The sequence below is a fragment of the Pseudomonas imperatae genome, from assembly GCF_057128625.1.
Genome location: NZ_JBSKHP010000018.1, coordinates 1 through 109,855, shown reverse-complemented (window position 1 = coordinate 109,855; position 109,855 = coordinate 1). Strand labels below are relative to the sequence as shown.

The following is a 109,855-nucleotide window of genomic DNA, read 5'->3' as shown; positions in this document are numbered from 1 at the left end:
GATCGGCTCGGGCAGGCCCACCTGCACCAGGACGGCCTTGTAGTCGGCCTCCGGCAAGTTGTTGTAGGGCACGTTTTTACCGGCCTGGCGCGACACCTCGGCAGCCAGCTCGGCCAGGGTGTAGCTGCTGTCGCCAGCCAGTTCGTAGGTCTTGCCCACGTGGCCTTCGCTGGTCAGCACCACGGCGGCGGCCTCGGCGTAGTCGGCGCGGGCAGCAGAGGCGATGCGCCCTTCCCCAGCGGCGCCCAGCAGGGCGTCATGGGCCACCGCGGCCGGCACGCCGGCGCTGTAGTTCTCGTTGTACCAGCCGTTGCGCAGCAGCACATGGGGCACGCCGCTGGCGGCCAGCGCCTGTTCGGTCTGCTGGTGTTCGGCGGCCAGGCCCAGGGCCGAGCCGGTGGCGTGCAGCACGCTGGTGTAGGCCACCAGCTGGACGCCGGCCTGCTTGGCGGCGTTGATGACGGCCTGGTGCTGGGCGGCGCGCTTGCCCAGTTCGCTGGACGAAATCAGCAGCAGTTTGTCCACGCCCTGCAGGCCTACCACCATGGCTTCGGGCTGGTCGTAGTTGAATTCACGCACAGCCACGCCCAGGTCGCCGGCCTTTTCCGGGTGACGGGCCAGGGCGATGATTTGGTCGGCGGGCACGCGCTTGAGCAGCGCAGCGATAACCAGACGACCCAGCTGACCGGTGGCACCAGTGATTGCGATCATGAAGATTTACCTTGGCAAGTGATGAAAGAGCGATCACCCTATAGCCTAAGCTAACGAATAGTAAGTACGCACAAAAAGGTAAGTATGAAATGAGCGATTCATTCTCCGCCCAGGCGCGCCGGGGCGAACTGATGGACGCCAATTGCCCCTCGCGCGACGTGCTCAAGCATGTCACCAGCCGCTGGGGGGTGTTGGTGCTGGTGATTCTGGCGGGCGGCATGCACCGCTTCAGCGACTTGCGGCGCAAGATCGGCGGGGTCAGCGAGAAGATGCTGGCGCAGACGCTGCAAGGCCTGGAAGGCGACGGGCTGGTGCTGCGCACCTCGCTGCCGGTGGTGCCACCCCATGTAGAATACCGCCTGACGCCCTGGGGCGAGGAAGCGGTCGCCCTGGTGGGCGGCCTGGCGGACTGGATCGAGCGCACCTTGCCGCAGATCATGGCGCACCGGGCGGCGGCCGAAATCGAGTAGGGCCCCGTGTAGCCGCTGCCGCCAGGCTGCGCTGGCCCTCACGTACACCACACATCTGCGGCGTGGCTGCCGGCCAGCGCAGCCTGCGGCAGCGGCTACGGGGCGAACCTCAGAACTTGAAGCGCGACACCAGCCCGTCGAGGTTGCCGGCCAGCTGCGCCAGGTCGCGGGTGGCTTCGCGGGACTGCTCGGCGCCCTCGGCGGCGCGGCTGGCGAAGTCGCGGATGTTGAGCAGGTTGCTGTCCACCTCACGGGCCACCTGGGCCTGTTCCTCGGTGGCGCTGGCGATCACCAGGTTGCGCTCCATGATCTGCTCCATGGCCTGGGTGATACCTTGCAACGCTTGGGCGGCACCGTCGGCGATGCCCAGGGTGGCGTCGGCGCGCTGGGCGCTGGTGTGCATGGCCTGCAGTGCCAGGTCGGAGCCGCTGCGCATGCCCTGCACCATGGTTTCGATCTCCAGGGTCGACTGCTGGGTGCGGTGGGCCAGGGCCCGCACTTCGTCGGCGACCACGGCAAAACCACGCCCCGATTCACCGGCGCGCGCCGCCTCGATGGCCGCGTTCAGCGCCAGCAGGTTGGTCTGCCCGGCGATGGCGCCGATCACGTCCAGCACCGTGCCGATAGCCTGGGAGCGCTCGGCCAGGGCGCTGACCTGGGCCGCGGTGGCCTGCAGGTCGCTGCGCAGTTGTTCGATGCTGGCGCGGGTGTCGGCGACCTGCCCCTGACCCTGGCGCGCCACCTGATTGCAGTCGCGGGTCGAGTCGGACGTGGACACCGCATGGCTGGCCACCTCGTCCACCGCCGCGCTCAGCTGGGTAACGGCGGTGGCGGCCATGTTCACTTCTTCGCTTTGCCGGTGCATGCCGTCGCTGCCGGCCTCCGAGGCCTGGCGCAGGGCGTGCAGGGAGGATGCCAGGGCGCTGGCGCTGGTGGAGATTTCACCCAGGGTCTGGCGCAATTGCTGCTGCATGGCCGCCAGCGCGGTCAGCAGGCGCCCGGCCTCGTCGCTGCCGTCGGCCTTGATCGGCTGGCTGAGGTCGCCGCCGGCAATGCGCTCGGCCGCGGCCAGGGCGGCGTTCAGCGGGGTGACGATGCTGCGGGTGAGGATCAGCGCCAGGCTGATGGTGGCCAGCGCCGCCAGGCCGATAAACACCAGGATCACCGTGCGCGACCGCGCGTACTGCTCGGCCGAGCCCTGGGTTTCGTTGCCGATGCCGGCGCTGTAGTAGTCGGCCAGTTCATTGAGCTGGCTGCCGGAGTCATCCACCAGCGGCTTCATGTCCACCAGCAGCAGCTTCAACAGGCCGGCGCGGTCGCCCTGCCCAGCCAGTACGAACGAGCGTTGCAGGGCGCTGTTGTAGCCGTTGAGCGACTGCTCGAAGCGGGCAAAGATCGCCTGCTCCTGGGGCGTGTTCACCCGTGGTCGGTAGCCCTGCAGTTTCGCCTGCAGGTCGTTGAGGCGGGTGTCCATCTGGCTGCGGTAGCTGGTGATGCTGGTGGGGTCGGTGTCCAGCGCCATGCGCAGGGAGATGGTGCGGATGCGCAGCATGATTTCGCGGATGTCACTGACCGCCCGCAGGCTGGGCACCCAGTCGTTTTCAGTGGCCACCTGGCCCTGGCGAATATTGGCCATCTGCCCCAGAGCAAAGAACCCCAGCAGGGCCACCAGGGCGGCGATCAGGGAGAAGCCGGTCAAGGCGCGGGGGGCAACACCGATGTTTCTTATTAGCATGAACGTGTCCCGAGGCAGGTGAGTAATGGCCAGTGGCCAAATCCTGCCTAGTTATCGTACATCACAGTGCGATCTGTAGCCCTGAACGCAAATATTCTCCGATGGAATACCCGTCTTTACTCACGGACCTGCGATTGCACAAGCCTCATCATGGTTGTACGATGTCCGTCAACATCAAGCCGTTAGTGCTTTCTCAGAACAATCTGAAGAACCAGGAGATCACGATGTCCACCCTTCTCGGCCACAACTTCATTGCCGGCAGCCGCAGCGCCCAGGGCAGCAAGCGCCTGCAGAGCCTGGACGCCACCACCGGCGAGGCCCTGCCGTTCGAATTCATCCAGGCCACCGAAGCCGAAGTCGACGCCGCCTGCCTGGCCGCCGGCAGCGCCTTCGCCGAATTCCGCCACCTGAGCCCGGCCCGTCGCGCCGAATTCCTCGAGGCCATCGCCGACGAAATCGACGCCCTGGGCGACGACTTCGTGGCCATCGTTTGCCGCGAAACCGCCCTGCCCGCCGCCCGCATCCAGGGTGAGCGTGGCCGTACCAGCGGGCAGATGCGCCTGTTCGCCAAGGTGCTGCGCCGCGGCGACTTCCTCGGCGCGCGCATCGACCTGGCCCTGCCCGACCGCAAGCCGCTGCCACGCGTGGACCTGCGCCAATACCGCATCGGCGTAGGCCCGGTGGCCGTGTTCGGCGCCAGCAACTTCCCGCTGGCCTTCAGCACCGCCGGTGGCGACACCGCCGCCGCGCTGGCATCCGGTTGCCCGGTGGTGTTCAAGGCCCACAGCGGCCACATGGCCACCGCTGACCAGGTGGGCTGCGCGATCATCCGCGCCGCCGAGAAGACCGGCATGCCCAAGGGCGTGTTCAACATGATCTTCGGCGGCGGCGTGGGCGAGTGGTTGGTCAAGCACCCGGCCATCCAGGCCGTGGGCTTCACCGGTTCGCTGAGCGGCGGCAACGCCCTGTGCAAGATGGCCGCCGAGCGCCCGCAGCCGATTCCGGTGTTCGCCGAGATGTCGAGCATCAACCCGGTGGTGCTGCTGCCCGAAGCCCTGGCCAGCCGCGGCGAGACCGTGGCCAAGGACCTGGCTGCCTCGGTGGTGATGGGCTGCGGCCAGTTCTGCACCAACCCGGGCCTGGTGATCGGCGTCAGCTCGACGGCCTTCACTGCGTTCCTGGGCCAGCTGCAAACGCAGATGGCCGCCCAGGCGCCGCAGACCATGCTCAACGCCGGCGGCCTGCGCAGCTACAGCCAGGGCCTTGCGCACTTGCTGGCCCACCCGGGTGTCACCCACCTGGCTGGTGAGGCCCAGTCGGGCAACCAGGCGCGGCCGCAGCTGTTCAAGGCTGACGTGTCGCTGCTGCTGGAAGGTGATGAACTGCTGCAGGAAGAAGTGTTCGGCCCGGCCACCATCGTCATCGAGGCCAAGGACGATGCCCAGCTGAAAGCGGCCCTGCAGGGCCTGCGCGGCCAGTTGACGGCCACGCTGATCGGTGAGTCCGCCGACCTGGTCGCCTACCAGTGGCTGGTGCCGCTGCTGGAGCAGAAGGTCGGGCGTATCCTGGTCAACGGCTACCCCACTGGCGTGGAAGTGTGCGAGGCCATGGTGCATGGCGGCCCGTACCCTGCCACCTCCGACTCCCGCGGCACCTCGGTGGGCACCCTGGCCATCGACCGCTTCCTGCGCCCGGTGTGCTACCAGAACTACCCGCAGGAGCTGCTGCCTGAAGCACTGCGCAACAGCAACCCGCTGGGCCTCAAGCGCCTGGTGAACGGCGAGTGGAGCGACGCCGCGCTGTAGCGCAAAACCCCGTAGCAGCTGCCGAAGGCTGCGTCCGCGGCCCACCTGAAGGGCCGGTGACGCGGCCTTTGGCCGCTGCTACAGGGGTCGCAATTGTGCTGAGGTTTGATAGGCCAGGGCCAGGCGCGCCTGGCTTTCCAACGCCCCATAGGGCATCTCCACACTTACCTGCACATCCTTCGGCAACGCCGCCAGCAACCCGGCCAGCGGCAATTGCCCCTGCCCGGGTGGCAGGCGCCCTTCCCGTGCTTCAGTGATGATCAGCGCTTCCGGCGGCGCCAACAACGGCGCGTCGCACAACTGCACCGCACGCAGCCAGCGCGGGTCGATACCGGCCAGCATTGCCACGTCACCCCCACTGCGGAACAGGTGCAACGCATCCACCAGGATGCCGCCGTTGGCCTGCCCTGCCCCTTCCACGATCTGCCGCGCCTGGGCCAGGTTGCCCACCGCGCGCCAGCGCATGAACTCCAGGTCCACCCGCAGGCCGAAATCCACCGCCAGCTCGCACAGGTGCGCGTAGTGGTCGGTCAGGCGCGAAAACTGCGGGTCATCGCCGGACACCGTCAAGCTGACCGCGCCCAGGTCGGCACCGGCTTCCAGCAGCGGCAGGCAGGCCGCCACGTCGACGTCGGGGGTCAGTTCGACGAACTCGATGTCGCTGACAGCCATGCCTTCGGCGTCCAGCAGCACCTTCAGGGCCTGCCGCGCCGCGGCGTCCAGCGGGTAGCACAAGCCGCCCGCCGTGGCCGGGTGCAGGCGCAGGCCCACGGCAGAAAAACCAGCCCCCGCGGCCTGGCGAACCAGGTCGGCGGGGGCCAGTTGCAGCGCGGTCAGGTGAGCCACGCCAAGGGCCATCAGTAGGTGGCCCTGCCGCCGCTGAGGTCAAACACGAAGCCGGTGGTGAAGCTGCACTCGGGGCCGGCGATCCAGGTCACCATGTTGGCGATTTCCTCGATCTGCAGGAAGCGCCCCATGGGGATCTTGGCCTTGCTGGCGGCGATGTGCTCGGCGGTCATTTCGGCCATCAGGCCGGTTTCCACCATGGCCGGGGCAATGCAGTTGAGCAGAACGCCGTCCTGGGCCAGTTCCTTGGCCGCCGACTTGGTGAAGGCAATGACGCCGGCCTTGGCCGCCGAATACGCCGAGATGTACTGCACGCCGTCCTTGCCGGCCATGGAGGCGACGTTGACGATGCGCCCGTACTTGCGTTCACGCATGTGCGGGATGGCGGTGCGGCAGCAATAGAACACGCCGGTCAGGTCGATGGCCAGCACCTGGTCCCAGGCCTCCACCGGGTAGTTCCAGCTTTCCACCACCGGGCCGTTGATGCCGGCGTTGTTGACCAGAATGTCGACGCGGCCCAGCTGCGCCACCACCTCGGCGAAGGCGGCTTCCACCGACGCCAGCGACGCCACGTTCACCGACTGGCGCAGGGCCGGAGTGAAGCCGTTGGCGCTGGTGTCCCAGTTGTCGACGTTGAGGTCCCAGATCACGATGTTGGCGCCCGCCTGGCGCAGGCGCTTGGCGATGCCCAGGCCGATGCCGCGCATGCCGCCGGTGATGATGGCCGTCTGGCCTTCCAGGTGTTGACTCATGAAAACGCTCCTTTCAAAGGTTCGGGATATCGGGCAGACGCTTGAGGTCTTGCACCATGAACAGGTAGCAGGCGGCGCCGAACAGCGTCACCAGCGAGATAAAGGCCATGGCCCAGACGAACGAGCCGGTCAGGGTCACGATGATGCCGATCACCAGCGGAATGACGATGCCGGCGGCGTTGGCAAACAGGTTGAACAGGCCGCCGCTCAGGCCGATCAGGCCCTTGGGGGCGATGTCGGAGACAATCATCCAGGCCAGCGACGACATGCCCTGGGCAAAATAGGCCACGCACAGGATGGCGATCACCAGGGCGTCGGAGGCCACGTAGTTGGCCAGCACGATCACCGAGGCCATCAGCAGGCCGGTGATCACCGGCAGCTTGCGCGCCACGTTCAGGGAAATGCCGCGGCGCAGCATGGCGTCCGACAGCCAGCCGCCGAACAGCGTGCCCACCGAGGCGGCAATGAACGGCAGCACCGCCACCCAGCCCACTTTCAGCCACGGCATGTGGCGCTCGGTGACCAGGTAGGTGGGGAACCAGGTGAGGAAGAACACGTTGGTGGAGTTGCAGGCGAACTGGCCCAGGCAGATGCCCAGCATGTTGCGTTGCTTGAGCAGTGCCGGAATCTGCGACCAGGCAAAGCGCGTGGCCTTCTGGCTGCCGTCCACCACGCCACCGCCCTCGGCGATGTAGTCCAGTTCGGCCTGGTTGGCCTGGGTCGACTCGTGGGGCTCATGGAATTTGCGCCACCACACCAGCCCGTACAGCACGCCCACGGCGCCCACCGACATCAGCATGAAGCGCCAGCCGTAGGCGTGCAGCACCCAGAACAGCAACGGCGTGAGGAACGCCAGGCCGCAGTACTCGGCCAGGGTGTAGATGCTGGTGGCCCGCGCCCGCTCGCTCTGCGGGAACCAGATGGCGACCACGCGGCTGTTGGTGGGGAAGCACGGCGCTTCGGTGGCGCCGATCAGCAGGCGGATGCCCAGCAGCGAGGCGAAGCCGGTGGCCAGGCCCTGCAGGCCGGTGAACAGCGACCACAGGGTCAGCGCCAGCCAGTAGGTGAGCTTGGTGCCCAGGCGGTCCAGGAGGATGCCGCCAGGAATCTGCGCGGCGGCGTAGGTCCAGGAGAACGCCGAGAAAATCAGGCCCATCATGGCCGCGTTGAGGCCCAGGTCAGCGCTGATGCTGGGGGCAGCGATGCCCATCACGCTGCGGTCCAGGTAATTGATCAGGGTGCCCCCGGCGATCAACCCCAGGATCATGAAGCGGGTGCGGCTGCGCGCGGCCACGGCGGGGGCGGCGTACGCGGGAAGTTCAAGTTTGCTGTCGACACTCATGGCGGGTACCTCATCTTGTTTTTGTTAGTGCACAGGCATCCTTGCCGCCGGCAAATCAGCAGAACCCGAACAGGCGCCGCGGCGTCTCCCACATCACGGTGCGGCGCACGGCCGCGTCGGGCATGAACTGCTCGGCCAGCTTCAGCAGCGGGCCGTAGTCGACGCGCTGCTGCATGCGCAGGAACGGCCAGTCCGACCCCCACACGCAGTTTTCCGCGCCGAAGGTTTCCAGCAGCGCCTGGACATAGCCCACGGTGTCCTCGAACACCGTGTCCATGGGCGCGAACTTCTGCATGCCGGAGATCTTCACCGTGGCCCGCCCGCGCTCGGCCAGGCGCAGCAGCGCCTGGAAGCCGGGCTGGTACAGGCCGTGCTCGATCTCGGGGCGGCCGCAGTGGTCGATCAGCAGGCGCACGTCGCTCTGGTCGATCAGTTCCAGCAATTGCACCAATTGGTCGCCCACGGTCTGGATCTGCGCGAACATGCCCAGCTCAGCCAGCTTGGGCAGCAGCGCCTCGGCGCCGGCCATCACCGTCAGGCCCTCGGTGGCCGGGTTGAAGGCCACGCCCACCACGCCCTTGGCCTGGTAGCTGGCCAGGGCCTCCAGGCTGATGTCGTGGTCGACCACCACCACGCCCTTGTAGCGCCCCTGCCCTGCGGCCAGCGCCGACAGCAGCAGGCGGTTGTCGCCGCGGTAGCCGCTGGTGGGCTGCACCAGCAGCGCGTGCTGCACGCCGTAGGCGTCCAGCACCCGGTCGAACTGGTTGAGGGTGCCGATCTCCTGCCCGGCGGGACGGTAGATCGTGTTGGCCAGGTAAGGGAAATTGGCCGGGTCGAACAGGTGGTTGTGGCAGTCGATCTTCGGTTCGTCGTAGATGCTCATTGCACGGCCTCCCAGCCGCCGCTGCGCTGCGAGGCAAACAGCGCTTCAAGGGTACGCAGGGTCGCCAGGGCATCTTCGATGGGCCAGCTGGGCACGTCGTCGCCCAGCAGCTTGCGCGAGAAGCGTTCGATCTGCAGTTGGTAATGGTTCACCGGTTCAAAGCTCAACACTTCGCTGGGGAAGGCGCCGACGCTCAGGTGGTCGCCGATCTGCAGGTGGCAGGCGCTGGGCCGCGCGTGGGCGCAGGGGAAATCGAAATTCACCCAGCCGGTGGCGCCCAGCACCGCCAGGCGCTGGTGCGTGCCCCAGCCGTCGGGCCCGGCCTGGGTCGCCACGGTGAGCGCGGCGTGGCAGTCGCCGTAGTCGAGCAAGGCGCTGGACAGCCGGTCGATGCCGAACACCGGGTCGTACTCCAGCGCCGCGATCACGCGTTTTGGCGAGCGCTTGAACACCAGGTTGCAGGCGCTGACCGCGTACACGCCCAGGTCATAGAGCGCGCCGCCACCGGCCGTGGGGTCGTTGCGGATGTCGGCCGGGTCGAGAAACTGCTTGGCCAGGGTGATGTGCGCGGCGCGCACCGCACCCAGGCTTCCTTGCACGCTGGCCTGCTCCAGCGCCGCCCACTGCGGGTGGTTGCGGAAGGCCAGGCCTTCCTCGATGTGCAGGCCGGTGCGGTCGCGCACCTGGCACAGCTGCTGCACTTGGGCAGCGCTCAGGCACAGGGGCTTCTCGCACAACACGTGCTTGCCGGCTTCGAGGGCGCGTACCGCCCAGTCGAAATGCAGCTGGTTGGGCAACGGCACGTACACCGCGTCCACCGCCGGGTTGGCCAGCAGGTCATCGTAGCTTGCGTGCAGATGGGGAATATCGAAGCGTTCGGCCACCTCGCGGCCCTTGCTCGCGTCGCGGCTGGCCAGCGCCACCAGGCGGGCGCTGGGGGCCAGGAGCATGGCGGGCATGGTGCGTTCGGTGGCGATATTGGCGGCGCCGAGCACGCCCCACTGGATAGTCCTGGCCATGGCCGGTCACCCTTGTTGTTATGAATGGCGCCAGACTACAAAAATACCCCCGCGATGGCTCATACTCAGATGGCGCAAACCATAACCAAAGGTTAAGACATGCCCCTGCTCCCTGCCGAAGGCCCTGAACCGGGCAACATGGCCTTCAAGCTGCGCCACATGGAAGTGTTCCGCGCGGTGATGCTCACCGGCTCCATCAGCGGCGCGGCGAAGATGCTCTACGTCTCGCAGCCGGCGGTGAGCAAGCTGATCGCCTACGTCGAGAGCCGCCTGGCGCTGCGCCTGTTCGACCGCGTCAACAACCGCCTGGTGCCCACCAGCGAGGCCCAGGCGCTGTACCGCGAGGTGGAGCGCGTGTACCAGGCGGCGCTGTGGGTGAACGAGTGCGCGCAGTCCCTGGCCACCACGCCCAACCGCCAGCTACGGGTGTGCTGCAGTGCCTCGCTGTCCACGGTAGTGCTGCCCCATGCCCTGGCCGAGCTCAAGCGCCAGGTGCCGGCCATGCACATTGAATGGCGCACCATTCTGATGAGCGAGATGCCGGTGCAGATCCTCGGCAAGAAGGTCGACCTGTCGATCTCGGCGCTGCCGGTGGTGCATGACCACCTGTATTCGCTGCCGTTCATGCGCGGGCGCATGGTCTGCGTGCTGCCGCCGGGGCACGCGCTGGAAAGCCAGCCAGTGATCGACATGGCCCACCTGGCCCGCGAGCCGCTGCTGCTGTTCCGCCCCGACATCCCGTTCGGCAAGCTGATCAGCGACGCCATCGAGCGCAGCGGCGTGGCGCTGAACTCGTTCCTGGATTTCACCAACGCGCCGGAGGCGGTGGCGCTGGTGAAACAAGGGCTGGGGGTGACCATCATCGACGAGTTCGTGGCCCAGGACAGTGGCCTGGTGGTGAAGCCGCTGGCGGAAGAGATCGGCTTTGATATCAGCTTCGTGTTCTCGCGCTTCGACCCGCTGCCCGAGGCGGCGCGACGGATGATGCAGGTGCTGCTGGACCAGGCACAGCGCCTGGGGCGCCAGATCCCCGGCTTCAACTGGCCCGCCTGACGCCCACATTTTCATGTGGGAGCGGGCTCTGCCCGCGAAAGGAACCCTGCGCCGGCCTGCCCCACCGAGGCGTCCTTTTCGCGGGCAGAGCCCGCTCCCACGGGCGGCCGCTGCTACACTGCCCCGGGTCTGCCAAGGAAGCGTACACCCCATGCCCACCCCCCGCGAAAACCACGGCAAGGCTGCGCGCAAGCATTGCCCGCGTTCCAGCCACCGCCACCCCGGCAACGTCGACCGCGACCCGCTGGCGCTGATCGAGGCGTCCAGCAAGGGCCGGGTGAAATCCCTGGTGGCCCTGCGCTACGGGCGCATGCTGGCCTCGCCCTTCACCTTCTACCGCGGCAGCGCGCTGCTGCAGGCCCACGACCTGGCCGGCACCCCGGACATGGGCCTCAACGTGCCGCTGTGCGGCGACGCGCACCTGATGAACTTCGGCGGCTTCGCCACCCCCGAACGCAACCTGGTGTTTGGCCTCAATGACTTCGACGAGGCCCACCCCGGCCCCTGGGAATGGGACCTCAAGCGCCTCACCGCCAGCTTCCTGATTGCCGCGCGCTCGCTGCGCCACAGCGAAAGCGTCGAGGAGAACCTCTGCCGTGAGGTGGTCAACAGCTACCAGGCCACCCTGCTGTTGTGCGCCGAGCAAGGCGTGCTCAACACCTGGTACGGGCGCATCAGCCCCGGCGAGCTGATGGAGCAGCCACAGAACAGCCACACCCTGGAATACCTGCGCCAGACCATCGAGAAAGCCCAGCGCCGCACCCACGCGCGGCTGCTGCCCAAGATCGTCAACGAGAGCCGCCACGGCCACCTGACTCTGCGCGACGACTTGCCGGAGATCTTCCACCTGCACGGCAAGCACTCGCTGCTGGACCACGATGACGACTGGCTGGCTGCGCACCGCTGGCAACCGCTATACAAGGCGCTGATCAGCAAGTACCGCAGCACCCTGCAGGGCGACCGCCGCGAGCTGTTCTCGCGCTTCGAGGTGCACGACCTGGCCTTCAAGGTGGTGGGCGTGGGCAGCGTCGGCACCCGCTGCCTGGTGGCGCTGCTCACCGACGAGCTGCGCAACCCGCTGTTCCTGCAGTTCAAGGAAGCGCGGCGCTCGGTGCTGGCCGACTACGTCAAGGCGCGCTCGCCGTTCAAGCACCACGGCCAGCGCGTGGTCGAAGGCCAGCGCCTGATGCAGCCGGCCAGCGACCTGTTCCTGGGCTGGACCGCCAGCCCCAACGGCCACCATTTCTACCTGCGCCAGCTGCGCGACATGAAGGTCTCGGCCGAGCTGGAAACCTTCGACGACCAGACCCTGGCCGCCTACGCGCGCCTGTGCGGCCGCGCCCTGGCCCGCGCCCACGCCAAGGCCAGCGGCGAGGCGGCCACCATCAGTGGCTACATCGGCCGCGGCCAGGCCATGGCCGATGCGCTGTTCGCCTATGCCCAGGCGTACGCACTGCAGAACGAAAAAGACTATGAGCGTTTCCAGCACGCCTGCCGCAGCGGGCGCCTGCAAGCGCGCAGCGAAGCGGACTTCACGGCCGATCGCCTGCCTTGATCTTCATCCGCTGGCCGGTTTATCTGTGCTTACATCCAAGGGGTTCTTTCATCTCACTGCCAGGAGCAACGCCATGCAACTGCGACACTTGGGCACGACCGGCATCGACATCGCGCCGCTGGTCTTCGGTGGCAACGTACTGGGCTGGACCGCTGACGAAAAGACCAGCCTGGCCATCCTCGACGCCTTCATCGACCAGGGTTTCAACGCCATCGACACCGCCGACGTCTACTCGGCCTGGGTGCCGGGCCACCAGGGCGGCGAGTCGGAAACCCTGCTGGGCAAATGGTTCGCCAACCGCCCCGGCGTACGCGACAAGGTGGCGCTGTTCACCAAGGTCGGCATGCGCATGGGCAGCGACGACAAGCAGGGCCTGAAGGCAAAGTGGATCGTGCAGGCGGTGGAGGACTCCCTGCGCCGGCTGAACACCGAGCGCATCGACCTGTACTTCTCGCACCAGTTCGACGCCAGCACGCCGGCCGAGGAAACCCTGGCGGCCTACGCCAAGTTGCTGGACGCCGGGAAGATCCGCGCCATCGGCGCCTCCAACTTCACCGCCGGCCAACTGGCCGCCAGCCTGGCCACCGCCCGCGCCCACGACCTGCCCAGCTACCAGGTGCTGCAACCGGAGTACAACCTCTACGACCGCGGCAGCTTCGAGGGTGAGCTACGCGCGCTGTGCATCGCCGAGCACATCGGCGTGGTCACCTACTACAGCCTGGCCTCGGGCTTCCTCACCGGTAAATACCGCAGCAAGGCCGACCTGGGCAAAAGCGTGCGCGGCGGGCGCATCGACAAGTACCTGGACGCCCGCGGGCTGGCGTTGCTGAAAACACTGGACGGCATCGCCCAGGCCCATCAGGCGCAACCGGGGGAAGTGGCCCTGGCCTGGCTGATCGCCCGCGAAGGCGTGACCGCGCCCATCGCCAGCGCCACCAGCGTGGCCCAGGTCGAAAGCTTCGGGCGGGCGGCGCGGCTGAGCCTAAGCGCCCAGGAACTGGCGGCGCTGACCGCCGCCTAGCCGCCTAGTGGGCGGCGCGGGCGTGCTGCAGGGCATCTTCCACCCCTTGCAGCATCTGCCCGATGGTCCACGGCTTGCGCAGGAACGCCACCTCGCACTTCACCCCGGAAGACTCCGGGGTTTCGTGGCCCGACATGATCAATATCGGCAGTTGCGGCCAGTGGTCGTGGACAAAGTTCGACAGGTCAGCGCCATTGAGCTGGCCGGGCATGAGGATATCGGTCAGCAGCAGGCCGACCTCGGGCGCACGTTGCTCAAGGAAGGGCACGGCGGCGTCGGCGGTCTCGAACTCGACGGTCTGGTACCCCTCTTCCTTGAGAATCTCGCAAACGAACTCGCGGATGATCACCTCATCCTCTACCACCACGACCAGGGGGTGAGCGAGTTCGTTGCGTTCCATCGTGACTGAATTCATGACTATCATTTCCTGATCTGGGCTACAGCGTGCGCCGCGTGTACAACGTAGGAGCAGCAACCCGGACGGAAATTCAATTTTGATTCAATACAGTTACATTTCTCGCCGATTTCCGTTGCCACGGCGTCACAACGAGATGAAAAACCCGACGATCGCTGCACTCATCAGGTTCGACAACGTGCCGCCAATCATCGCCCGCAGCCCCAGCCGCGCCAGCTCCTGGCGCCGCTCGGGGGCGACGCTGCTCAGGCCCGCCAGCTGGATGGCAATCGACGACAGGTTGGCGAACCCGCACAAGGCGAAGGTCACGATCACCTGGGTGTGCGCCGACAGCAGCGGCACGCCCGCCTCCGCCGCCTTGCCGGGCGTAAGGTGGTTGGCCAGGTCGGCGTAGGCGACGAATTCATTGAGCACCATCTTCTCGCCAATGAAGCCGCCGGCCAGGATCGCCTCGTTCCATGGCACCCCCAGCAGGTACGCCAGCGGCGACAGCACGTAGCCCAGGATCAGCTGCAGGGTCAGCTGCGGGAAACCCAGCCAGCCGCCGGCCCAGCCCAGCAGGCCGTTGACCATGGCGATCAGCGCGACGAACGCCAGCAGCATCGCCCCTACCGCCAGGGCCAGGCGCAAGCCCACCTGGGCGCCTTCCGCGGCGGCATCGACAATGTTGGCGGCGCGGTTTTCCTTGGCGTGCAGGGCCTCCAGCGCCTGGTGGTCGTGGGCCTGCTCGGTCTCCGGCTCCATCAGCTTGGCCATCAGCAGCGCCCCTGGGGCGGCCATGAAACAGGCGGCGATCAGGTACTTGAGCTCCACCCCCAGGCCGGCGTAGCCCAGCAGCACCGAGCCGGCCACTGCCGCGAAGCCGCCGACCATGATCGCGAACAGCTCCGAGCGCGTCAGCCGCGCCAGGAACGGCCGCACCACCAGTGGTACCTCGGACTGGCCGATGAAGATGGCCGAGGTCACTACCATGGATTCCACCCGGCTGGTGCGCAACACCAGGCGCAGCACGCCGCCCACCACGCGAATGATCCAGCCCATCACGCCCAGGTGGTAGAGCACGGCGATGAAGCTGCCGAAGAACACGATCATCGGCAGCACGCGGATGGCGAACACGAAGCCACCGCTGCCGAACACCTCGAACATGTGCGGCGAACTCAGGCCGCCGTACAGAAATTCGATGCCTTTGTTCGCGTACACCTGCAACGCCGACACGCCGCTGGCCAGGTCGGCCAGCGCCGCCTGGCCCCAGGGCACGTACAGCGCGAAGGCGCCGATCACCACTTGAATACCGAACGCGCCCAGCACCGTGCGCCAGTTGATGGCGCTGCGTCGGGACGATAGTGCCAGGGCGATGGCCAGCAAGGCGGCCATTCCAACAAGACTGATCATGCAGTTGACTCCGTGTCGCGCAAAGGGTGGATCAGAAGGATTCGAAGGCGCCTGGCAGCAGTTGCGCCAGGGTCCACACCCGCGTGGCGTCGGGGTCGCTGCCCTGGCAGATGATGCGCGCGTCGGGCGCCATCAATTCCACCAGCACCTGGCGGCAGGCGCCGCAGGGGCTGATCAGCGCCACCTTGGGCGCGTAGATGGCCATGGCCTTGAAGCGCCGGGGCACCAGGCCCTGGCTGATGGCGGCAAACAGTGCGCTGCGCTCGGCGCAGTTGGTCAGGCCGTAGGAGACGTTCTCGACGTTGGTGCCCAGCACCACTTCATCGTTTTCCGCCAACAGCGCCGCCCCCACGGGGAACTGCGAATAGGGCGACCAGCTACGGTCGGCGGCAAGCCTGGCCTGGGCCAGCAGGGCATCATCATTCATGAGTGGTTCGTTCCTCGAAAAGCGCAACAGCATGAAGGGCAATTGTGTAAACACGTCGAGCGGCAAGCGAGAGCATTTTATGTGCCACAGGCGGGAGTACGTTGCAATTCAAGCGCTTGATGAAGAATGGCGGACCACATGCTCCGAACCAGAGCACCTGGTTCGCGCACAACGCACCGCCCTGTAGCAGCGGCCCAGGCCGCGTCCGCGGACGCAGCCTTCGGCAGCTGCTACGCAGATTACCTATAGCAGCGGCCAAAGGCCGCGTCCGGATGCACCACGGATCGGCGGCGGGATAGGGAGGTTAAATCGCGTTGAGCTGCGCGACGATTTCCGGTGCCAGCACCCGCTCCCCGGCCGCCAGGTTCTGCTGCAGATGCGCCACCGAAGAAGTCCCCGGTATCAGCAGGATATTCGCCGAACGCTGCAGCAGCCAGGCCAGCGCGACCTGCATGGGCGTGGTCTGCAGCTGCGCCGCCACCTGGTCCAGGGTGGCCGACTGCAGCGGCGTGAAGCCGCCCAGCGGGAAGAACGGCACGTAGGCGATGCCCTGCCCCGCCAGCTGGTCAATCAGAGCATCATCAACACGGTGCGCCAGGTTGTAGTGGTTCTGCACGCACACCACCGGCGCGATGCCCTGGGCTTCCACCACCTGCGCCGCCGACACGTTGCTCACGCCCAGGTGGCGGATCAGGCCCTGGCGCTGCAACTCGGCCAGGGTGGCGAACTGCTCGGCAATCGACGCCTCGTCCGGCGCGTGCATGCTGCCCCAGGCGCGGAAGTTGACCACTTCCAGCACGTCCAGGCCCAGGTTGCGCAGGTTATCGTGCACCGCGGCGGTCAGCTCCGCGGCGCTGTCGGCGCGCAGCCAGGCGCCGTCGTCACCGCGACGGGCGCCAACCTTGGTGACAATCACCAGGTCCTGCGGGTACGGCGCCAGCGCCTCGCGAATCAGCTGGTTGGTGACGTGCGGGCCGTAGAAGTCGCTGGTGTCGATATGGTTCACACCGCTGGCGATGGCCGCGCGCAGCACCGCCAGCGCCGCGTCGCGGTCCTTGGGCGGGCCGAACACGCCGGGGCCGGCGAGTTGCATGGCGCCGTAGCCCAGGCGGTTGACGGGGCGGTGGCCGAGGGTGAAGTGGGTGCTGGCAGTCATGGGGGGCTCCTGAAGTCGCATGGGGGTACCCAAGCACTATAGGCATTGACCGACTGTTGGAAAATACAGTGAAATCGGCACAGGCCGTACGGATAACCGCACAATGAATCATGACCTGCAAGACCTCTTCGCATTCCATGCCGTGGTGCAGGCCGGCGGCTTTCGCGAGGGCGCGCGTGCCACCGGCAAATCCGCCTCCAGCCTCAGCGACGCAGTACGCCGCGCCGAGGCGCGGCTGGGCGTGCGCCTGCTCAACCGCACCACCCGAAGCGTCGCCCCCACCGAGGCCGGCAGCCGCCTGCTGGAGCGCCTGGTGCCGGCGCTGGCCGAGGTGGAAGCGGCGCTGGACGTGGTCAACGGCTTCCGCGAACGCCCCAGCGGCACCCTCAAGCTCAACGTGCCGCTCAGCGCCGCGCGGCTGGTGTTGCCGGCACTGATCACGCCCTTCCTCAAGGTGTATCCCGAGATCAAGGTGGAGGTCATCGTCGAGGAAAGCTTCGTCGACGTGTTGGCCGCCGGCTGCGACGCCGGCATCCGCTACGACGACCGCCTGGAACAGGACATGATCGCCGTGCCCATCGGCCCGCGCCGCCAACGCTTCGCCACGGCCGCCGCCCCCGCCTACCTCGACGCCCGTGGCCGCCCCGGGCACCCGCGCGAACTGCTGGACCATGCGTGCCTGCGCGGCCAGTTCAGCAGCGGCTGGCTGCCCGCCTGGGAGTTCGAGCGCGAGGGCGAGACCGTGCGCGTGGAACCCTCGGGGCCGCTCAAGGTGCGCATCGGCGGTGCCGTGGACCTGGCAGTCGATGCTGCGGTGCAGGGCCTGGGCGTGGTGCACCTGTTCGAGGACTGGCTGCGCCCGTACTTGGACAGCGGCGCCCTGGAGCCGGTGCTCGAGCCCTGGTGGCAGAGCTTCAGCGGGCCGTTCCTCTACTACCCCGGCCGCCGCCATCTGCCAGCGCCGTTGAAGGCCTTCATTGCGTTCATCCGCGCCCAGGAACCTGCCACGGCCTGAGCGACTCTGCTAAGGTCGAGCCCTATCGTTTTTCCAGGAGTTACGTGCCCATGTCCCAGTCTGCCTACGTCCCCCCCAAGGTCTGGACCAACGACGCCGAGTCCGGTGGCCAGTTCGCCAGCATCAACCGCCCCACCGCCGGCCCTACCCACGACAAGACGCTGCCCGTGGGCAAGCACCCGCTGCAGCTGTATTCGCTGGCGACGCCCAACGGCGTCAAGGTCACCATTCTGTTGGAGGAGCTGCTGGCCCTGGGACACGGCGGCGCCGAGTACGATGCCTGGCTGATTCGTATCGGTGATGGCGACCAGTTCTCCAGCGGTTTCGTCGAGGTGAACCCCAACTCGAAAATCCCGGCCTTGCTCGACCGCAGCACCGACCCGGCCATTCGCGTGTTCGAGTCGGGCTCGATCCTGCTGTACCTGGCGGAGAAGTTCGGCGCGTTCCTGCCGACCGACCCCGCCGGGCGCACTGAAACCCTGAACTGGCTGTTCTGGCAGATGGGCGCCGCGCCCTACTTGGGCGGCGGCTTCGGGCACTTCTACGCCTACGCGCCGGAGAAGCTCGAATACCCGATCAACCGCTTCACCATGGAAGCCAAGCGCCAACTGGACGTGCTCGACCGGCGCCTGGCCGAAAGCCCGTACCTGGCCGGCGACACCTACACCATCGCCGACATCGCCGTATGGCCGTGGTACGGCCAGCTGGTGCGCGGCAACCTCTACTCCGCCGCCGAATTCCTCGACGCCGGCAGCTACACCCACGTCCAGCGCTGGGCCCAGGCCATCGCCGAGCGCCCCGCCGTGCAGCGCGGCCAGCGCGTCAACCGCACCTGGGGCGACGAAGCCACCCAAGTCCCCGAACGCCATGCGGCGGCCGACCTGGATTGATACTCCCTACGACTGCGTAGCCGCTGCCGCAGGCGGCTACAGCCATTTGGCGTCCCAAAGCGGGTAATCGCCCAGACGTCCTGCTATGCCGGCGCGCAGAGGATTGGCGATTACGTAGCGCGCCACAGCCTTGAGATCAGCCTCCTGACGCAGTGCGCGATCATGATAGCCCTTCTGCCAGAGACGACCTTGCTGGTGTCGGGCCGCATTCACACTCAAGCTGCTGCGTGACTTGGCCTGACACATCAATTCGCCCAACGTGCCCCGCTGCAGCTCGACCAACCAGTGCAGATGATCCGGCATCACCACCCACGCCAGCGATTCCACCCGACCTGCCTCATGCGCGTGGCGCATTTCATGGACCAGCAGCCGCCCCAACCGCCAGTCGGCAAATACCGGATGGCGGCCTTGGGTCACGACCGTCAACAGGTACACACGACCGACCTCACTGCAACGGCCTGTCAGCAACCGATGTCCCAAGCTACGAGTCAGCATCCTTGCGTTCCCTTCGTCGATGGAAACGCTACCTTAAGGTGCGACCCTCAAGATCGGTACTGTCAAATCATCAGCAAACGTGACAGCGGCTACGCGGCCCGCAGGTGCACCCCAAATCACGCACCACCGCAAATCCGTAGCCGCTGCCGCAGGCTGCGCTGGCCGGTATGAACACCCAAAATCTCCAGCGAGGCACAGGGCCAGCGCAGCCTGGCGGCAGCGGCTACGCGGCCCGCTGGCGCACCCCAAATCACGCACCACCGCAACTCCGTAGCCGCTGCCGCAGGCTGCGCTGGCCGGTATGAACACCCGAAATCTCCAGCGAGGCACAGGGCCAGCGCAGCCTGGCGGCAGCGGCTACGCGGGCCGCTGGCGCACCCCAACCACGCGACACCGCAATTGCGTAGCCGCTGCCGCAGGCTGCGCGGGCCGGGGTGAACACCCGAAATCTCCTGCGAGGCACAGGGCCAGAGCAGCCTAGCGGCAGCGGCTACGCGGCGGGCGAATGCGCCGCAGGCCGCGTCCTGGCCCTCAAGCCCGCGGGCGAATGCCGTTCAGCACCAGCTGCCGCACGTTCACCAGCACCTCGTCGAAGAACACCGGGTCGGCCAGGGTCTTGCCGGTCACGGCGTGGACCTGGCTGGCGAAGTCGGCGTAGTGCTGGGTGGTGGCCCACAGCGAGAAGATCAGGTGGTGCGGGTCGATGGGCGCCAGGCGGCCGGCGTCGATCCAGGCCTGGATGACCTGCACTTTGCTGTCCACCAGCTCGCGCAGCGGGTCCTGCAGCTCGCCGAGCAGCAGCGGCGCGCCCTGGACGATTTCCAGGCAGAACAGCCGTGACTCGGCCGGGTGGTCGCGGGACAGCTCCAGCTTGATGCGAATGTACTCGCCAATGGCCTGCAGCGGGTCCTGCTCCACGCTGAAGCCGCGCAGCGGCCGCAGCCACACGTCCAGCAACTGGCGCAAAACGCTCAGGTACAGCTCGTCCTTGCTGGCGAAGTAATACAGCAGGTTGGTCTTCGACACGTCGGCCATGTTGGCCACCTGGTCCAGGCTGGTGCCGTGCACGCCGAAGCGCGAGAACAGCTGCAAGGCGGCATCGAGGATGACCGCGCGCTTGCCCTCCATCAGCCGGTGGCGGCGCTGCAAGGTGGACGCGCTGGGGGTGCGGGCGGGCTTGGCGGGGGGCGACTTCTGCTTCACGTAAGGGACCTGTGGCCAACGAAACACCCCCGCACTTTACCCTGCCCGCGCCACCAGGCAATGGCCAATAGCGCCCCAAGGCCGTGCACGGCGCACCAACCAGGCGCTCTGCACCAGACCATTTGGTCCGTCACTAAATCTAACCCTTTGTTACATAACGCTAAAAGATTATTGGCCTGCTTCCTGCTAAATCCCTTGAGTACTCGACCCCAAGAGGCTCACATCATGGACGTAGGCATCTTCATCCCGATCGGCAACAACGGCTGGCTCATCTCCACCACGGCGCCGCAGTACAAGCCCACCTTCGAGCTGAACAAGACCATCGTGCAGAAGGCCGAGCACTACGGCTTCGACTTCGCCCTGTCGATGATCAAGCTGCGCGGCTTCGGCGGCAAGACCGAGTTCTGGGAGCACAACCTCGAATCCTTCACCCTGATGGCCGGCCTGGCCGCGGTCACCAGCCGCATCCAGCTGTTCGCCACCGCCGCCACCCTGACCCTGCCGCCGGCCATCGTCGCGCGCATGGCCAGCACCATCGACTCCATCTCCGGCGGGCGCTTCGGCGTCAACCTGGTCACCGGCTGGCAGAAGCCCGAATACGAGCAGATGGGCCTGTGGCCCGGCGACGAGTTCTTCCACACCCGCTACGACTACCTGGGTGAATACGCCCAAGTGCTGCGCGAGCTGTGGGCCACCGGCAGCAGCGACTTCAAGGGCCAGTACTTCCAGATGGACGACTGCCGCGTCAGTCCCAAGCCCCAGGCCGCCATGAAGGTGATCTGCGCCGGCCAGAGCGACGCCGGCATGGCCTTCTCGTCGCAGTACGCCGACTACAACTTCTGCTTCGGCAAGGGCGTCAACACCCCCACCGCCTTCGCGCCCACGGCCGAACGGCTGATCCAGGCGAACGAAAAAAGCGGCCGCGAGGTGACCTCCTGCGTGCTGTTCATGATCATCGCCGCCGACACCGACGAAGCCGCCCGCGAGCGCTGGGAGCTGTACAAGGCCGGCGCCGACGAGGAAGCCATCGCCTGGCTGGCCGAGAAAGGCGCGGCCGACAAGAGCCCCGGCTCGAACATGCGGCAGATGGCCGACCCGACCTCGGCGGTGAACATCAACATGGGCACCCTGGTGGGCTCGTGGGCCAGCGTGGCGCGCATGCTCGACGAGGTGGCCAGCGTGCCCGGCACCCAGGGCGTGATGCTGACCTTCGATGACTTCGTGCAGGGCGTGGAAGACTTCGGCGAAAAAATCCAGCCGCTGATGACCTGCCGCCAACACATCAACCTGCTTAAGGAAACTGCCTGATGAACGCGCCTGCGCCGCTCAGCGGCTACGCCCTGCCCCTGGACACCCTGCCTGCCCGCCCCCTGCCCGCGCGCCCCGAGGCCCTGAACCTGAAGGCCAGCGAGACCGCCCTGGTGGTGGTGGACATGCAGAACGCCTACGCCAGCCTGGGCGGCTACCTGGACCTGGCCGGCTTCGACGTCAGCAGCACTGGCCCGGTGATCGCCAACATCCAGAAGGCCCTGGCCACCGCCCGCGCCGCCGGCATGCCGGTGGTGTTCTTCCAGAACGGCTGGGACGCCGACTACGTCGAAGCCGGCGGCCCCGGCTCGCCCAACTGGCACAAGTCCAACGCCCTGAAAACCATGCGCCAGCGCCCGGAACTGCAAGGCACGCTGCTGGCCAAGGGCGGCTGGGACTATGAACTGGTGGACGAACTCAAGCCCCAGCCCGGCGATATCCTGGTGCCCAAGACCCGCTACAGCGGCTTCTTCAACACCAACTTCGACAGCCTGATGCGCAGCCGCGGCATCCGCAACCTGGTGTTCACCGGCATTGCCACCAACGTCTGCGTGGAGTCGACCCTGCGCGACGGCTTCTTCCTCGAATACTTCGGCGTGGTGCTGGCCGACGCCACCCACCAGGCCGGCCCGGCGTTCGCCCAGCAGGCGGCGCTGTTCAACATCGAGACGTTCTTTGGCTGGGTGTCCAGCGTCGACGCCTTCTGCAGCACCTTCGCCACCGCTTGAGGAGCCCGAGCATGAGCAAAAAAGCCATTATCCCCGCCGGCACCGGCGTGCCCATCGCCCCCTTCGTGCCCGGCTCGCTGGCCGACGGCATCCTCTACGTGTCCGGCACCCTGCCCTTCGACAAGGACAACAACGTGGTGCACGTGGGCGACGCCGCCGCCCAGACCCGCCATGTGCTGGAGACCATCAAGGGCGTGGTGGAAACCGCCGGCGGCACGCTGGACGACGTCACCTTCAACATGATCATGCTGCGCGACTGGGCCGACTACGCCGCCATCAACGCGGTGTACGCCGAATACTTCGCCGGCGAGAAACCGGCGCGCTACTGCATCCAGTGCGGCCTGGTGAAGCCCGACGCCCTGATTGAAATCGCCAGCATCGCCCACGTCGGCTGAGGAGCGCCCATGTACCACGAACTGCTTGGCCGCACCGACCCGCACGCTCCTACCCTGGTGCTCAGCTCGGGACTGGGCGGCTCCGCGCGCTTCTGGGCGCCGCAACTGCCGGTGCTCATCCAGGCCTACCGGGTGCTGGTGTACGACCACGCTGGCAGCGGCCGTAGCCCGGCCACGCTGCCCGAGGGCTACAGCATCGCCACCATGGCTGCCGAGTTGCTGGCGCTGCTGGACGAACTGGACGTGCAGCGCTGCCACTTCATCGGCCACGCCCTGGGCGGCCTGGTGGGCCTGGAACTGGCGCTGCAACGCCCCGGGCTGTTGCAAAGCCAGGTGCTGATCAACGCCTGGAGCAGCCCGAACCCCCACAGCGCGCGCTGCTTTGCGGTGCGCAAGAATCTGCTGAACCACAGCGGCCCGGCCGCCTACGTGCAGGCCCAGGCGCTGTTCCTGTACCCCGCCGACTGGATCGCCGCCAACAGCGCGCAACTGGCCGAGGACGACGCCCACGCCCTGGCGCACTTCCCCGAACCCGCCAACCTGCTCAAGCGCATCGCCGCGCTGCAGGCGTTCAACGTCGAAGCGCACCTGGGCGATATCGCCGTGCCCACCCTGTTGATCGCCAACCGCGACGACATGCTGGTGCCCTGGCAACGCTCGCAGCACCTCGCCGATTGCCTGGCCAACGGCCGGCTGTGCCTGCTGGACTATGGCGGCCACGCCTCCAGCGTCAGCGACAGCACCACGTTCAACCGCGTTTTGCTCGATTACCTGGCTGAACAAGCCTGACTGGAGTGCCCATCATGCTCATGTCCGAAATCGTCGCCCCCCACGTCGCTGCCCAGGACTTCCGCCACGCCATGGCCGGCCTCGCCGCCGCGGTCAACGTCATCACCAGCGATGGCCCCCAGGGCCGCGCCGGGTTCACCGCTACAGCAGTGTGCAGCGTCACCGACAACCCGCCCACCCTGCTGGTGTGCCTGAACCGCAGCGCCTCGGTGCACCCGGTGTTCAGCGCCAACGGCGTGCTGTGCGTGAACACCCTGGGCAGCGACCAGCGCGAGCTGTCGAACCTGTTCGGCGGCAAGACCGCCATGAGCGAACGCTTCGCCGCCGGCGCCTGGAGCACCTGGGTCAGCGGTGCGCCGGTGCTGGACGGCGCGGCGGCCAGCTTCGACTGCCGCATCAGCCAAACCCTGAGCGTGGGCACCCACGACATTCTGTTCTGCGAAGTGATGGCCCTGCGTCGCGAAACCGACGCCGACGCACTGGTATATTTCGACCGCGCCTACCATGAGGTGCACCCGCAGCAACCCCCAGCCTGATTTCACCTGAAAAAGGACTTCACATGCGTCATACCCTGTTCCCCCTGGCCACCCTGGCACTGGGGGCCACCCTGAGCCTGGGCGCCGTGGCGGCGCCGCTGCAACCCAAGGTGATGCTGATCACCATGTTCGGCCCCGAGGCGCAGAACTGGATCGAGCGCCTGCACCTCACCGAGAAAGTGCCGGTGCCCGGCCTCGCCGCCGAATACCCCGATGTGCACTGCAACAGCCAGCAGGTGTGCCTGATGACCACCGGCATGGGCCAGACCAACGCCGCCGCGTCCACCCTGGCACTGACGCTGTCCAGCCAGTTCGACCTGCGCCAGACCTATTTCCTGGTGGCCGGCATTGCCGGCATCAACCCCCGCGAAGGCACCCTGGGCACCGCCGCCTGGGCCCATTACCTGGTGGAGTTCGGCACCCAATGGGAGCTGGATTCGCGTGACGTGCCCAAGGACTGGCCTACCGGCTACCTGGGCATCAACACCAAGGGCCCGAACGAGAAGCCGCCGCTGGACTACAAGACCGAAGTGTTCGAACTGAACCCGGCGCTGCAGGCCAAGGCCTTTGCCCTGTCGCAGAACGTGGTGCTGGGGGAAAGCAAGGAATCGGCGGCCTGGCGCCAGCACTACCCCTACGCCCCGGCCAACCAGCCGCCGGTGGTGACCCGTTGCGATACCCTGGCGGGCAACACCTGGTACTCGGGCACGCGCCTGAGCGAGCGCGCCGAGGCGTGGACCAAGTTGCTCACCGATAACAAGGGCACCTACTGCACCACCCAGCAGGAGGACAACTCCACCTACGAAGCGCTGCTGCGCGCCAGCCGCCTGGGCCGCGTGGACATCCAGCGGCTGGCGGTGCTGCGCGCCGGTTCCGACTTCGACCGGCCGTACCCGGGCTACAGCGAGGTGGACAACCTGCTCAAGTACGCCGACCAGGGCGGCTTCGTGCCGGCGCTGGACAACCTGTACCGGGCGGGCAATGCGTTGGTGCAGGACATTACCGGGCATTGGGCGCAGTGGCAGCATGGCGTGCCTTCCGCGCCGTAGCCGCTGCCGCCAGGCTGCGCTGGCCGGTGTGAACCCCCGGGATCTCCAGCGAGGCATAGGGCCAGCGCAGCCTTCGGCAGCGGCTACGCTGGCGGTGGGGTCAGGACAGGCGCCCACCCAACCGCTGCGCCACCCAATCGGCAATCCACGCCCCCGCGTTGGCGGTGTTGTCCAGGCTGCTGTGGTGGATGCCGCCCTCGCGCGGGGTGAAAATCTTCAGCTCGCGGTCCGGGCTGGCAGTCAGCTGGTCAAACGACTGGTGCGCATACTCCAGCGGGATCTGCCGGTCGGCCTCGCCGTGGGTCACCAAGAATGGCACCTTGATGCGTTCCATCACGCCATTGAGGTGCACCTGCTCGGCGATGGCCATGAATTCGTCCATGTCCGCCGCGCCCCACACCCAGCGCACGTGCTCCCAGTAATGCGGCACCGGCCGCTCGCCTTCGCGGGCCAGGCGGCGTTTCTGCATCTCGCCCCAATTGTGGTTGGCGCCCCACACCACGCCCAGGGCAAAACGCGGTTCGAAGGCCACCGCGCGCGGGCAGTAGTAACCGCCCAGGGACACGCCCAGCAGGCCGATGCGTTGCGGGTCGATGTCAGCGCGCCCTTGCAGGTAGTCCAGCACCTTGCTCGCCCACACCTCGGTGTTGGCCACGGCGTTCATGCCGTGCAGGCGCAGCGCCTCGCCGGTGCCCGGCTGGTCGAGGAACACGCTGGCGATGCCGCGCTTGGCCAACAGTTGCGGGAACAGCCCGGCGCGGTAAACCATCTCCTTGGTGCTGTCCAGGCCGTTGATGATCACCAGGCACGGCGCCGGCCCCTGCACGCCTTCAGCCGGGGTATAGAGACCGGCCAGGTGCGCGCCATGGTAAGGAATTTCCACCCGTTGCAACGGCTCGCCGGCCAGCCGCGCGCCCTCGGCGAAGGTTTGCAGGAACTTGGCGTACAGCGCCTTGCGCGGCGCGTAGCCGTGGGCCTGCATGCGCTCGGCGGTGATGAAGTACACAGCGGCGCGGTTGAGCTTGTCACCGGCACTGAACAGCCGGCCGGCGGCCTTGTCCTCCTGGGCCAGGGCCACCAGGTTGTCGCCACCCGCCTCCCAGGCCTTGAGGAACGCCTGGGTGCCGGCGTCGTCGCCCTGGCGCGCCACCTCCACCAGTGGCCGGCACATGGCCTCGATCTCGCCGATCTTGCCGCCCATCTCGATGGCCGCCGCCACCGCCAGGCTCCACACGTAATTGGTCTCGAAATACTGGAACATCGTGGTTTTCCTTGTTGTGATCAGCGGCGCATGGCCGGTTCGCTGCCCTGGTAGAAGGTCACGTCCCAGGGGATGTCGTCCTGCATGAACGCCGGCGGGTTGCCCATCCACTGCGCCGTGCCGAAGCGGAATTCCCACTCGCGCGGCACCCAGTTGTCGTCCAGGTAGTCGGTGTCGGCGCCGTACTCGGCCTCGCCGCCGGTGGGCGAGTTGAAGTAGCAGAAAATCGCCGAGGCAATGCGGTGCCGGCCAGTGCCGAGGAAGCCGTGCTGCCAGCCGCGGCGGGTCATGTAGTTGGAGCCCACCATCACCTCGTCGAAGTCTTCCACGCCAAAGCAGGTGTGGTGGAAGCGCGGTACGCCGCCAGCGCCCGGCGCCTTGTTGTTGAGCAGGAAGGTGTTGTGGTGCTCGTTGGCGCCGTCGGCGCGCAGGTAGGTGCCCACGCCCTTCTGGTGGTCGGACAGGCGGAAGTTCAGGCGGTCGCGGAAAAAGGCGAAGCTGGCCCAGTAGTCGTCCACGGCGAACACCACGTGGTTGATGGTCTTGGGCCGCGCGCGGGTGCGCCACTTGCGGTGCTGGTTGAGGCGGTTGACGTTGCCGGCGGCGTTGATCGGGTCCGGCGCATACGTCACCTTCTTGCGCGTGAACACCCGCAGGCCCAGGGCCTGGCCGCAGTCGCTGAGGAAGTGCCAGGCGCCGTCGTCGCCCAGGCGCACCTCACGGTCGCGGGCCAGGTCGTCCACCAGGCGGCGCAGGCTCTCGGCGTTGTCCACGCCCCAGATGGTTTCCTTGACCCCGAAGCCCTCGTAGCGCGAGGCCGGTATGGACGGATGCTCCAGGGCGCGGACGATGATGGTCGAGCCCTCGTCAAGCCGGTAGACGGTTTCGTCGTCGCTGGCGCTCAGGCGCACCAGGCCGAAATCGTCGAAAAACTGCGAGGCCCGGGCCAGGTCCTCGACGCCGTACAACAGGGTATCGATGCCGATGATCGCCATGTCAGGCCTCCTGGAATCGTGAGTTGCGATGCATTGTTATTGTCCTTGTAGAACGCGTTTGCCCGGCCAGCGTACGAAGCCCGGCGCACGGAAACCAATCGTTTGTGGGCATGGGATGCATCCATGGCGTGGATGCATTGGCCCTGATACCCCTGCTGACTGAATATCTGTGGGAGCTGGCTTGCCAGCGAGCTGTTGAGGCCCTAAAAGCTCGCTGGCAAGCCAGCTCCCACAGGTGTCAATTCATAGGAGGAAGCCGCCGTCGAGGTTGAAGACCTGGCCGGTCATGTAGCTGGCCTCGTCCGAGGCGATGAATGCCAGCACCCCGCACAAATCCTCCGGCACGCCGTTGCGCTTGATCATCTGGCTGTCGCGGACCTGCTCGAACAGCTGCGCCGGCAACGCCGCGGCGCTGCCGGGGTGGCGGATCAGGCCCGGGGAGATGGCGTTGACGGTGACGCCGTGCTCGCCCAGCTCCACTGCCAGGGCGCGGGTCAGGCCGATGACGCCCATCTTCGCCGCGATGTAGGCCAGGAAGCCCTTCTGCGGCCGGCCGGTGTTGCTCGACGCCAGGTTGACAATGCGCCCCCAGCCGCGCTCGCGCATGCCCGGGGCGAACAGCTGGCTGAGCAGGAACGGCGCGTCCAGGGTCACCGCCTGGCAGTCGCTCCAGTCCAGCAGGCTGGTGTCGTCCAGGGACTTGAGCGGGATCCAGGCGGCGTTGTTGACCAGCACGTCGCAGCGGCCGAAGTGCTCCAGCACCTGGCGGCCCAGGTAGGCGATCTGCTCGGGTTGGCGCAGGTCGCAGTGAAAGCCCTGGGCGGTGCCGCCCTGGGCCTGGATGGCGCGCACCGTGGGGCCGGTGTCGACGCAATCGACCACGGCAATGTGCAGGCCGGCGGCGGCCAGGCGCAGGGCAAAGGCGTGGCCCAGGCCGCCAGCGGCGCCGGTGATCAGCGCCACGCGGGGTTGCAGGTGTTCGGTCATGGCAAAGCTCCTGGTCAGTGATGGGCGTTGAGGCCCAGCAGTTCGTCGAATTGGATGTGGAACAGCAGCCCGGCGGCGTAGCCGTCACGCGGGCTGACGGTGCTGTAGGGGTTGAGCCAGGTGCTGGCACCCCAGGTGCGCAGCACGAACGGGCTGACCACGATGCTGTCGGTGAGCACGAAGTTGGCGTCCAGCGACACCCCGTATTCGTTGCGGCCGGGGCTGTAGCTGCCAGCGCCGGAGGCTTCGTGGGCTTCCTCGAGGAAGCGCTGTTCGCGGCTAGTGAGCTGCGCCCAGTTGACGTTCACCGAGTAGCTGTCGAACGGCCGGCTGCGGAACGGCGCCGACAGGATCAGCCCGGCATTGCCCTGGGTGCCGACGCCGTTGGCGGTGTCCTGGTCGACGGTGTGGGTCAGGCTGGCGAAGGCAGTCAGCGCGGTGGGATTGAGGTCGTTGCCCTTGCCGCCGTCCTGGCGCCAGAAGGTCTTTTTCGCGCCCAGGTAGAAGCCGCTGACGCCCTTGCTGGTGCGCGCCGCCGCGGTGCTGTCCTGCACCTTCGAGGTGCCGTTGACGGTGTAGTACGGGTCGGTCTGCTCGCCGTTGTTGTGGAAGCCGAGAATCTCGTAGGTCTGCGGGTAGGCTTCCATGTGGTAGTCGGTGCGGTAGGCCAGGTTGGCCAGGTACACCGTGCTCAGGGTGCCGCCGCTGTCGCCGCCGGTGCGCTCCCAGCCGTTGGTGAACGGGTAGGCGTTGTTGCTGCGCCAGGCGCCCACCTGCGCGCGCAGGGCCGGGGTCAGGTCGTAGCCGATGCGCGCGCCCCAGTTGGCGTAGGGCGGCGGGTTGATGCCCGCAGTGTCCTGCAAAATGGCGTTGACGCAACCCAGAGGCACGTTGCACAGCGGCAGCGCGAAGTAGTTGCCGGCGTTGCTCTTGCCCACCTCGATGGCCAGCTTGTCACCCAGCAGTTTCTGCTCGTAGGTGAACAGGCTCAGGTGGCTGACCCGCGGAATGTAGGGCCCCGGCTTGCCGGCTATGACGTCGCCGACCTGGGTGCCGTAGGCCAGGTTGCTGGTCCAGGGCACGTACAGTTGCTCGAAGTGAACCGTGCCGCCAGGAATGCCCACCAGCTTGTCGAGGCTGAAGTCGCCGCCGATGGCGAAGATGGTCAGCGCCTCGTGGTTGCCAGTGCTCAGCCCCGCGCTGGGGTTGCGCAGGTAGATTTCGGTCATCGACAGGTGCGGGCTGATGCCGTGGTCGTTCAGCCACTTGCCCTGCTCTTCCAGCAGCTTGCCACTGGACGCCGGCACGTTGTTCTCGACGTTGAGCACCCGCGGGCCGATCTTCTGGTTGGGGTATTCAGTGGCCATGGTATCGGCCACCGGGCCTTGTACAGGTGCAGGCTCTTCGGCCATTACCGGGCCTGCCAGGGTGATGATCAGGGCACAGCCAAACGCCGCTCGATTGCTCATGTTCCGTCTCTTTTTGTTGTTTTCAGGATGAGGCTGTCCGCCCCGGCGCGCACGCGCGCCGGGGGTGTAGCAAGGGTTCAACGGGTCAGGCGTCTTCGAGGTTGACCGCGGCCAGTTGCAGGTCGCGTTGGGCCCGGCGCTTCACCAGGCTGGCGCCCAGCGCCGCCAGCACCACCAGCACGCACAGGCCGCCGGCCCAACTGACGGTGGTGGCCAGGCTGCCGCTGGCCTTGCTGACTGCCACCACCAGCAAGGGACTGAAGAACATGCCCAGGCAGTAGCTGCCGTACCACATGCCGGTGCCCAGGCCGCGGCGCTGCCAGGGCAGTTCGCGCATGTTCCAGATGGCCAGGGTGGGCAGCATCAGGCCGCAGCCCAGGCCGTTGACCAGGGCCACGGCCATGATGCCCTGCCAGGTGTGCATGGCCGGGATGGCGATGAAGCTGGCGGCAATCAGGCCGAACGCCAGCGCCAGGCAGTGCGGGGTGCGCAGCCCCAGCCGGGCGAGCATGTGCACGCTGAGGGTGCCCAGCACGATCATCACGCTGCAGGCCGAGGCCACCAGGCCTGCAGTCTGCGGCGAGTGCTCGCCGATGTCGCCCAGCAGGTAGGCCATCTGGATTTGCAGAATCATGAACATCACCGCGCCAATGAAGGTGACCACGCAGATGCCCAGCAGCACCAGCGGCCGGAAACGCACCAGCGGCCCGCGCTCCTCGGCGTCGGCCATGGCCGCGGCCTTGGGTTCCCACAGCAGCGCCTTGCTCACCAGCGCCAGCAGCAGCGGCACGGCGTACACCACATAGGGCGCGCGCCAGCCGATCTCGCCCAGGGCGCCGCCGACCATGAAGAACAGGATGGCCGAGGACGACGCGAAGGTGGTCTGCAGCGCCAGGTACTTCTGCCGCTGGGCGCCGCTGTAGTAGTCGCCGATAAGCATGGTGCTGACCGTCACCACCACCGATTCCACGCAGCCCAGGGCCACGCGGCTGACGATGATGGCGTACAGCGAGTCGAGGAACATCGGCAGCAGGCCGAAGATGCCATAGCCGACGATGGACGCCACCAGCAGGCGCTTGCGCCCGTAGCGGTCGGCGAGGATGCCGACCACCGGGCTGAGCAGGGCCACCAGCAGCCCCGGAATGGTCAGCGCCACCGGGATGAGGAATTCGACGTTGGGCACCGCGGCGAAGTGTGCCTGCATCTGCGGCAGGCTGGGCGCCACGACGATGGCTGCCATGGGCGACAGGCAGTTGATCAGCAACAGCAAGTACGTGGCGAACGTCGCCTTGGACTGGGTGACACGGCTGGGAGCGTTCATGGCCTCTCCGGATTGTTATTATTTAGAGTAATGGGCACGCGTTGTATCGCTTGATGTGGGAGCTGGCTTGCCAGCGAGCTTTTGGGGGCGCCAACAACTCGCTGGCAAGCCAGCTCCCACGGGTCACGCCAAAGTGTTGTTGATCAATTCCTCCAAAGTGCCGTCATGGCGCAGGCCCAGCGCCTCGGCCGCCTCGGCGTGCAACGGCGGGTAGCGGCCGAAGTTTGCCTCCAGGGCTTCATTGGGTTCGTAGCTCACCAACGCCCGGCGGTCCTCGCCGAAACGCTGGCACAACCCATCAATCAACTGCAACAGGCTCAAATGCAGCACCGGCAAGGCAAACACCCGCCGCGCCTGCAACGCAGCCGCCGGCACGCGCGCCGCATGCAGCAGGTTGTCCACACAGCGCGCCGCCGACATCCACCAGGCCTGCGCACCCGGCGACACCGGGCACACGAACGGCTGGCCAGCCTTGAGCTTCCAGAACACCTCGCTCATGAACGCCGACAGCAGCCCCGAGGGCGCTGGCGGCCGGGCGACGATGCCGGGCAGGCGCAGGCTGATACCGTCGATCCAGCCACGGCGGCTGAAATCGTCGATCAGCAGTTCACCCATCAGTTTTTGCGTGGCATAGCTCAGCTGCGGGCGCAGCGGCGTGTGGTCGTCCACCGTCTCAAGCAACGGCGACCCGTAGACGGCGATGGTGCTGGCGAACACCACCCGCGCCGGCGTGGCTTGGGCTTTCAACCCTTCCAGCAAGGCCAGGGTGGCGTCCAGGTTCACGCGGCGGCCTAGCGCGTAATCACGCTCGGCCAGGCCACCGGGCACGCTGGCCAGGTGAAACGCCACGTCCACCGGGGTTTCCAGGGCGTCGGCCAACAGGCGGCTGTCGTCAATGCTGCCCGCCAGCGAACGCACGCGCGGGTCGTGGATCGGTGTATCGAACGTCAAGTCCAGCAGGGTCAGTTGGCTCCAGCCCGGCAACGCCGCCGGGTCGGCCAGCAGCCGTTGCACCAGGGTGGCGCCGACGAAGCCGTTGGCGCCGGTGATGAGTATGTGCATGGTCACACCTGCGCCGGTACGAAGCGGTGGTCGATGGCGCCGAACACGCTGGCGCCGTCCAGGCCGAAGATCTCGAAGCGCAGGCGGTCGCCGAACTTCAGGAACGGCGTCTTCGCCTCGCCTTGTTCGATGGTCTCCACCGCCCGGCGCTCGGCCAGGCACGCGGAGCCGGTGACGTTGTAGTCGCGGTTGGAGAAGGTGCCGGAGCCCAGCACCGTGCCGGCGCCCAGCTTGCGCGTGCGGGCCAGGTGCATCACCAGTTCGGGGAAGCTGAAGTCCATCTCGGTGCCGTTGGGCTCGCCGAAACGCTGGCCGTTGCACTGCACGTGCATGGGCAGCTTCACCCGCCCTTCACTCCACGCCGGGCCGAGTTCATCGGGGGTGACCGCCACCGGCGCAAACACCGTGCTGGGCTTGGCGCGCAGCGGGCCGAAGCCGATGCTCACTTCCTTGAACAGGTGCGCGCGCAGGCTCACGTCGTTGAGCAGCATCAGCAACTTGATATGGCCTGCCGCCTGGGCAGGCTGGATGCCCATGGGCACATCATCGAGTACCACGGCGACCTCCCCTTCGAAATCGATCTGATGCTCTTCACCGGGTACCGGGTAGTCGTCGCAGGCGCCGAGGAAATCATCGCCGGCGCCCTGGTAGATAATAGGCACGCCGGGGTCTTTCTTGATGTCCAGATTGTACGCGCGCTCCATCAGCATGCCGTGGTTGAGGAACGACGAGGCGTCGGCCCATTGGTAAGCCCGTGGCAGCGGCGCCATGGCCTCGCGCGGCTCGAAATCGAACGCCTGGGTGGCACGGCCGCCGTTCAGCGCGGCAGACAGCTGCTGCAACAGCGGCTCGCAGCGCGCCCAGTCTTCGATGGCGGCCTGCAGCGTGGCGGCAATGCCCGACGCCAGCACGGCGCGGCGCAGGTCACGGGATACCACGACCAGGCGGCCGTCGCGGCTGCCGTCCTTGAGGGTGGCCAGTTTCATAGGGGTGCTCCTTGGTCGGCCCACAGGGCCGGGTATTGGATGAGTTCCAGCAGGTTGCCGCTGTTGTCACGCAGGAAGCCCATGGGCGTGCCGTCGATGACATTCTCGAAGACGATGTCGGCGCCCTTGGCGCGCAGCGCGGCGAAGGCGGCCGAGGCGTCCTGCACGGCGAAGCACAGGTGCTTGTGGCCGTGGGTCTGCAGGTCCAGGTGTGGCTCGCGGCGCTCGGCCGGCAAGGGCTTGGCCTGCGCCAGCTGGAACAGCTCCAGGCGGTAGTCGCCGCTGCGAATGAACGCGATGTGCGCCGGAATCTGCTCGATGAAGGCGCGGCTTTCCAGCTCGAAGCCGAGCATGTGCCGGTACCAGTCAATCGACGCGTCCAGGCTGGGCACGCTGATGCCGCCGTGGTGCGGTTTGATCGCGAACATGGGCGCCCTCCTCAGCTCAGCGGCCGGCCGCCATCCACAGGGATGACGGCGCCAGTGGTAAAGGTCAGTTGCGTGGCCAGGGCCAGCACCGCGCGCGCCACTTCGGCCGGCAGCGCCAGGCGCCCCAGGGGCGTGCGCGCGGCCTGCTCGTCGCGCCAGTCCTGGGCCAGGCCCTGGACGAACTCGGTGTCGGCCAGCCCCGGCGCCACCGACACCACCCGCACCTGGGGCGCCAGGGCGCGGGCCAGGGATTGGGTAAGGTTGTCCACCGCCGCCTTCGACGCACAGTAGGCGATGTTGCTGCCCATGGCCGTGCGCGCGGCGATGGAGCTGATGTTCACCACCAGGCCGTCACCGCTGGCCTTGAGCAGCGGCGCCAGGGCGCGCACGCAGGCAATGGGGCCGCGCACGTTGGTGGCCAGAATGCTGTCGATCAGCCCGTCGTCCAGGCCGTCGAGGTCGGCATGGGCAACGAAGCGCGTGGTGCCGGCGCAGTTCACCAGCAGGTCGCAGCGGCCGTAGTGCGCTTGCACCGTGGCTGCCAGGGCGTGTAACGCAGCGCTGTCGGTGACCGGCGCGGCCACCGCCAGGTGGTCGCCGCCGGGCAGCGCGGCGACCAGCGCCTGGGCCGCCTCGGCGCTGCGGTTGTAGCCGGCCACCACCCGCGCGCCGGCCTGGGCCAGGGCGGCGCAGATCGCCCCGCCCAGTCCGCCGGTGGCGCCAGTGACCACCGCCACCTTGCCTTCCAGGGCCTGCATCACAAGGCCTGCTTCAGGCGGCGCACACGAATGTCGGCCTGTTCCTTGTGCCCGGAGAAATGCTCCAGGGCGCACAGCCGCGAGCACACCTCGCCGATGGCCACGCTGGCCTCATCGGTGAGCACGCGCTGGTAGGTGTGGGTCTTGATGAACTTGCCCACCCACAGCCCGCCGGTGTAGCGCCCGGCGCCCATGGTCGGCAGGGTGTGGTTGGTGCCGATCACCTTGTCGCCGTAGGACACATTGGTGCGATGGCCCAGGAACAGCCCGCCGTAGTTGGTCATGCGCGCCAGGAACCAGTCCGGGTCGCGGGTCATCACCTGCACGTGCTCGGAGCAGATGCGCTCGGATTCGGCGAGCATTTCCTCGTCGGTGTCACAGAGGATGATCTCGCCATAGTCGCGCCAGGCCACGCTGGCAATTGGCGCGGTGTCGAGGCGCGCCAGCACTTTCTCGATGGCCGCCGGCAGTTCTTCGGCGATGCGCGTGCTGGTGGTGACGCAGAACGCTGGCGAGGTCGGCCCGTGCTCGGCCTGGCCCAGCAGGTCGACGGCCACCAGTTCGGCGTCCACCGTGTCGTCGCAGATCACCATGGTTTCGGTGGGGCCGGCGAACAGGTCGATGCCCACGCGGCCGTACAGCTGGCGCTTGGCTTCGGCCACGTAGGCGTTGCCGGGGCCGACGATCATGTCCACCGGGGCAATATTTTCAGTGCCCAGGGCCATGGCGGCCACACCCTGCACGCCGCCCATCACGTAGATCTCATCGGCGCCGGCCAGGGCCATGGCGGCGATGATCTCCGGCGACGGTTTGCCATCGAACGGCGGCGCGCAGGCGATCACGCGCTTCACCCCGGCCACCTTGGCGGTCAGCACGCTCATGTGCGCCGAGGCCAGCAGCGGGTACTTGCCGCCGGGAATGTAGCAACCCACCGAGTTCACCGGGATGTTCTTGTGGCCCAGCACCACGCCGGGCAGGGTCTCCACTTCCACGTCGCGCATCGACAGCAGCTGGATCTGCGCGAAGCGGCGGATCTGCGCCTGGGCGAACTTGATGTCTTCGATGGCCTGGGGCGACAGGCTGTCGATGCAGGCCTGAATTTCCTCGGCGCTCAAACGCAGGCTGGTGGGGTTCCAGCGGTCGAATTTTTCCGAGTACTCGCGCACCGCCGCTTCGCCGCGCTGTTCGATGGCCTGGATGATCTGCTCCACGGTGTCGCGCACCTGGGCGTTGAGTTCGGCCTTCTGCTGGGCCGGCTTGCCTTGCTTGAGATAACGAATCATGGTCGGTTCCTTGTTGTTCTAATCGAATTCAGCGCCAGTGGATCAACGCCTGGCCGGCCACCGGGGCCTGGAAAAACGGGATGCGCGTGCCCTGCAGGCTGCCCAGGTACACGGTCTTCAGATCCGGCCCGCCGAAGGTCAGGCTGGCCAGCCACGGCGCCAGGGTGCCGTGGGCCGCCTGCATGATCTGCGGGGTCAGGGTCTTGGCGTGGTAGTGGCGGTTGAGCTCGGCGGTGGCGGCCGGGTTGCTGTCGTCCAGCAGGGTCAGCACCTCGCCGTCCGGGGTCAGGGCAATGAGCTTGTCGGTCATCACCAGGGTCACCCACAGGTTGCCGTAGCTGTCGAAGGCAAAGCCGTCGGGGAAGCCTTCCAGCTCGGCCGGGCCGAACACCTCGCGGTCGCTGAGCGAGCCATCGGCGTTCAGGCGCAGCCGCGAGATGCGGCGCACGTTGCTTTCCACCACGTACAGCCACTCTTCGTTGTCGTCGAAGCGGATCTCGTTGGTGCCGCCAAAACCCTCGGCGACGATGCGCATGCCGTTGTCGTCGATCACGCCGATGTAGCCGTCCAGCACGCCGGAATTGATCGAGTCGGTCCAGGGCTGCATCGTGGTGGTCACGGTGAACCAGATACGGCCCTTGCTATCGCGCAGCGGGAAGTTGGTCTTGCCCAGGGGCTTGCCGTCCAGCTGGTCGAACAGCACCTTGATGTTGCCCTGGCGGTCGAGCTGCTCGATGCGGTCCAGGCCCCAGTTGCAGATGATGAAGTCGCCTTGCGCAGTCAGCGCCAGGCCGTTGGGCAGCGAGGCACCCTGGGACTGCACGTAGCGCGACTCGAACGAGGCCTGCTGCTGCGCGGGCTGCTTGGGCGCCAGCAGGGTCTGCTCGCCGTTGACGGCAATGTGCATCACCCCGCCGCGGGCGTCGGCGGCCCACAGGCTGCCGTCGGGCTGGGCGATGATGCATTCGGGGCGTTGCAGGTCGTGGCCGATGAAGCCGATGGCGTCGCGGTCGACCTGCCAGCCTTTGAGCGGGTTGGGTTTCATGCAGGGCACCTTGGTCAGATAGGTTGGGCAACGACGTTGATCATCTGCGCCATCAGGCCGGTGAAGTCGGCGTCGGCACTGGGCCGTTGTTCCCATTCGCCGATCTGCACCGAGCCTTCGTTGATGAACTTGCAGCGCTCGAAACGCCGCGCCATGAAGCGCTCCAGCACCTCGGCCAGGCTCAGCCGCGGCACGCCGCACAGCTCGCCCAGCACCACCGCGTCTTCCACCGCCTGCGCCGCGCCCTGGCCCATGTGCGGGGTGGTGGCGTGGGCGGCGTCGCCAATCAGCAGCACTCGGCCGCGGTACCAGGGCGCGGGCATCAGCAGCGCCTCCAGCGGGCGGTACACCACCTGGCTGTCGTCGGTGATCTGCTCGCGCAGCTCGGGCACCAGGCCGCCGTAGCCTTCCAGGCGCTTGCGGAACTCGGCGGCCAGGGTGTCAGGGGCGAAGAACGGGTTGCCCGGTTCCTCGAACACCGACAGCACGTACAGGCTGTCTTCGGTCAGCGGCGTGTAACCGGCCTTGCCGCCCGGCTTGCCTTCGAACATGTGCGACCACAACAAGTCCTTGGGCCGCGGCAGGTTGTAGCGCCACACGCCCTGGCCGGTGAAGCTCGGTTTGTACTGTTCGCCGAACACCGTGGTGCGTACTTTCGAATACACGCCGTCGGCGCCCACCAGCAGGTCGTACTCGCCGCTGCTGCCGTCGGTGAAGCGCACCGAGACCTTGTCGGCGCTCTGTTCGATATCACTGAAGGTCAGGCCCAGGCGCAGGCTGGCACCGCTGGCGGCCACCGCGTCCAGCAGCACTTGGTGCAACGCCGGGCGGGTCAGCCCGAGGTTGGCCGGGTACTGCTTGCCGGCCAATTGCGCGCCGCTGAGCTCGGCTTTCACCTGGCCCTGCTGGTTGCAGATGCGCAGGCCCTTGTAGGGGAAACCGGCCGCCACGGCGGCGTCGGCGATGCCCAATTGGGCCATGGCGCGGATGCAGTTGGCCTGCACCACGATGCCCACGTGGTAGACCTTGGCCTGGGGGCTGATCTCGACGATATCGACCTCCACCCCGGCGTTGCGCAGGGCAATGGCGGCGCTCAGCCCACCAATGCCTGCGCCTACGATCAGCACTTTTGCGATGTCGCTCATCAAGCGTTCCTCATGCAACGATTCTTCTGGACGGCCACGCACGGGGAAGCCCGGCGCATGCCTGTGCAAACGGCGAAAGGGGGTCAGGTGTGGGGGGTATTCAGGGGAAGCGACATGGGGGTATCTCCGGCTTGTTCTTATTGTGTGCAGCGTTGGGGTTACCTTAAACAGCGGCCGGGTATGCCGGAAATTGTTTGTTTGGATGCGAGGCATTTGTGGGGTGGATGCTTGATCGCGGTGCCTGCTTCGCGACCAAGGTCGGCTCCTACCACACCCGGCGTAGGAGCCGGCCTTGGCCGCGATGCAGGCGCCGCGGTGGGAGGGTTATTCAACAGGCCGTCGCGCCAGCGTCTATGCGCAGATCTGTCGCCGTCACCCAGGCGGATTCATCGCTGGCCAGATACACCGCCGCCCAACCGATGTCTTCCGGCCGGCCGATACGCTGTGGCAGCAACTGATGGTCCAGCGCCGCCTGGCGAAACCCCGGGTCTGCCGCCAAATGCGCGCGGGTGGCACTGGTCTCGATCAACCCCGGTGAAATGCTGTTGGCGCGAATCCCGTGGGGCCCGCCCTCCATCGCCAGTTGCCGGGTCATGGCCAGCACCCCGCCCTTCCCCGCGCAATGGGCCAGGGCGGGCGAGCCCTTGAGGCTCATCCAGGCGTTGGCGGAGGCGAAGTTGATGATCGAACCGCCGCCGCGGGCCTTCAGCACCGGCCAGGCGGCCTGGCACAGCAGGAACACCAGGTCCAGCTCGCCGGTGAGGGTCTTGCGCCAGTGCTGCTGGTAGTCCATGTCTTCGATCCAGGCGAAGGCGCCGAAGGCTGCGGCATTCACCACAATGTCGAAGCCTGCGTGCAGGCCGCAGGCGAACTCCACCAGGGCGGCGGCCTGGGCCGGGGCGGTGAGGTCGCAGGGGTCGAGGCTGTCGATGTGCAGCCCTTCTGCCGCAGCCAGGGCCACGGTGTGGCGGGCGGCGGCCGGGTCCAGTTCGGCGCCGACGACGCGCGCGCCCTGGCGGGCGAACATCAGCGCGCAGCACTGGCCGATGCCGCTGCCGATTCCGGTGACAATGGCGGTTTTTCCCAAGAGGCGCATGCGGTTTCCTTATGATTGCCAGTGAGGCCAATCACTATAAGAAGCCCCGCGCGGCTGCGGAAATTCGGCTTGGGCATGCCTGCCATGGGCTCGACGAATAACCCCGGCGCAGGTATAACGGCAACAAATGCCTGTGCCCACAATCATAAGAAAAACGGAGCAACGACCATGCGTTTCCATGGTTTGGACTTGAACCTGCTGGTGGTGCTGGACGTGCTGCTGGCCGAGCAGAACATCACCCGTGCCGGCGAGCGCCTGCACCTCAGCCAGCCTGCCACCAGCGCCGCCCTGGCCCGCCTGCGCAGCTATTTCGACGACGACCTGCTGGTGCAGATAGGCCGCAAGATGGTGCGCACGCCCATGGGCGAAACCCTGGCGCAGCCGGTGCGCGACCTGCTGATACAGATGCGCGCCACCCTGGAAAACCGCAGCCAGTTCCAGCCGCACCTGTCGAGCCGCACGTTCACCCTGATGGCCTCCGACTACGTGGGCATGGTGCTGATGCCCGAGGTCAGCCGGCGCTTGAATGCCATCGCCCCGCAGTGCGCCATCGAGCTGTTCTCGCCCACCGACGATGCGTCGCTGGAGATTGAACGCGGGCACGTGGACTTCCTGCTGCTGCCCGACACCCACATCCTCGAACAACACCCCTCGACGGCGCTGTTCAGCGACGAATTCGTCTGCGTGGTGTGCCGCGACCATGGCCCGCAGGCGCTGACCTTCGACGACTACAAGCACAACGGCCACGTGCTGGTGCGCTTTGGCACCGAACACCGTGCACCCACGGTGGACGACTGGTTTTTGCGCAGCTTCGGCTTCGAGCGCAAGGTGGAAGTCACCACCCACACCTTCAACAGCGTGCCGCCCTACCTGATCGGCACCCCGCGCATCGCCACCATGCACAAGCGCCTGGCCCAGCGCTGGGCGCAGTACCTGCCGCTGCGCATCCTGCCCACGCCGTGGGCGGCGCCGCAGATGACCATCAGCCTGCAGTGGAACAAGTACCAGCAGCATGACCCGGGCTTGGCGTGGTTGCGCAATCTGGTTATCGAGACGGCGGCGAGCCTGGCCTGATCTGTAGCCTGCGGCAGCGGCTACGATGGCGTATGCTGCCCTTCTGACTCATTCCGAGGGGAAGGACCGCACCATGACCACCCAAACCGAAACCGCGATTCTCGCCGGCGGCTGCTTCTGGGGCATGCAGGACCTGCTGCGCCGCTACCCCGGCGTGCTCGCCACGCGCGTGGGCTACACCGGCGGCGACGTACCCAATGCCACGTACCGCAACCACGGCGACCACGCCGAAGCCATCGAGATCGTCTTCGACCCGGCGCGCATCAGCTACCGGCAGATTCTCGAATTCTTCTTCCAGATCCACGACCCCACCACCCCCAACCGCCAGGGCAATGACCGCGGGCCCAGCTACCGTTCGGCGATCTATTACCTGAACGAGCAGCAGCGTGACATTGCCGAAGACACCGAGGCCGATGTGAACGCTTCAGGGTTGTGGCCGGGGCGCGTGGTGACCGAGATCGAGCCGGCGGGGCCTTTTTGGGAGGCGGAGCCGGAGCATCAGGATTACCTGGAGCGTATTCCGAACGGGTATACCTGCCACTTCATTCGGCCTAGCTGGAAGTTGCCCAAGCGCGGTTAATGGCCAGGGCTCGGCGTCGCCTGTATCGCGGCCAAGGCCGGCTCCTACCCCAACCGTGGTAGGAGCCGGCCTTGGCCGCGATGGGGCCACCTCGTACAGGTTCCATGCGCCTGGCACGTAGCCGCTGCCGAAGGCTGCGCTGGCCGGTGTGAACCCTGAAGATTGCCAGCGGGGCACAGGGCCAGCGCAGCCTGGCGGCAGCGGCTACGGTCAGGTGTGAGCCGTGGGGTGCGGCTGGGCCACCACCGCATCCACCAGCGCCTTGGCGCTTTCCACCAGGTGCAGCACCGACCACAGCAGGCCGGAATGGCCAAGGCCGATGTCAGTCAGTTCGTAGGTGGTTTCGTAGGCGCCCTTGAGCAGCAGCGAGGCGTGGGCCAAGGCGTCTTCGGCCCTGGCGCCTTCGGGGATGCAGAACAGCGGCTGGTCGTCGCTGTCGCGGATGCCGAAGGGGTGGTTGTGGGTGGTGCGTGGGGTATCGGGTGTAAAATCGTCCATTTCTTGCGTTCCTTGATTCATTGGCACCACCCCTGCCGCTGCTAAACGGACGGAGGGTGGCGGCTGTACGCGGGTTAGCAGACCGAGGAATCAAGGATCGAACCCGGCGCATCCGAAGATGCCCCACGCACAGCTGCCATAAAGGCGGGCCATCGGACACACGCAGTGCGTCAGCTGGCCGTAAACCGGCGCTTGATCCAAGATTCTTTTCAGGTCTGCTAAAACCCGACCACTGCAATGGCAGCGGCGAACGGAGGGTAATGGCAGCCCTGGAACCGGAACAAGCGCAGAATCCGCGCAGGGTATTATTTCAGAAGCGTCCTACAAAAGCCCACGGCATAGCCGCCAAATCCTGACCATTACCCCCGTAGCAGCGGCCGCAGGCCGCGTCACCGGCGCCCCCTCCTTTCCTGGTACACCGCTGGACGCAGCCTGGCGGCAGCTGCTACGGGGTTGTGGTGAACGTTACGCGGTCGGGGTAGAACGCCACGTAGCCCTCGATGCCGGCCACGGCTGGATAGGGTTTCTCATAGCTCCACACCGCGTTCTCGCTGACCTGATCGCCCGCCACCAGGCTGAAATAACTGGCCTGGCCCTTGTACGGGCAATAACTGGAATGCGCCGTGCGCTGGAAGTGCCTGGCGACGATATCCGCGCGCGGCAGGTAATACACCGGCGGGTAATGCGCCTCCTTGAGCGTCAGCGCGCGGGAGGTGCGGGCGATGGTGGTGCCATGAAACTGCACCTCCAGCGTGCCGCCCACGGGGCTGACGGTGATGGGGTGGTCGGCGGATGGCTGTTTCATCGGGTGCCTCGACGCAAAATGGTCCAACCACAAGCGTAGCCGTTGCCACGGGTCAGGCTTGATCGTACGCCACCCGCGCCGCCTCGATCGTCGGCGCCTGCTGCTCCAGCCACCCCACCAACCCTTCCAGGCGCGCCACCAGTTCCATTCCCAGCGGCGTCAGGCGGTATTCCACCTGCGGCGGAATGGTCGGGATCACGGTGCGCTGCAGCATGCCGTCGCGCTCCAGCGCGCGCAGTTTCAGGGTGAGGATGCGCTGGGACAGCTCGCTGTCGGCCATGGCGTTGACCTCGCGCTGCAGTTCGGTGAAGCGCAGCATGCCGTGGCGCAGTATCAGCAACAGCAGCGGGCTCCAGCGGTCGCCCAGGCGCGCCAGGGTTTCGCGGATGGGGCCCTGGGGGTCGTTGCCGTTGTGCCGCACGCGGGCGCGCAGTTGGTCCAGGGCCTGGCGTTGGGCGTCGTCGTTCACGGGGTATTCCTTGTTATTGGCTGGGGGGTACGCACATTCAGGTAACCGACCCACATAAAAGTGCGATCTTCCGCGCGCTGCACGCCTGCCCCATCATCGCCCCCACAGCCAATGAGCTGACTGACAAGAACAACAATGACGCGGAAGGTCCACATGAATCACTACGATGTCGTCGCCATCGGCGGCGGGCACAACGGGCTGGTGGCCGCGGCCTACCTGGCCAAGGCCGGCAAGAAGGTCCTGGTGCTGGAGCGCAAGGACTACGTGGGCGGTGGCGTGTCGACGCGCCAGCTTAACACGCCCGGTTTCTGGCATGACGAGCACTCAAGCGTGCACATCATGATCCAGGGCAACCCCATGATCACCCAGGACGAGCTGGGTCTGTTCAAGCACTTCGGGCTGAAATACAACTACTCCGACATCCCCCACGCCACGGTCTTTGAAGACGGCAGCGCGCTGATCACCTACCGCGACCTGGACAAGGCCTGCGAGTCGATTGCCAGCGTGTCGCCGCGCGACGCCGAGACCTACCGGCGCCTGGCGCTGAAAGCCATGGGCCTGCTGCCCATGTTCCTCTCCGGCTTCTACTCGCCGCCGCTGCCCATGGGCGCCATGGTCGCCATGCTCGACCAGAGCCTGGAAGGCCGCGAGCTGTTCGACGCCATGCAGCGCAGCACCCTGGACATCATCGACCACCTGTTCGAGCACGATAAGGTCAAGATCCACCTGCTGCGGGTGATCGCCGAGAACCTGCAGATGCCCGACGAGCTGGGCACCGGCATGGGCGTGTACGCCTTCGTCGGCATCATGCACAGCCACGGCGTGTCGCAGCCGGTGGGCGGCAGCGGCAAGCTGTCGGAGGCGCTGGCGCGCTGCATCGAACACTACGGCGGCGAGATCCGGGTCAACAGCGAGGTGCGCAAGGTGATCGTCAGCGACGGCCGCGCCGCCGGCGTGGAACTGAGCGATGGCGAACGCATACTGGCCCGCGACGCGGTGATCGGCGCCCTGCACCCCCACGTCATCAGCCGCTTCGTCGAAGGCCTGGACGCCGGCGTGGTGCAACGCGCCGAACGCGCCAGCCTGGCGCCGTTCAGCCTGTTTGTCAGCCACTACGACCTGCACAACAAAGCCGAATTCCACGCCGGCCCCGACGTCGGCCGGGCGACCATGCTGACCATGATGAGCAGCGACCGCCTGGGCGACATGCTCGACGACTTCGACGAACTGCGCCGCGGCCGCGTATCCAAGCGCAGGTTGGTGGCCGGCGGCGACGAGAGCATCAACGACCCCACCCGCGTGCCCGCCGGCAAGGGCATGTTCCATGGCATGACCTTCGCCCCCTACAACCTGGCCGATGGCGGCGCGGCGCGCTGGGACGAGTACAAGGAAGAGTTCGGCGACCTGAGTTTGCAGGCGTACCGCAAGTTCGTGAAGAACCTGACGCCCGACAACATCATCGCCCGCACGGTCTGCTCGCCGCTGGACCTTGAGCGCAGCTCGCCCAACTCCATGGTCAAGGGCGACGTACATGGCGTGGCGCCGTACTTCTACCAGAACTTCGCCCACCGCCCCACGCCCGACCTGGGCCGCCTGAGCGTGCCGGGCCTGGACAACCTGTACCTGGTGGGGCCGTTCATGCACCCCGGCGGCGGTGTGTTCGGCGCAGGGCGTGGCACGGCCATCAAGATGTTCGATGACCTGGGCATGGATTTCGAGCGAGTGACGAGGAACTGACCATGAAGATTTTTGGCAGCGATAACAGTGAGCTGATGGCCGTAAGCACCATCGAACGCAGCGGCAACGAACTGGTGCTCAAGGGCAAGATTTTCGGCGCCATGCCGATGATCGCCAAGGTGCGCCCCGAGGAAGCGCGGGCGGCGTTGAAGTTGCTGGACTTTAGGACAGTGATGTTTTTGTTGAGCCTGTTGTTTCGGCCGACGGTGAAAGTGAAGAAGCCGCACCGCTGATTGTCTTGTGGGAGCTGGCTTGCCAGCGAGTTTCTAGGGCCTCAACAACTCGCTGGCAAGCCAGCTCCCACAGGGGTATGTGTTACACCAACCGCTGGCCCTGCACGGACGCCGCCAGCGCGTCCAGGCTGGCCAGCGCCTGGGCGTCCAGGCGCAGGGTCAGCGCCGCCAGGTTTTCCTGCAACCGCACCCGGCGGCGGGTGCCTGGAATGGGCACCACGGTCAGCCCATGCACCTGCGCCCGCTGGTGCACCCAGGCCAGCGCCACCTGCGCCGCCGTTACCCCCAACTGCCCGGCCAAGGCCGTGACCTGCGCCGCCAACTGGCGGTTGTGCTTACCGGCCGCGCCGCCGAACTGCGGCAGCAAACCGCGGATATCACCCTCGGCGCCCGTCAGCCCAGCGCCGGTCAACATGCCCCGGCCCAACGGCGCGTACGGCACGAAGGCGATGCCCAGTTCCGCCGCCATGGGCACCACTTCGGCCTCCACGTCGCGGGCGAACAGCGACCATTCGCTTTGCACCGCGGTGATGGGGTGAATGCTGTGGGCCTCTTGCAACTCTTGCGCCGTCACCTCGCTCAGGCCCAGGTAACGCACCTTGCCGGCAGTGACGAGGTCGGCCATGGCGCCCACCGATTCCGCTAGCGGCACGTCCTTGACCCGGCGGTGCATGTAGTACAGGTCCAGGGTCTCGATGTTCAGCCGGCGCAAGGTTTCATCGATGGCGCGGCGGATGTACTCGGGGCGGTTGTCGAGGCTGAAATTCAGGCCCTCGCCGGGTGTGCGCACGAAGCCGAACTTGCTGGCGATCAGCACGTCGGCGCGGCGCGCACGGATGACCGGGCCAATGAAGCGTTCGTTGTCGCCGCTGCCGTACATGTCGGCGGTGTCGATCAGGCTGACGCCACGGTCCAGCGCCAGCTCCAGGGTGGCCCGGGATTCGTCGCGGTCGCTGACCCCGTAGAACTCGCTCATGCCCATGCAGCCCAGGCCTTGCACGCCCACCAGCGGGCCGTGGGCGCCCAGGCGGGTGGTGGCGATCGGGTCGTGTCCGTTCATTGCGTGGTGTCCTTTCAGTCAGTGAGCCGCCATGGTAAAAGTGCGAGGACAATGCGACTAGACAGCACAATTGGCATGGCCTTGTGAGCAGGATGCAGCAATGAAACGTGATGAACTGAGCGATTTGGCGGCCTTCGTCGCCGTCGCCGACGAGCACAGCTTTACCCGCGCCGCCGGGCGCCTGGGCATGTCACCCTCGGCCCTGAGCCACGCCATTCGCGGGCTGGAAAGCCGCCTGGGGCTGCGCCTGCTGACCCGCACCACGCGCAGCGTGGCGCCCACCGAGGCCGGCGAGCGGCTGCTGAAAACCCTGCGCCCGTCGTTCGCCGCCATCGCCACCGAACTGGGCGCGCTGGGCGAGCTGCGCGCCACCCCGGCCGGCAGTGTGCGCATCACCACCGTGCACCAGGCGGCCGTGTCGATCCTTAGCCCCGCCCTGCCCGCCTTCCTGGCCCAGTACCCGGACATTCGCGTGGAAATCAACGTGGATGAGCGTTTCACCGACATCGTCGAGCAGCGCTTCGACGCCGGCATCCGCTTTGGCGAGTCGGTGGAGAAAGACATGGTGGCGGTGCGCATCGGCCCCGACCTGCGCGGCGCGGTGGTGGCGGCCCCCGCCTACCTGGCGGCCCATGGCACGCCGAAGACGCCCCAGGCGCTGACGACCCACCGCTGCATCAACTACCGCCTGGCCAGCAGCCAGGCCCTCTACCAGTGGGAGTTCGCGCACAAGGGCCGGCCGCTGCGGGTCAAGGTGGATGGCCCGCTGGTGTTCAACGACAACGGCCTGGTGGTGCAGGCTGCGGTGGATGGCCTGGGCATCGCCTGCGCCCTGGAAGAGCAGGTGGAGCAGCACCTGGCCAGCGGCAGGCTGGTGCGCCTGTTGCAAGCCTGGTGCCCGCTGTTCCCAGGCTTCTACCTGTACTACCCCGGCCACCGCCAGACGCCGCCGGCGCTGGCGGCGCTGGTGGAGGCCTTGCGTTACCGCGCGGCATAAGCGCTATGCTGGTTTCTTTTGCGGAGCCTGCCCATGAGTGACTTCGACACCCTGTGCACGCTGATGGCCGCCCAGCCCTTCGTGGTGCTGACCGGTGCAGGCATCAGCACGCCCTCGGGCATCCCCGACTACCGCGACCGCGAGGGCGTGCGCCGCGGCCGCGCGCCGATGATGTTCCAGGAATTCCTCAGCGGCGCAGCCCTGCGCCAGCGCTATTGGGCGCGGGCCATGCTCGGCTGGCCGAAGGTGCGCCAGGCGCGCGCCAACGTCGCCCACCAGGCGCTGGCGGCGTTGCAGGCGCGCGGGTTGATCAGCGGCCTGATCACCCAGAACGTCGACGGCCTGCACGACCAGGCCGGCAGCACCGAGGTGGTGGAGCTGCACGGTAATTTGCACCGGGTGCTGTGCCTGGACTGCGGCCAGCGCCAGCGGCGCGATGACGTGCAGGTGGTGATGGAGGCCGAGAACCCCTACCTGGCCGGCGTCGATGCCACCCAGGCGCCGGACGGCGACACCCTGCTGGACCCGCGCTTCGAGGCGCGCTTCAAGGTGCCAGTGTGCCCCCACTGCCATGGCCAGCGGCTCAAGCCCGACGTGGTGTTTTTTGGCGAAAACGTGGCGGCGCCTACCGCCGAACGGGCCATGGCCCTGGCCAGCGCGGCGCCTGGGCTGTTGGTGGTGGGCTCGTCGCTGATGGCGTATTCGGCGTTCCGCCTGTGCCGCGCGGTGGCCGAACGCGGGCGGCCGGTGGTGGCGATCAATCTGGGCAGGACCCGTGCCGATGATTTGTTGGCGATGAAGTTGGAGGTGCCGTGCGATGAGTGCTTGCCGCGGTTGGCGGCGGGCCTTGTGGGAGCTGGCTTGCCAGCGAGCCGTTGAGGCCCGAAAAGCTCGCTGGCAAGCCAGCTCCCACAGATCATTTGACGAACCGGGTTTCCTTGGACGGCCGGTAGCCGAAGTAGCCGCTGTAGCAGCGGCTGAAATGGCTGGGCGAGACGAAGCCGCAGGCCACCAGCACTTCTACCATCGACAGCTCGGTGTGCTGCAGCAGGCGCCGCGCCTCGATGATGCGCACTTCCAGGTAATAACGCTGGGCCGTGGTGCCCAGCTGCTCCTTGAACAACCGCTCGATGTGCCGCCGCGAACGCCCGGCATACGCGGCCAGCTGGGCGAATTCCAGCGGTTCCTCAAGGTTGGCGTTCATCAGGTCGATGACCTGCCGCAACGCCGGGCTCACCGAGACGTTCTTCGACGGGTTGAGGCGCCGGTAGCGTGATTCACCAAACGCCAGAATATCCTCGATGCCTTCGATCAGGGCCTTGTCGTGCAGGCCCTTGATCCACTCCAGGGTCATCTGGAACGCCCCCGCCGGGCTTGAGGCGGTGAGGCGGTCGCGGTCCAGCACATAGGCTTCGCTGGTCACGTGGGACACCTTGGCAATTTCCGCCAGGGCCGGCCGGTGCTCGGGGTGGACCACGCAGCGGTAGCCGTTCAGCACCCCGGCGCGGCCCAGGAACCAGGCGCCGTTCCACAGCCCGGCCAGGGTCACCTCGCGGCTGGCGGCCGCGGTGATGAACGCGCTCAGGGCCGGGTCGGCCTTGAGCTCGGTGCGGTGGCCGCCGCACACCACCAGCAGGTCGAAATCCGCCGGTGTCACGGCGCCCAGCAAGGCATCGGGGCGAATCACCAGGCCCAGGTCGCTGGTCACCTCCTCGCCCGCCAGGCCCAGGGTGGTGCTGGCGAACAGCCCGGGGCGCAGCAGGTTGGCGGTGACCAGGGTGTCCAGGGCCTGGGTGAAGGCCGGCAGCGAGAAGTGCTCCAGCAGCACGAAGCCCACGCGGGTCTGCCGCGCGCCCGCCGCCGGGGCTGCGGGGCTGGCGCCTGCCTGGCGGGTGGCGGCAACGGGGGAAGTACGGTGTGAAATCACGTTGTTCTCTTATTCGTGGCTGGCGCCTACAGCAATAGAAAGCCGTGGGCCAGGGGGTCGCGGTCATCGACGAAAATTGTATTGTGCCCGGTGATCCTTGCCCAGCCTCCAATGCTGGGGGCGATGCCATCGTAGGTTCCCACCTTGAGCAGCGCCTCCACCCTTCCTTCGAACAGCGTGCCAATCAGGCTCTCGTGCCAGTAGGTGTCACCGGCCTTGAGCCGGCCCTTGCCCACCAGCTGCGCCATGCGCGCCGAGGTGCCGGTGCCGCCGGGCGAGCGGTCGATGGCCTTGTCGCCGTAGAACACCGCGCAGCGGCCGTCGGCCTTGGGGCTGCGCGGGGCGTCGCACCAGATGGCGTGGTGCACGCCGTGGATGTGGGTATGCAGCGGGTGCACCGGCTGGCACACCTGGGCCAGGGCCGTGCGCAGGCGCCGGCTGAGGCTGACGATGTCGCCGCTGCCCATGCCCTCCAGCCCCGGCCAGTTGGCTTGCGGCTCTACCACCGCATAGAAATTGCCGCCGTAGGCAATGTCCACCACCATCCGCCCTGCCCCCGGCACGTCCACCTCGACGTTGGCGGCGTGCAGGTAGCTGGGCACATTGCGCAGGCGGATCGAATCGACCCCGCCGGGGCCCATCTGGTACTCGGCGTCCACCCGCCCGGCCGGGGTCTCGATGGCCAGCCGGCCCGGCACGCGCGGGGTGACCAGGCCTTCTTCGATGGCCACCGTGGCCAGGCCAATGGTGCCGGCGCCGCACATGGGCAGGCAGCCGCTGACCTCGATGAACAGCGCGGCGAAGTCGCAGTCCTCACGCACACTGGGGTAAAGGATGGCGCCCGACATGACGTCATGGCCGCGCGGCTCGAACATCAGTGCGGTGCGCACCCAGTCGTGGTCACGCACGAAAAGGTCGCGGCGTTCGGCCATGGGCAGCAGCGGCAGCAGCGGCCCGCCGCCGGCCACCACGCGCACGGGGTTGCCGCAGGTGTGGGCGTCGATGCAGAAAAAGCTGTGGCGCATGGTCGACTCCTCAGGCCAGCTGGCGTGGTGAATGGCGCTGCAGGGCGCCACGGGACAGGCGGTCAAGCAACAGCGCCACGGCGACAATGGCCAGGCCGGCGCGCAGGCCCAGGCCCATCTCCATGCGCGTCAGGCCGCGCGTGACCTCGGCGCCCAGGCCGCCAGCGCCCACCAGCCCGGCCAGCACCACCATGGCCAGGGACAGCAGGATGCACTGGTTAAGCCCCACCAGCAGGGTGGGCGCGGCGGTGGGCAGTTCGATCTTCAACAGAATGTCGCGTGGCGAGGCGCCCGAGGCCTGGCCCAGCTCCAGCAGGTCCTTGGGCAGCTGCTTGAACGCCAGGGTGGTGAGCCGCAGCATCGGCGGGATGCCGTAGACGATGGTGGCGATGATCGCCGGCACGCGGCCCAGGCTGAACAGCATCACCGCCGGAATCAGGTACACCCATGGCGGCACGGTCTGCATGATGTTCAGCACTGGGGTGATCAGCGTGTCCACGCGCTTGACCCGCGCCGCCAGCACGCCCAGCGGGAAAGCCACGGCCACCGAGATCAGCACCGCCACCGAGACCAGGGCGATGGTCTGCAGGGACGCCAGCCACAGGCCGCTGAACAGGCAGAACAGCAGCATCAGCCCGGCGAACAGCGCCACGCGGCGGTTGGCGAAATACAGCGCCAGGGCCACGACGATGGCCACCAGCAGCAACGGCGGCGGCGCCAGCAATACGCCTTGCACCGCGCCCAAGGTGGCCTCGATGATTTCGCTGATGACCACGAACAGCGGGTGCAGGTGGCTGTTGAGCCAGTCCACCACGGGCGCCAGGTACTCGCCGGGGGAGAAATGCAGATCGGCAATGCTCATTGGCCACCTCCGGCCTTGCTGTGGGCGAAACTCTGCGCCAGGCGGTCGAGAATCAGGGTAAGGATAACGATGGCGATGGCGGCATTGATCGACTTGGCGATGTCCAGGGTGCGTATCGCGCCGTAGATGGACTCGCCCAGGCCGCCGGAGCCGACGATGCCAGCGATCACCACCATGCCGAAGGCCATCATCAGGCTCTGGTTGATGCCGGCCATGATGCTGGGCAGGGCGAACGGCAGGCGGATCTTGAAGAACATCTGCGTGGCGGTGACGCCGCTGGCGTCGCCCAGTTCGATGAACTCGCGCGGCGTCATGCGGATGCCCAGGGCGGTCAGGCGCAGCACCGGCGGCACGGCGACGATGAAGGTGGCCAGCAGCGCCGTGGCCGGGCCGTAGCCCAGCAGGGCGATGGCCGGCAGCAGGTAGATGTACGGCGGCAGGGTCTGCACCAGGTCCAGGCACGGGTCCACCAGCCGGTCCAGGCGCGGCGCCAGGCCGGCAGCCACGCCCAGGGGAATGCCCACCACCAGCGCCAGCACCGTGGCGGTCAGCACCAGGGCCAGGGTGCTGGTGGTTTCCGGCCACAGGCCGATCAGGTTGCAGCCCAGCAGCGCGACGAACGCCAGCAGCGCAAAGCGCCGGCCGACCAAACGCCAGCCCAGCAGCGCGATCAACAGGGCAATCACGTAGCACGGCGGCCAGGCCACCAGCCACAGCACGGCCTGGAACAGGCTCTTGAGCCCGGCGTTGGCCAGGTCGAACCAGTCGGCGCCGTGGTCCGACAGCCATTGCAGGCCGGCGTCGACGCGGTCGTCGAAGGGTTGGGCGAAATCGGGCAAGGCAACGCTGGCCAGGCTCATTGGGCACGCTCCACCGCAGCCTCAGGCACATCCTGGGTGAAGTCGTTGGGCAAGCCCTGCACGCCGCGCAACAGGTCGCGCGGGGTGATGATGCCGACGATGGCGCCCTTGTCGGTGACGGCCAGGGCGTCGCGGTCCGAGGTCATGATCAGGCCGATCAGCTCGTCGATGTCGGCCTCGACCGTGGTTTTGCTCAGGCGCGACAGGTCGCTGCCCGGATGCGCGGCGCTGTAGGCGGCCACCGGGGTCATCACCGAGTGCGCCTTTACCAGGTGCAAGCGCGAGATGCCGGCGACGAACTCGGCGACGTAGTCATCGGCGGGGTTGAGGACGATGTCCTCGGCGGTACCCACCTGAATGATCACACCGTCCTTCATGATGGCGATGCGGTCGCCGATGCGGATGGCCTCGTCGAGGTCGTGGGTGATGAACACCGCCGACTTGCCCAGGTCCTTGGTCAGCTGGCGGAACTCGTCCTGCAGCTGGCGGCGGATCAGCGGGTCGAGGGCGCTGAAGGGCTCGTCCATGAGGATGATTTCCGGGTCGGCGGTGATCGCCCGGGCCAGGCCCACGCGCTGCTGCATGCCGCCGGACAGTTCATTGGGGTAGCGCTGGGCCCAGTCGGTGAGGCCGACCTTGGCCAGCGCGCGCTCGGCCACCTGGTAGCGCTCGGCCTTGCCCACGCCCTGCACTTCCAGGCCGAAGGCGGTGTTTTCCAGCACCGTGCGGTTGGGCAGCAGCGCCACGCTCTGGAACACCATGCCGATGTGGCGGGCGCGCACCTGGCGCAGCTGGGTGGGGTTGAGGGTGGACAGGTCCTGGCCCTTCACCACCACCTTGCCGGCGCTGGGGGTAATCAGTTTGTTCAACAAGCGGATCAGCGTGGATTTGCCACTGCCGGACAGGCCCATGATGCAGAAGATCTCGCCCCGGCGCACCTGCAGGCTAACGTCGGAGACCCCGACCACACAGCTGAACTGTTGCAGCACCTGAGTCTTGCTCAGGCCTTTGTCCACCACCGCCTTCATGGCGGCAGGGGCGTTCTGGCCAAAGATTTTCCACAGGGACTGGCAATCGATCAGCACTTCATTGGCGTTTGCGTTGGACATTGTCATTTCGGAACCCGTCGAACCAGTTTTTCGCTGGTTTTTCTAATTAATCCAAGTTCGGCAGTGGCACAGCAGTGTCGAGGCTTATTGTTGTTTTACGTTTTCCCAGCGCTTGAGCAGTTCGCCGTGGCTGGCGGTCCAGCCCTGGATGGCCTGTTCCATGGTCTTGCCGTCCTTCACCTCGCCGTTGATGGCGGTGATGTCGGCCACCGGCACGAAGACGCTGGCCATCAGCTCACGGGCGTGGGGGTACTCAGCCGAGAAGCCCTTGTGGCCGATCCAGTAGTAGCCTTGTGGCGGCGGGAACACGCCTTTGGGGTCCTTGAGGAATTTGAGGTCGAACTTCTGCGCCATCCACGATGGCTCCCACACGGTGACGGCGATGGGTTCCTTGCGGTCCACGGCGGACTTCAGCGCGGCGGTCATGGCCGCGGTGCTGCCTTCCACCAGTTGCAGCTTGATGCCGTATTCGCTGACCGCCTTGGTGGCGTCGCTCATCAGGCCCGAACCGGGCTCGATGCCGATGATCTTGCCGCCCAGTTTGTCGGCGTTGTCGTTGAGTTGGTCCAGCGAATCGATGGGCACGTACTTGGGCACGGCGATGGCCTGGTACAGGCCGTGGGACACCGGCGAGAGTTTTTCCAGGCGGCTCTTGTTCTTGTTCCAGTAGTCATAGGCCGCGTAGTCGATCTGCGAAGCCAGTACCTGAATATCACCTTTGCCCAGGGCGGCGTAGGCAATGCCCCACTCCGAGAACTCCACCACTTTCACGGTATAACCGGAGTCTTCCAGCACTTTCTTGGTAATACCGGTAATGGGCGTCAGGTCTTCCCAGGACAGTGTCCCCATGGTGATGGTCTTTTCCTCGGCGTGTACCGGCAACATCACCATCGTTGCCAGGGTTGCCGCGCACAGTGCTTTCCACATCTTCTTCATGACTGACCTCGTAGTACGCAATAAAAAACACAGGGTTGAGTTTGTTAAAGCCACACGCCATCGCTCCGCACACGTTGCGTGCGGTCGTTACTTTAAGTTGCACCTCGAATTTCGCGCAGCCGGCTACCGTACGCCTTTGCGTTGTTTCAATGTTTATATATAAGCCGGCGCGGGCAGTTAACCCAGGCGCCGGTTATTCAACAGCGGCCGTTCACGACCACTTTTCGGAGTTCGAACCGCGGGGTAGTTCGCCGAGGCCATTGACATCGAGCCCTTGCGGCGCAATGAATATTTCCATGTTTTCCCGCGACAACTCCCAGTGTTCGAACACCAGGTCCACTACGGCACCTTCGTCATGTTTGCCGATGGCCTCGATGAACTGGTCGTGGTGCTCCACCGACAAGTCCAGGCGCCGCTCCATGTCCGGGTCGCGCGGCCGGTAAAAGGTATGGCCGATGCGTGCGTGGTCAATCAGCAGCCGCCCCAGGCTGGGCTCCAGGTACTGGTTGCCGGCCATCTCGCCCATGATCTCGTGAAAGCGATTGTTCTCCAGCACCATGCCCAGCGGGTCTTTGGCCAGTGTGGCCTGGCGGAAGCGGAACTGGGTCTGTTTCAGGTCTTCCAGTTGTTTAGGCCGGAAGTTGTTCACTGCCAAACGGCCAATGGCCGCGTAGATCATGGGCGCCACCAGGAAGAAGTTGCGCAGGGTGGCGTAGTTCATGGCGATTACCCGCGCACCGCGGTTTTCCTGAATATCAATGTAACCCTCGCCTGCCAGGCGGCGGAACACTTCGCGCACCGGGGTTCGGGACAACCCATAGCGCTCGCTCAGGCCCACCTCGTCCAGCACCTCGTCGGGGTCCAGTTCCATGGTCAGGATCTGACGCTTCAAGTCGTCGTACAAACTGTTCTTGCCGCTTTTCACAAACGACCTCCAAGGGCTGTTTTCGTCAACAGCGGCCGGCTTATGGAGCCAGACTCGCACGGCGACGGGGATCGGTCAACGGGTTGTATTCACGATGTATACACCGTGAACACCTGAGATTTTTTCATTGTCGGGGCCAAAGCCTTGCGGTTCAAGCCTTTGCGCACATGGCTAGCAAAAGGCCTGGTCGTTAACAGGAAACAAGGCTGTCGTTTTTGGAACAGTGCGAAGGCAGCGCTTGCCACCTGCGGCCGCTCGCCGCAGTGAAATTTGCTGCGCCAATATACCCGCAAACGCCCGTGGCATAAGGGCTTTGTGGAAAAAAACGGCCATTGCGGACGCTTTTCAAAGCCCTTCAAACGGATAAATCGGGGCCTCTAGACACCCCGATAAAACCTGCCCTATAGTGTGTCGACACGATGTATACACATAGTATTTTTAGCTCAGGCATGTGACGCCGGTGTGAACAGCCACCGGTTCGACAATTAAAAAAAACCGGGTCGTTGAAATGGCAAAGGTCACGCATATTCCCGCAGATGATTCCACGTGCGGCTGGTTCCACCTGGCCCCACCGCGCACGCCGCGCCCTGCCCACGTGGGCCACCGCACGGCGCGCTGGGTGGTGATAGGCGCAGGCTTCACCGGGCTTGCCGCGGCGCGGCAGTTGGCCAGGCGTTTTCCTGACGAAGAGATCGTGCTGGTGGAAGCCCAGCAGGTGGGCTACGGCAGTTCGGGGCGCAACGCCGGCTTCGCCATCGACCTGCCCCACGACATCGGCGCCGACGACTACATCGGTGACATCGCCACGGCGAAGATGAGCCTGGCGCTGAACCTGCAAGGCCAGTCGATACTCAAGGCGCTGGTGAAAGAACACGGCATCGACTGCCAGTTGCGCGAATGCGGCAAGTACCAGGCCGCCATCGAAGACCGCGGCATCGCCGTGCTGGACGCCTACCGCCGGGGCCTGGACAAGCTGGGCCAATCCTACGAGGTGATCGCCGGGCAGGACCTGCCCGGGCACATCGGCACCGGCTTCTACCGCCAGGCGCTGTTCACCCCCGGCACCGCCCTGGTGCAGCCCGCCGCCCTGGTGAAAGGCCTGGCCGACAGCCTGCCGGGCAACGTCACCCTGTACGAAAACACGCCCATCACCCAGGTGGAATACGGCGCCCAGACGCGCCTGGTGCATGCAGGCGGCAGCATCCTGGCCGACAAGCTGGTGCTGACCAACAACGCCTTTGGCATGAGCTTCGGCTTCCTGAAAGGGCGCATGCTGCCGATCTTCACTTACGCAAGCCTTACCCGCCCATTGACGGTGGACGAGCAGGCACGCCTGGGCGGCAAGCCCTTCTGGGGGGTGATACCCGCCGACCCGTTCGGCACCACCCTGCGCCGTACCGTCGACAACCGCCTGCTGGTGCGCAACAGCTTCAGCTTCAACCCCGATGGCGCCAGCCGGCAGAAGTACCTGCAGCTGTTCGCCAAACGCCACCGGGCGTCGTTCGCCAAGCGCTTCCCGATGCTGCCGGACGTGGGCTTCGAGTACACCTGGGGCGGCTCGCTGAGCCTGTCGCGCAATCACATGGCGCACTTTGGCCAACTGGCGCCCAACGTCTACGGGGCGTTGTGCTGCAACGGCCTGGGGGTTACCCGCGGCACCGTCACCGGCACTTTGCTGGCCGACTGGCTGGCGGGCGAGCGCAGCCACCTCACCGACTTCCTGCTGGCCGCCCCCGGCCCCAGCCAGAACCCGCCGCAGCCGCTGCTGTCGGCCGGGGTGAACATGAACCTGGCCTGGGGCCAATACCGCGCCGGCCAGGAGAGCTGATTACCCCCTCACCTGTTTTCGACACTCTTGCACCAACAATAACAACAACGCCCCTTGTGGGAGCTGGTTTGCCAGCGAGCTATTGAACAACTGCCAAAACTCGCTGGCAAGCCAGCTCCCGCAGAGACCGCGCGGTCACGTTGTACCGCGCGACAGAGGAGACAACAATGAAACCTTCCAACTGTTGCATTGAAGATGTCCCGCTCAATGCCTTTCACCGCAAACTTACCCTGCGTTCCGGCGGTGGTTCTTTCGTCGACGGTTATGTACTGAGTATTATCGGCATTGCCATGTTGCAAATGTCCGCGGCGTTGCAACTTACCGAATTCTGGCAAGGCATGATTGCCGCCTCGGCATTAATCGGCGTGTTCTTTGGTGGTTTCTTCGGGGGTGTCCTCACGGATCGCCTGGGCCGCAAGAAAGTTTATTTTATTGGCCCGCTGTTATTTATTGCCTGTTCCCTGGCGCAGCTGTGGGTAGAGTCCGCGTCCGCGCTATTCTTGTGCCGTTTTATCATCGGCCTGGCCGTGGGCATCGAGTACCCGGTGGCCACCGCGCTGTTGGTGGAATTCCTGCCGCGCAAGTACCGCGGCCCGCGGCTGGCGGCGCTGACCATCCTGTGGTTTGCCGGCGCCGCGTTCGCCTACATCGTCGGCAACACCCTGATCAACCTGGGCGGTGATGACGCCTGGCGCTACGTGCTGGCCAGCGCCGCCGCCATCGGCCTGGGGCTGTTGCTGCTGCGGCTGGGCACCCCTGAGTCGCCGCGCTGGCTGTTGAGCAAGGGCCGCGCCGCCGAGGCTGAACAGGTCATCAAGGGCGTGTACGGCCCGCAGTTCAGCCTGGCCAACCTACCGGAACAGGCCGAGCTTGCCTGCACCACGTTCTGGGGGCTGCTGATGAGCGGCTACGCCAAGCGCCTGGTGTTCGTCACGCTGTTCTGGTCGTGCTCGATCATTCCCGTGTTCGCCGTGTACGCCTTCGCGCCCAAGGTGCTCGAAGCCCTGCACCTGAAGGGCGACTGGGCGGCGTTCGGCTCCATCGCCATCACCCTGCTGTTCGTCATCGGCTGCATTTTCGCCAGCCAGCTGATCAACGTCATGGGCCGGCGCAGCATGCTCATTCACAGCTTCCTCTGGTCGGGCCTGGCGCTGTTGCTGCTGGGGCTGTTCCCCGATGGCAACGAACTGCTGGTGCTGGCCCTGTTCGGCGCCTACGCGCTGTTCATCGGCGGCGCCCAGGTGCTGCAACTGGTGTACCCCAACGAGCTGTTCCCCACGGAAATCCGTGCCGTTGCCGTGGGCATCGGTACCTCGCTGTCGCGGGTTGGCGCGGCGGTGGGCACCTACCTGGTGCCCCTCTCGCTGCAAGGCATTGGCATCGGCCACACCATGTATGTAGCCGCCGCCGTGACCCTGGTGGGCCTTGTGGCTGCCTGGGCCATGGCCCCTGAAACCCGTTCCCTGAGCCTGCGCGACGCCGCGGCGCTGGGTAATTGAACCTGCTGCCCCTTATCTAGGAGAACCACGCATGAAATTCGAAGGCATCTATACCCCGGCCATCACCGCGCTGACCGCCGACGGCCAGATCGACCGCCACGCCTTTGCCGAGACCCTTGAATACCTGATCGAGGCCAAGGTGCACGGCATCATCATCGGCGGCTCCACCGGCGAGTATTACGCCCACACCGCCCAGGAGCGCCTGGACCTGGCCACCCACGCCAAGGCCGTGATCGGCAACCGCCTGCCGCTGGTGATCGGCACCGGCGCCATCCGCACCGAAGACTCGGTGGCCTACGCCCAGGCCGCCCGCGAGATCAAGGCCGACGCCATCCTGGTGGGTTCGCCGCCCTACGCCCTGCCCACCGAGCTGGAGAACGCCGCGCACCTGCAGGCCGTGGACCGCGCCGCGAACCTGCCGATCATGCTGTACAACTACCCGGCGCGCATGGGCGTGAGCATGGGCGCCGCCTACTTCGCCGCCATCAAGCAGGTGAAGAACGTGGTGGCCATCAAGGAAAGCTCCGGCGACCCGGCGCAGCTGCACTTCCTGGCGCGTAACTACCCCAACATCGCCCTGTCCTGCGGCTGGGACGACCAGGCCCTGGAGTTCTTCGCCTGGGGCGCGCGCAGCTGGGTGTGCGCCGGTTCCAACTTCATTCCGCGCGAGCACGTGGCGCTGTACGAGGCCTGCGTGGTGGAGAAGGACTTCGACAAGGGCCGCAGGATCATGTCGGCGTTCATGCCGCTGATGGATTTCCTCGAAAGCGGCAAGTTCGTGCAGTCGATCAAGTACGGCTGCGAGCTCAACGGCCAGAGCACCGGCGGCGTGCGCGCACCGCTGCAGGCCATGACGGCTGAAGAGAAGCAGGCGCTGAAGAACGTCATCACTGACCTCAAGCGCGAAGTGGCGCAGATCACCGGAGGTGTGCAATGAGCACGTTGCTGAGCAAGGCCGAATACGCGGCCATCGCTGAAACCCTGGTGCTGCCGACGCAGGCGTTCGTTGACGGCGCGCCCTATGCGTCGCGCTCGGGCAAGACTTTCGCCACCACCAACCCGGCTACCGATAAAGTGTTGGCGCACGTCGTGGCCTGTGACAGCAGCGACGTCGACCACGCCGTGGCGGTGGCCAAGGCCGCCTTCGAGGATGGCCGCTGGAGCAAGCTTTCGCCCGGCGCGCGCAAGAAGGTGCTGCTGCGCTTCGCTGATCTGCTGGAACAGCACGCAGACGAACTGGCGGTGATGGAGAGCCTGGACAGCGGCAAGCCGGTGCGCGAATGCGCGCTGATCGACGTGCCGGAAACCATTCACATGATCCGCTGGCACGCCGAGTTGATCGACAAAATCTACGACAACACCGCCCCGGTGGGCAACGACGCCCTGACCCTGGTGGTGCGCGAAGCCATCGGTGTGGTCGGCCTGGTGCTGCCGTGGAACTTCCCGCTGCTGATGCTGGCGTGGAAAATCGGCCCGTCGCTGGCGGCCGGCTGCTCCATCGTGGTCAAGCCAGCCACCGAGACCACCCTCACCGCCTTGCGCGTGGCCGAGCTGGCCTTCGCGGCCGGCGTGCCGGCAGGCGTGTTCAACGTGCTGCCCGGCGGCGGCCAGGAAGTGGGCGAACCGCTGGGCCGGCACATGGACGTGGCCATGGTCAGCTTCACCGGCTCCACCGCCACCGGCCGCCGCTTCCTGCACTACGCCGCTGACTCCAACCTCAAGCGCATCGTGCTGGAGTGCGGCGGCAAGAACCCGGCCGTGGTCATGAGCGACGTCGAGGACCTGGACCTGGTGGCCAGCCACGTGGTCAACGGCGCGTTCTGGAACATGGGCGAGAACTGCTCGGCGTCCTCGCGGCTGATCGTCAACGAAGACATCAAGGACGATTTGCTCGAACGCATCGCCGTGCACCTGCGCGAATGGCAACTGGGCGACCCGCTGGACCCGGACAACCGCCTGGGCGCCATGGTCAGCAAGGCGCATTTCGACAAGGTGGCCTCCTACCTTGAACAGGCGCGCGTGGAACAACTGCAGGTGCGCGTGGGCGGCCAGACCGAGCAAGGCGTGTACGTGCAGCCCACGGTGGTGGACGGCGTGCCAGCCGACAGCCGCCTGTTCCAGGAGGAGATTTTCGGGCCGGTGCTGGCGGTGACCACCTTCAAGACCATCGACCAGGCCATCGCCCTGGCCAACGACACCGTGTACGGCCTGGCGGCGTCGGTGTACACCGACAACCTGCGCAACGCCATCAAGCTGTCACGCGAGATTCGCGCCGGCATCGTCACCGTCAACTGCTTCGGCGAAGGCGACGCCTCCACGCCGTTTGGCGGCTACAAGGAGTCGGGGTTCGGCGGGCGCGACAAGTCGGTGTGGGCGCACGACCAGTACACCGAGATCAAGACCATCTGGATCGACGTGTCCGAGCGCTGATTCCAGACGCGGCCTGCGGCCGCTGCTACAAGGACGCGCGCACCCCGCCGATCGCGCGGTTCCCGTAGCAGCGGCCGGAGGCCGCGTCAGGGGCGTCAGGGGCGTCAGGGGCGTCAGGGGCGTCAGGGAATGACGCTGGGCGGCGGCGCGGCGCGGGTGTGGCGCACGGTCCAGGTGATGTGTTCCTGGTGGGTGATGACCGTGCGCACCAGCACCACCCGCGCCGGGGCGGCGGCCGTGCGCTGGCGGGCGGCTGCCGCCGGGTCGTTGCCGCCGGCGGGGGGCACGAAGGTGCTTTCGCCCGCGCCCGGCGCGCAGGGCGTGGCGGCAAAGGCCACCGCGCCATCCGGGGCAACGCATTTGTAGGTGGCCGCGAACACCGAAGGCGCGGCCAGCGCCAGCAGCACGAATAACGCCTTGCTCATCCCCGCCCGTCCTTGTCTAGCCAATGGCGGCGCAATGCTATCAAGCAGCCGAGCGCTTGTAACGTGAATGAATGCGCCGGCCATCGCCGCGGCCACTGCCTGCCATCGGCAAACACGATGAGCGCCCAGGGCCCCTGCCTTCCTAGAATGCCCCCTCCCCCAACCACCTTGCGAGGGCACTGCCTTGACGCTTACCCACACCGAAACCCACGCCCATCTGCTGGCCCTGGAAGCCGAGCGCAGCCGCGCCCTGGTACAGGACGACCACGCCCAAGTGGCACGGCTGTTCGCCGACGACCTGGTGTACGTGCACACCACCGGCCTGGTCCACGACAAGGCCCAGTACCTGGCCTACGCGCAAGACGTGGTGCGCTACCTGAGTGTGGAGCGCGGCCCGCTGCAGGTGCGCTTCGCCGGTGATGACCTGGCGATCATGACCGGCCCCCACGCCAACACCCTGCAGAAACGCGGCGGCGAGCACAGCGTGGCGTCAGGCGGTTTCACCACGCAGGTCTGGCGCCGCACCGGCGCTGACTGGCAGATCTGCTCGTTCCACGCCACCAAGGTCGCCGACGCCTGATTGGGCGCCGTGCAGCACTGACGGCTCGACGTCATGAATGCCCTGCTGGCGCGCCTTCAACGGCCCGCCGGCGCGGCCATTGAACACCGCGGCTATCTCGGCCAGGATGGCCATGGCCACGCTTTCCGGGTTGTCGCCGCCCAGGTCCAGGCCCATGGGGTAATGCAGGCGGTCCAGCGCGGGCAGGTGCGCGGCGTCCATGTCCGCCAGCAGCCGCTCGGTGCGGTCCCGTGGGCCCAGCTGGCCGATGTACGCCGCACCGCTGCCCAGCGCCGCCTGCAACCAATGGAAGTCCTGGGTCAGGCTGTGGGTCATGACGGCCACGGCGGCGCCGTTCAACTGCACGCTGGCCGGCAACGGCTCGCGCGCCTGGGCGCACAGCACCGCCTGGGCCTGGGGGAAACGCTCGGGGCGGGCGAAATGCGAGCGGCCGTCCACCACCGTGACCTTCCAGCCCAGCAGGTCGGCCATGCGCACCAGCGGCTGCACGTCGTGGCCGGCGCCGAATACCACCAGCCGGCGCGCCGGGGCCAGGTATTCCAGGAACACCTCGACTTCACCCCACTCGCCACGGTAACGGCGCAGCGCCGACTTGCCCTGCTGCAGCACGCAGGCAAGCCCCTGCTGCACCTGATCATTCAACGCCTGCGGCCAACCTTCGCTGCCCGGCACGCTGCGCGCGCCGACCGGCAACGGCCCGTCGCTGGCGATCACCGTGGCCAGGGCGCAGGCCTCGCCACGGTCGCGCACCCGGCGCAGGGTGCGCATCAGCAGCGAGTCGTGCTGCACGCGCTCCATCAGCACGAACACCGTGCCGTTGCAGCCCAGGCCGAAACTGAACGCGGCCTCGTCCAGCGGGTCGTCTTCATCGGCTGCCGTGCTGTAGGCCACCACCTTGGGCCCCTGTTCGCTCAGCCACCAGGCCTTGCGCGCCACCTCGTTTTCCAGGCAACCGCCGCTGACCGTGCCGCGCGGGTCGCCCACCTGGGGGATGAGCATGCGCGCGCCCGGCCGGCGGTAGGCCGAACCCTGAACCTTGACGACGGTGGCCAGCACCGCCTCGGCGCCGTCATCCAGGGCGCCCAGCAGCTCATCAATGCAGTGCACTGGCACGGCTCCGACCCACTTGCTGGGCGGTGATGCGGGCATCGGTTTCGCCAAAGCGGCGCAAGACGAAGGTACTCACGGCGGCCAACTCCTGGTTGCTGTAGGCCTGGGCAAAATCAGGCATCTTCTGTTGCGACCCGAACGTGAACGGATAGTGCCCGGCCAGCAACACGGCAACGACGTTGGTGCCCGCCGGATCGTTCAGCGACTTGAGCCCGGTGAGGGTCGCAACGCCAGTCTGGTTGCCCTGCCCGTCCAGGCGGTGGCAGCCGGCGCAGGCGTCGACGAACACCTTGCGGCCCAGGCCATCGCCCGGCGGCAACGGCCCGTCGTTGACCGCCACCGCTGGCCGCGCAATGCCCTCGGCACGGGCCGGCGAGCCCTGCAGGTACACCGCCACGGCCTTGATGTCATCGGGGGTGAGGAAGCGCAGGCTGTGCTCCACCACGTCGCTCATCGGCCCGCCGGCCATGGCGTAGCCGGGCGCCTCGCCGGTGGCCAGGTAGCGGGTCAGCACGTCCTGGGGCCAGCTGCCCACGCCATAGCGCTTGTCGGCGCTGATGTTGTAGGCCTGCCAGTTGCCGATGGTTGCGCCGGCCAGGGACTTGCTGGTGTCCACCGCCTGGGCCAGGTTGCGCGGCGAATGGCACTCGCCACAGTGGCCGGGGCCCTGCACCAGGTAGGCGCCACGGTTCCACTCGGCGGACTGCGCAGGGTCCGGCGTGAAGCGCTTGTCGTCGGCGAACACCAGGTTCCACAGGGCCATGCCCCAGCGCTGGTTGAACGGGAAGCCGATGCTGTTTTCCTTCGGCGGCTGGTTCACCGCCGGCAGGCTGGTGAGGTACGCCTTGATCGCCAGGATGTCCTCGCGCGGCATCAGCGTGTACGAGGTGTAGGGGAACGCCGGGTAATAATGCTTGCCTTCCTTGCCCACGCCTTTCTGCAGGGCGCTGACAAAGTCGTCGTCGCTCCAGCTGCCGATGCCGGTGGCGGCGTCGGCGGTGATGTTGGGCGAGTACAGGGTGCCGAACGGCAGCTGGAACGCCAGGCCGCCGGTGAACGGCTTGCCGCCGGGGGTGGTGTGGCAGGCCTCGCAGTCGGCGGCGCGGGTCAGGTATTCGCCCTTGGCGATCAACTGCGGGTCGGCGGCCAGGGCGTTGGCCCCCAGCACGGCCAGGGTGGCGGCCAGGGCAATCTTGATAAACGTCATGTCAGCCATCCTCAAACGGTGTAGTAGCCGGAACGGCTCAGGGGCAAGCGGCGCACGCGGGCGTTGGACGCTGCGTGCAAGGCGTTGACCAGGGCCGCCGCCACCGGCACCGCGCCGGTCTCGCCGACGCCACCGGGGCTTTCCAGGCTGGGCATCAGGTGCACTTCAACCGGCGGCGCGTCGCTCATGCGGATCTGCCGGTAGGCGTTGAAGTTGTTTTGCTGCACCCGGCCGTTTTCCACCAGGATCTCGTTGAACAGCGCCGCCGACAGGCCGAACAGCGTGCCGCCCTCCACCTGCGAGGTCACCGAGGTGGGGTTGTTGACGAAGCCGCAGTCGATCACCGACACCAGGCGCTTGATCTTGATGGCGCGCTCACCCTGCATTTCCAGTTCGACCACGGTGGCGATGAAGCTGCCGAACACGGCGGTCACGGCAATGCCGCGCCCCTGCCCCTTGGGCAACGGCGTGTGCCAGTCGCTCAGCTCGGCGGCGCGCTTGAGCACCGCCAGCGCCCGCGGCTGCGTGCTGATCAGCCCCGCGCGGTAGGCCACCGGGTCGGCCTTGGCGCGGTGCGCCAGCTCGTCCACGAACGACTCCAGCACATAGGTGCTACGCAACGGCCCCACGCCGCGCCACCAGGACACGGGGATGGTTTTCGGGTCTTCGCGGATGTAGCGCACCTGCAGGTGCGGCAGCTGGTAGATGGGCTCGATGGCCACCTCCACCGCGTCGGCATCGACGCCACTGGGCGGCAACGCGCCGACGAAGGCGGCGATCACCGAGGCGCCGGCAATGCGGTGGTCCCAGCCCTGGGGCCGGCCGTCGTCGTCCAGCGCGGCGTTGATGCGGTCGACGTAGTGCGGGCGGTACAGGTCGTGGGTCATGTCCTCTTCACGGCTCCACACCAGCTTGATCGGGTAGTCGACCTGGCGGGCGATGTCCACGGCCTGGAAGATGAAGTCCGACTCCAGCCGGCGGCCAAAGGCGCCGCCGATCAGCTGGTTGTGGATGATCACTTTGTCCTGGGGCAGGCCGCTGATTTTCGCCGCGCCCATCTGCGCGAACACCGGCGCCTGGGTGCCCACCCACAGTTCGCAGGCGTCGGCGCGCACGTGGGCCACGCAGCCCATGGGCTCCAGCGGCGAGTGCGAGAGGAACGGCTGCTGGTACACCGCCTCGAAGCGGCTGCTGGCCGAACCCAGGGCCTGGGCGATGTCGCCACTGGTGTGGGCGACCACGCCGTCGCGGCCGCTGGCGTCCAGCAAGGCCTTGTCCAGCAGCGCCGAATGGCCTTCGCCGTTAGGGCCGTAGTCCCAGTCGATGCGCAGGGCCTTGAGGCCTTGCTGGCAGGCCCAGAAGTGGTCGCCGATAACGGCCACGGCGTTGCTCAGCTTGATGATGTCATGCACGCCGGGCACCTTGCGCGCGTCGCCTTCGTCCAGCGCTTTCAGCGTGCCGCCGTGCACCGGGCAGGTCAGGGTCGAGGCGATGCGCATGCCCGGCACGTGCAGGTCGATGGTGAACTGCGCCTTGCCGGTGACCTTGTCGGGGGTGTCGAGGCGCCGGGCCGGGGTGCCCAGCAGCTTGAAGTCGCCGATGGCCTTGAGCGGCACGTCGGTGGGCAACGGCAGTTGCGCGGCGGCGTTGGCCAGCTCGCCGTAGCCGGCCACCTGGCCTTGGGGGCCGTGGATCTGGCCGTGTTCGGCGCGGCACTGGCTGGGGGCGACCTTCCAGCGAATGGCGGCGGCCTGGGTCAGCAGGATGCGCGCGGTGGCGCCGGCCTTGCGCAGCGGCTCCCAGGTGTAGCGCGTGGACGACGAGCCACCGGTGGCCTGGAACTGCAGGATGGTGTCGGTGTACAGCGCGCCATTGGGTGGCGCTTCCTGGATCTGCACCTGGTCCAGGCCCACTTCCAGCTCTTCGGCGACCATCATCGCGATGCCGGTCTGGGCGCCCTGGCCCATTTCGATCTTCGGCGAAATGACGCGCACGCGGCCGTCCTCGCCGATCTGTACGAAGGCGCCGAAGCCTTCGAACTGGGTGGCACCGGGGCGCCCGGGCGCCACCGCTTCAGCCGCGGCGGAGCGGGCCACCAGCGGTGGCAGCCAGGTGCTGAGCACCAGGCCGCCCAGGGTCAGCGCGCTGCCCTTGAGCAGGCCACGGCGCGACAGGTCGGGGCCGGGGAATTTTGCAGAGTTCATGGGTTACCCTCAGGCCTGGCTGACGCTTTTGATCGCGGCACGAATGCGCGTGTAGGTGGCGCAGCGGCACAGGTTGCCGCTCATCGCCGTGACGATCTGCTCGTCGTCCGCCTTGGGGTGGTTGTGCAGCAGCGCCGCCGCGGCCATGATCTGCCCCGGCTGGCAGTAGCCGCACTGCACCACTTCGTGCTCAAGCCAGGCCTGCTGCAACTGCGCGCCCACCGGCGTCTCGCCGACGCCCTCGATGGTAGTGATGGCATGGCCTTGCACTGCGCTCACCGGCAGCACGCAGGAACGCACCGCCTGGCCGTCCAGGTGCACCGTGCACACGCCGCACTGGGCGATGCCGCAGCCGTACTTGGTGCCGGTCATGCCCAGCACATCGCGCAGTACCCACAGCAGGGGCATGTCGTCGGGCACGTCGACGTCATGCGCCTGCCCATTGATGGTCAAGGTGTGCATGGTGTTTCCTCATTACAGCGATCACGGTGGCGCCTGCCGGGCTACGTTGGCCGGGCAGTACGATTTGCAAGTCTAGAACTCTAGCAGTGCAGGCCTCGGTTTATTGGACCGACGTGCTATAACCGGACGATGAAGCAAGCATTCCGCAGTTTTGTGCAAGCCGCTATGCTGGAGCCATGACCAGCCCTGTCCCGATCCGCCAGCCCTGCCCCCCGGCCGCCTGCAACTGCGGGCACGGCCAGCTGCTGGCCGACCCCGGCGCCGACCTGCGCATCCTGCAACTCACCCGCTTCGAGGAACGCAAACTGCTCGAGCGCCTGGAAAGCCTGCAAAGCTTCGAAGACCTGCAGCGCCTGTGCGGGCGCATGCACGAGTTGCTGGGCATCCGCGTGCGCATCCGCCCCAGCCACAACGAAGTGCGCAGCGCGCGCGGCTTGCTGATCGAATTCGACGAACAGCCGGGGCTGTGCCGCAAAACGCGCGAGGCGATACCGGCGGCAATACGGCGGGCGTTGGTGCAGAGGCCGGAGATATTGTTCCGGTTGCTGGATGCGGAGGATTTGTTGCGCGATGCGTAACGTTCCGCCCTGTAGCAGCGGCCGCAAGGCCGCGTCATGGGCGCTGGCTGTCAGACCAACTTGTTTACCACATATGCGTCAAACCACGGAGGCTGGATATCGGTCGAATATGTAAGCCCTGTTGGACACCAATATTGCGTCCGCCTACAGGTTAAGGGAGCGAAGAATTCACCCGATCTTCTCGCTTGCGAATCTGGAGCTTGGTGCCGCTTTTCAGATGCCCGTACTCACCCAGCGACCGAATAGACGTGCGCGAGCTTTCGGAAACCTCCATCAACTCGCCATCTTTGGCCACCAGCACACTGGCACCCTGAGCCATGGCGGCCCTGAATGCGTTGCTGAAAGCCTTGATAGCGATGTCAGGAATTCGAGCCTCCTGAACGGCGATCTGGGTTTCACTAGGGAGGGATTTTTCTTTGCGAGGCATCAGTAGCTCCGTCAACAACCCAACTCATGAGACAACCAGGCATGTCATAGACCAACCGTCGCCCTGTAGCAGCGGCCGCCAGGCCGCGTCATGGGCGCCACAGTTTACCGGATACACCGCGGCGGGGCCGGACGCAGCCTGCGGCAGCTGCTACGCGGTGGGTTACCAGGGCTTTTGCAGGCGCATTTGCTCGGCCAGGCGGTACACCTTGTCGCGGCCTTTGTGGCGGGTCCAGCGCAGGTTTTCTACCAGCGTTTTTTCTTCGGCGTTCAGTTTCACGTAACCAAGGGAACGTACTTCGGCGTGCGAAACATACTCTTCGCGCAAATTGCACAATTGCTCAAGCAGAAGCGCATGCACGGCACCGCCCCTCAAGCAATCAGAATCAAGATTTTCGAGCAGTAGAACGATATTTTGAATGCGGGCAAGGGCTGGCGATTGGGTTGCAGATTTCACGGAAGAATCCTCACGAAACAATACGACGAGAAAGCCATTCAAGCTTTTTCAGTTGTTTCTCCTTTCCGGAACGCCAATCCCGGGCCGCTGATGCAGCGGCGGGCGGACCTTACCCGGATTGGTCGGCGCGAGGCAACCCTACATCCGCTTTGGGGCAGCGGCGACGCAAACGGGTGCAATGGCACTACCTGTGGGAGCTGGCTTGCCAGCGAGCTTTTATGGCCCCAACAGCTCGCTGGCAAGCCAGCTCCCACAGGATGTAGCTGCGGCGGGGCGGCCATCCGCCGCAGGCCGCGTCATGGGCGCCACCGTTTAGCAGGGACACCGCATAGGGGCCGGGCGCAGCCTGCGGCAGCAGCTACGGGGTATAGGTATGCGAAAAATCTGTAGGAATTATCTGATTATTCATACCGAGGATCCGATAGCGTAAACGCCGTGTAAAATGCCGGGCCGCACTGCATATCAGGACGATACATGCGTATTCCCCCATCACCTCGTGGCGTTTCCATTGATGCCAACCTGTACATCGCCGCCCAGAAAAAACAGGTATTGAAGCCCGGTTCGGCTTTCCTCTACTCGTGGTTCTACAATCAGGTCCGCAATAAGGGGCCGTGGGACTACAAGCAGCTATCTCGGGATTATGAAGCATTCGGCAACTTCAACTATGGCGCCACCGGAACGGCCGCCGGTTTTTCCGAAACCGTCCTTCTGCGCGCCGCCGGTTTTGCGCAGAGTCGTGCTGGCACCTCCAATCCCGACTTGGGTCATTGGTGGGGCAACGCGCCGTACGGTGATGATCTTCAAGACCAGCTTTGCATCAAACAAGGGATTGCGTATGCCAAGTGGAAAAACTTCTAGTTCAAACCTGCAACGCGCTGCCAATGTCCTACTGGTGCTGGCGCTCGCCACCCTCGCCTGGCAATGGCTCACCCGCCCCACCGCCCCGCATCTGGACAAACTGGTGGTCAAGCAGCCGTTGGGCGACAGCACCTTCCTCTACGGCGCACGCGACAACCGTGGAGGCGCGACGACCGGCTTCAGCTATCGATACTACGTGCAGCAGGACGCGGGGGATGACGCAGCGACGTTGGAAAAGCTTGCCCAAGCCTCTGCGTTCCTGGTGGCTGATGATGATGCCGTTAAAGCGGAACAGGGCCAGGACAGCATCACGATCAAGGTCAACGGCCGGGTATTCGACTATCGAAGTGACGCATTGGTCGCAGCGCCCGACCATTACCGGCAGGTGCGATTTTCAATGGTACAAACCGCGGCCCGCCCGTAGCAGCGGCCACAGGCCGCGTCACGGGGGTGGGGTTTTGGTTGCGCGGGAAAGCACCAGGCTGAGCACCAACAGCCACGCCACCGTCATTACCGCGCCACCCGCCAACAGGCTGGCGCTGATGGCCGTGCGGTACAGCTCGGTCAATTGCGCCACATCCGCCCCCGCCACTGCACCCAGCCCCTGGGGCAAGGTCAGCGACATGCCTTGCAGCGCCGCCGGCAGCTCGGCCAGTTCCCGGCGCAGGGTGTAGCTCATGATGCCGCCGGCCACGGCCACGCCCAGCGCAGCCCCCAGGGAGCGGCAGAACGACAGCCCCGCCGTGGCCGCGCCCATCACCTTCAACGGCACGGCGTTCTGCACGATGACCGTGGCGTTGGGCATGCCGATGCCCATGCCCGAGCCCAGCACGCCCATGGCCAGCAGGAAGTAGCCGGCGCCCAGTTTGTGCTGGGCAAAGATCAGCAGCATGAACAGGCCCACCGCTTCCAGGCCCACGCCCAGCAACAGCAGCACCACGTGGTTCTGCTTGCGGGTGGAGATGGCGCCGCCGATGAACGAGCTGATGACCATCATCACTACCTGCGGCAGGGTCATGATGCCCGACTCGGTAGGCGTCTGGTGCAGCACGGCCTGGTAGTACAGCGGCATGAACACCAGCGAGCCCATCATGGCGAAGGCCATGGCCGCCATGGCGGCGATGGCGATGGAGTAGCGGCGGTTGGCGAACAGGCGCGGGTCGATGATCGGCTCCGGCGCCTTGTGCTCCACCCGGTACAGCAGGGCGAACCCGAAGAATGCCAGCAGGCCCAGGGCCCAGGTGCTGAAACTGTCCGCCTGGCCGGCCAGGGAGAAGGAATGGGTGAGCAACAGCAGCGCCGAAGTGGCCACGCACAGCACGGCCGCGCCGCGGTAGTCGACCTTCACATCGGCCTGGCGCTTGATGGCCGGCAGGTTGATCATCAGCCCGGCGATGGCCAGCGCGCCCAGGGGAATGTTGATCAGGAACACCCAGCGCCAGCTCCACTGGGTGGTGATGAAGCCGCCCAGCAGCGGGCCCGCCGCGGCGCTGACGGCGAAGGCTGCCGAGAACAGCCCCTGGTAGCGCCCCCGCTCGGAGGGTTTCACCACGCTGCCGATCACCACTTGGGACAAGGTCATCAGCCCGCCGGCGCCCAGCCCCTGCAGGCCGCGGAAGGCGATGAGCTGGGTCATGCTGGTGGCCAGGCCGCACAGCAGCGAGGCGCCGACGAATACGCCGATGCTGATAAGGAACAGCGGCCGCTGGCCGTACTGGTCCGAGAGCTTGCCGTACAGCGGCGCGCCGATGGTGCTGGTGAGCATGAACAGCGTCACCACCCAGCTCATGCCCTCGATGCCTTTCATTTCACTGGCGATCACCGGCAGCGCGGTGGCGACGATGCTCTGGTCGAGGGCCGCCAGCACCATGGCCACCAGCAGCGAGGCCAGCAGCCAGAAGCGCGGTGAGGTGGAGGCCGTGGCGGCGGTTTCCGTGGTGGAGGTGGAAGACAACGGGCAGTTCCTTGAAGGTCAGGTAAAGGCGCGGCCGCTGATTTAGCCTTGCCGGCTATCCATCTGACAAGGGTGGGGGCGAAAGCTCCGCAGTTTCTGCACAGTTGCCGAAGAGCCGGGCCGCGCTGCCTAGTGTTTCAATGCCAGCAAGCCGGCACACAGCACCAGGAACAGGCAGAACAGCGTGCGCAGGGTGCGCTCGGGCAAGCGATAGGCAACCTTCACGCCCCAGCTGACGCTGACCAGCCCGCCCACCGCCATGGGAATGCCCATCAGCCAGTTCACATGATGGTGCAGCGCGTAGGTGACCAGGGTGATGCCGGTGCTGGGCGCTGCCAACGCCAGGGACAGTGCCTGGGCCGCCACCTGGCTGGCGCCGAATACGCTGGTGAGCACCGGTGTGGCCAGCACCGAGCCGCCGACGCCGAAGAAGCCGCCCAGCACCCCGCTGCCGCCGCCCAGGGCCAGCAGTGCCGGCCAGCGGGCGCGCACCTCGCCGCTACCGGCGGCCTTGGGCAGGAACATCTGCGCGTAATTGTAGGCAGCCAGCACCAGCATGAACACGGCAAAGCCGATGCGCATGGCGTTGGGGTCAAGGCCCACGGCAATCATCGAGGCAAGCCCTGCGCACACCAGCCCGCCGGCCGCCAGCGGCAGCGCCTGGTAGAAGTTGATGGGCGTGCGCTGGTGGTAGCGCCACATGGCCAGCAGGATGTTCGGCACCACCATCACCAACGCCGTGCCCTGGGCCTGCTGCTGGTCGAGGTTGAAGAACAGCGCCAGCACCGGAATGGCGATCAGCCCGCCGCCGATGCCGAAAATCCCGCCCAGGGTGCCCATGGCGGCGCCCAGCGCCAGGTACATCAACCACTCGATCATCTTGCTACCTTCATTCGTCGTCGCCCCGTGCGCGGCGGCGACCTTACTGCAGCGCGGCGCGCAGGACAATCACGAACGCGGGGCGGTGACGTCCAGCAGCGGGATTTCCTCGATGGCCCAGGCCCCGCCCTCGCGCCGCGCCGGGCTGGGCACCACGCAGGCGGTGCGGCCGGTGAACTCGCGGGCCAGGCGCGCCTCGTCGATGCGCCAGCCGCGCTGTTCCAGCTCGCGCAGGCGCTGGCGGAAGGCGATCTGCAGGCCGTCGGACTTCACCGACACCTCCTGCTGCCAGGTGTCCGGCACGCGTTCGGGGCGCACCTTGCGCAGCACTTCGTGGTCCTGCTCGAAGATGCGCAGGTTGCTGGCGATGGTGCGGCGGTCGAACAGCGGCGAGCGCAGGAAGGTGCGGCCCATCATCCACCAGGTGCGCGTGCGGTTGGCGGCCACCGGCACGTGGGCGGAGACGATATGGATGCGCCAGCCCGCGCGCGGCGCCAGCTCCAGGGTGGCGCAGGGGCCGGAGAAGTGGAAGCCGGGCACGGTGGTGACGTCCACGTGCTCGCCCGTGGGCCGGCGCCGCAGCCAGCCCTTGCGCACCGCGCGGCGCATGACCATGTGGGCGTGGCCGCTCCAGGCCTGGCGTTCGACGTCGAAGGAGGCGATTTGCGGGTGGTCGGGGTCGCCGAAGGTGGACCCGTGCACGAACGGCGCGTGGGCAAAATCCAGGCCGTTTTCCATGACCCGGTCCCAGCTGGCGTCCCAGTCGAAATGCCCGGAGACCACGCGCACGTTGGGGTCGTCGACCCAGTCCAGCGCCGGCAGCGGCGGCCGTTCGGCCTCGGGCAGGTCGCCGATGAAGGCCCAGACCCAACCGTGGCGTTCAAGGGTCGGGTAGGCGTCCACCCGCGCCTTGAGCGGTATGCGCGCGTCAGGCTGCGCCGGAATGTGCGTGCAGCGGCCATCGGCGCCAAAGCGCCAGCCGTGGTAGGGGCACTGCACGCTGGCGCCGACCTTGCTGCCCGCCGACAGCGAGCCGCCGCGGTGCACGCAGATGTCGGACAGCAGCCGCGCCACCCCGGCCTCGTCACGGAAGGCCACGAACGGCTGGCCCAGCAGTTGCACCGGCGCCAGGCCATCAGTCAGCTGCGCCGAGGGCAGCACCACGTACCAGAGATTTTTCAGCATGGGAATGAACAGGCCAGAAGGGAGAACAAGGTTACCCCTTGGACCACGCCAAGGCCAAACAGTTGACCGTTCGGCCAGGCCTGGCCTAGAGTACGCGCCTGTTTCAGCGGACCGCCTTGCACATGCTTCGTGCCCACCACCCCTTCCAGGCACTGCCACCCTGCCCCACCGACGCCGGCCTGAGCCGCCGCCGCAGCGTGCTGTTCGCGTTCACCTTCTCCCCGCCCCGCCACGCCTGATCCCCACGGCCAGCCCCTGTTCCTCACGGAAGCGGCTCGTCCGGTTGCGCGTGCGTGCCCGAAGGTGCGCGCGCGCTGTTGATTTGCCTGCGTGGACCACCCATGAATCGCCTGACCCTGCCTGTATTGTTGTTCGTCGCCGCCGTGACCGGCATCTGCCTGGGCGCCACCGCGCCCCTCACCGCCCTGCGCCTGCTGGAAGGCGGCGCCAGTGCCGCGCAAATCGGCATGCTCTCGGCGCTGCCTGCCGTGGGCATGATGCTGGCCGCCAGCCTGTGCGCGCGGCTGGCGCGGCGCTTCCACCGCCGCCAGCTATTCCAGGCCTGCCTGGCCCTGTGCCTGGTCAGCGTGGCGCTGCTGGAACCGGCGCGCCATTCGCTGTACAGCCTGGCCGCGCTGCGCCTGGGCATGGGGCTGGGCATGGGCCTGGTGATCATCCTCAGCGAGGCCTGGATCAATGAACTGAGCAGCGACCAGCGCCGCGGCCAGTCCATCGCCGTGTACACCACAGCCTACACCGGCAGCCAGATGCTCGGCCCGCTGTTGATCTCGCTGCTGGGCACCGACGGCCCGGCGGTGATCGTCACCGCCAGCGCGAGCCTGGTGCTGGCCTGGTTGGCCCTTCTGGGCCTGGACAGCAGCGACCCCGCCGCCAGCGAAGCAGACACCGCCCGCAGTTTCTCCCTGGCCGGCTTCCTGCGCCTGGCGCCGACGCTGTGCATGGGCGTGCTGTTCTTCTCATTCTTCGACAGCGTGGTGCTGGCGCTTTTCCCGGTGTACGCCAGCGACAACGGCATCGCCCCGGCCGAGGCGGCGCTGATGGTCAGCGTCATCCTGCTGGGCGACATGTGCCTGCAGCTGCCCCTGGGCTGGCTGGCCGACCGCGTGCCGCGTGCCGCCCTGCACCTGGCCTGCGGCGTGTGCGTGCTAGCCATCGGCGCCAGCCTGGCGTGGCTGATCGGCGCCGGCAGCCTGCTGTGGCCGGTGCTGTTCCTGCTGGGCGCGGCGGCGGGCGGCACCTACACCCTGGCCATCGTGCTGATTGGCGAGCGCTTCCGCGGCCAGGACCTGGTCACCGCTAACGCGGGCGCCGGCTTGCTGTTCGGCCTGGGCAGCGTGCTGGGGCCGGTGGTCAGTGGCGGGTTGATGCAAGCGTCCAGCGTGGGCTTGCCGGTGGCGTTGTCGATAGCGGCTGGGGTGTTCGTGTGCACGGCGGCAGGTGGGGTGTGGCAGGCGCGGGGGCGGTTGGCGGCGGGTTGAGGCGGCGTTCACCGGCTACGCAATTTCCCCTTACATCCTCACGGTTGTCACTGCCCCGAGGCACCGATACCCTTCGCACCGTCTTCAAACAACGAAGACCGGGTTTGACGACCCGATTCACGAAACCCGCAGCACCATAATGCTTATTGGAGGGCAAAATGCCTAAAATAAGCCTTATGGCAGCTGCGTGCGGGAGGCCTTCGGGCCTGCCGGTCGTGACCGGTTCGTCAACCTGCGCGCAGCTGCCACCCACCATCTTCCGCCCCGTGGCAGCGCTGGCCCCCTGGAGCTATCGCCATGGACGCGTTCACCGCCACAACGTTTTTCCGCCACCAACGGCCGCTTCGCGCGCTGATGATCGAAGGCCAGGCCTGGTTCTGCGTCAAAGACCTGGGCCGCCTGCTGGGGCTGCCCTACCCCGAACGCCGCCTGCACCGCCTGGAACGCGACCAGCACCGCGACACCTGGGTGAAGGCCGACGGCCAGTGGGGCAAGCACCTGCTGGTGAGTGAATGCGGGGCCCTGACCCTGATCGTGCGCAACCAGATCCCCGAAAACCGCGGCATACGCCACTGGCTGGTGCACGAGGTGATTCCCGCGCTGCGCCATGGCGAACCTTGCGAGCAACCGTCGGTGACGGCCATGAGTTGGCGCGGCGAGCCGCTGCGCGTGATGTATTGGCGCGATGAGCCGTGGGTGCGGTTGCGGGACATGCCCGGGGTGCTACCCAGGGAAGGGGCAAGGCCGAAAGAGCGGTGGTGGGCGCGGTGGAATTGAAGCGTAGACGCTGCCGCCAGGCTGCGCTGGGCCCGGCGTACGCTGAAGGTTTGCAGCGTGGCTGAGGGCCAGCGCAGCCTGCGGCAGCGGCTACGGGTGGGGGGCGGGAGAGCGGTGTGTATCCCGGACGCGGCCTGGCGGCCGCTGCTACAGGTGGCTTATTCCAACAGGGCCTGAACCCTGGCCAATGCATCGTCTACCACCGCTTGCGGCGCCTTTTCGATTCGCTTGGCTTGGCGGGCCTCAAGGTCCATTGAACGAATCTGATTGACCAACACCGCGCCCTGGGTCTCACAGCCGCTTCCCGTCAACGGCACCGCGAAGCCTGCATCCCGGGAGAAATTTCCTCCTTGGGTGATGGGTGCCACCAGCGCCAGGCCCAGCGCATTGAATGCAGCCGGGGACAACACCATGGCGGGCCGTGAGTCGCCTTGCTGCTCCCGTCCAGAGGTGGGGTTGAAGGTGATACGAATGATGTCCCCGCGATCAATCTTGCCGCGTCTCATACTTCGCGCCCTACAGGCGGCAGGGCATGCCAATCAGCCATACCCTCTGTTTCGGGAGCCGTGCTATCGCACTGATCCAGCAGTTCTGCGAGCGTATAGCGGGGCTTCTTCGAGGCTGGGGTCAACACAATATTGCCGTCCAGAATATCCAGGCTCAAAGTATCGCCCATGCTGATCCCCAGTTGCTTGAGCACGGTTGCCGGTACTCGAAGCCCGGCACTGTTACCCCATTGCTGGATTTTGACATCCATGACCGCCTCCATTTCTTCACCTCTTATGTTGATACATTGTATATCCGCTTCATAGGCGGGATTCAACGCATATGTTTATACAAAGGCTCTACGGAATGGCCTGTGCTTGCAGTAGGACTTTTCCGATCTTTGACGGAGAACTGGTTCCTCCCCCCAATTCCCCCCCGGAATGCCCCCATGAAAACCCCTCATTTCATTTCCCGCCGCCCATCCCGTACGCTGCCCCTTCACCCGCCAATCAAGGAGCCGTGCCGTGAGTCTTCGCCTGTATGTCGATGCCCAGTTCACCAGCCCCTATGCCATGTCGGTGTTCGTCACGCTGACGGAAAAAGGCCTGCCGTTCGAGGTGCACCCGGTTGACCTGGACGCGCTTGAGCAACACGCCACGCCCTACGCCGGCTTGTCCCTGACCCGCCGCGTGCCGACCCTGGTGAACGGCAATTTCGCCCTGTCGGAATCCTCGGCCATCTGCGAATACCTGGACGAACTGTATTCAGACCGCCCGGTCTACCCGCAGGCCCTGGAGGCGCGTGCCCGGGCGCGGCAGGTGCAGGCGTGGCTGCGCAGCGATTTGGCGGCCATCCGCCAGGAGCGCTCCACGCTGGTGGTGTTCTGCGGCCAGAAGGCAGCGCGCTTGTCTGCGGAAGCCGAAGCCGGCCGGGACAAGTTGTTCGCTGCCGCCGGAGCCCTGCTGGGCGACGGCCGCGAGCACCTGTTCGGCGACTGGTCGATCGCTGACACCGACCTGGCGCTGATGCTCAACCGCCTGGTTTTGAACGGTGACGAGGTGCCGCCGGCTCTGAAGCGTTATGCCCAGAGGCAGTGGCAGCGACCGTCCGTGCAGGCCTGGGTTGCGCAGCCTCGGGCCTGACGCACCGCGGCGTCTGGGACGCGGCCTGCGGCCGCTACATCCTGTGGGAGCTGGCTTGCCAGCGAGCTCTTGGGACCATAAAAGCTCGCTGGCAAGCCAGCTCCCACAAAGACCGTTGCTGCTACAATGCCGGCCCCGTCATCGGAACCGCGCATGAGCGTTACCCGCCGCTTCAGTCACTGGCTTGCCTGTTTTGCCGTGCTGGTCAATCTGTTGGCCATGCCCCTGCATGCCCAGCAGATGCAGGCGATGGAAAGCATGCCGGCCGAGCACTGCGGCATGCCGGGCATGGCGGCCATGCACGACGACATTCGCCGCCTGGTGGACGTGCTGGACCCGCACCCGCACAAGATGCACCACGGCGACTGCTGTTGCTGTGGTGCCAGCGGCCTGGCCGGGCCGCCCGCCAGCCACTGGCGCGCGCCCCTGCCGCGCTATGTGGTCCAGGGCCCGGTGCTGCAACCCACGGTGCCCAGCGTAACGCCCCGCTATCGCTGGCCCAGCCTCAACCCGCGCGCCTCCCCGCTGACCTGAGCAGTACCCCCTCATCTGCTCCGCACACCGCAGCCCGCCATGGGCCTGCGCGCCCGTGCACGACTTTTACTTGGCTCACCAGGAACCGTGAACCATGGCTTTTCAGCGCAACCTTCACCCGGCGCGGCCTGCCCGCGCCTGCACCACCTGCCTGCTGCTCACCGGCGCCTTCAGCTGCGCCCACGCCTTCGCCGGCAACGCCCAGGACTCGACCCTGACCCTGGGCACCGTCACCGTCAACAGCGCCCAGGCCGGGCCACTGTCCACCAGCAGCGTGCTCAGCTCGGTGGATATACTGGGGGGCGACGTGGTGGAAAAAATGCCCGTCGCCTACAGCTGGGAACTGTTCAGCCGCCTGCCCGGCGTGGAGCTCACCGAGTTCAACCAGGGCACCACGTCCGGCAAGATCTCCTTCCGCGGCTTCAACGGCGAAGGCGAAGTGAACGCCGTGAAGCTGCTGATCGACGGCATTCCCAGCAACAGCAACGACGGCAACATGCCCTTCCTGGACATGGTCTTCCCGCTGGACATCGACAGCATCGAAGTGGTGCGCGGCACCAGCGACCCGCGCTACGGCCTGGACAACATCGCCGGCAACGTCAACATCAACACGCGCATCGGTGGCGACTACACCAAGGCGCGGGTGCGCTATGGCAGCTACGGCACCCGCGAGACGCAACTGGCCAAGGGCATCGAGAGCGCCAACTGGACCCAGAACTACTTCCTGGCGTACCAGAAGGCCGACGGCTACCGCGACCACGCCGACCAGGACCGCGTGTCGGTGGCCGGCAAGTGGTTCTACACCCCGGATGACGCGGCCTACCGCCTGGGCCTGATACTGCGCCACTACGAAGGCCAGGCCGACGAGCCCGGCTACCTCACCGGCGCCAACGCCCACAGCCACCCCACCATGACCAACAGCTACAACGACAGCGACCAGGGCACCCGGCGCATGAACAGCGCCAGCCTGCACTTCGACACGGACCTTGCCGACGACCTGTCGCTGGCCGCCAAGGCCTACCTCAACACCTTCGACGACCGCCGCTGGACCCGCTACTGGAGCAGCAGCACCCAGCAGGAGCGCGACGCCTACGAAACCCAGTACGGCGCCATGACCACCCTGACCTGGCGCCCGCAGGTGGACGTGCTGCACGCCCTGGCCGTGGAAGGCGGCGTGGACGTGCAGCGCCAGCAGAACGTCAGCGAGCGCTACAGCACCGTGGAACGGCTGCGCAGCGCCCAGACCCGCGACCAGCATTTTGATTTCAACACCCTGGGCGCCTACGTGCAGACCGTCATCGAGCCCACTGACAGCCTGAAGATCATCCCCGCCTACCGCGTCGACAAGCTCAGTGGCGACTACACCGACGAGCTGACCGGCAATAGCTACACCATGAACGACTACGGCCTGATCAAGCAGCCCAAGCTGAGCGTGGTGTATTCGCCGTGGTCGGTGGCCAGCCTGTACGCCAACTGGGGCCGCACCTTCCAGGTGGGCACCGGCTCGTCCAGCTACAAGGTGCCGCCGCAGACCAGCGACCTGGCGCCGTCGATCAACGACGGTTGGGAGACCGGGGTGAAGTTCACCCCCACGGCCTGGCTGGACGGGCGCATCGCCTACTGGCAGCAAGAGGCGTCCGGCGAGGTCAGCCGCCGCTTGAACGACCCCAGCGGCGCCTCGGACAACATCGGCGAAACCCGGCGCTGGGGCTATGACCTGCAGCTCAACCTGCACCCCGGCGAGCGCACCCAGGCGTGGCTGGCGTACTCCTGGCAGTACTCGAAAATCCTCAAGGCCGGCTCCACCTACCCCGACAGCCAGGGCAACGAGATCGACCACGTGCCGCACCACGTCTACAACGCCGGCGCCAGCTACCAGCTGACCCCGGCGCTGAGCGTGAACGGCTGGGTGAACGGCCAGAGCGACTACTACCTGGAGGACGACAACAGCCAGGGCAAGTTCGGCGGCTACGTGCTGTTGAACCTGGGCGCCACCTACAAGCTCAGCGAGCACCTGAGCGTGGACGTGCAGCTGAAGAACCTCGCCAACCGCTACTACGAGTACGTGTGGTACGACCCGGACGGCGCCCAGGCGCCGCTGCACTCACCCGGCGACGGGCGCGCGTTGTACACCGGGCTGACGCTGGACTTCTGAGGCTGGCTTCATAAGCCCGCTTCCTGCCGCCGCTTGCGGAATTCCGCCACCTTGTGACGGTTGCCGCAGGCGGCCATGCTGCACCAGCGGCGCTTGTGCGACTTGGTGCGGTCGTAGAACAGCAGCGTGCACTCGTTGCTCTCGCACTGGCGCACCAGGCTGAAGTCGCCGTCGGCCAGCAGCTCGGCGGCGCTCAGCGCCAGCTGGCTCACGCAGCGGGTGACCGCGTCGTCGCCGCTGGCCCGGTCCAGGCTCACCCCGCCATCTTCCCTCCATACCAGCTGCACCACGGCCTTGCGCAGCAGCGCGTTCAGGGCCGTGGGGTCGGCTGCCTGGCCTGCCAGCCGCGCGTAGAGCAGCGGTTCGAAGGTGTCGCGCAGCTGTTTCAGCGCCAGCAGCAGCCGCGCCTGCTCAGCCGATGTATCAGCGCCGGGCACATTCAGGCCCAGGGCCTCCAGCCATTGCAGCGCCACGTCTGCGCTGGTCAGCAGGTCGCGGCGCTGGCCGTCGACCATCATTTGCGTGTTGAGCAGGTCCAGGGCCGGGTGGTCGGCGACCACCAGCGGCGCTGGCAGGGTTGCGGTCATGGTGCGGTCTCCGTTCGTCTTGCCCACAGTGTAACCGATAAAAACAATTTGACTAGTTACAGGATGCATGAACAAATAGACCTGTAACCGCCAATAACGCAATTAACAGTTACATGAGGCTTCCACCATGACCGTTCACTACCGCTATGCCGACGCCGATGGCGTGCGTGTGTTCTACCGCGAAGCCGGCGCCGCCGACGCCCCGGTGCTGTTGCTGCTGCACGGCTACCCCACCTCCTCGCACCAGTTCCGCGAGCTGATCCCGCTGCTGGCTGGCCACTTTCGGGTCATCGCGCCCGACCTGCCGGGCTTTGGTTTCACCCAGGTGCCGGCGGCGCGCGGGTACGTGTACAGTTTCGACAACCTGGCCCTGACCCTGGGCGCGTTCGTCAACACCCTGGGCCTTGAACAGTACGCGATGTACATCTTCGACTACGGCGCGCCCACCGGCCTGCGCCTGGCCCTGGCCCACCCCGAGCGCGTCACCGGGCTGGTGTCGCAGAACGGCAACGCCTACCTCGAAGGCCTGGGCGACGCCTGGGCGCCCATTCGCCGCTACTGGGCCGAGCCCACGGCCGAGCACCGCCAGGTGGTGCACGACAACGTGCTGAACCTTGAAGGCACCCGCTACCAGTACGAGGAAGGCGTACCCCACCTAGAGCTGATCGCGCCCGAGAGCTACACCCTCGACGCGCTGCTGATGGAGCGCCCGGGCAACAAGGACATCCAGCTGGACCTGTTCTACGACTACCGCAACAACCTCACCCTGTACCCGGCGTTCCAGCAGTTCTTCCGCGACACCCGCCTGCCCACGCTGGTGATCTGGGGCAAGGGCGACCCGTTCTTCATTCCGCCGGGCGCGCAGGCCTACGCCCGTGACAACCCCAACGCCATCGTCGAGCTGCTGGACACCGGCCACTTCGCCCTGGAAACCCACGTGCGGCACATCGCCGGGCGCATTATCGATGTGCTAGGTTAACGGCCTTTTGCCGAGGCCCTACCCATGCAAGGATCTGTCATTTCCCGCGACGGAACGTCCATTGGCTACCAGCGCTGGGGCACCGGCCCGGCGCTGGTGGTGTGCCATGGCGCCTTCAGCCAGGCGAGGGACTGGACGGCGTTCGCGCAGCTGCTGGGCGAGAGCCACACGGTGTACCTATACGACCGCCGCGGCCGTGGGGCCAGCCCCTATGGCGCGGCGCCCTATTGCCTCGACGCCGAGCTGGACGACCTGGCCGCCATGGTGGAACTCGCCGGTAATGGCTGCGCGGTGCTGGGCCACAGTTTTGGCGGCGGCTGCGCGCTGATGTACGCCCTGCGCGATGGCTTCAAGGGCACGCTGGTGCTGTACGAACCGATGAACTCGCTGCCGCGCCAGGCCAGCGACGGCCACCTGCCGCGCCTGCAGGCACTGGTGGCGCAGGGTGAGCTGGAGGCGGCCACGGTGCACGCCCTGACCCACATCGTGCGGATGAACCCGGCACAGGTGGAACTGATGAAGCAGATTGCGCTGTGGCCGGCCATGGTCGCCACCGCGCCAGCCTTCGTCAACGAAGCGGCGGCGCTGGACACCATCACGCCGTCGCTGGAGGATTGCCGCGCGCTCAAGGCCCGGCCGTTCATGCTGCTGGGCGAAGCCAGCGACCACGACCCGTGCCTGCTGTGCCCGGCGGCGCTGGTGGACCGCCTGCGCGGGCTGACCTTGTACCCGCTGCGGCGCCAGGGCCATGCCGCCTACCTCACCGACCCGGTGCAACTGACGCGCGTGGTGCGCCAGTGCCTGGCCACGGCTATTTAGCCTTGCCTTCGCGCGGCTTGTAGAACAGAAATTCGGCGGTTTGCGCCGTGCGCAGGTATTTGCCCGCCCACGCCGGCTTCACCTTTCTATCGTGAAAATACATGGCGCCGTGGGTGGCGTCCGGCGACTCCTGGTTGAGGGCCTTGCGCGCGATTTCCTTGGCGATGCTGTAGCGGTCGGCCTCCTGCACGTCATCGGCGCGGCCGTCGCACCACCAGGAAAACTGGCAGACCTTCTTGTCGGCGCCCTCCTTCACCACCTCGCACACGGTGCCGGGGAAGCCCTCGTGGCCGACGCGGTTGAGCACCACGTGGGCCACCGCGTCCATGTCGGCCGGGGTGCCGCCCTTGGCTTCCCAGTAGATGGTGCGCGCCAGGCAGGTCAGCGGCTCGTCCACCGGCTTGGCGCCGGCGGGGTCCACCACCTGGGCTTCGGTCTTGGTGATGATCTCGGCCTTGGGCACCGGGGTGGCGGTGTCCTTGTCGGCGGCCTTCTGCTCCAGCACCTCGGCCTTCTGGATGGCCTTGGCGGGGCTGGCGGGAGGATCGTCGGCCAGTATGAAGGGGGAAAACACCAGCATTGCCACGCCTGCCACGGTAACGAGAGCGCGCATGATTGGAACTCACTGAGGGTGCCGCGACGGTCCTGCCCAAGCCCCGTATGCCCCCGGTTTTGCGGGGCCATCGGGCCATTATCCTTATTGGTGAAGTCACTGTAGCAGCTGCCGCAGGCGGCGTCGCAGGCAACGCGGTGTATTGCTATTCCCTGTGGGAGCTGGCTTGCCAGCGAGCTGTTGAGACCTGAACAGCTCGCTGGCAAGCCAGCTCCCACAAGACAATGTGCGGCTACAATTATTCGTTACCTTCCCCCTCGCCGGTACCGCCGCCATGAGCACGCTCACCTCCCCCGCCCATACGCGTTCGTCCCTGTTCTGGCTCAAGCCGCTGCTGTTCGTGCTGGTGGCGGTGGTTGGCCTGTACTACGTGAAGTGGTCGCCCTATTACCTGAAGTCGTTCGTGGCGGCCAGCAACCACAGCATCGGCGCCTCGATCATCGACGACCACGCCCAGGACCCCATGGCCGCCGCGCTGGCCTACGCCCAGGTGTACTTCCTGGCCATCTGGAAGGCTGCGGTGCTGGGGGTGCTGCTGGGCTCGCTGGTGCAGGTGTTGATACCGCGCGACTGGCTGTTGCGGGTGTTCGGCCGCGCCGGCCTGGGCTCGACGGTGCGCGGCGGGCTGTTCGCGTTGCCGGGCATGATGTGCAGCTGCTGCGCCGCGCCGGTGGTGGCCGGCCTGCGCCGCCAGCGGGTGTCGGTGGGCGCGGCGCTGGCGTTCTGGATGGCCAACCCGGTGCTCAACCCGGCCACGCTGATCTTCATGGGCTTCGTGCTGGGCTGGGGTTTCACCGTGCTGCGCCTGGTGGCCGGGGTAATCCTGGTGGTCGGCGTGTCCCTGTACGCCCAGCGCATCGCCGCGCCGGAAGTGCTGCCTGAGCCTGCGGTGGAGGCGGTGGCCGATGCGTCCAGCGCCCCCCAGGGCAACCTGTTCAACCGCTGGATGCGCTCGCTGTGGCAGCTGTTCTGGACCACCATCCCGATCTACGTGCTGGCCGTGCTGCTGCTGGGCGCTGCGCGGGTGTGGCTGTTCCCCCACGTGGACGGCGCCATGGGCAACAGCCTGCTGTGGCTGGTGCCGCTGGCGGTGGTGGGCACGCTGTTCGTGATTCCCACGGCGGCGGAAATCCCCATCGTGCAAACCCTGATGACCCTGGGCCTGGGCACCGCACCGGCGGTGGCGCTGCTGATGACCCTGCCCAGCGTGAGCCTGCCGTCGATGCTGATGCTGCGCAAATCCTTCGATGCCAAGGTGCTGGTGATGGTGGCGGTGCTGACCATGGTGGTGGGCGTGATCACCGGGTTGATTGGGGCTGCGGTGCTATAAGTTAGCGGACGCGGCCTGCGGCAGCTGCTACGGGGTTTGGCGGCGGCGGTGGTGGAGATAGGCCTCCACTTCGTCGGCGCTGCCCGTGAACTCGATGCGCGCGCCCTTGGCCTGGCGCTGGTAGGCGTACATGGGGTCGTAGTATTCGTCCAGCAGCACGCGGATCCACGCCCGGTGCAGCTCCACCGCGCCGCTGCGGTACTGTTCGTCCAGCGCCGCGTCCATGGCGCTGGCCAGGCGCTGGAAGCGTTCGCCGCCCAGGCGCTTGACGTTGCTGGCCAGGCTTTGCTGCATGCGCTGGGCGAACAGCGCAAAGCCCTGGTCGGCGCCGTGCAGGCCGACGAACTCGGCGCACAGGTCCACCACGTAATCCTTGAGAATGCGCTGCACGCGCTGCTCGACGCTGTCCAGCAGCCACACCAGCGGCGCGCCCTGCATGCGCCGGTACAGCGCCAGCGGCACCGCCCGGCTGCCGATGGCGCGGCCTTCGTCTTCCAGCACGAACTGCTGCACGCCGCGCGCGCGCTGCTTGAGGATATCCACCGCCAGCTGGTTTTCGAAGTTGATCTGCACCGGCTGCGGCGTGGCGTGCTTGCCGAAGCTGGAGCCCCGGTGATGGGCGTGGCCCTCCAGGTCCAGGGCGTTGTCCAGGCGCTGCAGCACCTCGGTCTTGCCGGTGCCGGTCATGCCGCCCAGCAGCACGAAATCACACTGCTGCGCCGCCTCTTCGGTGACGGTCAGCAGGCAGTGGCGCAGCGCCTTGTAGCCGCCCACCACCCGCGGGTACTGCACGCCCACCTCGTCCCGCAGCCACTGCTGGCTGATCTGTGAGCGCAGGCCGCCGCGATAGCAGTACAGGTAGCCATCAGGGTGCCGTTCGGTGAACGCCCGCCAGGCGTCGATGCGCGCCTGCTTGAGCGCACCCTGCACCAGGCGGTGGCCCAGTTCGATGGCGGCCTGCTGGCCGTGCTGCTTGAAGCAGGTGCCCACCTGCTCGCGCTCGCGGTCGTCCATCAGCGGCAGGTTGCAGGCGTGGGCGAAGGCGCCGTGGTGGAACTCCACCGGCGCGCGCACGTCGATCAGGGGGGTGTCGGCGAGGAACAGCGCGCGATAGTCCCGGCAGTCGTCACGCATCCAGTTCCACCGCGTGGGCCTGTTGCGCCTCGAAGTGGCCGATGGGCGCCAGGGCCATGCCCAGCTCCGCCGCCAGCGCCAGGAACGCTTGCTGGGCGTGGGGTTCGACGGCCACCAACAGGCCGCCGCTGGTCTGCGGGTCGCACAGCAGCAGCTTGTGCATGGCGGTCAGGCGCCCGATGCGCTCGCCGTAGCTGTCGAAATTGCGCAGGGTGCCGCCGGGCACGCAGCCCTTCTCCAGGTAGTATTCGATGTTGGCCAGCACCGGCACCTGGCCCACTTGCAGGCGGGCGGTCAGGCCGCTGCCGTCGGCCATTTCCACCAGGTGGCCGAGCAGGCCGAAGCCGGTGACGTCGGTCATGGCCGTGACGCCCGGCAGCCGGGCGAAACGGCTGCCGGCGTTGTTCAGGGTGCACATCAGGTCGCGCGCCACGCCGACGTCGGCCTGGCGCAGCAGGCCTTTCTTTTCCGCCGTGGTCAGCACGCCGATGCCCAGGGGTTTGGTCAGGTACAGCTGGCTGCCCAGGGTGGCGGTGTCGTTGCGCTGCATGAAGCGCTTTTCCACCAGGCCCGTCACCGCCAGGCCGAAGATCGGCTCCGGGGCATCGATGGAATGCCCGCCTGCCAGGGGAATGCCGGCGGCATCACAGACCGCGCGGCCGCCGCGGATCACCTCGCGCGCCACCTCGGCGGGCAGCACGTTCACCGGCCAGCCGAGGATGGCGATGGCCATCAGCGGGTCGCCGCCCATGGCGTAGATGTCGCTGATGGCGTTGGTGGCGGCGATGCGGCCGAAGTCGAAGGGGTCGTCGACAATCGGCATGAAGAAATCGGTGGTGGACACCACCCCGCGCTCGCCATCGATGCCGTACACCGCCGCGTCGTCACGCGAGGCGTTGCCCACCCACAGGTTGGGGTCCAGGTGTTGCGCGCCGCTGCCGGCGAGGATCACCTCCAGCACCTTGGGCGAGATCTTGCAGCCGCAACCGGCGCCGTGGCTGTACTGGGTGAGGCGGATGGGTTCACTCATGTCCGAAAGCCCTGGCAGGTCAATCCATTGAGTCTAACAGAGCCTCCGAACGGCGCTGGACCCACCGGTTTGGTCATTATTTCATCACATCGACTCCACCCCCGGTTTTGCTGGGGTTGGGCGTTTTATCCACAGAGATACTCACGATTTCCGGGGACAACTTTTCTGCGGGGCCTGGATAGTTGAACAGTGATCGCGCGCGGCACCAGCCCCACCCGTAGCAGCGGCCGCAGGCCGCGTCTTGGGGGCCGGACGCGGCCTGGCGGCCGCTGCTACAGGGCGCGCCAGTCGCGCAGCCAGGCCAGGCCGGCGCTGGTGTCGCCCTTGGGGCGGTACTCGCAGCCGATCCAGCCGTCGTAGCCCAGGTCGTCGATGAGCTGGAACAGGTACGGGTAGTTCAGCTCGCCCAGGTCCGGCTCGTGGCGGTCCGGCACGCCGGCGATCTGGATGTGGCCGATGCCGGCCATGTCGCGGCGCAGTTTCACCGCCAGGTCGCCTTCGACGATCTGGCAGTGGTAGCAATCGAACTGCACCTTGAGGTTGGCGGCGCCCACTTCGCGGCAGATGGCCTGGGCCTGGTCCTGACGGTTGAGGAAGAAGCCAGGCATGTCGCGGGTGTTGATCGGCTCCAGCAGCACGGTGACGCCGACCTTGGCGGCCTGGGCAGTGGCATAGGCCAGGTTTTCCAGGTACACCGCGTGGTGGCGGGCGCGCTCGGCTTCGGACGGCAGCAGCCCGGCCATCACGTGCACGCGGCTGTTGCCCAGCACGGCGGCGTAGTCCAGCGCCTGATCAAAGCCTGCGCGGAATTCGGCCTCGCGGCCCGGCAGGCTCGAGGTGCCGCGTTCGCCCTTGGCCCAGTCGCCGGGCGGGGCGTTGAACAGCGCCTGCACCAGGCCGTTGTCGTCCAGGCGCTGCTTGAGTTGGGCGGCGCTGTAGTCGTAGGGGAACAGGTATTCCACGGCGTCGAAACCGTCGGCCCGGGCCGCGGCGAAGCGGTCGAGGAAGTCGTGTTGCGGGTACAGCATGCTGAGGTTGGCAGCGAAACGAGGCATGTTGGCTCCAGGAAAGCGCAAGGCTTGCGAGCCTACCGCACCGGTACCGGTATCCACCAGCACGTTGCGGAACAGACCATCGGCACCGGCATACCGATGGTGGTTGTGGCTTTGCGGATTTGCCGCGATGCTGTACCCCCCCCTTTGCCGAGGACACCCCGATGAGTGACGCGCCCCGCCCGCCCCTGCCCCCTTTCACCCTGGAAACCGCCACGCAGAAAGTCCGCGGCGCCGAGGACGGCTGGAACTCCCGCGACCCGGCCAAGGTGGCCCTGGCCTATACCGAGGACACCTACTGGCGCAACCGCAGCGAGTTCATCCACGGCCGCGCCCAGGCCCAGGCGTTCCTGGCACGCAAGTGGAACAAGGAGCTGGACTACCGCCTGATCAAGGAGCTGTGGGCGTTCGCCGACAACCGCATCGCCGTGCGGTATGCCTACGAGTGGCACGACGACTCGGGCAACTGGTTCCGCTCGTACGGCAACGAGAACTGGGAGTTCGCCGAGAATGGCCTGATGCAACGGCGCTTTGCCTGCATCAACGACCTGCCGATCACCGAGGCCGAACGCAAATACCGCTGGCCGCTGGGGCGCCGCCCGGATGACCATCCAGGCCTGAGCGACTTGGGCCTCTGACGGCAGCTCCCACGCCCCCCTCGTAGCAGCGGCGGGGCGGCCATCCGCCGCAGGCCGCGTCCTGGAGCAACGCAGGACCGCCGCCGGACGCAGCCTTCGGCAGCTGCTACGCGAATGCGGATACCCCATAGACCGCGTCGCCTGCATCGCGGCCAAGGCCGGCTCCTACCACGAATAGTGTAGGAGCCGACTTTAGTCGCGATGCAGACGACGCCATTTCAAGACAGTTGCGGTTACGAGGGGGTCAGCTGAATTCGGAGCGCATCACCCGCACCGGCACCGACTTGTACGACGGCGTGCCGCTGTCCTTGTCGATGTAGTCCAGCGGCACCAGCGAATTGGCCTCGGGGTAGTAGGCGCCCACCGAACCTGGGGCAATCTTGTATTCGATGGCGGTGATTTTCTCGTAGCGCATCCGCCGCCCCTCGGTCACCGTCTCGATGTCCACCAGGTCGCCGTGGGCCAGCCCGCGCGAGTCCAGGTCGGCCTGGCTCATGAACAGCACGTCACGCCGCCCGAACACGCCGCGGTAGCGGTCATCCAGGGCGTAGATGGTGGTGTTGTACTGGTCGTGACTGCGCAGGGTGATCAAGCGCAGGACGTCCTCGCCCTCCACCACCATGTCCTCGTGCAGGCCGGGGAACACGAAGAACTCGGCCTTGCCCGAGGGCGTCAGCCATTTGCGTTCGGTGGCCGGCAGCGGCATGCGGAAGCCGCCGGGCACGCGGATGCGCGCGTTGTAGTTGTCGAAGCCGGGGATGGTCTGCTCGATCAGGTCGCGGATCTTGTCGTAGTCAGCGGCAAGCGCTTTCCACGCCACCTTGCTGTCGGGCAGCGTGGCGCTGGCCATCCCGGCGACGATGGCCGGCTCCGACAGCAGGAACGCCGACGCCGGCGCCAGCTTGCCCGCCGAGGCGTGGACCATGGACATGGAGTCTTCCACAGTGATGGCCTGGGCCAGGCCGTTCTGCACGTCCAGTTCGGTGCGGCCCAGGCAGGGGAACAGGAACGTCTCCTTCGACACCAGCAGGTGGTTGCGGTTGAGCTTGGTGCCCACGTGCACCGCCAGGTCCAGGCGGCCCATGGCCGGGAAGCATTGCGCCGGGTCCGGCAGTGCCACGGCGAAGTTGCCACCCAGGCACAGCAACGCCTTGGCGCTGCCGGCAATCATGGCCTGCATGGTTTGCACCGCGTCATGACCGTGGCCGGCGGGCGGTTTGAAGCCGAACACCTGTTCCAACTTGGCCAGGAAGCTGGCCGACGGTTTCTCGGTGATGCCCACGGTGCGGTTGCCCTGCACGTTGGAGTGGCCGCGCAACGGGCAGATGCCGGCGCCCGGCTTGCCAAGGTTGCCGCGCAGCATCAGCAGGTCGCAGATCAGCCGCACATTGGCCGTGCCCTCGTTGTGCTGGGTGACGCCCATGCCATAGGTGACGATGGTGGCGTTGGACTTCGCGTAGGCAGCGGCGACCTTCTGCATGTCGTCCTGCAGCAGGCCGCTGGCGTGCTCGATGTCCGGCCATTGGGTGGCCAGCAGGTCGGCCTTGAGCGCCTCGAAACCTTGGGTGTGCTCGGCGATGAAGGCATGGTCGAGCACCTGGCCAACGCTGTCTTCGAGTTCCAGCAGCGCTTTCATCACCCCCTTGATGGCCGCCGCATCGCCGCCGGCCTTGACCTGCAGGTAGGTGGACGCAATGCGCGTGGAGCCGTAGGTGGCCATTTCGACCATGCTCTGCGGGTCGGCGAAGCGCTCCAGGGCGCGCTCGCGCAGGGGGTTGAGCACCATGATCGGCACCTTGCGCCGCGAGGCCTCGTGCAACGTGCCCATCATGCGCGGGTGGTTGGTGCCGGGGTTGTGGCCGATGGAGATGATCAGCTCGGTGACGTCGAAATCCTCCAGCGACACCGAGCCCTTGCCCATGCCGATGGAGCGCGGCAGGCCGACGCTGGTGGCCTCGTGGCACATGTTCGAGCAGTCGGGGAAGTTGTTGGTGCCGTACTCCCGGGCATACAGCTGCCACAGGTAGGCCGCTTCGTTGGAGGCGCGGCCCGAGGTGTAGAACTCTACCTGGTCGGGTTGCAGCCCGCGCAGGATCTCGCCGATGCGGGCAAACGCGGCGTCCCATTCGATGGGCTGGTAAGTGTCGCTGGCGCGGTCGTAGACCATGGGGTGGGTCAGGCGGCCGAGGTCTTCCAGCTCGTAGTCGGAGCGGCGCAGCAGGGCCGAGACCGGGTGGGTGGCGAAGAATTCAGGGGTGACGCGTTTGTTGGTGGCTTCCCAGGTGACGGCCTTGGCGCCGTTCTCACAGAACTGGAAGGTGGAGCGGTGCTCCTTGTCGGGCCAAGCGCAGCCGGGGCAATCGAAGCCGTCCGGCTGGTTGGTGCGCAACAGCGTCAGCGGCGCCTTCAGGGTGTCCATCTGCTCGCGCACCGCCGTGGCGGTAGCCTTCAATGCACCCCAACCGCCTGCGGGGCCGTCGTAGTCCTTGATGCCCGGTACTGTGCGTCGAGTGGCCATGATCTCTCCGTCTGCACGTGGCTCATGGCCGGCTGGCCGGAGCCTGGGAGGACTACATTACGCCTGGCGGCAGGCACGTGCATGATCGGTCGACCGAGCGGTACCTGCATCAGTGCGCCGCGTATTGGCTGGAACACTGCGCCGGGGCCGGACGCAGCCTGCGGCAGCTGCTACGCAACCCCGTAGCAGCGGCCGCAGGCCGCGTCCCGGGCGCGCCACGTATTAGGCGCCGCGGTCAGCCTGGGCAGGCCCAGCTGTTGGCCGCCCTGGCGATCTGCCCGGCCAGTTGGGCGATGGCTTTCTGGTGCGCCAGCACCAGGTCATCCATGCCCACGCCGCTGGCCTCGCGGATCACGCTGGCGCAGGTCAGGGTGCGGCGCTTCTGGCCGTCGCTGCGCTGGCTGAGGCTCCACACCACGTCGATCAGCGCGTACTGGCCCGGCAGCGAATCGAAGCGACGCACGTCGGTCTGCAGTGACACCACCGGCTTGTCGGCGGCCTTGGGCAGGCCCGCCAGGTCGCGGGTGCCCAGCTTCTGCTCCAGCTGCCCGGCCAGGGCGTCGTGGAACTCGTCGGCCAGGGGCGCGCCCCAGCGTTCGGTTTCGAGGATGGCCAGGGCGCCGGTGCTCTGGCGCACCACCATCTGCGGCTGGTCGACCTGCACCGGCATGCGCACGCTGAGCATCTCGAACTGGAACGCCGGCGCCGGGACGCTGGCGGGGCTGGCCGGCGCGGTGGCCACCAGGGTGTAGTAGTGGGTTGGCGCCGAGCTGCAGGCCGCCAGGCCCAGGGTGGCCAGCAGGGCCAGGGAACGGAGGGGCATGGCGGTCATTCCTGTGCAGGTTCACGAGAGGTCGACGAAGTGGGCTGGTAAGCGTCCGGCTTGCCGTCCTTGAGGCGGCCACGGATCAGCGCTTCGGGGTGGCGGCCGAGGAAGTCGGTGAGCACGCGCACCGAACGGGCGGTGCGCTGCACCTCATCCAGGGCCTGGCCCAGCTGCTGACGCTGCGGCGAGTCTTCGGCGAAGCTGTCGTTGGCGGTGGCCAGGGTCTTGCGCGTCTGCACCAGGGTGTCACGCATCTCCGGCAGCACCTGGCCGTTGACGTTCTCCAGGGTCTTGTTGAGCTGGCCGAGGCTGCCGTTGAGGTTGTCGGCGATCTGGTCGATCGGGATCTTGCTCAGCTTGTCGACGAAGCTCTGCAACTGCTCCTGCAACTTGTCCAGGCTGCCCGGCACGGTGGGGATCACCATGGGCCGCGCGCTCATGTCGAAGGGCACCGGGCGGGCGTTGGGCACGAAGTTCATCGACACGTACAGCTGGCCGGTCAGCAGGTTGGCGCTGCGCGCCTGGGCGCGCAGGCCGCGCTTGACGAACTGGCTCATCAGCAGCGCGCCCTTGGCATCGTCCTCGCCACCCATCTGCGCCAGCAGCTTGTCGTGGGCCTTGCCCAGGCGGTTGGGGTAGATCACCGCGCCAATCACCGTGGGGAAGGTCTCGGTCTTGGCGTCGTAGTCCAGGTCCACCGACACCACCTTGCCGACGTTGACGCCCAGGAACTCCACCGGCGCGTTCACGGCCAGGCCCCGCAGGGACTGGTCGAAGCGCATCTGCACGTAGCGCGCCTCGCCATCGGGGGGCGCCAGCGCGGTTTCCTGGTCGTCGAACAGGGTGAACTGCTGGCCTTCGTCGGCCTGGGCCTTGTCGGCGCTGTAGTTGGGCTCCACGAAGGCAATGCCGCCTGAGAGGATGGAGGCCACCGACTGGGTGTTCACCTTCAGGCCGTTGGCGCCCAGGCTGACGTCCACGCCGCTGGCGTTCCAGAAGCGGCTGTCCTTGCGCACGTACTGGTCATTGGGGGCATTGATGAAGACGTCGACGTCGACGCCCTTGCCGTCGTCGGCCAGGTGGTAGGACACCACCTGCCCCACCTGGATACGGCGGTAGTAGACGGCCGAGCCGATGTCCAGCGAGCCCAGGTCACCGGTGTGCAGGGTGAAGCGCTTGCCCTTCTGGCCGTAGGTGATGGCCGGCGGGTTCTCCAGGCCGACGAAGTTCTTCTCGGTGTCGTCGGAGTTGCCTGGGTCGGCGCCGATGAAGGCCCCGGACAGCAACGTGTCGACGCCCGATACGCCGCCGGCGCCGATGCGCGGGCGCACCACCCAGAAGCGGGCGTCACGGGCGGTGAAAGCCTTGGCCGACTGGTCCAGCTCGACCGTGGCGTCGATGTGGCTGCGGTCTTCGCTGAGGGTGATGGCGGTGACCTTGCCGATCACCACGTTCTTGTACTTGACCTGGGTCTTGTTGGCTTCCAGGCCTTCGGCGGTGAGGAAGCTGATCTGGATCTGCGGGCCGGCCGACATGGCCTTGTGCACCACCATCGACAGGCCGATCAGGGCGGCCACGATCGGCACCAGCCAGACCAGCGAGACGTTGAAACGTCGGCGCCGGATCTCGGGGCTCGAAGGCGTGAGGGTGGAACTTGGGTGATCAGACATCTTCAACCTCTGCATCCCAGATAAGCCGGGGATCAAAACTCATGGCCGCCAACATCGTCAGCACCACGACCAAACCAAAGAACAGGATACCCAGGCGCGGCTCGATGCTGCTCAGGGAATGGAATTGCACCAGGGCCGCCACCAGGGCCACCACCAGCACGTCAAGCATGGACCAGTAGCCGATGATCTCGATCAGCCGGTAGAGCTTCGAGCGCTCGCGCATGGCCCACTGGCTGCGGCGCTGGCAGGTGATGAGCAAAGTGCCCAGCACCACGAATTTCATGCACGGCACGGCGATGCTGGCGATGAAGATCAGCAGGGCAATGTCCCAGGAGCCGCCGGCCCAGAACTCCATGACGCCGCTCATGATGGTGTTCTCGCTGCCGCTGCCGAACATGTCGGTGTACATCACCGGCAGCAGGTTGGCCGGTATGTAGAAGACCAGGCTGGCGATCAGGAACGCCCAGGTGCGTGCCAGGCTTTCGGGCTTGCGCCGGTGCACCACCGAATCGCAGCGCGGGCAGTAGTGGCTGCCTTCGGCGCAGGCCAGGCCGCAGGTGTGGCACAGCACCAGCTTGAGTTCGTGGGCATAGGGCGGCTGGCTCATGGAATGACCCCTTCCAGGTCATGCCACAGGCGGCGGATGCTCTTGCCCGAAATCAGGATGATCAGCACCGTCAGCATGGCCAGCGCCCACAGGCCCAGGCCGGGGTGCACGTCGAGCATGCCGCCCAGCTTGACGATGGCGACCAGGATGCCCAGCAGGCACACCTCGAGCATGCTCCACGGGCGCAGGTGCTCCAGGGCGCGCATGCAGGCCTTGAAGCCGGGCGCGGCGACGCCGGCGCAGGCGAAGCTGAGCACCCAGCACAGCAGGATGATCTGCAGCATGGGCGCCAGGATGATGGTCAGCCCGGCCACTGCGGCGATGACGCTGATGCGCCCTTGGGCCAGGGCTTGCACCGACTGCCACAGGGTGGCTTCGTTGCTCAGCCCCTGGAGGCTGATGGAGATCACCGGGAAGGCGTTGGCGAAGCAGAAGACGATGGCCGCGCAGATGGACAACGCCAACAGCTGCTGGGCGCTCATCTGCCCGCCCCGGGCCAGCACCGCGCCGCAACGGGTGCAGCAGGACTTTTCCCCGCGCACCAGGGGGGTGGGCTGGTAGACGGAGTCGCAATGCTCGCAGATGATCCAGTCGGGGTTGTTCATGAGGCTCGTTGACACGGGTGGGAGCGGCATTTTCCTTTGAATGGCAGCGCCGCGTCTAGTTCAGCGTAGGATACATATGTAATTGCATGATAGTGGGTGGGGGACGCGGCCTTTGGCCGCTGCTACGCCCGTAGCAGCGGCCACAGGCCGCGTCTGAAGATTAGCGCTGCTTCAAGCGGTCGATAATCACCGCAATCAGCAGAATGGTCCCGCGGATCACGTACTGGTAGAAGGTGTCGATGTTCTTCAGGTTCATGGCGTTCTCGATGATCGCCAGGATCAGCACGCCGGCGATCACGTGGCGGATCATGCCGATGCCGCCGCTCAGCGACACCCCGCCCAGCACGCAGGCGGAAATCACCGTCAGCTCAAAGCCCTGCCCCACCATGGGCTGCCCGGAGGTCATGCGCGAGGCCAGCACCACGCCGGCCAGGGCGCCCACCAGGCCGTGCACGGCGAAGATGATGATCTTGGTGCGGTCCACGTGCACGCCGGCCAGGCGCGCGGCTTCCTGGTTGCCGCCAATGGCCATGGTGTTGCGGCCGTAGGTGGTGTAGTTGAGCAGCCAGCCGAAGAAGATGAAGCAGACGATGGTGATCAGGATGGGCACCGGCACGCCGAACACCTGGCCGTTGCCGAACACATAGAAGCCCTCGTTCATGACGCCCACGGCCTTGCCGTTGGAGAAAATGTAGGCCAGGCCGCGGACGATCTGCATGGTCGCCAGCGTCGCGATCAGCGCGTTGATGCGCAGCTTGGCGATGACGATGCCGTTGATCAGCCCGACGATCAGGCCCATGCCCAGGGCCGCGGACACGCCAAGGAACACGCTGTTGGTGTCACGCATCACCACGGCGGCGATCACCCCGGCGCAGGCGATGACCGAACCGACCGACAGGTCGAAATGCCCGGAGGCCAGGCAATAGAGCATGGTGCAGGCGGCGATGCCGGTGGTGGAGATCGCCAGGCCCAGGCCGCGCATGTTCATCGGCGACATGAAGTTGTCGATCAACAGGGTGCAGAGCAGGAAGATGCCCAGGGCCGCCAGTAGCATGGCCCACTCATCGAGAAACCGGCGCATGTTCAGTCCTTGCCGCGGCGCGTGCAGGGTGGTGGGAGTGGTCATAAGCACCTCGTTTATTATTGTTCAGCCACGGGTGCGTGGCAGTGCCAGTTGCAGCAGACGGGATTCGTCGGCCTGTTCACGGTTCACTTCGCCGGTCAGGGCGCCTTCGCTCATCACCAGGATGCGGTCACTGATGCCCATCACTTCCATCAGGTCGCTGGACACCACGATCACCGCGATGCCCTGGGCCGCCAGGTTGTGGATGATCTGGTAGATCTCCGACTTGGCGCCGATGTCGATGCCGCGGGTGGGTTCGTCCAGCAGCAGCACCTTCATGGGCATCGACAGCCAGCGGCCGAGAATGGCCTTCTGCTGGTTGCCGCCGGACAGGAACATGATCTGCTGGCCGGGGCTGGGGGTTTTCACGTTCATGGCGCTGATCTGCTGGCGCGCGTTGTCGCGCTCCCAGCGGCCCTGCAGCAGGCAGCCCAGGTGGGCGTGGCGGCTGCGGGCGCCGATGTTGATGTTCTCGGCGACGCTGGACAGCGGCACGATGCCCTCTTTCTTGCGGTCTTCGGGGCACAGCAGGATGCCGGCGTCGATGGCCTGGCGCGGGTTCTTCAGGTGCAGCGGGTGGCCTTCCAGCTCGATATCGCCGGCGCTGTGGCGCGCCAGGCCCGACAGCAGCCGCAGCAGTTCGGTGCGCCCGGCGCCCACCAGGCCGAAGAAGCCCAGCACCTCGCCCTTGTGCAGGCTGAAGCTCACCGGCTCCTGGAGGCCGGGGCCCAGCAGGTCTTTCACCTGCAGGGCCACGCCGCCCTGTTCGCGGGTGCGGTAGTCGTAGATGTCCTGGATGTCGCGGCCGACCATGCAGGTCACCAGCTGGTCGTGGGTCAGCTGCGCCATGTCATCGAAGGTGCGAATGAAGCGGCCGTCCTTGAACACGGTGACGGCGTCGCAGATGCGGAAGATTTCTTCCATGCGGTGCGACACGTACAAAATCACCCGGCCCTCGTCGCGCAGCCGGGCGATGATGGTCATCAGCCGGTCGATCTCGCGGGCCGAGAGGCTGCTGGTGGGTTCGTCGAAGGCGATGACGTGGGCGTTGCGCGACATGGCCTTGGCAATTTCCACCAGTTGCCGCTGGCCCAGGGACAGCTCGCCCAGGCGCGTGCCGGGGTCGATCTCGTCGGCCAGGCCTTTGAGCAGCTCGCGGGCGCGGCGCTGCATGGCGCCGCGGTTGACCAGGCCGAACCGCGCCGGCATGTGCCCCAGCAGCAGGTTTTCGGCCACGCTCATTTCCGGCACCAGGTGCAGCTCCTGGTGAATCACCGCCACGCCGTGGGCGATGCTGTCGGCGGCGGACTTGAACGCCATGGGCTGGTCGCCGATCAGCACCTGGCCAGCGCTGGGCTGGTAGGCGCCGCCGAGAATCTTAAGCAGGGTGGACTTGCCCGCGCCGTTCTCGCCCATCAGCGCCAGCACCTGCCCGGGGTGGGCGGTGAAGCTGATGTCGGACAGCGCGCGCACGCCCGGGAAGTTCTTGCCGATGGCGTCGAAGCGCAGGCTGCCGGTGGCGGTGTGTGGTTGTGTTGCCGTGGATGCATGCATGAGAAGTCTCTTCACCTAGCGATGGCAAAACCCGTAGCAGCTGCCGCAGGCTGCGTCAGCGCTAGTCGCGGTGCGCCGGGACGCGGCCTGCGGCCGCTGCTACGGGGTCGGCGTTACTTCCAGAGCCCGATCTTGGTCAGCACGTCCTGGAAATTGGCGCGGGTGATCAGCGTCACGTCGTCCATGGCGGTGTACTTGGGCGGTTCCTTGCCGGTGGTGACCCACTCGAACACCTGCGACGCGGTGTTGTAGCCTTCCTTGTCGGGGCTGGGCAGCATCGAGCCGAAGAAGCCGCTTTGCGGTTTTTTCAGCTCGTCGATGGCGTCGGTGCCATTGATGCCGATGCCGATCACGTGGTCAGGCTCGAAGCCGTTCGAGGCCGTGGCCCGCACCCCACCCAGCACGGTGTTGTCGTTCATGCCGCCGATGATCAGGTTTTTCGCGTTCGCCGGCAGCTTGGGCAGCGCCGAGTTGACCGCGTCCATGCCACCGGGCACGTCCAGGGTCTTCTGCGGGGCGGTAAGGATGTGCTCGGCGGGCAGGCCGGCTTTTTTCAGCGCGTCGATGGAGCCGTCGGTGCGCTTCTTGCCGGTGTCCAGCTCGTTGTAGGTGTTGATGACGGCGTAGGTGTCTTTCCAGTCCCAGTTGCGCTTCTTGGCCTCGTCAGCCATGGCGGCGCCCTGCTTCTGGCCCACTTCGAAGGCGGCCATGCCCAGGTACGGCACGTCCTCCATGAATTTGCCGTTGGCGTCGACGAAGCGGTCATCCACGGCCATTACCTTGAGGTCGTTGGCCTTGGCCTTGGCGACGATGGCCGGGCCCAGGGACACATCCGGCGGGCAGATGACGAAGCCCTTGGCGCCGTTGGCGGCCAGGCTGTCGATAGCCGAGAGGGTTTTCTCGCCGTCGGGCACGGCGATCTTGATCAGTTCGAAGCCCTTGTCCTTGGCGGCTTTTTCGGCGAAGGCCCATTCGGTCTGGAACCAGGGCTCTTCAGCCTGCTTGACCAGGAAGCCGATCTTCACCGGGTCGGCGGCGAAGGCGGTGGAGCCCAGGCCGAGGATGGCGGTAGACACGGCGGCACAGCACAGGGAACGCATCCCATGGCGACTCAACATAGCTAACTCCTTGTTCTTATTTGATATAGCTACAGCGTCCAGCGGTTTGAGTGGCGCACCCGCAAAGGCGCGATTTACAGTCTTAGCATGTAATCCGGTGTCTCTATGTAACGTAGTGTCACCCGCCGAAACGCTGGCACGGCTGGCCGCGCACGCCCAGGTCGGCCCACAGCACGGCGCCGTCCAGGGGGTTGTGGCTGCCGCTCTGGCGCGAGCTGGTGACGTACAGCCGCGTCAGGTCCGGGCCGCCAAATACGCAGCTGGTGGGGTGTTCCACCGGCAATTCGACGATTCGGTCCAAACTGCCGTCGGGGGCGAAGCGCAGCAGGCAATGGCCGCCCCAGCGCGCGTTCCACACGTAGCCGTCGGCGTCCATGGCCGAGCCATCCGGGGCGCCGCGCGGGTGCTCGGCCGCCCATACCTGGCGCGGGCCGGGCAGGCCCTGGGCGTCCAGGGGGTAGCGGTAGATCACGCCGTCGAGGGTATCGGCGCTGTACAGCCAGGCGCCGTCGTCGCTCCACAGCAGGGTGTTGACGATGCCCTGCCCGGCCAGCAACGGCGCCACGCGCCCCTGGTGGTCGATACGGAACAGGCCGCCGCTGCGGCGCTCAAGCGGCAGGTCGCCGCCTTCGGCGTCGAGGTTGTTCTGCATGGTGCCCAGCCACAGGTTGCCCTGGGGGTCGCAGCGGGCCTCGTTGGCGCGGTTGCCGGCGACGGGGTCGGCCCGGCACCACAGGCGCAGGGCCGGGGCCTGTTCGGGGGAATCCAGGGCCAGGCGGTGCACGCCGCTGGCCAGGGTCACCAGGGCGTCGCCGGCCTGGGTGGGAATGAACGCCGACACCGGCTCGTGCAACTGCCAGTGCCGCTGCTCGCCGCCCTGCAGGCGGCACGCTTTGAAGCCAGCGATGTCCACCCAGTACAAGGCCTGGGTGGCGACGTCCCAGCACGCGCCTTCGGCGAGCCGGTAACGCACAGGGGAAAGCGCCTGCCAATTCATGTCACGCCCTTCTGTTCTTATTGTTGACGCGCGGGCCTCACCGGGCCACGACACCACTAAATAGTATTACCATTTATTTTTCAAGTGCTGTTTTTTGGACTATATAAGCTTGCCACAGCAAAAATGAAGGTAAATAGTCTGACCAATAGACAGGAAATTTCCGCAAGCATCCGCCACAACAACAAAAAGGAAGGCTTACCATGCAACCACGTCTTACCCTCGCCAGCCTGGGACTCTCGATCATGATGGCCAGCATCACTGCCCACGCCGCGGGGCTCAGTGCCGAACGCGGCAGCTTCGGCACCCTGCCCGATGGCACCGCCATCGAAAAATACACCCTGAAGAACAGCCACGGCGTGCAAGCCACCATCATCACCTACGGTGGCATCCTGCAGTCGCTGCTGGTGCCCGACAAGCACGGCAAGGCCGCCGACGTGGTGCTGGGCTTCGATGACGTCAAGGGCTACCAGGCCAACCCCACGGTGTACTTCGGCGCCACCATCGGCCGCTACGGCAACCGCCTGGCCGACGGCAAGTTCAGCCTCGACGGCAAGCCCTACCAGATCCCCACCAACGACGGGCCCAACGCCCTGCACGGGGGCACCCAGGGCTTCGACAAGCATGTGTGGAAGGCCGAGCCGAGCAAGGCCAAGGACAGCGTCGGCGTGACCCTGAGCTACGTATCAGCGGACGGCGAGATGGGCTTCCCCGGCACCCTGACCACCCACGTGACCTACAGCCTCAACGAGCGCAACGAGCTGCGCATCGAGTACCGCGCCACCACCGACAAGCCGACCGTGCTCAACCTGACCAACCACAGCTACTTCAACCTGGCGGGCGCCGGCAACGGCGACATCCTCAAGCAGGTGGCCACGGTGTTCGGTTCCCATTACACGCCGGTGACCGCCAAGCTGATCCCTACGGGCGAGCTGGCACCGGTGGCCGGCACGCCCATGGACTTCCTCAAGCCCACGGCGTTTGGCGCGCACATCAAGGATGATCACCCGCAGCTGAAGTTCGCCGAGCCCAAGCAAGGCGGCTTTGACTTCAACTGGGTGCTGGACACCCACGGCGACGTGAAACGCCTGGCCACCGAGGTGCACGACCCGGCGTCGGGCCGGGTGCTGCAGCTGTACACCACCGAGCCTGGGGTGCAGCTGTACACCGCCAACTTCCTCGATGGCAGCATTCATGGCAAGGGCGGCACGGTGTACCCGCACTGGGGCGCGTTCACCCTGGAGACCCAGCATTACCCGGATTCGCCGAACCAGCCGGCATTCCCGAGCACGCGGCTGGACCCAAGCAAGGCGTATACCCAGACAACGGTGTTCAAGTTCAGCGCGAAGTAAGACAACCCCCGTAGCAGCGGCCAAAGGCCGCGTCCCCCGGCACCGCGGTATGCCAGGGGACGCGGCCTTTGGCCGCTGCTACAGGTTATGCTGGGGAGTGCTTGGGGTGCAGCGGCGCTGCCGCCACCGGGTCGGCCTTGGCCGGCGGCGTGGGGTTGGCGTACTCAGGCTTGAGGTGACCGTTCTGGTCCAGCAGCCAGGCGTCCATGATCTGCCGCACCACTGGGCCTGCGACCCGGCCGCCGGCCTCACCGTTCTCGATCATCACAGACACCACGATCTTCGGGTGTTCGGCCGGCGCAAAGCCGACGAACAAGGCGTTGTCGCGGTTGCGTTCCAGGGTTTTCAGGCGGTTGTAGCGCTCGCCCTGCTTGATCGCCACCACCTGCGCGGTACCACTCTTGCCGGCGATGCGGTACTGCGCGCCCTGGGCGGCGGCACGGGCGATACCCCGCGGGTCGTGCATCACCATCTGCATGCCGTGGTTCACCTGCTCCCAGTACTGCGGGTTGCGCAGCACGATGTTGGGCATCGGGTTCTCGTCCACCGGCGCCACGCCGCCGACGGTCTCGGCCAGGTGCGGCCGGCGCCACACGCCCTTGGCGGCGATCAGGCTGGTGGCCTGGGCCAGCTGCAGCGGGGTGACCTGCATGTAGCCCTGGCCAATCCCCAGGATCAGGGTTTCACCCGGGAACCAGGCCTGGCGGCGGGTGGCGCGCTTCCACGCCGGCGACGGCATCAGCCCTGGCGCTTCTTCGTACATGTCCATGGACACTTTCTGGCCCAGGCCGAAGCGGGTCATGTAGTCGTGCAGGCGGTCCACACCCAGCTTGTGCGCCAGGTCGTAGAAGTAGGTGTCGTTGGAGCGCATGATGGCCGCGTCCATGTCCACCCAGCCGTCACCGCTGTGGTTCCAGTTGCGGTATTTGTGGTCGTAGTTGGGCAGTTCGTAGTAACCGGGGTCGAACACCCGCGACTGGGCGGTGGTGGCGCCGCTGTCGAGGCCGGCGATGGCCACTTCCGGCTTGATGGTCGAGCCGGGGGCGTACAGGCCGCGCAGGGCGCGGTTGAACAGCGGCCGGTCGATGGAGTCGCGCAGGCTGGCGTACTGCTTGAAGCTGATGCCGGTGACGAACAGGTTGGGGTCGAACGCCGGCTTGCTGACCATGGCCAGCACCTCGCCGGTGTCCGGGTCGATGCACACCACCGAGCCACGGCGGTCGCCCAGGGCGTCCTCGGCAGCCTGCTGCAGGTGCGCGTCCAGGCTCAGCACGATGTTTTTGCCGGCCACCGGGTCGGTGTGCTTGAGCACGCGCATCACCCGGCCCTGGGCGTTGGTCTCCACTTCCTCGTAGCCCACGTGGCCGTGCAGTTCGGCCTCGTAGAAGCGCTCGATGCCGGTCTTGCCCACCGACTGGGTGCCGCGGTACTCGGTCTGGTCGAGGGTCTTGGCCTCTTTCTCGTTGATACGGCCCACGTAGCCCACCGAGTGGGCGAAGTGCGTGCCCAGCGGGTATTCGCGCACGAACTGCGCTTCCACGTCGATGCCCGGCAGCAGGTACTGGTTCACCGCGATCTTGGCGATCTGGTCCTCGGTCAGCTCGTACATCAGCGTCACGGGCTCGAAGGGGTGGCGCACGCGCTTGAGTTCCTTGTCGAACTGCTTGCGGTCGTCCTCGGTGAGCCCGAGGATCTGCACCACTTCGTCCAGCACATGGCGGTAGTCCCCTGCCCGCTCGCGGGTCAGGGTCATGTTGAAGCTGGGCCGGTTGGTGGCCAGCACCACGCCGTTGCGGTCGTAGATCACCCCGCGCTCCGGCGGAATGGGCAACACGTGGACGCGGTTGTTCTCGGAAATGGTGGAGTGGTAGGCAAATTCGATGACCTGCAGGAAATACAGGCGGCCCACCAGGGCCAGGGCCAGGGCCAGCACAAAGACCGCACAGGCGATAAGGCGCCGATTGACCAGGCGCTTCTCTTTTTCGTGGTCTTTCAGGGGAATGGGTTGTGGCATTAAACCGCTCTGACGACAAAAAAATTAAAAAAGCAGCAGTCCCCGAACACCTCGACACGCCTGCCCACGAAGGCAAACGCCGGTTTCAGGGGGTGAAACGCCCTCCGGGCGCGTAGGAAATAGAAACAAATGCCGTAGGTAATGAGCACGGCGTGCGCGATGGTAACGAAAGCAGCCGGTCCGCCTCAAGGCTGATGTCCCGCGGCCCGACGTAGCGCCGCTGCGCGGGGCGCGATTATGCCGGGTGTGGTGCGGGCAGGAAAGTGAACAAAACCTGCCTGCCACTCCCTCTATGGACGTGGGAGCGGGCTCTGCCCGCGAAGGGCACGCCGCGATAACCCTGACAAAACGCGGTGAGCTGTTCGCGGGCAGAGCCCGCTCCCACAAAGAAGGTTGATGGTGCGGGTGGAATAAGATTTCAGCCGCGCAGTACTTTGACCTGGTCGGAGGCGGCCTGGAACACCCGGGCGTAGCGCAGGGTGGCGTTGGCGTGTTCGCGCATCAAGGCCTCGGCGCGGGCGCCCTGCCCGCTGGCCAGGGCGTCGACAATGGAGTGGTGCTGCATGTGCGCGTAGTCGAAGCGACGGAATTCGTCCTTCAGGTTGTCGCAGTCCACCGCCAGCGCCGTCACCGAGGCGAACGGCATGTGGTCGTTGCGCTGCAGCGCGCCAGCGATGGCGGGGTTGCCGCTGCCCTGCAGGATGATTTGGTGGAACCGCATGTTGAGGTCGTGATACAGCTGCAGGTCGTCCTCGGTGACATGGCCCTTGGCGAAGATTTCATCGCCCTGCGCCAGGCACTGGCGCAGGGCGGCCAGCTCTTCGTCGCTGACCCCGCGCTCGGCGAACTGCCGCGCTGCCAGCCCTTCCAGCACCCCGCGCACCTCGATGGCGCCGGCGATGTCTTCCTCGCTGACCTTGCGCACCTGGTAGCCACGGGCGCCGTACTGCACCAGCAGGCCCTCCTGCTCCAGGGTACGGAAGGCAATGCGCACTGGCGTGCGCGACACGCCCAAGGCCTCGGCCACGGTGACTTCGAACACGCGCTCGCCCGCCGCGATCTCCCCCGCGGCGATCATCTTGCGCAGTGCAACCAATACCCTTTGTCCGGGTTTACTCATGAACACTCTGCCAAAAAAATTGGATCCTGCTCATGATACCCCAGAAGTTCCTGGATCTTGCGGCAAACGTACCTGTTTTTTGGTGGCGACGAAAATCGACCAACTGGACATGAACAGTGCCGCAATCAATGGCCCGATGACAAAGCCATTGAGCCCGAACACCGCCAACCCGCCCAGGGTCGACACCAGGATCAGGTAGTCGGGCATGCGCGTGTCCTTGCCCACCACGATGGGGCGCAGCACGTTGTCGACCATGCCGATCACCAGCAGGCCGTAGCCGGTCAGCAAGGCGCCCTGCCAGAGGGCGCCATTGAGCAGGAAGAACACCGCCACCGGCGCCCACACCACGCCCGCGCCCACGGCCGGCAGCAGCGACATGAAGGCCATGACAACGGCCCACAGCAAGGCGCTGGGAATGTCGAGGAACCAGAAGATCAGGCCGCCCAAGGCGCCTTGCACCACCGCCATCAGCAGGTTGCCCTTCACCGTGGCGCGTACCACGCGGTTGAACTTGAGCTGCAGCCGGCGTTTCTGCTGTTCGGCCAGGGGTACGGCGTTGCGCACCCGGCGCACCAGGTCCGGGCCATCGCGCAGGAAGAAGAACAGCAGGTACAGCATGATGCCGAAGCTGATGATGAAGTCGAAGGTACCCTGGCCGAAGCTGAAGGCCTGGGAGGCCAGGTACTGGCTGCCCTGCATCGCCCATTTGCTGATCTTGTCGCGCAGGCCTTCGAGGTTGCCCATGCCCATGCGGTCGGCCAGGTGTTGCAGCGACGCTGGCAAGGCGTGCTTGAATTGGGTGATGTAGCCGGCGATGTCCAGTTCACCGCTTTCGATGTTCTTGTACAGCCCGGTGCCCTCCTGCACCAGCAGCGCACTGACGATGATCACCGGGATAATGGCGATTACCAGGCAGATCAACAGCGTGGCCAGGGCGGCCAGGTTGGGGTTGCGGTTGAATTTGAGCTTGAGGCGCCGCTGCAGCGGCGCAAAAACGATGCCGAGGATGACGGCCCAGAAGATCGCCCCGTAGAAGGGCAGCATGATCCAGATGAACGCCAGGGTGACCAGGGTCAGCAGCACCATCAGTGCCTTGTGTTGCAGCAGGGTTTCGTTCATGTCCGGTCCATGTCAGGTCACGCGGTGCGGCAACGGCCGCACAGGTGTTAGGCAACGGATCGCGGCGAGAATTCAGGCGCTGCGCCGAGGCAGGCCGATGCGCACGCGCAGGCCGCCCTGGGGGCTGGCAAGCAACGCCAGGGTGCCGCCCCAGGCGTCGACGATGTCGCGGACGATGCCCAGGCCCAGGCCGTGGCCACTGACCTGCTCGTCCAGCCGCGAACCGCGGTTCAGCACCGCGTCGCGCTGGGCCTGGGGGATGCCGGGGCCGTCGTCGTCCACCTCCAGCACATAGCCGCGCGGGCTGCTGGTGAGGGTCAGGCGCACCTCGCTGTCGGCCCACTTGCAGGCGTTGTCCAGCAGGTTGCCCAGCACTTCCAGCAGGTCCTCGCGGTCCCACGGCAGCTTGAGGCCCGGCGGCTGGCTGCAGCTGATGAGCAACTCCTGGCCATGAATCATGCGCAGGGTGGCCAGCAGGCCAGGCAGCTCGGTGGCGCAGTCGAACAGCTCGCCGGGCAAGGCATCGCCGGCCAGGCGCGCGCGGTTGAGCTCACGGCCCAGGCGCTGCTCGATCTGCTCCAGCTGTTCGCGCAGCGCCCTGGCCAGTTCGGGGTGGGCCGCCAGGCGTTCCCCCGCCACCAGGCTGAACAGCACCGCCATCGGCGTCTTCAGCGCATGCCCCAGGTTGCCCAGGGCATGCCGTGAGCGGCGCAGGCTGTCTTCGGTATGAGCCAGCAGGTGGTTGATCTGCGCCACCAGGGGTTCCAGCTCCAGCGGCACCTGGGTGTCGAGTTGCGAGCGCTGGCCCTGCTGCAGCTGGGCGATCTGTTCGCGCGCACGCTCCAGCGGCCGCAGCGCCCGTTTTACCGTGACCCGTTGCAGCACCAGGATCAGCAGCAGCGCCCCCAGGCCCATGGCCAAGCCGATCTGCTGCATGCGCTGGAAGCTGGCGCGCACCGGCGTGTAGTCCTGCGCCACGCTGATGGACAGCGATTGGCCCAGGCGCTTGTAGTCCGAGCGCAGCACCAGCAGCAGTTGGCCCTCGGGGCCCAGGGTCAGGTTGGCGTGCAGCCCCGGCGCCTCGGGCTGGGCAAATTCCTGATCCCAGAGCGAGCGGGAGCGCCAGTGGCTGTCGGGAAAGTCGACACGGAAATAGTGGCCGGAGAACGGCCGCTCGTAGGCAGGCGAAATGCGCCGGTCGTCCAGCTGCAGGCCACTGGGGCCGCGCACCAGGGCCACCAGCAGGCTCTCGCTTTCGTTGCGCAGGCCCGCCTCCAGGTAGCGCTGCAAGCCCACTTCGAACAGCCACAGGCTCAACTGCGCCACCGCCACGCCGACCACCACCAGCACGCTGATGAGCCCGACGCTGAGGCGCCCCTGGATCGACTTCATCCGCCGCCGGCGCCGAACAGGTAGCCCTGGCCGCGGCGGGTTTCGATCACCGCGCGGCCCAGCTTGCGGCGCAGGTGGTTGACGTGCACTTCCAGCACGTTGGAGTCGCGCTCGGTCTCGCCGTCATACAGGTGCTCGGCCAGGTGGCCCTTGGACAGGATCTGCCCGGGGTGCAGCATGAAATAGCGCAACAGGCGAAACTCCGCTGCCGTCAGTTGCACCTCTGCCCCCGCCTGGTTCACGCACTGGCGGCCCTCGTCCAGTTGCAAGCCGGCGGCCTGCAGCGTGGGCTGGTTGCTCAGGCCGCGGGCGCGGCGCAGCAGCCCCTGCACCCGCAGGTGCAGTTCCTCGGGGTGGAACGGCTTGGTCAGGTAGTCGTCGGCGCCGGCCTTCAGGCCTTCGATGCGTTCGGCCCACGAGCCCCGCGCCGTGAGAATCAGCACTGGGGTGGCCTGCCGCGCCGCGCGCCATTGCGCCAACACGTCGAGGCCGGGCAAGCCGGGCAGGCCCAGGTCGAGGATGATCAGGTCATAGGGTTCGACCGCACCCTGGTAGGCAGCGTCGCGGCCGTCAGCCAGCCAGTCCACGGCGTAACCCTGGGCCTTGAGGCCGGCGGCCAGCTCGTCGGCCAGTGGCACGTTGTCTTCAACCAGCAGCAGGCGCATCAGTCGTCTTCCTCATCCTTGCGCAGGTGGCCGGTGGCCGCCTCCAGCTCGATCTCGCGCACCACGCCGTCGCGGGTCAGCAGTTCCACTTCGTAGGTATACACGCCGTCATCTTCTTCCAGCTCGGCCTGCAGCAGCTTGGCCCCCGGGTAGCGCTGCAGGGCTTTTTCCAGCAGCTGTTCCAGGGGCAGGATGACGCCGGCCTGGCGCAGCCGCAAGGCTTCATCCTGGCTCAGGTCATGGGCGTGGGCGAAGGTACAGCAGGCGGCCAGGGCCAACAGCAGGCCTGGCCGGGTCATCACGTTCATCAGGTGTCCTGGTGGTCCTTGAGGATTTCGCCGGTGGCGGCGTCCAGTTCGAGGTCCCATTCGACGCCCTTGGCGTCGCGCAGTTCAACCTGGTACAGGTGCTTGCCGTAGGACTCTTCGAGCTCGGTTTCCTTGACCGTGGCGCCGGGGTGGCGGCCGATGGCGGCGGCGTTGAGTTTCTCGAACGACTGGATGGTGCCGGCGTCGCGCAGGCGCAGCGCCTCGTCGGGGCCCAGGTCGCGGGCCTGGGTGGCAGTGGCGCAAAGGCCCAGGGTGATGGCGACGGTGAAGGCGGTGAAATGGTTCATGGGCGGCTCCGTTATCAGTCAAGTGTGTACGGAGCAGAGGCTAACCGGAACAACTTAATTGAAACTGAAATTGAATGGCCATCATGGTAGCGGACGAAGGGAAGCGTGTCGGCAGGGCAAAGGCAACGAGTTATGTAGGACGTTTCGCGGGGTTGCGCGTTTGCATGCACTCGCCACGCGGGGTAAATTTCGGCGTCCGTCACGAGGTTCCCATGAGCGCCATCCACATCAAGTCCCCTTCCCTGTGCATCAAGGCCGGCACCCAGGCCATGGCGCGGATTCGCCAGCGCGGCCTGCAGCCCGCAGACGTCGGCATCCTGCCGGGCGCCGCGGGCGGCCCCAAGGCGTTGGGCATACAGGGGCTGGACCTGGCGCTGTTCGGTGACTGGCTGCCCCGGGCGGTGCGCGAGCGCTCGCTGATCGGCGCGTCCATCGGTTCCTGGCGTTTCGCCAGCGCCTGCCTGCCCGACCCGGTGCAAGGCCTGCGCCTGCTGGGGCGCCTTTATAACGAGCAGAGCTTCGCCAAGGGCGTGACCATGGCCGAGGTCAGCCACAGCTGCCACCGCATGCTCGATGAACTGCTGGCCGGCCAGGACGCGCGCATCCTCGACAACGCCCATTACCGCCTCAACGTGATGGTGGTGCGTAGCCACGGCCGCCTGGCCCATGACCACCGCGGCCACCTGGGGCTGGGCCTGGGCTCGGTGATCGCCGACAACCTGCTGGGCCGCGCGCGCCTGTCCCGGCATTTCGAGCGGGTGATCCTGCATGACCAGCGCCTGGCGCCGCCACTGCACGCGCTGACCGATTTCCCCTCGCGCTGCCTGCCCTTGAACACCGGCAACCTGCGCCAGGCGTTGCTGGCGTCGGGCTCGATTCCCATGGTGATGGAGGGCGTGCGTGACATTCCGGGGGCCGGGCCCGGCACCTTCCGCGACGGCGGCTTGCTGGACTATCACCTGGACCTGCCCTACAGCGGCGACGACCTGGTGCTGTACCCGCACTTCACCGACAAGGTCATCCCCGGCTGGTTCGACAAGACCCTGCCCTGGCGGCGCGGCGATGCCCAGCGCTTACGCAACGTGGTGTTGCTGGCGCCGTCGCCGCAGTACCTGGCCGGCCTGCCCTACGGCAAGCTGCCCGACCGCAGTGACTTCAAGCGTTTCATAGGGCAGGACCCGGCACGCCAGGCCTACTGGCGCACCGCCATGGCTGAAAGCCAGCGCCTGGGCGACGAGTTCCTGGAGCTGGTGGAGACGGGCCGGCTGGGTGATGTGCTGCAGCCCCTCTGACACCCGGGTCAGGTTACTGGTAGACTAGGTGATTGCATTGGCTTTTCGGGTTTTAGACACGTGGAAATTTTTAAAGAGTTTACGTTCGAATCGGCTCACCGCCTGCCACATGTCCCTGAAGGGCATAAATGCGGCCGCCTGCATGGCCACTCGTTCAAGGTTGCGCTGCACCTGACCGGCCCGGTTGACCCGCACACCGGCTGGATTCGCGACTTCTCGGAAATCAAGGCGATCTTCAAGCCGCTGTACGAGCAACTGGACCACAACTATCTGAACGACATCCCTGGCCTGGAAAACCCGACCAGCGAAGTGTTGGCCAAGTGGATCTGGCAACAGGTCAAGCCGTTGCTGCCGGAACTGTCGAAGGTGCGCATCCACGAGACCTGCACCAGCGGCTGCGAGTACTACGGCGACTGATCATTGCCGTTGTTGAAAAACCACCTGCGGGTGGTTTTTTTATGCCCGCTACGCGGCAATCTGTCGCAGTTTTGGCCGGTTATCGCCCACTACCCGACTGGCCGACCTAAAGAGTGGCCACATGCTATCGATATAAAGGACAGCGGATCAATCTGACAAAAACAATCCAGATGCGCTTGTCTCCCCCTTCCGGGATGAGTGAAGAGTCCGCGCCCGCTCTCGATCCCTGGAGTTGATCGCATGTTTCGTCACCTCAGCATTCGCACTAGCATGTGCGGCATCCTGGCCCTCTTCGTGTCTGCCCTGCTGTTTTCCACCGTGAGCGCCTGGCGCAACGCCGAGCAGAGCGACGCCCAGGTGCAGGAATTACACCGCACCGCGTTGCAGGCCGACCGCCTGAACAACGCCCTGCTGCTGGCCATCCGTACCAGCGCCAACGTGTCTTCGGCTTTCCTGGAAAACCTGGGTGGCCAGCACGAAGCGTCCACCACCCGCCTGGCGCGCTCCGAGGAGATCTGGCAACAGTCGGCGCAACTGGTCGACCATTTCGGCCAGACCCTGGAACCGCAGAACACCGCGCTGGGACTGCAGCTGGAGCAATCCTTCGTGGCCTACGGCAAAACCATCGAAGGCCAACGCGCTGCCGCCCGCGCCGGCGACCTGGGCGCCTATTTCACCGTGAACCAGCAGGCGGCCTCGGCCATGGGCGCGCTGCAAGAGCAGCGTAATGCGTTGATGAAGGCGCTCAATGACCGTAGCGAGGCCTTGATGGTGCTGACCGATTCGCGCTTGCAGCAGGCCAAGACCATGGCCGTGTTGCTGCTGGTGATTACCTTGCTGCTGGCCGCCAGTTGCTGGACCTTTATCGCCGCACGGGTGCTGCGCCCTCTCAGCCTGGCTGGGCAACACTTCAAGCGCATCGCCGCTGGCGACCTGCGTGAGCCCATCGTGGTGAGCAGCCGCAACGAGATTGGCGAGCTGTTTGCCGAACTGAGCCGCATGCAGGACAGCCAGCGCCAGACCATCGCCCATATCAGCGCCTCGGCCCAGCAACTGGCCGATGCCGCGCAACAGTTGACCACGGTCACCGAGGAATCGAACCGCGGCGTGCAGCAGCAGGACCAGGAACTGGAGCAGGCAGCCACCGCCGTGACCGAAATGACTACGGCGGTGGAAGAAGTGGCGCGCAACGCGGTGTCGACCTCCCAGGCGGCGGAGGCCTCCAACGCGCTTTCCCATCAGAGCCGCCAGCAGGTGCAGGACACCATTGACGGCACCCACGCCATGGCGGCCGACATTCAGGGCAGCGCCGAGTTGATCCAGCAACTGGCTGGCGAGACGCGGGAAATTGGCAAGGTGCTGGACGTGATCCGCGCGGTGTCCGAACAGACCAACCTGCTGGCGCTGAACGCTGCCATCGAAGCGGCCCGCGCCGGTGAAGCAGGCCGTGGCTTCGCGGTGGTGGCGGACGAGGTGCGCACCCTCGCCCACCGCACCCAGGAATCCACGCGTGAAATCGAACAGATGATCGTACGGTTGCAGACCGGGACCGAGGCAGCGGTGAATTCCATGCGCTCCAGCACCGAGAAGGCCCAGGTCAATTTGACCCTGACCCAGGCGTGCGGGGAGGTGCTGGAGCAGATCTACAGCGCCATCAGCGAGATCAACGAACGCAACCTGGTGATTGCCAGCGCAGCCCAGGAACAATCCCACGTGGCGCGGGAAGTGGACAGCAACCTGATCAATATCCGCAATTTGTCGTTGCAGTCATCGGAGGGGGCGACCCGTACCAGCGCGGCAAGCCGGCAGATGACCACGTTGGCGGAGGAGCTGACGGGGTTGGTGGCGCGGTTCAGGGCCTGAGTAAAGCGTTGCACAAGCCACCCGACCGGGTGGCTTTCTTGTACCTTTGGTTTGCAGGGGTGCGTTACGCGGGGGCTTTGGACGCGGCCTTTGGCCGCTGCTACGAGAGGCGTTCGTGGGATTTTCGGGCGCCGAAAAGACAAAACCCCCACCTGCCTTCGCAGATGGGGGTTTCGGAATTTAATCTTGACGATGACCTACTCTCACATG

The 109,855-nt window shown here is 66.5% G+C and carries 110 protein-coding genes and 2 pseudogenes (1 of these 112 cut by a window edge); 41 read left to right on the top strand and 71 right to left on the bottom strand.

The window, feature by feature from the left end; all coding sequences use genetic code 11:
* A protein-coding gene (locus ACWKWX_RS22020) for an SDR family oxidoreductase (RefSeq protein WP_483828914.1) crosses the window boundary here: on the bottom strand, positions 1 to 711 show its 5' portion. It extends 135 nt beyond the left edge of the window; the window shows 711 of its 846 coding nt (coding positions 1–711); the start codon lies at positions 709 to 711; the stop codon falls past the left edge of the window.
* Positions 712 to 800: 89 nt separating this feature from the next.
* Here ACWKWX_RS22020 and ACWKWX_RS22015 point away from each other — a divergent pair, with 89 nt between their 5' ends.
* Entirely contained in the window at positions 801 to 1,181 is a 381-nt protein-coding gene (locus ACWKWX_RS22015) for a winged helix-turn-helix transcriptional regulator (RefSeq protein ID WP_483828913.1), read from the top strand.
* A gap of 109 nt (positions 1,182 to 1,290) precedes the next feature.
* On the opposite strand, the gene ACWKWX_RS22010 is transcribed toward ACWKWX_RS22015, so the two are convergent.
* Both ACWKWX_RS22010 and ACWKWX_RS22005 read right to left on the bottom strand, forming a co-directional pair.
* Entirely contained in the window at positions 1,291 to 2,019 is a 729-nt protein-coding gene (locus ACWKWX_RS22010) for a methyl-accepting chemotaxis protein (protein WP_416427585.1), read from the bottom strand.
* A gap of 126 nt (positions 2,020 to 2,145) precedes the next feature.
* Positions 2,146 to 2,916: pseudogene (locus ACWKWX_RS22005) on the bottom strand (MCP four helix bundle domain-containing protein); the annotation flags it as partial.
* Between the two features lie 224 nt (positions 2,917 to 3,140).
* On the opposite strand from ACWKWX_RS22005, the gene ACWKWX_RS22000 reads away from it, so the two are divergent.
* The gene (locus ACWKWX_RS22000) at positions 3,141 to 4,721 is read left to right on the top strand and encodes an aldehyde dehydrogenase (NADP(+)) (protein WP_483828912.1); all 1,581 of its coding nucleotides are present in this window, start codon (positions 3,141 to 3,143) and stop codon (positions 4,719 to 4,721) included.
* Between the two features lie 78 nt (positions 4,722 to 4,799).
* On the opposite strand, the gene ACWKWX_RS21995 is transcribed toward ACWKWX_RS22000, so the two are convergent.
* From ACWKWX_RS21995 to ACWKWX_RS21975, 5 genes are read right to left on the bottom strand one after another with little or no spacing between them, the layout of a single operon-like run.
* The gene (locus ACWKWX_RS21995; protein WP_483828928.1) at positions 4,800 to 5,582 is read right to left on the bottom strand and encodes a sugar phosphate isomerase/epimerase family protein; all 783 of its coding nucleotides are present in this window, start codon (positions 5,580 to 5,582) and stop codon (positions 4,800 to 4,802) included.
* A complete protein-coding gene (locus ACWKWX_RS21990) occupies positions 5,579 to 6,319 on the bottom strand; it encodes an SDR family NAD(P)-dependent oxidoreductase (RefSeq protein ID WP_416423755.1) in 741 nt (246 codons plus the stop codon). Before ACWKWX_RS21990 ends, ACWKWX_RS21995 begins: the two co-directional genes overlap by 4 nt.
* 13 nt (positions 6,320 to 6,332) lie before the next feature.
* Entirely contained in the window at positions 6,333 to 7,661 is a 1,329-nt protein-coding gene (locus ACWKWX_RS21985) for an MFS transporter (RefSeq protein WP_416423754.1), read from the bottom strand.
* Between the two features lie 55 nt (positions 7,662 to 7,716).
* On the bottom strand, positions 7,717 to 8,544 hold the full coding sequence (locus ACWKWX_RS21980) for an amidohydrolase family protein (protein ID WP_483828911.1): 828 nt from the start codon (positions 8,542 to 8,544) through the stop codon (positions 7,717 to 7,719).
* Complete coding sequence (locus ACWKWX_RS21975) at positions 8,541 to 9,563, bottom strand: Gfo/Idh/MocA family protein (protein WP_483828910.1); 1,023 nt, start codon at positions 9,561 to 9,563, stop codon at positions 8,541 to 8,543. Before ACWKWX_RS21975 ends, ACWKWX_RS21980 begins: the two co-directional genes overlap by 4 nt.
* A 99-nt stretch (positions 9,564 to 9,662) precedes the next feature.
* On the opposite strand from ACWKWX_RS21975, the gene ACWKWX_RS21970 reads away from it, so the two are divergent.
* The 3 genes from ACWKWX_RS21970 (at position 9,663) to ACWKWX_RS21960 (ending at position 13,192) form a co-directional block, all read left to right on the top strand.
* Positions 9,663 to 10,616 carry a LysR family transcriptional regulator gene (locus tag ACWKWX_RS21970; RefSeq protein WP_473006291.1) on the top strand — a complete coding sequence of 318 codons (954 nt, stop codon included), beginning with the start codon at positions 9,663 to 9,665 and terminating at the stop codon, positions 10,614 to 10,616.
* 151 nt (positions 10,617 to 10,767) lie between these two features.
* Positions 10,768 to 12,171 (top strand): DUF2252 domain-containing protein, encoded by a 1,404-nt coding sequence (locus ACWKWX_RS21965; RefSeq protein WP_416423750.1) that lies wholly within the window; start codon positions 10,768 to 10,770, stop codon positions 12,169 to 12,171.
* 73 nt (positions 12,172 to 12,244) lie between these two features.
* Positions 12,245 to 13,192, top strand: coding sequence for an aldo/keto reductase (locus tag ACWKWX_RS21960; protein WP_483828909.1), 948 nt, complete (start codon positions 12,245 to 12,247; stop codon positions 13,190 to 13,192).
* Positions 13,193 to 13,196: 4 nt separating this feature from the next.
* On the opposite strand, the gene ACWKWX_RS21955 is transcribed toward ACWKWX_RS21960, so the two are convergent.
* From ACWKWX_RS21955 to ACWKWX_RS21940, 4 genes are all read right to left on the bottom strand, one after another.
* Positions 13,197 to 13,607 (bottom strand): response regulator, encoded by a 411-nt coding sequence (locus ACWKWX_RS21955; protein WP_416423748.1) that lies wholly within the window; start codon positions 13,605 to 13,607, stop codon positions 13,197 to 13,199.
* Positions 13,608 to 13,733: 126 nt separating this feature from the next.
* Complete coding sequence (locus ACWKWX_RS21950; RefSeq protein ID WP_483828908.1) at positions 13,734 to 14,999, bottom strand: NupC/NupG family nucleoside CNT transporter; 1,266 nt, start codon at positions 14,997 to 14,999, stop codon at positions 13,734 to 13,736.
* A gap of 31 nt (positions 15,000 to 15,030) precedes the next feature.
* Positions 15,031 to 15,426, bottom strand: a complete 396-nt coding sequence (locus ACWKWX_RS21945) for a cytidine deaminase (protein ID WP_416423746.1) — start codon at positions 15,424 to 15,426, stop codon at positions 15,031 to 15,033.
* 304 nt (positions 15,427 to 15,730) lie between these two features.
* Positions 15,731 to 16,582 carry an aldo/keto reductase family oxidoreductase gene (locus tag ACWKWX_RS21940; RefSeq protein WP_483828907.1) on the bottom strand — a complete coding sequence of 284 codons (852 nt, stop codon included), beginning with the start codon at positions 16,580 to 16,582 and terminating at the stop codon, positions 15,731 to 15,733.
* A gap of 103 nt (positions 16,583 to 16,685) precedes the next feature.
* On the opposite strand from ACWKWX_RS21940, the gene ACWKWX_RS21935 reads away from it, so the two are divergent.
* Both ACWKWX_RS21935 and yghU read left to right on the top strand, forming a co-directional pair.
* Positions 16,686 to 17,597 carry a LysR family transcriptional regulator gene (locus ACWKWX_RS21935; RefSeq protein ID WP_483828906.1) on the top strand — a complete coding sequence of 304 codons (912 nt, stop codon included), beginning with the start codon at positions 16,686 to 16,688 and terminating at the stop codon, positions 17,595 to 17,597.
* A gap of 50 nt (positions 17,598 to 17,647) precedes the next feature.
* Complete coding sequence (yghU, locus tag ACWKWX_RS21930; protein WP_483828905.1) at positions 17,648 to 18,487, top strand: glutathione-dependent disulfide-bond oxidoreductase; 840 nt, start codon at positions 17,648 to 17,650, stop codon at positions 18,485 to 18,487.
* A gap of 36 nt (positions 18,488 to 18,523) precedes the next feature.
* On the opposite strand, the gene ACWKWX_RS21925 is transcribed toward yghU, so the two are convergent.
* On the bottom strand, positions 18,524 to 18,982 hold the full coding sequence (locus tag ACWKWX_RS21925) for an REP-associated tyrosine transposase (protein ID WP_473006285.1): 459 nt from the start codon (positions 18,980 to 18,982) through the stop codon (positions 18,524 to 18,526).
* Positions 18,983 to 19,513: 531 nt separating this feature from the next.
* Positions 19,514 to 20,185: an HTH-type transcriptional regulator RutR gene (rutR, locus tag ACWKWX_RS21920; protein WP_483828904.1), complete on the bottom strand. Its 672-nt coding sequence runs from the start codon at positions 20,183 to 20,185 to the stop codon at positions 19,514 to 19,516.
* A 225-nt stretch (positions 20,186 to 20,410) separates the two neighbouring features.
* Between rutR and rutA the strand changes: the two genes are divergently transcribed.
* From rutA to ACWKWX_RS21890, 6 genes are read left to right on the top strand one after another with little or no spacing between them, the layout of a single operon-like run.
* On the top strand, positions 20,411 to 21,493 hold the full coding sequence (rutA, locus tag ACWKWX_RS21915; RefSeq protein WP_416423741.1) for a pyrimidine utilization protein A: 1,083 nt from the start codon (positions 20,411 to 20,413) through the stop codon (positions 21,491 to 21,493).
* Positions 21,493 to 22,221, top strand: coding sequence for a pyrimidine utilization protein B (rutB, locus tag ACWKWX_RS21910; RefSeq protein WP_483828903.1), 729 nt, complete (start codon positions 21,493 to 21,495; stop codon positions 22,219 to 22,221). The genes rutA and rutB overlap by 1 nt, the downstream gene beginning before the upstream one ends.
* 11 nt (positions 22,222 to 22,232) lie before the next feature.
* Positions 22,233 to 22,616 carry a pyrimidine utilization protein C gene (gene rutC, locus ACWKWX_RS21905; RefSeq protein ID WP_416423739.1) on the top strand — a complete coding sequence of 128 codons (384 nt, stop codon included), beginning with the start codon at positions 22,233 to 22,235 and terminating at the stop codon, positions 22,614 to 22,616.
* A 9-nt stretch (positions 22,617 to 22,625) separates the two neighbouring features.
* Positions 22,626 to 23,405, top strand: coding sequence for a pyrimidine utilization protein D (gene rutD, locus ACWKWX_RS21900; protein ID WP_483828902.1), 780 nt, complete (start codon positions 22,626 to 22,628; stop codon positions 23,403 to 23,405).
* Positions 23,406 to 23,419: 14 nt separating this feature from the next.
* Entirely contained in the window at positions 23,420 to 23,941 is a 522-nt protein-coding gene (gene rutF, locus ACWKWX_RS21895; RefSeq protein ID WP_416423737.1) for an NADH-dependent FMN reductase RutF, read from the top strand.
* A 23-nt stretch (positions 23,942 to 23,964) separates the two neighbouring features.
* Positions 23,965 to 24,990, top strand: a complete 1,026-nt coding sequence (locus ACWKWX_RS21890) for a purine-nucleoside phosphorylase (protein ID WP_483828901.1) — start codon at positions 23,965 to 23,967, stop codon at positions 24,988 to 24,990.
* Between the two features lie 100 nt (positions 24,991 to 25,090).
* On the opposite strand, the gene ACWKWX_RS21885 is transcribed toward ACWKWX_RS21890, so the two are convergent.
* From ACWKWX_RS21885 to ACWKWX_RS21825, 13 genes are all read right to left on the bottom strand, one after another.
* Positions 25,091 to 26,251, bottom strand: a complete 1,161-nt coding sequence (locus ACWKWX_RS21885; protein WP_483828900.1) for an alpha/beta hydrolase family protein — start codon at positions 26,249 to 26,251, stop codon at positions 25,091 to 25,093.
* A gap of 20 nt (positions 26,252 to 26,271) precedes the next feature.
* Positions 26,272 to 27,246, bottom strand: a complete 975-nt coding sequence (locus ACWKWX_RS21880; protein ID WP_483828899.1) for a VOC family protein — start codon at positions 27,244 to 27,246, stop codon at positions 26,272 to 26,274.
* Positions 27,247 to 27,489: 243 nt separating this feature from the next.
* On the bottom strand, positions 27,490 to 28,233 hold the full coding sequence (locus ACWKWX_RS21875) for an SDR family NAD(P)-dependent oxidoreductase (RefSeq protein ID WP_483828898.1): 744 nt from the start codon (positions 28,231 to 28,233) through the stop codon (positions 27,490 to 27,492).
* 14 nt (positions 28,234 to 28,247) lie between these two features.
* Positions 28,248 to 29,702 (bottom strand): carbohydrate porin, encoded by a 1,455-nt coding sequence (locus ACWKWX_RS21870; protein WP_483828897.1) that lies wholly within the window; start codon positions 29,700 to 29,702, stop codon positions 28,248 to 28,250.
* Between the two features lie 85 nt (positions 29,703 to 29,787).
* The gene (locus ACWKWX_RS21865) at positions 29,788 to 31,023 is read right to left on the bottom strand and encodes an MFS transporter (protein WP_416423731.1); all 1,236 of its coding nucleotides are present in this window, start codon (positions 31,021 to 31,023) and stop codon (positions 29,788 to 29,790) included.
* Positions 31,024 to 31,146: 123 nt separating this feature from the next.
* Entirely contained in the window at positions 31,147 to 32,085 is a 939-nt protein-coding gene (locus ACWKWX_RS21860; RefSeq protein WP_416423730.1) for an NAD-dependent epimerase/dehydratase family protein, read from the bottom strand.
* Between the two features lie 2 nt (positions 32,086 to 32,087).
* Positions 32,088 to 33,071, bottom strand: a complete 984-nt coding sequence (locus ACWKWX_RS21855) for a fumarylacetoacetate hydrolase family protein (protein WP_483828896.1) — start codon at positions 33,069 to 33,071, stop codon at positions 32,088 to 32,090.
* Positions 33,068 to 33,499, bottom strand: coding sequence for a VOC family protein (locus ACWKWX_RS21850; protein WP_483828895.1), 432 nt, complete (start codon positions 33,497 to 33,499; stop codon positions 33,068 to 33,070). Before ACWKWX_RS21850 ends, ACWKWX_RS21855 begins: the two co-directional genes overlap by 4 nt.
* A gap of 11 nt (positions 33,500 to 33,510) precedes the next feature.
* Positions 33,511 to 34,257 carry an SDR family NAD(P)-dependent oxidoreductase gene (locus ACWKWX_RS21845; RefSeq protein WP_416423727.1) on the bottom strand — a complete coding sequence of 249 codons (747 nt, stop codon included), beginning with the start codon at positions 34,255 to 34,257 and terminating at the stop codon, positions 33,511 to 33,513.
* Entirely contained in the window at positions 34,257 to 35,540 is a 1,284-nt protein-coding gene (gene hisD / locus ACWKWX_RS21840) for a histidinol dehydrogenase (protein ID WP_483828894.1), read from the bottom strand. Before hisD ends, ACWKWX_RS21845 begins: the two co-directional genes overlap by 1 nt.
* A gap of 28 nt (positions 35,541 to 35,568) precedes the next feature.
* Positions 35,569 to 36,585, bottom strand: coding sequence for an SMP-30/gluconolactonase/LRE family protein (locus ACWKWX_RS21835; RefSeq protein WP_483828893.1), 1,017 nt, complete (start codon positions 36,583 to 36,585; stop codon positions 35,569 to 35,571).
* A 14-nt stretch (positions 36,586 to 36,599) separates the two neighbouring features.
* Positions 36,600 to 37,730 carry an FAD-dependent oxidoreductase gene (locus ACWKWX_RS21830; RefSeq protein ID WP_483828892.1) on the bottom strand — a complete coding sequence of 377 codons (1,131 nt, stop codon included), beginning with the start codon at positions 37,728 to 37,730 and terminating at the stop codon, positions 36,600 to 36,602.
* Positions 37,731 to 38,058: 328 nt separating this feature from the next.
* Positions 38,059 to 38,826 carry an SDR family NAD(P)-dependent oxidoreductase gene (locus ACWKWX_RS21825; RefSeq protein ID WP_416423723.1) on the bottom strand — a complete coding sequence of 256 codons (768 nt, stop codon included), beginning with the start codon at positions 38,824 to 38,826 and terminating at the stop codon, positions 38,059 to 38,061.
* Positions 38,827 to 38,994: 168 nt separating this feature from the next.
* On the opposite strand from ACWKWX_RS21825, the gene ACWKWX_RS21820 reads away from it, so the two are divergent.
* On the top strand, positions 38,995 to 39,900 hold the full coding sequence (locus tag ACWKWX_RS21820; protein WP_473006268.1) for a LysR family transcriptional regulator: 906 nt from the start codon (positions 38,995 to 38,997) through the stop codon (positions 39,898 to 39,900).
* Between the two features lie 73 nt (positions 39,901 to 39,973).
* Positions 39,974 to 40,480 (top strand): peptide-methionine (S)-S-oxide reductase MsrA, encoded by a 507-nt coding sequence (msrA, locus tag ACWKWX_RS21815; RefSeq protein ID WP_416423721.1) that lies wholly within the window; start codon positions 39,974 to 39,976, stop codon positions 40,478 to 40,480.
* A gap of 210 nt (positions 40,481 to 40,690) precedes the next feature.
* Here msrA and ACWKWX_RS21810 read toward each other — a convergent pair whose 3' ends face one another.
* The 3 genes from ACWKWX_RS21810 to ACWKWX_RS21800 form a co-directional block, all read right to left on the bottom strand.
* Positions 40,691 to 40,978 carry a DUF3077 domain-containing protein gene (locus tag ACWKWX_RS21810; RefSeq protein ID WP_483828891.1) on the bottom strand — a complete coding sequence of 96 codons (288 nt, stop codon included), beginning with the start codon at positions 40,976 to 40,978 and terminating at the stop codon, positions 40,691 to 40,693.
* 445 nt (positions 40,979 to 41,423) lie between these two features.
* A complete protein-coding gene (locus tag ACWKWX_RS21805) occupies positions 41,424 to 41,783 on the bottom strand; it encodes a DUF427 domain-containing protein (protein ID WP_416423719.1) in 360 nt (119 codons plus the stop codon).
* A 52-nt stretch (positions 41,784 to 41,835) separates the two neighbouring features.
* Complete coding sequence (locus ACWKWX_RS21800) at positions 41,836 to 42,252, bottom strand: winged helix-turn-helix transcriptional regulator (RefSeq protein ID WP_483828890.1); 417 nt, start codon at positions 42,250 to 42,252, stop codon at positions 41,836 to 41,838.
* A 135-nt stretch (positions 42,253 to 42,387) separates the two neighbouring features.
* Here ACWKWX_RS21800 and ACWKWX_RS21795 point away from each other — a divergent pair, with 135 nt between their 5' ends.
* Both ACWKWX_RS21795 and ACWKWX_RS21790 read left to right on the top strand, forming a co-directional pair.
* Positions 42,388 to 43,989, top strand: coding sequence for a phytoene desaturase family protein (locus ACWKWX_RS21795; RefSeq protein ID WP_483828889.1), 1,602 nt, complete (start codon positions 42,388 to 42,390; stop codon positions 43,987 to 43,989).
* Positions 43,990 to 43,991: 2 nt separating this feature from the next.
* On the top strand, positions 43,992 to 44,222 hold the full coding sequence (locus tag ACWKWX_RS21790) for a hypothetical protein (protein ID WP_473006261.1): 231 nt from the start codon (positions 43,992 to 43,994) through the stop codon (positions 44,220 to 44,222).
* An 82-nt stretch (positions 44,223 to 44,304) separates the two neighbouring features.
* Here the strand turns inward: ACWKWX_RS21790 and ACWKWX_RS21785 are convergent, their stop codons facing one another.
* Entirely contained in the window at positions 44,305 to 45,282 is a 978-nt protein-coding gene (locus tag ACWKWX_RS21785; RefSeq protein WP_483828888.1) for an aldo/keto reductase, read from the bottom strand.
* Positions 45,283 to 45,382: 100 nt separating this feature from the next.
* On the opposite strand from ACWKWX_RS21785, the gene ACWKWX_RS21780 reads away from it, so the two are divergent.
* Together ACWKWX_RS21780 and ACWKWX_RS21775 are read left to right on the top strand one after the other, a co-directional pair.
* Positions 45,383 to 46,279 carry a LysR family transcriptional regulator gene (locus ACWKWX_RS21780; protein ID WP_483828887.1) on the top strand — a complete coding sequence of 299 codons (897 nt, stop codon included), beginning with the start codon at positions 45,383 to 45,385 and terminating at the stop codon, positions 46,277 to 46,279.
* A gap of 33 nt (positions 46,280 to 46,312) precedes the next feature.
* Positions 46,313 to 47,158 carry an NAD-dependent protein deacetylase gene (locus ACWKWX_RS21775; protein WP_473006258.1) on the top strand — a complete coding sequence of 282 codons (846 nt, stop codon included), beginning with the start codon at positions 46,313 to 46,315 and terminating at the stop codon, positions 47,156 to 47,158.
* A 37-nt stretch (positions 47,159 to 47,195) separates the two neighbouring features.
* On the opposite strand, the gene ACWKWX_RS21770 is transcribed toward ACWKWX_RS21775, so the two are convergent.
* From ACWKWX_RS21770 to ACWKWX_RS21740, 7 genes are all read right to left on the bottom strand, one after another.
* Positions 47,196 to 48,116 (bottom strand): GlxA family transcriptional regulator, encoded by a 921-nt coding sequence (locus tag ACWKWX_RS21770; RefSeq protein WP_416427583.1) that lies wholly within the window; start codon positions 48,114 to 48,116, stop codon positions 47,196 to 47,198.
* A 116-nt stretch (positions 48,117 to 48,232) separates the two neighbouring features.
* Positions 48,233 to 49,231, bottom strand: coding sequence for a 4-hydroxyproline epimerase (locus ACWKWX_RS21765; RefSeq protein ID WP_483828886.1), 999 nt, complete (start codon positions 49,229 to 49,231; stop codon positions 48,233 to 48,235).
* A gap of 10 nt (positions 49,232 to 49,241) precedes the next feature.
* Positions 49,242 to 50,093: an ABC transporter permease gene (locus ACWKWX_RS21760; protein ID WP_483828885.1), complete on the bottom strand. Its 852-nt coding sequence runs from the start codon at positions 50,091 to 50,093 to the stop codon at positions 49,242 to 49,244.
* Positions 50,090 to 50,953, bottom strand: a complete 864-nt coding sequence (locus ACWKWX_RS21755) for an ABC transporter permease (protein WP_473006256.1) — start codon at positions 50,951 to 50,953, stop codon at positions 50,090 to 50,092. The genes ACWKWX_RS21760 and ACWKWX_RS21755 overlap by 4 nt, the downstream gene beginning before the upstream one ends.
* Positions 50,950 to 52,068: a quaternary amine ABC transporter ATP-binding protein gene (locus tag ACWKWX_RS21750; protein WP_416423710.1), complete on the bottom strand. Its 1,119-nt coding sequence runs from the start codon at positions 52,066 to 52,068 to the stop codon at positions 50,950 to 50,952. The genes ACWKWX_RS21755 and ACWKWX_RS21750 overlap by 4 nt, the downstream gene beginning before the upstream one ends.
* Before the next feature lie 78 nt (positions 52,069 to 52,146).
* Entirely contained in the window at positions 52,147 to 52,998 is an 852-nt protein-coding gene (locus ACWKWX_RS21745) for a glycine betaine ABC transporter substrate-binding protein (protein WP_473006255.1), read from the bottom strand.
* A 211-nt stretch (positions 52,999 to 53,209) separates the two neighbouring features.
* Complete coding sequence (locus tag ACWKWX_RS21740) at positions 53,210 to 53,923, bottom strand: GntR family transcriptional regulator (protein ID WP_473006254.1); 714 nt, start codon at positions 53,921 to 53,923, stop codon at positions 53,210 to 53,212.
* A 508-nt stretch (positions 53,924 to 54,431) separates the two neighbouring features.
* On the opposite strand from ACWKWX_RS21740, the gene ACWKWX_RS21735 reads away from it, so the two are divergent.
* From ACWKWX_RS21735 to ACWKWX_RS21720, 4 genes are all read left to right on the top strand, one after another.
* Positions 54,432 to 55,751, top strand: a complete 1,320-nt coding sequence (locus ACWKWX_RS21735; protein ID WP_483828884.1) for an NAD(P)/FAD-dependent oxidoreductase — start codon at positions 54,432 to 54,434, stop codon at positions 55,749 to 55,751.
* Between the two features lie 167 nt (positions 55,752 to 55,918).
* The gene (locus tag ACWKWX_RS21730) at positions 55,919 to 57,250 is read left to right on the top strand and encodes an MFS transporter (RefSeq protein WP_483828883.1); all 1,332 of its coding nucleotides are present in this window, start codon (positions 55,919 to 55,921) and stop codon (positions 57,248 to 57,250) included.
* Positions 57,251 to 57,281: 31 nt separating this feature from the next.
* Complete coding sequence (locus ACWKWX_RS21725; protein WP_483828882.1) at positions 57,282 to 58,187, top strand: dihydrodipicolinate synthase family protein; 906 nt, start codon at positions 57,282 to 57,284, stop codon at positions 58,185 to 58,187.
* Entirely contained in the window at positions 58,184 to 59,680 is a 1,497-nt protein-coding gene (locus ACWKWX_RS21720) for an aldehyde dehydrogenase (RefSeq protein ID WP_473006250.1), read from the top strand. Before ACWKWX_RS21725 ends, ACWKWX_RS21720 begins: the two co-directional genes overlap by 4 nt.
* A 122-nt stretch (positions 59,681 to 59,802) precedes the next feature.
* Here the strand turns inward: ACWKWX_RS21720 and ACWKWX_RS21715 are convergent, their stop codons facing one another.
* Positions 59,803 to 60,105 carry a DUF4124 domain-containing protein gene (locus ACWKWX_RS21715; RefSeq protein WP_483828881.1) on the bottom strand — a complete coding sequence of 101 codons (303 nt, stop codon included), beginning with the start codon at positions 60,103 to 60,105 and terminating at the stop codon, positions 59,803 to 59,805.
* 184 nt (positions 60,106 to 60,289) lie between these two features.
* Between ACWKWX_RS21715 and ACWKWX_RS21710 the strand changes: the two genes are divergently transcribed.
* Positions 60,290 to 60,685 carry a nuclear transport factor 2 family protein gene (locus tag ACWKWX_RS21710; protein ID WP_473006248.1) on the top strand — a complete coding sequence of 132 codons (396 nt, stop codon included), beginning with the start codon at positions 60,290 to 60,292 and terminating at the stop codon, positions 60,683 to 60,685.
* Here the strand turns inward: ACWKWX_RS21710 and ACWKWX_RS21705 are convergent.
* From ACWKWX_RS21705 to ACWKWX_RS21690, 4 genes are read right to left on the bottom strand one after another with little or no spacing between them, the layout of a single operon-like run.
* Positions 60,596 to 61,792, bottom strand: a complete 1,197-nt coding sequence (locus ACWKWX_RS21705; protein ID WP_473006247.1) for an XdhC family protein — start codon at positions 61,790 to 61,792, stop codon at positions 60,596 to 60,598. The genes ACWKWX_RS21710 and ACWKWX_RS21705 overlap by 90 nt on opposite strands.
* Positions 61,779 to 63,002: a c-type cytochrome gene (locus ACWKWX_RS21700; protein WP_483828880.1), complete on the bottom strand. Its 1,224-nt coding sequence runs from the start codon at positions 63,000 to 63,002 to the stop codon at positions 61,779 to 61,781. The genes ACWKWX_RS21705 and ACWKWX_RS21700 overlap by 14 nt, the downstream gene beginning before the upstream one ends.
* A gap of 11 nt (positions 63,003 to 63,013) precedes the next feature.
* Entirely contained in the window at positions 63,014 to 65,206 is a 2,193-nt protein-coding gene (locus tag ACWKWX_RS21695; protein WP_483828879.1) for a xanthine dehydrogenase family protein molybdopterin-binding subunit, read from the bottom strand.
* Positions 65,207 to 65,215: 9 nt separating this feature from the next.
* Complete coding sequence (locus ACWKWX_RS21690; RefSeq protein ID WP_416423700.1) at positions 65,216 to 65,668, bottom strand: (2Fe-2S)-binding protein; 453 nt, start codon at positions 65,666 to 65,668, stop codon at positions 65,216 to 65,218.
* A 176-nt stretch (positions 65,669 to 65,844) separates the two neighbouring features.
* Between ACWKWX_RS21690 and ACWKWX_RS21685 the strand changes: the two genes are divergently transcribed.
* On the top strand, positions 65,845 to 66,246 hold the full coding sequence (locus ACWKWX_RS21685; protein WP_416423699.1) for a hypothetical protein: 402 nt from the start codon (positions 65,845 to 65,847) through the stop codon (positions 66,244 to 66,246).
* Positions 66,247 to 66,397: 151 nt separating this feature from the next.
* Here the strand turns inward: ACWKWX_RS21685 and ACWKWX_RS21680 are convergent, their stop codons facing one another.
* Together ACWKWX_RS21680 and ACWKWX_RS21675 are read right to left on the bottom strand one after the other, a co-directional pair.
* Positions 66,398 to 66,673: a hypothetical protein gene (locus ACWKWX_RS21680; RefSeq protein WP_483828878.1), complete on the bottom strand. Its 276-nt coding sequence runs from the start codon at positions 66,671 to 66,673 to the stop codon at positions 66,398 to 66,400.
* A gap of 162 nt (positions 66,674 to 66,835) precedes the next feature.
* Positions 66,836 to 67,129 carry a hypothetical protein gene (locus tag ACWKWX_RS21675; protein ID WP_473006239.1) on the bottom strand — a complete coding sequence of 98 codons (294 nt, stop codon included), beginning with the start codon at positions 67,127 to 67,129 and terminating at the stop codon, positions 66,836 to 66,838.
* Positions 67,130 to 67,603: 474 nt separating this feature from the next.
* Here ACWKWX_RS21675 and ACWKWX_RS21670 point away from each other — a divergent pair, with 474 nt between their 5' ends.
* The gene (locus ACWKWX_RS21670; RefSeq protein ID WP_473006238.1) at positions 67,604 to 67,987 is read left to right on the top strand and encodes a polymorphic toxin type 44 domain-containing protein; all 384 of its coding nucleotides are present in this window, start codon (positions 67,604 to 67,606) and stop codon (positions 67,985 to 67,987) included.
* Complete coding sequence (locus tag ACWKWX_RS21665) at positions 67,923 to 68,411, top strand: hypothetical protein (protein WP_483828877.1); 489 nt, start codon at positions 67,923 to 67,925, stop codon at positions 68,409 to 68,411. The genes ACWKWX_RS21670 and ACWKWX_RS21665 overlap by 65 nt, the downstream gene beginning before the upstream one ends.
* An 18-nt stretch (positions 68,412 to 68,429) precedes the next feature.
* On the opposite strand, the gene ACWKWX_RS21660 is transcribed toward ACWKWX_RS21665, so the two are convergent.
* The 3 genes from ACWKWX_RS21660 to ACWKWX_RS21650 all read right to left on the bottom strand — a co-directional run bounded on the left by ACWKWX_RS21660 (position 68,430) and on the right by ACWKWX_RS21650 (position 72,005).
* Positions 68,430 to 69,941 (bottom strand): DHA2 family efflux MFS transporter permease subunit, encoded by a 1,512-nt coding sequence (locus ACWKWX_RS21660; protein ID WP_416423694.1) that lies wholly within the window; start codon positions 69,939 to 69,941, stop codon positions 68,430 to 68,432.
* Between the two features lie 129 nt (positions 69,942 to 70,070).
* Positions 70,071 to 70,820, bottom strand: a complete 750-nt coding sequence (locus ACWKWX_RS21655; protein WP_483828876.1) for a sulfite exporter TauE/SafE family protein — start codon at positions 70,818 to 70,820, stop codon at positions 70,071 to 70,073.
* 69 nt (positions 70,821 to 70,889) lie between these two features.
* On the bottom strand, positions 70,890 to 72,005 hold the full coding sequence (locus ACWKWX_RS21650; protein ID WP_483828875.1) for an aromatic ring-hydroxylating dioxygenase subunit alpha: 1,116 nt from the start codon (positions 72,003 to 72,005) through the stop codon (positions 70,890 to 70,892).
* Between the two features lie 341 nt (positions 72,006 to 72,346).
* Here ACWKWX_RS21650 and ACWKWX_RS21645 point away from each other — a divergent pair, with 341 nt between their 5' ends.
* Positions 72,347 to 73,504: an MFS transporter gene (locus ACWKWX_RS21645; protein WP_483828874.1), complete on the top strand. Its 1,158-nt coding sequence runs from the start codon at positions 72,347 to 72,349 to the stop codon at positions 73,502 to 73,504.
* 297 nt (positions 73,505 to 73,801) lie between these two features.
* Positions 73,802 to 74,281 (top strand): BRO-N domain-containing protein, encoded by a 480-nt coding sequence (locus ACWKWX_RS21640; RefSeq protein ID WP_473006232.1) that lies wholly within the window; start codon positions 73,802 to 73,804, stop codon positions 74,279 to 74,281.
* A 158-nt stretch (positions 74,282 to 74,439) separates the two neighbouring features.
* Here ACWKWX_RS21640 and ACWKWX_RS21635 read toward each other — a convergent pair whose 3' ends face one another.
* The gene (locus tag ACWKWX_RS21635; RefSeq protein ID WP_416423688.1) at positions 74,440 to 74,787 is read right to left on the bottom strand and encodes a type II toxin-antitoxin system ChpB family toxin; all 348 of its coding nucleotides are present in this window, start codon (positions 74,785 to 74,787) and stop codon (positions 74,440 to 74,442) included.
* Entirely contained in the window at positions 74,784 to 75,038 is a 255-nt protein-coding gene (locus ACWKWX_RS21630) for an AbrB/MazE/SpoVT family DNA-binding domain-containing protein (RefSeq protein ID WP_416423687.1), read from the bottom strand. Before ACWKWX_RS21630 ends, ACWKWX_RS21635 begins: the two co-directional genes overlap by 4 nt.
* A gap of 253 nt (positions 75,039 to 75,291) precedes the next feature.
* Between ACWKWX_RS21630 and yfcF the strand changes: the two genes are divergently transcribed.
* The 3 genes from yfcF to ACWKWX_RS21615 all read left to right on the top strand — a co-directional run bounded on the left by yfcF (position 75,292) and on the right by ACWKWX_RS21615 (position 78,598).
* On the top strand, positions 75,292 to 75,909 hold the full coding sequence (gene yfcF / locus ACWKWX_RS21625) for a glutathione transferase (RefSeq protein ID WP_483828873.1): 618 nt from the start codon (positions 75,292 to 75,294) through the stop codon (positions 75,907 to 75,909).
* 153 nt (positions 75,910 to 76,062) lie between these two features.
* Positions 76,063 to 76,443: a DUF2946 domain-containing protein gene (locus ACWKWX_RS21620; protein WP_483828872.1), complete on the top strand. Its 381-nt coding sequence runs from the start codon at positions 76,063 to 76,065 to the stop codon at positions 76,441 to 76,443.
* A 94-nt stretch (positions 76,444 to 76,537) separates the two neighbouring features.
* Positions 76,538 to 78,598, top strand: coding sequence for a TonB-dependent receptor (locus ACWKWX_RS21615; RefSeq protein WP_483828871.1), 2,061 nt, complete (start codon positions 76,538 to 76,540; stop codon positions 78,596 to 78,598).
* A gap of 8 nt (positions 78,599 to 78,606) precedes the next feature.
* Here ACWKWX_RS21615 and ACWKWX_RS21610 read toward each other — a convergent pair whose 3' ends face one another.
* Entirely contained in the window at positions 78,607 to 79,185 is a 579-nt protein-coding gene (locus ACWKWX_RS21610; RefSeq protein ID WP_483828870.1) for a CGNR zinc finger domain-containing protein, read from the bottom strand.
* A gap of 127 nt (positions 79,186 to 79,312) precedes the next feature.
* Here ACWKWX_RS21610 and ACWKWX_RS21605 point away from each other — a divergent pair, with 127 nt between their 5' ends.
* Positions 79,313 to 80,164, top strand: coding sequence for an alpha/beta fold hydrolase (locus ACWKWX_RS21605; RefSeq protein WP_483828869.1), 852 nt, complete (start codon positions 79,313 to 79,315; stop codon positions 80,162 to 80,164).
* Between the two features lie 24 nt (positions 80,165 to 80,188).
* On the top strand, positions 80,189 to 80,983 hold the full coding sequence (locus ACWKWX_RS21600) for an alpha/beta fold hydrolase (protein WP_483828868.1): 795 nt from the start codon (positions 80,189 to 80,191) through the stop codon (positions 80,981 to 80,983).
* Here ACWKWX_RS21600 and ACWKWX_RS21595 read toward each other — a convergent pair.
* Entirely contained in the window at positions 80,976 to 81,596 is a 621-nt protein-coding gene (locus ACWKWX_RS21595) for a cell wall hydrolase (RefSeq protein ID WP_416423680.1), read from the bottom strand. The two genes, ACWKWX_RS21600 and ACWKWX_RS21595, sit on opposite strands and share 8 nt — an antisense overlap.
* 274 nt (positions 81,597 to 81,870) lie before the next feature.
* On the opposite strand from ACWKWX_RS21595, the gene ACWKWX_RS21590 reads away from it, so the two are divergent.
* The gene (locus ACWKWX_RS21590) at positions 81,871 to 82,926 is read left to right on the top strand and encodes a permease (RefSeq protein WP_483828867.1); all 1,056 of its coding nucleotides are present in this window, start codon (positions 81,871 to 81,873) and stop codon (positions 82,924 to 82,926) included.
* A gap of 27 nt (positions 82,927 to 82,953) precedes the next feature.
* Here ACWKWX_RS21590 and mnmH read toward each other — a convergent pair whose 3' ends face one another.
* From mnmH to otnI, 3 genes are all read right to left on the bottom strand, one after another.
* Positions 82,954 to 84,060, bottom strand: coding sequence for a tRNA 2-selenouridine(34) synthase MnmH (gene mnmH / locus ACWKWX_RS21585; protein WP_483828866.1), 1,107 nt, complete (start codon positions 84,058 to 84,060; stop codon positions 82,954 to 82,956).
* A complete protein-coding gene (selD, locus tag ACWKWX_RS21580) occupies positions 84,053 to 85,090 on the bottom strand; it encodes a selenide, water dikinase SelD (protein ID WP_476301260.1) in 1,038 nt (345 codons plus the stop codon). The genes mnmH and selD overlap by 8 nt, the downstream gene beginning before the upstream one ends.
* A 272-nt stretch (positions 85,091 to 85,362) precedes the next feature.
* A complete protein-coding gene (gene otnI, locus ACWKWX_RS21575; RefSeq protein ID WP_483828865.1) occupies positions 85,363 to 86,145 on the bottom strand; it encodes a 2-oxo-tetronate isomerase in 783 nt (260 codons plus the stop codon).
* 161 nt (positions 86,146 to 86,306) lie between these two features.
* On the opposite strand from otnI, the gene ACWKWX_RS21570 reads away from it, so the two are divergent.
* Positions 86,307 to 86,780 (top strand): nuclear transport factor 2 family protein, encoded by a 474-nt coding sequence (locus tag ACWKWX_RS21570; RefSeq protein ID WP_483828864.1) that lies wholly within the window; start codon positions 86,307 to 86,309, stop codon positions 86,778 to 86,780.
* Between the two features lie 244 nt (positions 86,781 to 87,024).
* Here the strand turns inward: ACWKWX_RS21570 and ACWKWX_RS21565 are convergent, their stop codons facing one another.
* From ACWKWX_RS21565 to ACWKWX_RS21525, 9 genes are all read right to left on the bottom strand, one after another.
* Entirely contained in the window at positions 87,025 to 89,298 is a 2,274-nt protein-coding gene (locus tag ACWKWX_RS21565) for an FdhF/YdeP family oxidoreductase (RefSeq protein ID WP_483828863.1), read from the bottom strand.
* 235 nt (positions 89,299 to 89,533) lie between these two features.
* Positions 89,534 to 90,121: a PqiC family protein gene (locus ACWKWX_RS21560; protein WP_483828862.1), complete on the bottom strand. Its 588-nt coding sequence runs from the start codon at positions 90,119 to 90,121 to the stop codon at positions 89,534 to 89,536.
* A gap of 5 nt (positions 90,122 to 90,126) precedes the next feature.
* Positions 90,127 to 91,794: a PqiB family protein gene (locus ACWKWX_RS21555; RefSeq protein WP_416423672.1), complete on the bottom strand. Its 1,668-nt coding sequence runs from the start codon at positions 91,792 to 91,794 to the stop codon at positions 90,127 to 90,129.
* Positions 91,787 to 92,401 carry a paraquat-inducible protein A gene (locus ACWKWX_RS21550; protein WP_416423671.1) on the bottom strand — a complete coding sequence of 205 codons (615 nt, stop codon included), beginning with the start codon at positions 92,399 to 92,401 and terminating at the stop codon, positions 91,787 to 91,789. Before ACWKWX_RS21550 ends, ACWKWX_RS21555 begins: the two co-directional genes overlap by 8 nt.
* Positions 92,398 to 93,006: a paraquat-inducible protein A gene (locus tag ACWKWX_RS21545; RefSeq protein ID WP_416423670.1), complete on the bottom strand. Its 609-nt coding sequence runs from the start codon at positions 93,004 to 93,006 to the stop codon at positions 92,398 to 92,400. Before ACWKWX_RS21545 ends, ACWKWX_RS21550 begins: the two co-directional genes overlap by 4 nt.
* 160 nt (positions 93,007 to 93,166) lie before the next feature.
* Positions 93,167 to 94,132, bottom strand: a complete 966-nt coding sequence (gene araH / locus ACWKWX_RS21540; protein ID WP_416423669.1) for an L-arabinose ABC transporter permease AraH — start codon at positions 94,130 to 94,132, stop codon at positions 93,167 to 93,169.
* A 21-nt stretch (positions 94,133 to 94,153) separates the two neighbouring features.
* Positions 94,154 to 95,683 (bottom strand): L-arabinose ABC transporter ATP-binding protein AraG, encoded by a 1,530-nt coding sequence (araG, locus tag ACWKWX_RS21535; protein WP_483828861.1) that lies wholly within the window; start codon positions 95,681 to 95,683, stop codon positions 94,154 to 94,156.
* Between the two features lie 113 nt (positions 95,684 to 95,796).
* On the bottom strand, positions 95,797 to 96,801 hold the full coding sequence (locus tag ACWKWX_RS21530; protein ID WP_483828860.1) for a substrate-binding domain-containing protein: 1,005 nt from the start codon (positions 96,799 to 96,801) through the stop codon (positions 95,797 to 95,799).
* 118 nt (positions 96,802 to 96,919) lie between these two features.
* On the bottom strand, positions 96,920 to 97,798 hold the full coding sequence (locus tag ACWKWX_RS21525) for an SMP-30/gluconolactonase/LRE family protein (RefSeq protein WP_483828859.1): 879 nt from the start codon (positions 97,796 to 97,798) through the stop codon (positions 96,920 to 96,922).
* 200 nt (positions 97,799 to 97,998) lie between these two features.
* Between ACWKWX_RS21525 and ACWKWX_RS21520 the strand changes: the two genes are divergently transcribed.
* Positions 97,999 to 99,147: an aldose epimerase family protein gene (locus tag ACWKWX_RS21520; RefSeq protein WP_483828858.1), complete on the top strand. Its 1,149-nt coding sequence runs from the start codon at positions 97,999 to 98,001 to the stop codon at positions 99,145 to 99,147.
* An 85-nt stretch (positions 99,148 to 99,232) separates the two neighbouring features.
* Here the strand turns inward: ACWKWX_RS21520 and mrdA are convergent, their stop codons facing one another.
* From mrdA to ACWKWX_RS21485, 7 genes are all read right to left on the bottom strand, one after another.
* Positions 99,233 to 101,161: a penicillin-binding protein 2 gene (gene mrdA / locus ACWKWX_RS21515; protein WP_473006212.1), complete on the bottom strand. Its 1,929-nt coding sequence runs from the start codon at positions 101,159 to 101,161 to the stop codon at positions 99,233 to 99,235.
* A 418-nt stretch (positions 101,162 to 101,579) separates the two neighbouring features.
* The gene (locus ACWKWX_RS21510; RefSeq protein ID WP_483828857.1) at positions 101,580 to 102,281 is read right to left on the bottom strand and encodes a GntR family transcriptional regulator; all 702 of its coding nucleotides are present in this window, start codon (positions 102,279 to 102,281) and stop codon (positions 101,580 to 101,582) included.
* Between the two features lie 30 nt (positions 102,282 to 102,311).
* On the bottom strand, positions 102,312 to 103,400 hold the full coding sequence (locus ACWKWX_RS21505) for an AI-2E family transporter (RefSeq protein WP_416423662.1): 1,089 nt from the start codon (positions 103,398 to 103,400) through the stop codon (positions 102,312 to 102,314).
* Between the two features lie 72 nt (positions 103,401 to 103,472).
* On the bottom strand, positions 103,473 to 104,792 hold the full coding sequence (locus tag ACWKWX_RS21500; protein ID WP_416423661.1) for an ATP-binding protein: 1,320 nt from the start codon (positions 104,790 to 104,792) through the stop codon (positions 103,473 to 103,475).
* Positions 104,789 to 105,457, bottom strand: coding sequence for a response regulator transcription factor (locus ACWKWX_RS21495; RefSeq protein WP_416423660.1), 669 nt, complete (start codon positions 105,455 to 105,457; stop codon positions 104,789 to 104,791). The genes ACWKWX_RS21500 and ACWKWX_RS21495 overlap by 4 nt, the downstream gene beginning before the upstream one ends.
* Positions 105,457 to 105,765 carry a PepSY domain-containing protein gene (locus ACWKWX_RS21490; RefSeq protein WP_416423659.1) on the bottom strand — a complete coding sequence of 103 codons (309 nt, stop codon included), beginning with the start codon at positions 105,763 to 105,765 and terminating at the stop codon, positions 105,457 to 105,459. The genes ACWKWX_RS21495 and ACWKWX_RS21490 overlap by 1 nt, the downstream gene beginning before the upstream one ends.
* Positions 105,765 to 106,073 (bottom strand): PepSY domain-containing protein, encoded by a 309-nt coding sequence (locus tag ACWKWX_RS21485; protein ID WP_416423658.1) that lies wholly within the window; start codon positions 106,071 to 106,073, stop codon positions 105,765 to 105,767. Before ACWKWX_RS21485 ends, ACWKWX_RS21490 begins: the two co-directional genes overlap by 1 nt.
* Before the next feature lie 212 nt (positions 106,074 to 106,285).
* Here ACWKWX_RS21485 and ACWKWX_RS21480 point away from each other — a divergent pair, with 212 nt between their 5' ends.
* From ACWKWX_RS21480 to ACWKWX_RS21465, 4 genes and pseudogenes are all read left to right on the top strand, one after another.
* Entirely contained in the window at positions 106,286 to 107,365 is a 1,080-nt protein-coding gene (locus ACWKWX_RS21480) for a patatin-like phospholipase family protein (protein WP_483828856.1), read from the top strand.
* A 60-nt stretch (positions 107,366 to 107,425) separates the two neighbouring features.
* Positions 107,426 to 107,782, top strand: coding sequence for a 6-carboxytetrahydropterin synthase QueD (queD, locus tag ACWKWX_RS21475; RefSeq protein WP_416423656.1), 357 nt, complete (start codon positions 107,426 to 107,428; stop codon positions 107,780 to 107,782).
* A 240-nt stretch (positions 107,783 to 108,022) separates the two neighbouring features.
* A pseudogene (locus ACWKWX_RS21470) lies at positions 108,023 to 108,784 on the top strand (Tar ligand binding domain-containing protein); the annotation flags it as partial.
* The gene (locus tag ACWKWX_RS21465) at positions 108,782 to 109,645 is read left to right on the top strand and encodes a methyl-accepting chemotaxis protein (protein WP_416427582.1); all 864 of its coding nucleotides are present in this window, start codon (positions 108,782 to 108,784) and stop codon (positions 109,643 to 109,645) included. The pseudogene ACWKWX_RS21470 and the gene ACWKWX_RS21465, both read left to right, overlap by 3 nt.
* Positions 109,646 to 109,855: the final 210 nt, after the last annotated feature.

Bases quoted from the DNA above. Each gene is read 5' to 3' on its own strand.
- ACWKWX_RS21685 (WP_416423699.1), top strand. From the start codon at position 65,845: ATGACCAGCCCTGTCCCGATCCGCCAGCCCTGCCCCCCGGCCGCCTGC.
- rutB (WP_483828903.1), top strand. From the start codon at position 21,493: ATGAACGCGCCTGCGCCGCTCAGCGGCTACGCCCTGCCCCTGGACACC.
- ACWKWX_RS21760 (WP_483828885.1), bottom strand. From the start codon at position 50,093: ATGAGCATTGCCGATCTGCATTTCTCCCCCGGCGAGTACCTGGCGCCC.
- ACWKWX_RS21850 (WP_483828895.1), bottom strand. From the start codon at position 33,499: ATGTTCGCGATCAAACCGCACCACGGCGGCATCAGCGTGCCCAGCCTG.
- ACWKWX_RS21990 (WP_416423755.1), bottom strand. From the start codon at position 6,319: ATGAGTCAACACCTGGAAGGCCAGACGGCCATCATCACCGGCGGCATG.
- ACWKWX_RS21745 (WP_473006255.1), bottom strand. From the start codon at position 52,998: ATGAAGAAGATGTGGAAAGCACTGTGCGCGGCAACCCTGGCAACGATG.
- ACWKWX_RS21880 (WP_483828899.1), bottom strand. From the start codon at position 27,246: ATGGCGATCATCGGCATCGATACCCTGTTGTACGGCGTCGAGGACCTG.
- araG (WP_483828861.1), bottom strand. From the start codon at position 95,683: ATGCATGCATCCACGGCAACACAACCACACACCGCCACCGGCAGCCTG.
- ACWKWX_RS21495 (WP_416423660.1), bottom strand. From the start codon at position 105,457: ATGCGCCTGCTGCTGGTTGAAGACAACGTGCCACTGGCCGACGAGCTG.
- ACWKWX_RS21500 (WP_416423661.1), bottom strand. From the start codon at position 104,792: ATGAAGTCGATCCAGGGGCGCCTCAGCGTCGGGCTCATCAGCGTGCTG.
- ACWKWX_RS21825 (WP_416423723.1), bottom strand. From the start codon at position 38,826: ATGCGCCTCTTGGGAAAAACCGCCATTGTCACCGGAATCGGCAGCGGC.
- ACWKWX_RS21750 (WP_416423710.1), bottom strand. From the start codon at position 52,068: ATGACAATGTCCAACGCAAACGCCAATGAAGTGCTGATCGATTGCCAG.
- ACWKWX_RS21720 (WP_473006250.1), top strand. From the start codon at position 58,184: ATGAGCACGTTGCTGAGCAAGGCCGAATACGCGGCCATCGCTGAAACC.
- ACWKWX_RS21890 (WP_483828901.1), top strand. From the start codon at position 23,965: ATGCGTCATACCCTGTTCCCCCTGGCCACCCTGGCACTGGGGGCCACC.
- ACWKWX_RS21620 (WP_483828872.1), top strand. From the start codon at position 76,063: ATGAGCGTTACCCGCCGCTTCAGTCACTGGCTTGCCTGTTTTGCCGTG.
- ACWKWX_RS21465 (WP_416427582.1), top strand. From the start codon at position 108,782: ATGCAGGACAGCCAGCGCCAGACCATCGCCCATATCAGCGCCTCGGCC.
- ACWKWX_RS21645 (WP_483828874.1), top strand. From the start codon at position 72,347: ATGAATCGCCTGACCCTGCCTGTATTGTTGTTCGTCGCCGCCGTGACC.
- ACWKWX_RS21610 (WP_483828870.1), bottom strand. From the start codon at position 79,185: ATGACCGCAACCCTGCCAGCGCCGCTGGTGGTCGCCGACCACCCGGCC.
- ACWKWX_RS21530 (WP_483828860.1), bottom strand. From the start codon at position 96,801: ATGTTGAGTCGCCATGGGATGCGTTCCCTGTGCTGTGCCGCCGTGTCT.
- yghU (WP_483828905.1), top strand. From the start codon at position 17,648: ATGTCCCAGTCTGCCTACGTCCCCCCCAAGGTCTGGACCAACGACGCC.
- ACWKWX_RS21835 (WP_483828893.1), bottom strand. From the start codon at position 36,585: ATGAAACCCAACCCGCTCAAAGGCTGGCAGGTCGACCGCGACGCCATC.
- ACWKWX_RS21560 (WP_483828862.1), bottom strand. From the start codon at position 90,121: ATGCCCCTCCGTTCCCTGGCCCTGCTGGCCACCCTGGGCCTGGCGGCC.
- rutA (WP_416423741.1), top strand. From the start codon at position 20,411: ATGGACGTAGGCATCTTCATCCCGATCGGCAACAACGGCTGGCTCATC.
- ACWKWX_RS21505 (WP_416423662.1), bottom strand. From the start codon at position 103,400: ATGAACGAAACCCTGCTGCAACACAAGGCACTGATGGTGCTGCTGACC.
- ACWKWX_RS21755 (WP_473006256.1), bottom strand. From the start codon at position 50,953: ATGAGCCTGGCCAGCGTTGCCTTGCCCGATTTCGCCCAACCCTTCGAC.
- ACWKWX_RS22010 (WP_416427585.1), bottom strand. From the start codon at position 2,019: ATGGCCGCCACCGCCGTTACCCAGCTGAGCGCGGCGGTGGACGAGGTG.
- ACWKWX_RS21640 (WP_473006232.1), top strand. From the start codon at position 73,802: ATGGACGCGTTCACCGCCACAACGTTTTTCCGCCACCAACGGCCGCTT.
- ACWKWX_RS21870 (WP_483828897.1), bottom strand. From the start codon at position 29,702: ATGAGCAATCGAGCGGCGTTTGGCTGTGCCCTGATCATCACCCTGGCA.
- ACWKWX_RS21940 (WP_483828907.1), bottom strand. From the start codon at position 16,582: ATGACTGCCAGCACCCACTTCACCCTCGGCCACCGCCCCGTCAACCGC.
- ACWKWX_RS21630 (WP_416423687.1), bottom strand. From the start codon at position 75,038: ATGGATGTCAAAATCCAGCAATGGGGTAACAGTGCCGGGCTTCGAGTA.
- msrA (WP_416423721.1), top strand. From the start codon at position 39,974: ATGACCACCCAAACCGAAACCGCGATTCTCGCCGGCGGCTGCTTCTGG.
- ACWKWX_RS21865 (WP_416423731.1), bottom strand. From the start codon at position 31,023: ATGAACGCTCCCAGCCGTGTCACCCAGTCCAAGGCGACGTTCGCCACG.
- ACWKWX_RS21565 (WP_483828863.1), bottom strand. From the start codon at position 89,298: ATGGCCACTCGACGCACAGTACCGGGCATCAAGGACTACGACGGCCCC.
- ACWKWX_RS21860 (WP_416423730.1), bottom strand. From the start codon at position 32,085: ATGCACATACTCATCACCGGCGCCAACGGCTTCGTCGGCGCCACCCTG.
- ACWKWX_RS21845 (WP_416423727.1), bottom strand. From the start codon at position 34,257: ATGCAGGCCCTGGAAGGCAAGGTGGCGGTGGTCACTGGCGCCACCGGC.
- ACWKWX_RS21480 (WP_483828856.1), top strand. From the start codon at position 106,286: ATGAGCGCCATCCACATCAAGTCCCCTTCCCTGTGCATCAAGGCCGGC.
- ACWKWX_RS21965 (WP_416423750.1), top strand. From the start codon at position 10,768: ATGCCCACCCCCCGCGAAAACCACGGCAAGGCTGCGCGCAAGCATTGC.
- ACWKWX_RS21985 (WP_416423754.1), bottom strand. From the start codon at position 7,661: ATGAGTGTCGACAGCAAACTTGAACTTCCCGCGTACGCCGCCCCCGCC.
- rutC (WP_416423739.1), top strand. From the start codon at position 22,233: ATGAGCAAAAAAGCCATTATCCCCGCCGGCACCGGCGTGCCCATCGCC.
- ACWKWX_RS21955 (WP_416423748.1), bottom strand. From the start codon at position 13,607: ATGAATTCAGTCACGATGGAACGCAACGAACTCGCTCACCCCCTGGTC.
- ACWKWX_RS21885 (WP_483828900.1), bottom strand. From the start codon at position 26,251: ATGTTCCAGTATTTCGAGACCAATTACGTGTGGAGCCTGGCGGTGGCG.
- ACWKWX_RS21795 (WP_483828889.1), top strand. From the start codon at position 42,388: ATGACGCGGAAGGTCCACATGAATCACTACGATGTCGTCGCCATCGGC.
- ACWKWX_RS22000 (WP_483828912.1), top strand. From the start codon at position 3,141: ATGTCCACCCTTCTCGGCCACAACTTCATTGCCGGCAGCCGCAGCGCC.
- ACWKWX_RS21805 (WP_416423719.1), bottom strand. From the start codon at position 41,783: ATGAAACAGCCATCCGCCGACCACCCCATCACCGTCAGCCCCGTGGGC.
- ACWKWX_RS21595 (WP_416423680.1), bottom strand. From the start codon at position 81,596: ATGCGCGCTCTCGTTACCGTGGCAGGCGTGGCAATGCTGGTGTTTTCC.
- ACWKWX_RS21830 (WP_483828892.1), bottom strand. From the start codon at position 37,730: ATGAGCGACATCGCAAAAGTGCTGATCGTAGGCGCAGGCATTGGTGGG.
- ACWKWX_RS21510 (WP_483828857.1), bottom strand. From the start codon at position 102,281: ATGAGTAAACCCGGACAAAGGGTATTGGTTGCACTGCGCAAGATGATC.
- ACWKWX_RS21820 (WP_473006268.1), top strand. From the start codon at position 38,995: ATGCGTTTCCATGGTTTGGACTTGAACCTGCTGGTGGTGCTGGACGTG.
- ACWKWX_RS21730 (WP_483828883.1), top strand. From the start codon at position 55,919: ATGAAACCTTCCAACTGTTGCATTGAAGATGTCCCGCTCAATGCCTTT.
- ACWKWX_RS21935 (WP_483828906.1), top strand. From the start codon at position 16,686: ATGAATCATGACCTGCAAGACCTCTTCGCATTCCATGCCGTGGTGCAG.
- ACWKWX_RS21525 (WP_483828859.1), bottom strand. From the start codon at position 97,798: ATGAATTGGCAGGCGCTTTCCCCTGTGCGTTACCGGCTCGCCGAAGGC.
- ACWKWX_RS21680 (WP_483828878.1), bottom strand. From the start codon at position 66,673: ATGCCTCGCAAAGAAAAATCCCTCCCTAGTGAAACCCAGATCGCCGTT.
- ACWKWX_RS21670 (WP_473006238.1), top strand. From the start codon at position 67,604: ATGCGTATTCCCCCATCACCTCGTGGCGTTTCCATTGATGCCAACCTG.
- ACWKWX_RS21520 (WP_483828858.1), top strand. From the start codon at position 97,999: ATGCAACCACGTCTTACCCTCGCCAGCCTGGGACTCTCGATCATGATG.
- ACWKWX_RS21790 (WP_473006261.1), top strand. From the start codon at position 43,992: ATGAAGATTTTTGGCAGCGATAACAGTGAGCTGATGGCCGTAAGCACC.
- ACWKWX_RS21615 (WP_483828871.1), top strand. From the start codon at position 76,538: ATGGCTTTTCAGCGCAACCTTCACCCGGCGCGGCCTGCCCGCGCCTGC.
- selD (WP_476301260.1), bottom strand. From the start codon at position 85,090: ATGAGTGAACCCATCCGCCTCACCCAGTACAGCCACGGCGCCGGTTGC.
- ACWKWX_RS21810 (WP_483828891.1), bottom strand. From the start codon at position 40,978: ATGGACGATTTTACACCCGATACCCCACGCACCACCCACAACCACCCC.
- ACWKWX_RS21735 (WP_483828884.1), top strand. From the start codon at position 54,432: ATGGCAAAGGTCACGCATATTCCCGCAGATGATTCCACGTGCGGCTGG.
- ACWKWX_RS21695 (WP_483828879.1), bottom strand. From the start codon at position 65,206: ATGAACTCTGCAAAATTCCCCGGCCCCGACCTGTCGCGCCGTGGCCTG.
- ACWKWX_RS21775 (WP_473006258.1), top strand. From the start codon at position 46,313: ATGAGTGACTTCGACACCCTGTGCACGCTGATGGCCGCCCAGCCCTTC.
- rutD (WP_483828902.1), top strand. From the start codon at position 22,626: ATGTACCACGAACTGCTTGGCCGCACCGACCCGCACGCTCCTACCCTG.
- ACWKWX_RS21945 (WP_416423746.1), bottom strand. From the start codon at position 15,426: ATGAATGATGATGCCCTGCTGGCCCAGGCCAGGCTTGCCGCCGACCGT.
- ACWKWX_RS21970 (WP_473006291.1), top strand. From the start codon at position 9,663: ATGCCCCTGCTCCCTGCCGAAGGCCCTGAACCGGGCAACATGGCCTTC.
- ACWKWX_RS21590 (WP_483828867.1), top strand. From the start codon at position 81,871: ATGAGCACGCTCACCTCCCCCGCCCATACGCGTTCGTCCCTGTTCTGG.
- ACWKWX_RS21785 (WP_483828888.1), bottom strand. From the start codon at position 45,282: ATGAACGGACACGACCCGATCGCCACCACCCGCCTGGGCGCCCACGGC.
- ACWKWX_RS21700 (WP_483828880.1), bottom strand. From the start codon at position 63,002: ATGACGTTTATCAAGATTGCCCTGGCCGCCACCCTGGCCGTGCTGGGG.
- ACWKWX_RS21545 (WP_416423670.1), bottom strand. From the start codon at position 93,006: ATGAACAACCCCGACTGGATCATCTGCGAGCATTGCGACTCCGTCTAC.
- ACWKWX_RS21605 (WP_483828869.1), top strand. From the start codon at position 79,313: ATGACCGTTCACTACCGCTATGCCGACGCCGATGGCGTGCGTGTGTTC.
- ACWKWX_RS21690 (WP_416423700.1), bottom strand. From the start codon at position 65,668: ATGCACACCTTGACCATCAATGGGCAGGCGCATGACGTCGACGTGCCC.
- ACWKWX_RS21665 (WP_483828877.1), top strand. From the start codon at position 67,923: ATGATCTTCAAGACCAGCTTTGCATCAAACAAGGGATTGCGTATGCCA.
- mnmH (WP_483828866.1), bottom strand. From the start codon at position 84,060: ATGCGTGACGACTGCCGGGACTATCGCGCGCTGTTCCTCGCCGACACC.
- ACWKWX_RS22015 (WP_483828913.1), top strand. From the start codon at position 801: ATGAGCGATTCATTCTCCGCCCAGGCGCGCCGGGGCGAACTGATGGAC.
- ACWKWX_RS21980 (WP_483828911.1), bottom strand. From the start codon at position 8,544: ATGAGCATCTACGACGAACCGAAGATCGACTGCCACAACCACCTGTTC.
- ACWKWX_RS21975 (WP_483828910.1), bottom strand. From the start codon at position 9,563: ATGGCCAGGACTATCCAGTGGGGCGTGCTCGGCGCCGCCAATATCGCC.
- ACWKWX_RS21635 (WP_416423688.1), bottom strand. From the start codon at position 74,787: ATGAGACGCGGCAAGATTGATCGCGGGGACATCATTCGTATCACCTTC.
- ACWKWX_RS21485 (WP_416423658.1), bottom strand. From the start codon at position 106,073: ATGAACCATTTCACCGCCTTCACCGTCGCCATCACCCTGGGCCTTTGC.
- ACWKWX_RS21875 (WP_483828898.1), bottom strand. From the start codon at position 28,233: ATGACCGAACACCTGCAACCCCGCGTGGCGCTGATCACCGGCGCCGCT.
- ACWKWX_RS21600 (WP_483828868.1), top strand. From the start codon at position 80,189: ATGCAAGGATCTGTCATTTCCCGCGACGGAACGTCCATTGGCTACCAG.
- ACWKWX_RS21650 (WP_483828875.1), bottom strand. From the start codon at position 72,005: ATGCTGAAAAATCTCTGGTACGTGGTGCTGCCCTCGGCGCAGCTGACT.
- ACWKWX_RS21960 (WP_483828909.1), top strand. From the start codon at position 12,245: ATGCAACTGCGACACTTGGGCACGACCGGCATCGACATCGCGCCGCTG.
- ACWKWX_RS21655 (WP_483828876.1), bottom strand. From the start codon at position 70,820: ATGATCGAGTGGTTGATGTACCTGGCGCTGGGCGCCGCCATGGGCACC.
- hisD (WP_483828894.1), bottom strand. From the start codon at position 35,540: ATGATTCGTTATCTCAAGCAAGGCAAGCCGGCCCAGCAGAAGGCCGAA.
- ACWKWX_RS21780 (WP_483828887.1), top strand. From the start codon at position 45,383: ATGAAACGTGATGAACTGAGCGATTTGGCGGCCTTCGTCGCCGTCGCC.
- otnI (WP_483828865.1), bottom strand. From the start codon at position 86,145: ATGCCTCGTTTCGCTGCCAACCTCAGCATGCTGTACCCGCAACACGAC.
- ACWKWX_RS21555 (WP_416423672.1), bottom strand. From the start codon at position 91,794: ATGTCTGATCACCCAAGTTCCACCCTCACGCCTTCGAGCCCCGAGATC.
- mrdA (WP_473006212.1), bottom strand. From the start codon at position 101,161: ATGCCACAACCCATTCCCCTGAAAGACCACGAAAAAGAGAAGCGCCTG.
- ACWKWX_RS21950 (WP_483828908.1), bottom strand. From the start codon at position 14,999: ATGATCAGTCTTGTTGGAATGGCCGCCTTGCTGGCCATCGCCCTGGCA.
- araH (WP_416423669.1), bottom strand. From the start codon at position 94,132: ATGACCACTCCCACCACCCTGCACGCGCCGCGGCAAGGACTGAACATG.
- ACWKWX_RS21925 (WP_473006285.1), bottom strand. From the start codon at position 18,982: ATGCTGACTCGTAGCTTGGGACATCGGTTGCTGACAGGCCGTTGCAGT.
- ACWKWX_RS21490 (WP_416423659.1), bottom strand. From the start codon at position 105,765: ATGAACGTGATGACCCGGCCAGGCCTGCTGTTGGCCCTGGCCGCCTGC.
- ACWKWX_RS21570 (WP_483828864.1), top strand. From the start codon at position 86,307: ATGAGTGACGCGCCCCGCCCGCCCCTGCCCCCTTTCACCCTGGAAACC.
- ACWKWX_RS21855 (WP_483828896.1), bottom strand. From the start codon at position 33,071: ATGAAACTGGCCACCCTCAAGGACGGCAGCCGCGACGGCCGCCTGGTC.
- rutF (WP_416423737.1), top strand. From the start codon at position 23,420: ATGCTCATGTCCGAAATCGTCGCCCCCCACGTCGCTGCCCAGGACTTC.
- ACWKWX_RS21765 (WP_483828886.1), bottom strand. From the start codon at position 49,231: ATGCGCCACAGCTTTTTCTGCATCGACGCCCACACCTGCGGCAACCCC.
- ACWKWX_RS21715 (WP_483828881.1), bottom strand. From the start codon at position 60,105: ATGAGCAAGGCGTTATTCGTGCTGCTGGCGCTGGCCGCGCCTTCGGTG.
- ACWKWX_RS21725 (WP_483828882.1), top strand. From the start codon at position 57,282: ATGAAATTCGAAGGCATCTATACCCCGGCCATCACCGCGCTGACCGCC.
- ACWKWX_RS21550 (WP_416423671.1), bottom strand. From the start codon at position 92,401: ATGAGCCAGCCGCCCTATGCCCACGAACTCAAGCTGGTGCTGTGCCAC.